This window comes from Rhodopseudomonas palustris, assembly GCF_003226555.1.
In the GTDB taxonomy this organism is placed as follows: domain Bacteria; phylum Pseudomonadota; class Alphaproteobacteria; order Rhizobiales; family Xanthobacteraceae; genus Rhodopseudomonas; species Rhodopseudomonas palustris_I.
In genome coordinates this window covers 99,377-210,811 of the sequence record NZ_QKQS01000026.1, presented here as the reverse complement: position 1 = coordinate 210,811, position 111,435 = coordinate 99,377, and the positions used below count along the sequence as shown (strand labels likewise).

At 65.6% G+C, this 111,435-nt stretch carries 110 protein-coding genes, 1 tRNA gene and 1 riboswitch (1 of these 112 running past the window's edge); of the genes, 38 read left to right on the top strand and 73 right to left on the bottom strand.

Translation table 11 applies throughout. The features are described from left to right. Both DNX69_RS21370 and DNX69_RS21365 read right to left on the bottom strand, forming a co-directional pair. Nucleotides 1–424, bottom strand: partial view of a Crp/Fnr family transcriptional regulator gene (locus DNX69_RS21370; RefSeq protein ID WP_110788004.1) — the 5' portion only. The gene continues 251 nt to the left of window position 1, outside the view; 424 of the gene's 675 nt are visible here — the first part of the coding sequence; its start codon is at nt 422–424; its stop codon lies beyond the left edge, outside the window. A gap of 170 nt (nt 425–594) precedes the next feature. After that, nucleotides 595–855, bottom strand: coding sequence for a hypothetical protein (locus DNX69_RS21365; protein ID WP_110788003.1), 261 nt, complete (start codon nt 853–855; stop codon nt 595–597). A 245-nt stretch (nt 856–1,100) separates the two neighbouring features. On the opposite strand from DNX69_RS21365, the gene DNX69_RS21360 reads away from it, so the two are divergent. Beyond that, a complete protein-coding gene (locus DNX69_RS21360; RefSeq protein ID WP_234827043.1) occupies nt 1,101–1,412 on the top strand; it encodes a hypothetical protein in 312 nt (103 codons plus the stop codon). 49 nt (nt 1,413–1,461) lie between these two features. Here the strand turns inward: DNX69_RS21360 and DNX69_RS21355 are convergent, their stop codons facing one another. From DNX69_RS21355 to DNX69_RS21330, 6 genes are all read right to left on the bottom strand, one after another. Continuing rightward, nucleotides 1,462–2,259, bottom strand: a complete 798-nt coding sequence (locus DNX69_RS21355; RefSeq protein WP_110788210.1) for a lytic transglycosylase domain-containing protein — start codon at nt 2,257–2,259, stop codon at nt 1,462–1,464. A gap of 2 nt (nt 2,260–2,261) precedes the next feature. Then, on the bottom strand, nt 2,262–3,203 hold the full coding sequence (locus tag DNX69_RS21350; protein WP_110788002.1) for a CsgG/HfaB family protein: 942 nt from the start codon (nt 3,201–3,203) through the stop codon (nt 2,262–2,264). 53 nt (nt 3,204–3,256) lie between these two features. After that, nucleotides 3,257–3,673, bottom strand: coding sequence for a curli production assembly/transport component CsgF (locus DNX69_RS21345; RefSeq protein WP_110788001.1), 417 nt, complete (start codon nt 3,671–3,673; stop codon nt 3,257–3,259). Beyond that, entirely contained in the window at nt 3,670–4,161 is a 492-nt protein-coding gene (locus DNX69_RS21340) for a curlin subunit CsgB (protein WP_110788000.1), read from the bottom strand. Before DNX69_RS21340 ends, DNX69_RS21345 begins: the two co-directional genes overlap by 4 nt. Further along, nucleotides 4,158–4,478 carry a curli-like amyloid fiber formation chaperone CsgH gene (csgH, locus tag DNX69_RS21335; RefSeq protein WP_110787999.1) on the bottom strand — a complete coding sequence of 107 codons (321 nt, stop codon included), beginning with the start codon at nt 4,476–4,478 and terminating at the stop codon, nt 4,158–4,160. The genes DNX69_RS21340 and csgH overlap by 4 nt, the downstream gene beginning before the upstream one ends. Before the next feature lie 114 nt (nt 4,479–4,592). Beyond that, complete coding sequence (locus tag DNX69_RS21330; RefSeq protein ID WP_110787998.1) at nt 4,593–5,927, bottom strand: curlin; 1,335 nt, start codon at nt 5,925–5,927, stop codon at nt 4,593–4,595. A 529-nt stretch (nt 5,928–6,456) separates the two neighbouring features. Here DNX69_RS21330 and DNX69_RS21325 point away from each other — a divergent pair. Further along, complete coding sequence (locus tag DNX69_RS21325; RefSeq protein ID WP_234827042.1) at nt 6,457–6,936, top strand: hypothetical protein; 480 nt, start codon at nt 6,457–6,459, stop codon at nt 6,934–6,936. 110 nt (nt 6,937–7,046) lie between these two features. On the opposite strand, the gene DNX69_RS21320 is transcribed toward DNX69_RS21325, so the two are convergent. From DNX69_RS21320 to DNX69_RS21305, 4 genes are all read right to left on the bottom strand, one after another. Next, nucleotides 7,047–7,123 (bottom strand) — tRNA-Pro (locus DNX69_RS21320). A gap of 122 nt (nt 7,124–7,245) precedes the next feature. Then, nucleotides 7,246–8,148, bottom strand: coding sequence for an amidohydrolase family protein (locus DNX69_RS21315; protein ID WP_110787996.1), 903 nt, complete (start codon nt 8,146–8,148; stop codon nt 7,246–7,248). Further along, nucleotides 8,141–9,427: an MFS transporter gene (locus DNX69_RS21310; RefSeq protein ID WP_110787995.1), complete on the bottom strand. Its 1,287-nt coding sequence runs from the start codon at nt 9,425–9,427 to the stop codon at nt 8,141–8,143. The genes DNX69_RS21315 and DNX69_RS21310 overlap by 8 nt, the downstream gene beginning before the upstream one ends. Before the next feature lie 125 nt (nt 9,428–9,552). Next, a complete protein-coding gene (locus DNX69_RS21305) occupies nt 9,553–10,455 on the bottom strand; it encodes a helix-turn-helix domain-containing protein (RefSeq protein ID WP_110787994.1) in 903 nt (300 codons plus the stop codon). A 230-nt stretch (nt 10,456–10,685) separates the two neighbouring features. Here DNX69_RS21305 and DNX69_RS21300 point away from each other — a divergent pair, with 230 nt between their 5' ends. Continuing rightward, nucleotides 10,686–11,684 carry an L-threonylcarbamoyladenylate synthase gene (locus tag DNX69_RS21300; protein ID WP_110788209.1) on the top strand — a complete coding sequence of 333 codons (999 nt, stop codon included), beginning with the start codon at nt 10,686–10,688 and terminating at the stop codon, nt 11,682–11,684. Nucleotides 11,685–11,803: 119 nt separating this feature from the next. Continuing rightward, nucleotides 11,804–13,231 carry an FAD-binding oxidoreductase gene (locus DNX69_RS21295; RefSeq protein ID WP_110787993.1) on the top strand — a complete coding sequence of 476 codons (1,428 nt, stop codon included), beginning with the start codon at nt 11,804–11,806 and terminating at the stop codon, nt 13,229–13,231. Between the two features lie 122 nt (nt 13,232–13,353). On the opposite strand, the gene DNX69_RS26920 is transcribed toward DNX69_RS21295, so the two are convergent. From DNX69_RS26920 to DNX69_RS21285, 3 genes are read right to left on the bottom strand one after another with little or no spacing between them, the layout of a single operon-like run. Continuing rightward, on the bottom strand, nt 13,354–13,530 hold the full coding sequence (locus DNX69_RS26920) for a type II toxin-antitoxin system RelE/ParE family toxin (protein ID WP_165825306.1): 177 nt from the start codon (nt 13,528–13,530) through the stop codon (nt 13,354–13,356). Next, nucleotides 13,527–13,757 carry a hypothetical protein gene (locus DNX69_RS26140; protein ID WP_133256034.1) on the bottom strand — a complete coding sequence of 77 codons (231 nt, stop codon included), beginning with the start codon at nt 13,755–13,757 and terminating at the stop codon, nt 13,527–13,529. The genes DNX69_RS26920 and DNX69_RS26140 overlap by 4 nt, the downstream gene beginning before the upstream one ends. A gap of 25 nt (nt 13,758–13,782) precedes the next feature. Further along, complete coding sequence (locus tag DNX69_RS21285; RefSeq protein ID WP_110787991.1) at nt 13,783–14,556, bottom strand: SOS response-associated peptidase; 774 nt, start codon at nt 14,554–14,556, stop codon at nt 13,783–13,785. Nucleotides 14,557–14,608: 52 nt separating this feature from the next. On the opposite strand from DNX69_RS21285, the gene DNX69_RS21280 reads away from it, so the two are divergent. From DNX69_RS21280 to DNX69_RS21265, 4 genes are all read left to right on the top strand, one after another. Continuing rightward, the gene (locus DNX69_RS21280) at nt 14,609–15,115 is read left to right on the top strand and encodes a hypothetical protein (protein WP_165825305.1); all 507 of its coding nucleotides are present in this window, start codon (nt 14,609–14,611) and stop codon (nt 15,113–15,115) included. Further along, nucleotides 15,112–15,555 (top strand): NUDIX hydrolase, encoded by a 444-nt coding sequence (locus tag DNX69_RS21275; RefSeq protein WP_110787990.1) that lies wholly within the window; start codon nt 15,112–15,114, stop codon nt 15,553–15,555. The genes DNX69_RS21280 and DNX69_RS21275 overlap by 4 nt, the downstream gene beginning before the upstream one ends. Nucleotides 15,556–15,617: 62 nt before the next feature. Continuing rightward, the gene (locus tag DNX69_RS21270) at nt 15,618–15,995 is read left to right on the top strand and encodes a TIGR02301 family protein (RefSeq protein WP_110788207.1); all 378 of its coding nucleotides are present in this window, start codon (nt 15,618–15,620) and stop codon (nt 15,993–15,995) included. A gap of 130 nt (nt 15,996–16,125) precedes the next feature. After that, nucleotides 16,126–16,389, top strand: coding sequence for a hypothetical protein (locus tag DNX69_RS21265; RefSeq protein ID WP_110788206.1), 264 nt, complete (start codon nt 16,126–16,128; stop codon nt 16,387–16,389). A 23-nt stretch (nt 16,390–16,412) separates the two neighbouring features. Here DNX69_RS21265 and DNX69_RS26380 read toward each other — a convergent pair whose 3' ends face one another. From DNX69_RS26380 to DNX69_RS21240, 6 genes are all read right to left on the bottom strand, one after another. Further along, nucleotides 16,413–16,568 (bottom strand): hypothetical protein, encoded by a 156-nt coding sequence (locus tag DNX69_RS26380; RefSeq protein WP_165825304.1) that lies wholly within the window; start codon nt 16,566–16,568, stop codon nt 16,413–16,415. Nucleotides 16,569–16,812: 244 nt separating this feature from the next. Then, entirely contained in the window at nt 16,813–18,048 is a 1,236-nt protein-coding gene (locus tag DNX69_RS21260; protein ID WP_110788205.1) for a D-amino acid dehydrogenase, read from the bottom strand. A gap of 149 nt (nt 18,049–18,197) precedes the next feature. Continuing rightward, a riboswitch (glycine riboswitch) is annotated at nt 18,198–18,286 on the bottom strand. Between the two features lie 25 nt (nt 18,287–18,311). Then, nucleotides 18,312–20,612: a DUF3604 domain-containing protein gene (locus DNX69_RS21255; protein WP_165825303.1), complete on the bottom strand. Its 2,301-nt coding sequence runs from the start codon at nt 20,610–20,612 to the stop codon at nt 18,312–18,314. 50 nt (nt 20,613–20,662) lie between these two features. After that, nucleotides 20,663–21,547: an ABC transporter permease gene (locus tag DNX69_RS21250; RefSeq protein WP_110787988.1), complete on the bottom strand. Its 885-nt coding sequence runs from the start codon at nt 21,545–21,547 to the stop codon at nt 20,663–20,665. Continuing rightward, nucleotides 21,540–22,355 (bottom strand): ABC transporter ATP-binding protein, encoded by an 816-nt coding sequence (locus DNX69_RS21245; RefSeq protein WP_110788204.1) that lies wholly within the window; start codon nt 22,353–22,355, stop codon nt 21,540–21,542. The genes DNX69_RS21250 and DNX69_RS21245 overlap by 8 nt, the downstream gene beginning before the upstream one ends. 50 nt (nt 22,356–22,405) lie before the next feature. Further along, a complete protein-coding gene (locus DNX69_RS21240; RefSeq protein WP_110787987.1) occupies nt 22,406–23,413 on the bottom strand; it encodes an ABC transporter substrate-binding protein in 1,008 nt (335 codons plus the stop codon). A 150-nt stretch (nt 23,414–23,563) separates the two neighbouring features. Here DNX69_RS21240 and DNX69_RS21235 point away from each other — a divergent pair, with 150 nt between their 5' ends. After that, entirely contained in the window at nt 23,564–24,325 is a 762-nt protein-coding gene (locus DNX69_RS21235) for a GntR family transcriptional regulator (RefSeq protein WP_165825302.1), read from the top strand. 186 nt (nt 24,326–24,511) lie between these two features. On the opposite strand, the gene DNX69_RS21230 is transcribed toward DNX69_RS21235, so the two are convergent. Further along, a complete protein-coding gene (locus DNX69_RS21230; protein ID WP_110787985.1) occupies nt 24,512–25,846 on the bottom strand; it encodes a dihydroorotase in 1,335 nt (444 codons plus the stop codon). A gap of 147 nt (nt 25,847–25,993) precedes the next feature. On the opposite strand from DNX69_RS21230, the gene DNX69_RS21225 reads away from it, so the two are divergent. Together DNX69_RS21225 and DNX69_RS21220 are read left to right on the top strand one after the other, a co-directional pair. Further along, the gene (locus DNX69_RS21225) at nt 25,994–26,875 is read left to right on the top strand and encodes a YgfZ/GcvT domain-containing protein (RefSeq protein ID WP_110787984.1); all 882 of its coding nucleotides are present in this window, start codon (nt 25,994–25,996) and stop codon (nt 26,873–26,875) included. After that, nucleotides 26,872–27,510, top strand: a complete 639-nt coding sequence (locus tag DNX69_RS21220; protein WP_110787983.1) for a DNA-3-methyladenine glycosylase I — start codon at nt 26,872–26,874, stop codon at nt 27,508–27,510. The genes DNX69_RS21225 and DNX69_RS21220 overlap by 4 nt, the downstream gene beginning before the upstream one ends. Nucleotides 27,511–27,539: 29 nt before the next feature. Here the strand turns inward: DNX69_RS21220 and DNX69_RS21215 are convergent, their stop codons facing one another. Next, nucleotides 27,540–27,851, bottom strand: a complete 312-nt coding sequence (locus tag DNX69_RS21215) for a P-II family nitrogen regulator (protein WP_133256033.1) — start codon at nt 27,849–27,851, stop codon at nt 27,540–27,542. A gap of 11 nt (nt 27,852–27,862) precedes the next feature. Next, complete coding sequence (locus DNX69_RS21210; protein ID WP_110787981.1) at nt 27,863–28,837, bottom strand: sodium-dependent bicarbonate transport family permease; 975 nt, start codon at nt 28,835–28,837, stop codon at nt 27,863–27,865. A 130-nt stretch (nt 28,838–28,967) separates the two neighbouring features. On the opposite strand from DNX69_RS21210, the gene DNX69_RS21205 reads away from it, so the two are divergent. The 5 genes from DNX69_RS21205 to DNX69_RS21185 all read left to right on the top strand — a co-directional run bounded on the left by DNX69_RS21205 (nt 28,968) and on the right by DNX69_RS21185 (nt 34,775). After that, nucleotides 28,968–29,825: a LysR substrate-binding domain-containing protein gene (locus DNX69_RS21205; RefSeq protein ID WP_110787980.1), complete on the top strand. Its 858-nt coding sequence runs from the start codon at nt 28,968–28,970 to the stop codon at nt 29,823–29,825. A 46-nt stretch (nt 29,826–29,871) separates the two neighbouring features. Further along, complete coding sequence (locus DNX69_RS21200) at nt 29,872–30,489, top strand: YfbR-like 5'-deoxynucleotidase (protein WP_110787979.1); 618 nt, start codon at nt 29,872–29,874, stop codon at nt 30,487–30,489. A gap of 66 nt (nt 30,490–30,555) precedes the next feature. Continuing rightward, nucleotides 30,556–31,062: a tyrosine phosphatase family protein gene (locus DNX69_RS21195; protein ID WP_110787978.1), complete on the top strand. Its 507-nt coding sequence runs from the start codon at nt 30,556–30,558 to the stop codon at nt 31,060–31,062. After that, nucleotides 31,059–32,048: an NUDIX hydrolase gene (locus tag DNX69_RS21190; protein WP_110787977.1), complete on the top strand. Its 990-nt coding sequence runs from the start codon at nt 31,059–31,061 to the stop codon at nt 32,046–32,048. Before DNX69_RS21195 ends, DNX69_RS21190 begins: the two co-directional genes overlap by 4 nt. A 51-nt stretch (nt 32,049–32,099) precedes the next feature. Continuing rightward, nucleotides 32,100–34,775 carry a DUF2339 domain-containing protein gene (locus DNX69_RS21185; RefSeq protein WP_110787976.1) on the top strand — a complete coding sequence of 892 codons (2,676 nt, stop codon included), beginning with the start codon at nt 32,100–32,102 and terminating at the stop codon, nt 34,773–34,775. A 21-nt stretch (nt 34,776–34,796) separates the two neighbouring features. Here the strand turns inward: DNX69_RS21185 and DNX69_RS21180 are convergent, their stop codons facing one another. Further along, nucleotides 34,797–35,546 carry an alanyl-tRNA editing protein gene (locus DNX69_RS21180; protein ID WP_110787975.1) on the bottom strand — a complete coding sequence of 250 codons (750 nt, stop codon included), beginning with the start codon at nt 35,544–35,546 and terminating at the stop codon, nt 34,797–34,799. 295 nt (nt 35,547–35,841) lie between these two features. Here DNX69_RS21180 and DNX69_RS21175 point away from each other — a divergent pair, with 295 nt between their 5' ends. After that, nucleotides 35,842–37,272: a PLP-dependent aminotransferase family protein gene (locus tag DNX69_RS21175; protein WP_234827041.1), complete on the top strand. Its 1,431-nt coding sequence runs from the start codon at nt 35,842–35,844 to the stop codon at nt 37,270–37,272. A gap of 25 nt (nt 37,273–37,297) precedes the next feature. On the opposite strand, the gene DNX69_RS21170 is transcribed toward DNX69_RS21175, so the two are convergent. After that, nucleotides 37,298–37,912 (bottom strand): hypothetical protein, encoded by a 615-nt coding sequence (locus tag DNX69_RS21170; RefSeq protein ID WP_110787973.1) that lies wholly within the window; start codon nt 37,910–37,912, stop codon nt 37,298–37,300. A 114-nt stretch (nt 37,913–38,026) separates the two neighbouring features. Continuing rightward, complete coding sequence (locus tag DNX69_RS21165) at nt 38,027–39,013, bottom strand: MDR family oxidoreductase (protein WP_110787972.1); 987 nt, start codon at nt 39,011–39,013, stop codon at nt 38,027–38,029. A gap of 354 nt (nt 39,014–39,367) precedes the next feature. On the opposite strand from DNX69_RS21165, the gene nadA reads away from it, so the two are divergent. From nadA to nadC, 3 genes are all read left to right on the top strand, one after another. Next, nucleotides 39,368–40,480, top strand: a complete 1,113-nt coding sequence (gene nadA / locus DNX69_RS21160) for a quinolinate synthase NadA (protein WP_110787971.1) — start codon at nt 39,368–39,370, stop codon at nt 40,478–40,480. Between the two features lie 94 nt (nt 40,481–40,574). Continuing rightward, a complete protein-coding gene (locus DNX69_RS21155) occupies nt 40,575–42,185 on the top strand; it encodes an L-aspartate oxidase (protein ID WP_110788203.1) in 1,611 nt (536 codons plus the stop codon). Nucleotides 42,186–42,201: 16 nt separating this feature from the next. Further along, nucleotides 42,202–43,077, top strand: a complete 876-nt coding sequence (nadC, locus tag DNX69_RS21150) for a carboxylating nicotinate-nucleotide diphosphorylase (RefSeq protein ID WP_110787970.1) — start codon at nt 42,202–42,204, stop codon at nt 43,075–43,077. Nucleotides 43,078–43,296: 219 nt separating this feature from the next. On the opposite strand, the gene DNX69_RS21145 is transcribed toward nadC, so the two are convergent. The 3 genes from DNX69_RS21145 to DNX69_RS21135 all read right to left on the bottom strand — a co-directional run bounded on the left by DNX69_RS21145 (nt 43,297) and on the right by DNX69_RS21135 (nt 48,335). Then, complete coding sequence (locus DNX69_RS21145) at nt 43,297–44,727, bottom strand: cell wall hydrolase (RefSeq protein WP_110787969.1); 1,431 nt, start codon at nt 44,725–44,727, stop codon at nt 43,297–43,299. 346 nt (nt 44,728–45,073) lie between these two features. After that, nucleotides 45,074–48,088 carry a pyruvate, phosphate dikinase gene (gene ppdK / locus DNX69_RS21140; RefSeq protein WP_165825301.1) on the bottom strand — a complete coding sequence of 1,005 codons (3,015 nt, stop codon included), beginning with the start codon at nt 48,086–48,088 and terminating at the stop codon, nt 45,074–45,076. 91 nt (nt 48,089–48,179) lie between these two features. Then, a complete protein-coding gene (locus DNX69_RS21135) occupies nt 48,180–48,335 on the bottom strand; it encodes a DUF3096 domain-containing protein (RefSeq protein WP_110787967.1) in 156 nt (51 codons plus the stop codon). Nucleotides 48,336–48,840: 505 nt separating this feature from the next. On the opposite strand from DNX69_RS21135, the gene DNX69_RS21130 reads away from it, so the two are divergent. Continuing rightward, a complete protein-coding gene (locus tag DNX69_RS21130) occupies nt 48,841–50,094 on the top strand; it encodes an MgtC/SapB family protein (protein ID WP_234827040.1) in 1,254 nt (417 codons plus the stop codon). A 12-nt stretch (nt 50,095–50,106) separates the two neighbouring features. Here the strand turns inward: DNX69_RS21130 and DNX69_RS21125 are convergent, their stop codons facing one another. The 8 genes from DNX69_RS21125 to DNX69_RS21090 form a co-directional block, all read right to left on the bottom strand. Then, nucleotides 50,107–51,210 (bottom strand): hypothetical protein, encoded by a 1,104-nt coding sequence (locus tag DNX69_RS21125; protein WP_110787966.1) that lies wholly within the window; start codon nt 51,208–51,210, stop codon nt 50,107–50,109. A gap of 300 nt (nt 51,211–51,510) precedes the next feature. Continuing rightward, nucleotides 51,511–53,625, bottom strand: coding sequence for a glycine--tRNA ligase subunit beta (glyS, locus tag DNX69_RS21120; protein ID WP_110787965.1), 2,115 nt, complete (start codon nt 53,623–53,625; stop codon nt 51,511–51,513). Further along, complete coding sequence (locus DNX69_RS21115) at nt 53,625–54,059, bottom strand: endonuclease domain-containing protein (protein WP_110787964.1); 435 nt, start codon at nt 54,057–54,059, stop codon at nt 53,625–53,627. Before DNX69_RS21115 ends, glyS begins: the two co-directional genes overlap by 1 nt. 74 nt (nt 54,060–54,133) lie before the next feature. Beyond that, complete coding sequence (locus tag DNX69_RS21110) at nt 54,134–55,078, bottom strand: glycine--tRNA ligase subunit alpha (RefSeq protein ID WP_110787963.1); 945 nt, start codon at nt 55,076–55,078, stop codon at nt 54,134–54,136. Nucleotides 55,079–55,243: 165 nt separating this feature from the next. Continuing rightward, a complete protein-coding gene (locus tag DNX69_RS21105) occupies nt 55,244–55,432 on the bottom strand; it encodes a DUF4234 domain-containing protein (RefSeq protein WP_110787962.1) in 189 nt (62 codons plus the stop codon). 119 nt (nt 55,433–55,551) lie between these two features. Then, a complete protein-coding gene (locus DNX69_RS21100; protein WP_110787961.1) occupies nt 55,552–56,454 on the bottom strand; it encodes a S49 family peptidase in 903 nt (300 codons plus the stop codon). A 245-nt stretch (nt 56,455–56,699) separates the two neighbouring features. Next, nucleotides 56,700–57,479, bottom strand: coding sequence for a tRNA1(Val) (adenine(37)-N6)-methyltransferase (locus DNX69_RS21095; protein WP_110787960.1), 780 nt, complete (start codon nt 57,477–57,479; stop codon nt 56,700–56,702). Continuing rightward, the gene (locus DNX69_RS21090; protein ID WP_110787959.1) at nt 57,472–57,699 is read right to left on the bottom strand and encodes a DUF2007 domain-containing protein; all 228 of its coding nucleotides are present in this window, start codon (nt 57,697–57,699) and stop codon (nt 57,472–57,474) included. Before DNX69_RS21090 ends, DNX69_RS21095 begins: the two co-directional genes overlap by 8 nt. Before the next feature lie 206 nt (nt 57,700–57,905). Here DNX69_RS21090 and DNX69_RS21085 point away from each other — a divergent pair, with 206 nt between their 5' ends. Beyond that, nucleotides 57,906–58,916, top strand: a complete 1,011-nt coding sequence (locus tag DNX69_RS21085; RefSeq protein WP_110787958.1) for a polyprenyl synthetase family protein — start codon at nt 57,906–57,908, stop codon at nt 58,914–58,916. A gap of 127 nt (nt 58,917–59,043) precedes the next feature. On the opposite strand, the gene DNX69_RS21080 is transcribed toward DNX69_RS21085, so the two are convergent. The 3 genes from DNX69_RS21080 to DNX69_RS21070 form a co-directional block, all read right to left on the bottom strand. Beyond that, complete coding sequence (locus tag DNX69_RS21080) at nt 59,044–59,943, bottom strand: 4-(cytidine 5'-diphospho)-2-C-methyl-D-erythritol kinase (protein WP_110787957.1); 900 nt, start codon at nt 59,941–59,943, stop codon at nt 59,044–59,046. Between the two features lie 104 nt (nt 59,944–60,047). Continuing rightward, a complete protein-coding gene (locus DNX69_RS21075; protein ID WP_110787956.1) occupies nt 60,048–61,832 on the bottom strand; it encodes a tetratricopeptide repeat protein in 1,785 nt (594 codons plus the stop codon). Nucleotides 61,833–62,149: 317 nt separating this feature from the next. After that, nucleotides 62,150–63,808 carry an electron transfer flavoprotein-ubiquinone oxidoreductase gene (locus tag DNX69_RS21070; protein ID WP_110787955.1) on the bottom strand — a complete coding sequence of 553 codons (1,659 nt, stop codon included), beginning with the start codon at nt 63,806–63,808 and terminating at the stop codon, nt 62,150–62,152. 202 nt (nt 63,809–64,010) lie between these two features. Between DNX69_RS21070 and DNX69_RS21065 the strand changes: the two genes are divergently transcribed. Next, nucleotides 64,011–64,835 (top strand): uracil-DNA glycosylase, encoded by an 825-nt coding sequence (locus tag DNX69_RS21065; protein ID WP_110787954.1) that lies wholly within the window; start codon nt 64,011–64,013, stop codon nt 64,833–64,835. Between the two features lie 243 nt (nt 64,836–65,078). Here DNX69_RS21065 and DNX69_RS26715 read toward each other — a convergent pair whose 3' ends face one another. Next, nucleotides 65,079–65,384, bottom strand: a complete 306-nt coding sequence (locus DNX69_RS26715; protein ID WP_234827039.1) for a hypothetical protein — start codon at nt 65,382–65,384, stop codon at nt 65,079–65,081. 166 nt (nt 65,385–65,550) lie between these two features. On the opposite strand from DNX69_RS26715, the gene DNX69_RS21060 reads away from it, so the two are divergent. Continuing rightward, nucleotides 65,551–67,497 carry a TonB-dependent receptor gene (locus DNX69_RS21060; RefSeq protein ID WP_234827038.1) on the top strand — a complete coding sequence of 649 codons (1,947 nt, stop codon included), beginning with the start codon at nt 65,551–65,553 and terminating at the stop codon, nt 67,495–67,497. A 36-nt stretch (nt 67,498–67,533) separates the two neighbouring features. On the opposite strand, the gene DNX69_RS21055 is transcribed toward DNX69_RS21060, so the two are convergent. From DNX69_RS21055 to DNX69_RS21045, 3 genes are all read right to left on the bottom strand, one after another. Further along, on the bottom strand, nt 67,534–69,042 hold the full coding sequence (locus DNX69_RS21055) for a glycosyltransferase family 39 protein (protein ID WP_110788201.1): 1,509 nt from the start codon (nt 69,040–69,042) through the stop codon (nt 67,534–67,536). Between the two features lie 71 nt (nt 69,043–69,113). Next, a complete protein-coding gene (locus tag DNX69_RS21050) occupies nt 69,114–69,974 on the bottom strand; it encodes a ribonuclease HII (protein WP_110787952.1) in 861 nt (286 codons plus the stop codon). An 89-nt stretch (nt 69,975–70,063) separates the two neighbouring features. Then, nucleotides 70,064–71,224: a PA0069 family radical SAM protein gene (locus DNX69_RS21045; protein ID WP_110787951.1), complete on the bottom strand. Its 1,161-nt coding sequence runs from the start codon at nt 71,222–71,224 to the stop codon at nt 70,064–70,066. A gap of 182 nt (nt 71,225–71,406) precedes the next feature. Between DNX69_RS21045 and DNX69_RS21040 the strand changes: the two genes are divergently transcribed. Then, nucleotides 71,407–71,973: a glycosyltransferase gene (locus DNX69_RS21040; RefSeq protein WP_110787950.1), complete on the top strand. Its 567-nt coding sequence runs from the start codon at nt 71,407–71,409 to the stop codon at nt 71,971–71,973. A 132-nt stretch (nt 71,974–72,105) separates the two neighbouring features. Further along, a complete protein-coding gene (locus tag DNX69_RS21035) occupies nt 72,106–73,032 on the top strand; it encodes a bifunctional helix-turn-helix transcriptional regulator/GNAT family N-acetyltransferase (protein ID WP_110787949.1) in 927 nt (308 codons plus the stop codon). 156 nt (nt 73,033–73,188) lie between these two features. On the opposite strand, the gene DNX69_RS21030 is transcribed toward DNX69_RS21035, so the two are convergent. The 4 genes from DNX69_RS21030 to ypfJ form a co-directional block, all read right to left on the bottom strand. Next, nucleotides 73,189–73,941, bottom strand: a complete 753-nt coding sequence (locus DNX69_RS21030; protein ID WP_110787948.1) for a CoA transferase — start codon at nt 73,939–73,941, stop codon at nt 73,189–73,191. Continuing rightward, nucleotides 73,938–74,756, bottom strand: a complete 819-nt coding sequence (locus DNX69_RS21025; protein WP_110787947.1) for a CoA transferase subunit A — start codon at nt 74,754–74,756, stop codon at nt 73,938–73,940. Before DNX69_RS21025 ends, DNX69_RS21030 begins: the two co-directional genes overlap by 4 nt. Before the next feature lie 110 nt (nt 74,757–74,866). Then, complete coding sequence (gene moaB, locus DNX69_RS21020; protein WP_110787946.1) at nt 74,867–75,415, bottom strand: molybdenum cofactor biosynthesis protein B; 549 nt, start codon at nt 75,413–75,415, stop codon at nt 74,867–74,869. 138 nt (nt 75,416–75,553) lie between these two features. Then, nucleotides 75,554–76,471 carry a KPN_02809 family neutral zinc metallopeptidase gene (gene ypfJ / locus DNX69_RS21015; protein ID WP_110787945.1) on the bottom strand — a complete coding sequence of 306 codons (918 nt, stop codon included), beginning with the start codon at nt 76,469–76,471 and terminating at the stop codon, nt 75,554–75,556. A gap of 370 nt (nt 76,472–76,841) precedes the next feature. Here ypfJ and DNX69_RS21010 point away from each other — a divergent pair, with 370 nt between their 5' ends. Further along, entirely contained in the window at nt 76,842–77,972 is a 1,131-nt protein-coding gene (locus DNX69_RS21010; protein WP_110787944.1) for a site-specific DNA-methyltransferase, read from the top strand. Between the two features lie 101 nt (nt 77,973–78,073). Here DNX69_RS21010 and DNX69_RS21005 read toward each other — a convergent pair whose 3' ends face one another. The 7 genes from DNX69_RS21005 to DNX69_RS20975 form a co-directional block, all read right to left on the bottom strand. After that, a complete protein-coding gene (locus DNX69_RS21005; RefSeq protein WP_110787943.1) occupies nt 78,074–78,439 on the bottom strand; it encodes a cytochrome b5 domain-containing protein in 366 nt (121 codons plus the stop codon). After that, a complete protein-coding gene (locus DNX69_RS21000; RefSeq protein ID WP_110787942.1) occupies nt 78,436–79,698 on the bottom strand; it encodes a ferric reductase-like transmembrane domain-containing protein in 1,263 nt (420 codons plus the stop codon). The genes DNX69_RS21005 and DNX69_RS21000 overlap by 4 nt, the downstream gene beginning before the upstream one ends. A gap of 4 nt (nt 79,699–79,702) precedes the next feature. Further along, nucleotides 79,703–79,885, bottom strand: coding sequence for a hypothetical protein (locus DNX69_RS26710; RefSeq protein WP_234827037.1), 183 nt, complete (start codon nt 79,883–79,885; stop codon nt 79,703–79,705). 284 nt (nt 79,886–80,169) lie between these two features. Continuing rightward, a complete protein-coding gene (locus DNX69_RS20990; protein WP_110787940.1) occupies nt 80,170–80,823 on the bottom strand; it encodes a DsbA family protein in 654 nt (217 codons plus the stop codon). Between the two features lie 73 nt (nt 80,824–80,896). Beyond that, on the bottom strand, nt 80,897–84,121 hold the full coding sequence (locus DNX69_RS20985) for an efflux RND transporter permease subunit (RefSeq protein ID WP_110787939.1): 3,225 nt from the start codon (nt 84,119–84,121) through the stop codon (nt 80,897–80,899). After that, entirely contained in the window at nt 84,118–85,116 is a 999-nt protein-coding gene (locus DNX69_RS20980) for an efflux RND transporter periplasmic adaptor subunit (protein WP_110787938.1), read from the bottom strand. Before DNX69_RS20980 ends, DNX69_RS20985 begins: the two co-directional genes overlap by 4 nt. A 16-nt stretch (nt 85,117–85,132) precedes the next feature. Continuing rightward, nucleotides 85,133–85,438, bottom strand: a complete 306-nt coding sequence (locus DNX69_RS20975; RefSeq protein ID WP_234827036.1) for an ArsR/SmtB family transcription factor — start codon at nt 85,436–85,438, stop codon at nt 85,133–85,135. 114 nt (nt 85,439–85,552) lie between these two features. Between DNX69_RS20975 and DNX69_RS20970 the strand changes: the two genes are divergently transcribed. Then, nucleotides 85,553–85,756, top strand: coding sequence for a YgaP family membrane protein (locus DNX69_RS20970; protein ID WP_013500959.1), 204 nt, complete (start codon nt 85,553–85,555; stop codon nt 85,754–85,756). Nucleotides 85,757–85,882: 126 nt separating this feature from the next. Here the strand turns inward: DNX69_RS20970 and DNX69_RS20965 are convergent, their stop codons facing one another. The 3 genes from DNX69_RS20965 to DNX69_RS20955 all read right to left on the bottom strand — a co-directional run bounded on the left by DNX69_RS20965 (nt 85,883) and on the right by DNX69_RS20955 (nt 87,698). After that, nucleotides 85,883–86,275, bottom strand: a complete 393-nt coding sequence (locus DNX69_RS20965; protein ID WP_110787936.1) for a NifB/NifX family molybdenum-iron cluster-binding protein — start codon at nt 86,273–86,275, stop codon at nt 85,883–85,885. Nucleotides 86,276–86,485: 210 nt separating this feature from the next. Next, nucleotides 86,486–87,019 carry a ubiquinol-cytochrome c reductase iron-sulfur subunit gene (petA, locus tag DNX69_RS20960; RefSeq protein WP_110787935.1) on the bottom strand — a complete coding sequence of 178 codons (534 nt, stop codon included), beginning with the start codon at nt 87,017–87,019 and terminating at the stop codon, nt 86,486–86,488. An 88-nt stretch (nt 87,020–87,107) separates the two neighbouring features. Further along, nucleotides 87,108–87,698 (bottom strand): PadR family transcriptional regulator, encoded by a 591-nt coding sequence (locus tag DNX69_RS20955; protein ID WP_110787934.1) that lies wholly within the window; start codon nt 87,696–87,698, stop codon nt 87,108–87,110. Nucleotides 87,699–88,003: 305 nt separating this feature from the next. Between DNX69_RS20955 and DNX69_RS20950 the strand changes: the two genes are divergently transcribed. Continuing rightward, on the top strand, nt 88,004–88,204 hold the full coding sequence (locus tag DNX69_RS20950) for a hypothetical protein (protein WP_110788200.1): 201 nt from the start codon (nt 88,004–88,006) through the stop codon (nt 88,202–88,204). A 118-nt stretch (nt 88,205–88,322) separates the two neighbouring features. Continuing rightward, on the top strand, nt 88,323–89,765 hold the full coding sequence (gene ccoG / locus DNX69_RS20945) for a cytochrome c oxidase accessory protein CcoG (protein ID WP_110787933.1): 1,443 nt from the start codon (nt 88,323–88,325) through the stop codon (nt 89,763–89,765). A 60-nt stretch (nt 89,766–89,825) separates the two neighbouring features. On the opposite strand, the gene DNX69_RS20940 is transcribed toward ccoG, so the two are convergent. Both DNX69_RS20940 and DNX69_RS20935 read right to left on the bottom strand, forming a co-directional pair. Then, nucleotides 89,826–90,350 carry a carboxymuconolactone decarboxylase family protein gene (locus tag DNX69_RS20940; protein ID WP_110787932.1) on the bottom strand — a complete coding sequence of 175 codons (525 nt, stop codon included), beginning with the start codon at nt 90,348–90,350 and terminating at the stop codon, nt 89,826–89,828. Nucleotides 90,351–90,390: 40 nt separating this feature from the next. Beyond that, nucleotides 90,391–91,149, bottom strand: a complete 759-nt coding sequence (locus DNX69_RS20935) for a sulfite exporter TauE/SafE family protein (protein WP_110787931.1) — start codon at nt 91,147–91,149, stop codon at nt 90,391–90,393. A gap of 402 nt (nt 91,150–91,551) precedes the next feature. Between DNX69_RS20935 and DNX69_RS20930 the strand changes: the two genes are divergently transcribed. Further along, complete coding sequence (locus tag DNX69_RS20930; protein ID WP_165825300.1) at nt 91,552–93,882, top strand: arylsulfatase; 2,331 nt, start codon at nt 91,552–91,554, stop codon at nt 93,880–93,882. Nucleotides 93,883–93,997: 115 nt separating this feature from the next. On the opposite strand, the gene DNX69_RS20925 is transcribed toward DNX69_RS20930, so the two are convergent. Continuing rightward, nucleotides 93,998–94,651 carry a 2-hydroxychromene-2-carboxylate isomerase gene (locus tag DNX69_RS20925; RefSeq protein WP_110787929.1) on the bottom strand — a complete coding sequence of 218 codons (654 nt, stop codon included), beginning with the start codon at nt 94,649–94,651 and terminating at the stop codon, nt 93,998–94,000. Nucleotides 94,652–94,913: 262 nt separating this feature from the next. On the opposite strand from DNX69_RS20925, the gene DNX69_RS20920 reads away from it, so the two are divergent. Further along, the gene (locus DNX69_RS20920; RefSeq protein ID WP_110787928.1) at nt 94,914–96,860 is read left to right on the top strand and encodes an alkyl/aryl-sulfatase; all 1,947 of its coding nucleotides are present in this window, start codon (nt 94,914–94,916) and stop codon (nt 96,858–96,860) included. A gap of 134 nt (nt 96,861–96,994) precedes the next feature. Here DNX69_RS20920 and DNX69_RS20910 read toward each other — a convergent pair whose 3' ends face one another. From DNX69_RS20910 to DNX69_RS20890, 5 genes are all read right to left on the bottom strand, one after another. Further along, nucleotides 96,995–98,182 carry a cytochrome P450 gene (locus DNX69_RS20910; RefSeq protein ID WP_110787926.1) on the bottom strand — a complete coding sequence of 396 codons (1,188 nt, stop codon included), beginning with the start codon at nt 98,180–98,182 and terminating at the stop codon, nt 96,995–96,997. Between the two features lie 161 nt (nt 98,183–98,343). Continuing rightward, nucleotides 98,344–99,201 (bottom strand): class III extradiol dioxygenase family protein, encoded by an 858-nt coding sequence (locus DNX69_RS20905; RefSeq protein WP_110787925.1) that lies wholly within the window; start codon nt 99,199–99,201, stop codon nt 98,344–98,346. A 15-nt stretch (nt 99,202–99,216) separates the two neighbouring features. Continuing rightward, nucleotides 99,217–99,591, bottom strand: coding sequence for a protocatechuate 4,5-dioxygenase subunit alpha (locus DNX69_RS20900; RefSeq protein WP_110787924.1), 375 nt, complete (start codon nt 99,589–99,591; stop codon nt 99,217–99,219). A 141-nt stretch (nt 99,592–99,732) separates the two neighbouring features. Beyond that, complete coding sequence (locus DNX69_RS20895; protein WP_110787923.1) at nt 99,733–100,383, bottom strand: NUDIX hydrolase; 651 nt, start codon at nt 100,381–100,383, stop codon at nt 99,733–99,735. An 88-nt stretch (nt 100,384–100,471) separates the two neighbouring features. Next, the gene (locus tag DNX69_RS20890) at nt 100,472–100,678 is read right to left on the bottom strand and encodes a hypothetical protein (protein ID WP_110787922.1); all 207 of its coding nucleotides are present in this window, start codon (nt 100,676–100,678) and stop codon (nt 100,472–100,474) included. 244 nt (nt 100,679–100,922) lie between these two features. On the opposite strand from DNX69_RS20890, the gene DNX69_RS20885 reads away from it, so the two are divergent. Then, entirely contained in the window at nt 100,923–102,557 is a 1,635-nt protein-coding gene (locus DNX69_RS20885; RefSeq protein ID WP_110787921.1) for a class I adenylate-forming enzyme family protein, read from the top strand. A 250-nt stretch (nt 102,558–102,807) separates the two neighbouring features. Here the strand turns inward: DNX69_RS20885 and modD are convergent, their stop codons facing one another. Next, the gene (gene modD, locus DNX69_RS20880; RefSeq protein WP_110787920.1) at nt 102,808–103,650 is read right to left on the bottom strand and encodes a ModD protein; all 843 of its coding nucleotides are present in this window, start codon (nt 103,648–103,650) and stop codon (nt 102,808–102,810) included. 246 nt (nt 103,651–103,896) lie between these two features. Between modD and DNX69_RS20875 the strand changes: the two genes are divergently transcribed. Together DNX69_RS20875 and DNX69_RS20870 are read left to right on the top strand one after the other, a co-directional pair. After that, on the top strand, nt 103,897–104,487 hold the full coding sequence (locus tag DNX69_RS20875; RefSeq protein ID WP_110787919.1) for a DUF2478 domain-containing protein: 591 nt from the start codon (nt 103,897–103,899) through the stop codon (nt 104,485–104,487). A gap of 13 nt (nt 104,488–104,500) precedes the next feature. Beyond that, a complete protein-coding gene (locus DNX69_RS20870) occupies nt 104,501–104,896 on the top strand; it encodes an ArsC/Spx/MgsR family protein (protein WP_110787918.1) in 396 nt (131 codons plus the stop codon). A gap of 9 nt (nt 104,897–104,905) precedes the next feature. On the opposite strand, the gene DNX69_RS20865 is transcribed toward DNX69_RS20870, so the two are convergent. Continuing rightward, nucleotides 104,906–105,520 carry an SAM-dependent methyltransferase gene (locus DNX69_RS20865; RefSeq protein ID WP_110787917.1) on the bottom strand — a complete coding sequence of 205 codons (615 nt, stop codon included), beginning with the start codon at nt 105,518–105,520 and terminating at the stop codon, nt 104,906–104,908. Between the two features lie 195 nt (nt 105,521–105,715). Between DNX69_RS20865 and DNX69_RS20860 the strand changes: the two genes are divergently transcribed. Both DNX69_RS20860 and DNX69_RS20855 read left to right on the top strand, forming a co-directional pair. Further along, complete coding sequence (locus DNX69_RS20860; protein ID WP_110787916.1) at nt 105,716–106,843, top strand: NAD(P)/FAD-dependent oxidoreductase; 1,128 nt, start codon at nt 105,716–105,718, stop codon at nt 106,841–106,843. A gap of 44 nt (nt 106,844–106,887) precedes the next feature. Then, on the top strand, nt 106,888–107,262 hold the full coding sequence (locus tag DNX69_RS20855) for a rhodanese-like domain-containing protein (protein WP_110787915.1): 375 nt from the start codon (nt 106,888–106,890) through the stop codon (nt 107,260–107,262). Nucleotides 107,263–107,275: 13 nt separating this feature from the next. Here the strand turns inward: DNX69_RS20855 and DNX69_RS20850 are convergent, their stop codons facing one another. After that, nucleotides 107,276–107,701, bottom strand: a complete 426-nt coding sequence (locus DNX69_RS20850; RefSeq protein ID WP_110787914.1) for an ArsR/SmtB family transcription factor — start codon at nt 107,699–107,701, stop codon at nt 107,276–107,278. A 245-nt stretch (nt 107,702–107,946) separates the two neighbouring features. On the opposite strand from DNX69_RS20850, the gene DNX69_RS20845 reads away from it, so the two are divergent. Continuing rightward, complete coding sequence (locus tag DNX69_RS20845) at nt 107,947–108,822, top strand: alpha/beta fold hydrolase (protein WP_110788199.1); 876 nt, start codon at nt 107,947–107,949, stop codon at nt 108,820–108,822. A gap of 121 nt (nt 108,823–108,943) precedes the next feature. Here the strand turns inward: DNX69_RS20845 and DNX69_RS20840 are convergent, their stop codons facing one another. The 3 genes from DNX69_RS20840 to DNX69_RS20830 are packed head-to-tail and all read right to left on the bottom strand — an operon-like array spanning nt 108,944 to nt 111,414. Continuing rightward, on the bottom strand, nt 108,944–109,645 hold the full coding sequence (locus DNX69_RS20840) for an ABC transporter ATP-binding protein (RefSeq protein ID WP_110787913.1): 702 nt from the start codon (nt 109,643–109,645) through the stop codon (nt 108,944–108,946). Next, nucleotides 109,638–110,372 (bottom strand): ABC transporter ATP-binding protein, encoded by a 735-nt coding sequence (locus DNX69_RS20835; RefSeq protein WP_110787912.1) that lies wholly within the window; start codon nt 110,370–110,372, stop codon nt 109,638–109,640. Before DNX69_RS20835 ends, DNX69_RS20840 begins: the two co-directional genes overlap by 8 nt. Next, entirely contained in the window at nt 110,359–111,414 is a 1,056-nt protein-coding gene (locus DNX69_RS20830; RefSeq protein WP_110787911.1) for a branched-chain amino acid ABC transporter permease, read from the bottom strand. The genes DNX69_RS20835 and DNX69_RS20830 overlap by 14 nt, the downstream gene beginning before the upstream one ends. Nucleotides 111,415–111,435 lie beyond the last annotated feature (21 nt).

The following is a 111,435-nucleotide window of genomic DNA, read 5'->3' as shown; positions in this document are numbered from 1 at the left end:
CCATCAGATCTGCCATGCGGGCGGCCTGGGCATTGAACACGAAGCTGCGGAACTGGGCCGAGCGGCCCATCAGATCGTGAAAAGTCGTGGCCGGCAGGCCGATTGCGTCGACCGCACTCTCGGTCACCGCGAACGCGCTGTAGCTGTCGGAGGCGAGCAGCGCCAGAGTGGTGAGGATGCAGATGCTGCCCGGCCCGAGCCGATACAGCACGATCTCGTTGCCGGCCGGATCGAGCTGGAAAACGCGCACCGTACCGCGGCAGACCAGAATGAACATGCCGCATGGCTGATCGGGGGCGAACACCGAGGCCCCGGCGGGCAGGCTCATGGCCATCGCCGCGCCGGCAAGCGAGGTTCGTTCCGAATCCGGCAGTTCCCCAAGCGCTGGGAAACCGCGCAACCAGTCTACCGCAGGCAAGTTCATTGCAACCAACCAAGGCTCACGCTCGACCCGCCGAGGATATGGGCGAGAGCCGAGGCAACCCGTTGATCTTTATCAACCCGCCGCTGTGACGACCAGCCGCGCCTTGACGCCCCTGCTCTGCCAAGGCCCCTTCTCTGCCGAGAGAGCCTTCAGCCGCCGGGACGGAGGCCTTACGGATTGTCGGTTGCAGTCGACGGACCTGAGATCACGTCGCCGTCGCGGTGGCGCCAGTAGCGGGCACGCAGCCGGGGCGCGATCACCCAAGCGATCGGCGCGGCCAAAATGAAACTTGCTGCAACCGTGAGCGGCACCCAATCCATGGCATTCCGTGCCAGCGCCGGAATTGTCAGCACGGCCACAATTCCGATGCCGAACAGCACAGCATTGGTCATCATGTAAACGAGCGAAGCGATGCGAAACCGATTGGACATTTGAACCTCCTGTTGAGAGGTCAATGTCTGCGAGGTGAATGTTGTTCCGAGAGGAACAAGACGTCCGTCTCCCGGGGCCGCCACGGACAAGACAAGCTGACACGCCCTGCGTCGATGCCGGCCGCCAAGATCGCACCCGTCCGGTTCTCGTGGGTCAGTTTCTGACGGGCCTCCGGACGTGCAGTGGTGCCACGCTACTTGCGCGTTGTTCAATTTGCGAAGTGCCAGCGCGGCGATCTTCAGCTATGCTTGTTGAAGTCGCCAGGGACTTCAACGCGATGACTTGCTTATGGAAATCGCTGCTGATCGGTGCCGCTGCTGTGCTCGTCGCCCCGGCGCAGGCGCAGCTATCGCCCAATCCCGGCGCGGTCAATGATTGCACAATGCTGACCGACCCAACGGCGATGCGCCGCTGCATCGAGAATCAACAGGGCGTCACGACTTATTCCGAGACGCCGCCGCGGAGCGACGTCTCGCCGCTGCTCAAGCGCGAACGCGACTATTATCGTCGCTCAAAGGTCAAAAAGCCGAAGCGTAAGCACCGCTCCAGACGATGACCGGCAGGAGCGGCTGACGATTCGCCTCGCTGCTCACTGAGTCGGAAAATCAGTAAGCTGTCTGCAAAATGCACCCCCGGCCGCTCGCAGATAGCGACGCGCACAATTCGGCTTCGACGGTGGTCTTCTTCGCGCCCTTGCGAACAACCTCGGCTCCGCGCGCCGCGCGCGGCACCGCTGGACGCGACGCGGGAGAGGCTGCAGGTGGCGCCGTGGCCGCCATTGCCGGCGACGAGATGGCCGGCACGGCTGGAGCCGCGGGCGCGATCGCGGAAGCGTCGACACGGTTGGCGGCCCAGTCTTCGGCGCTGAAGCCGGTGATGCGGAGCACATAGTCACGCGTCTCAGCCGGCAGGTCCGACGTCCCGCGCAGCCATGCCGTCACCCGGCCAGCACCGGCGTTGTAGGCGGCGGCGGCGAGGCCAATATTGCCGAGCTGCCGGCGCAGGTCGGCGAGGTAGCGTGCCGCTGCCGGGATCGCCTTGAGTGGGTCGAACGGATCGTCGAGCCCCCGCGCCGCGGCGGTCCCGGGCATGAATTGGGCGATGCCCATGGCACCGGCGCGACTCACCGCGAGCGTGAACATGGTGCTTTCTTGGTTGAGCAGCCGGATCAGGAACGCCGGCGGCAAGCCGTTGTCCCTCGCGGCCTGCACGATCACTTGCGCCCATGGCGCTGTCGCGGTGGCGGGCGCATCGAACGACGATTCGGCGGCGCGCGCGCTCACCACCAAGCCACCAACATCGGCAACGCGTTGCTGCGCCATCGCACCCCCGCAACTCGCACCAGCCGCGACCGCGGCAAGTGGCGCAGTTCTCAGCCAGATGAGAATCGCGCGCGCGGCCATGGTCAGCTCCGCGGCGCCCATTCCGGCGAATGGTCGACGCGCTCGGCCTCGATCCGCTCCTCCCTGGTGAGATACGGCTTCATGAACGCCGGCTGCGGCTTGTCGCGATCGAGATAGTCGCGGATCAGCTTCGCCTCCATCACCGGGTCGGCGAAACGCCACAGCTTCTGCCGCGCACCCTCCATGATGGTGGAATACACTGCAAGATCGATCGCCTGCCGCACGGCCAGCTGCGTCGGTTCGCTGCGGGTGATGCCGGCCTCGATCTGCAGCAGTTTATCGAGCGCGACGTATTTGTAGGTGTTGCCCTGCAGCGACACCGAGTAAACTGTCTTGGTGGTGGTGACGCTCGTCAGCACCTCGCCGCTCTGCACCGAGGCGACACGCAGACCGACCGTCACCATATCGCGGCGAAATTTGGTGTCGGCACCGATGCCGAGATAGTTGGCGCCGATTCCGCCGGTCATATAATTGGCGTCGAACGCGACGATACCGCCCTCGATCAACAGACCGGCGAAGCGCATCGGCGGCAGCGGTTTGGCACGTTCTCGGTCGAACTCCTGGCGCGTGGCGCGGACCAGCTGACGCTCCTGCAGCAGATCGTTGAGGCCGTTGCGCTCGACGACACGGAACCAAGCCCCGCCGCCGGCGCGCTTCAGCGCATCGATCGCCAAACCGGCTCCGCCCTGGGTCACCGCGCGGGAGAACACTGCAACGTTGTCGTTGGGCTCATTCTTGCCGGTGAGATCGGGGAATTGATAGATCGCCACATCGATCTTCTGCTGGGGCGGCGGCAACGTCTCGAGATTGACGGCGGTCGGCGACGGCGGCGTCACCACCGGCGGCTCCTCGAAGAAAGCATCGCGATGGCCAGGCCGCGTGCAGCCGGCAAGCAGAGCGGCCACTGCGGCGAGGCCAATAATCGATCTGAAATAATGGGCCACGCGAAATATCCTCGAACAAATCCGGCAAAACGCCGGAACACGTCCAAATCAGGTCAATGCGTCACGGTCGGCAGACTGATCTGCGTGATGGTCGAACCGTCGTTGATGGTGATGTTGGTCTGACCGTCGACCTTGGCGAAGCTGATGGTCGTGCCCTGGAAGCTGAATGTACCGCTCTGTTGGGCGTTGGTGCCGAAGATCGCCTGCGTGACCTGATTGGCGAGCGAGGCGTAGAGCTGGCTTTGCAATTGCTGTGCGAAGATCTGCGACTGCGTCATCTGCTGCGGTCCACTGGTCGGAGCGGCCCGGTTGAAGTGATTGCCGGCAGTCGCCTGCTGCATCTGCCAAGAGCCGTTCAACGGGCTGCCGCCGAATGCTGGATTAGTCGGAGTGTAGACCAGGCTACCCGCATCAGCTCCGGCGGCACTGGCACTCAAGGCGAAGGCGGCGAGGATACCGGCATATTTCATCGATGACCTCCCATTTGTACGATGACGGCCCCGCCATTGTTGCCGACCTGGCTGAGGCCGTAGCTGAGATTGCTGCCGATCTGCGTGCTGCTGTAGGCGTTGCGGCTACCGGTGACGTCGATCCTGGCGCTATTGCTGTCGCCGATCTGACTGTTGTGCAGCACGTTCTGATTGCCGTTGACGATGAAGCTGGAGTCATTGCCGGAGCCGAGCTGCGACTGCAGCGTCGCGTTCAGCGAACCGTGCACGTCGGACGTCACAGAGTTCGCGTTGCCAGTCTGGCTGGCGATCGCCGTATTGTGGTTGCCGCTCGGCAGCGCGCCGTCGGCGAACATCCCCTGCTGCGCACGGCTCACCAGATAGCCCGAAAGATCGGTATAGAGATCGGCCGATTGCGCCGACGCCATACCGATAAATGCTCCGAGACCGAGCATTGCCACGGCCACCCGCCGCGCGGCCGGTCGCATTTGTTGCATCGACGCGGTCATTTGACTGTCTCCGGATCGAGATCGCATTGGATGGTGATATTGCCGAACGACACGTCCAGTCTGGCTGCGTATCGGTTGGCGGTGCTGTAATCGAGTACGACATTCCCGACAGTCACGCGTTGCTCGGCAACGGCACTGAAAGCACCTGCCTGCTTAATCCGCGAGGTCCCGGCTGCGCCGGTCTTGTCGACGGCCAGCGTGTAGCTGCCGCCACCGTCGCGCACCGCAGTGATTACGCCGCGCAACGTGACGTGACCGGCACTGACTGCAGCCTCGACCTCACACTGGACAGCCGGCGGGACTTGATCCACAGCCATAAGAACTCTCCGCGACACCGACACAAGGAGATCGGCGACCGGACTTGTCCGGTCGCTCCAGTTCCCGGAGGAGAGCGAGACACGCATGCCTCGCCTCACGGCTTCAGCCCGCCATCACGGCTTCTGCTGAATGTTGGCGTGATTGCCAGTGCCGGCCTGATTCACGTTGGAGAGATTGTAATTGCCAACCTGAGCAACCACGATCGAATTGCTCGTGCCGTCCTGCGTGTAGTAACTCGCGCTGAACTGCCCGGTTTGCGACACATTGGCCGAATTGAAGCTCCCACCAGTCTGCAAACCCTTGCTGTACAGACCGTCGCCATTCTGCACGACATAGGCAGTGCTCGACACCGACGCGATCGACTGCTCGTTAATGATCTGGTTGAAGGCGGCACCTCCGGTGTTGACCTGTGTATAGGTCAGACTGTTGCCGGTGCCGGCCTGAGAATTGCTAACATAGTTGTATGTGCCAGCTTGCGTACCGAGGAGTGTTTCGCCGGTACCGGTCTGCGTGTTGTACACTTGGTTGACGTTACCGGCCTGAGAGCCGTTGGCGCTATTGTTGGATCCGGTCTGGGTGTTGATGTAAGCGTTGCTGTCGCCGGTCTGCGTGATCGGGCTATCGGTCCCGTAAATGCTCCCCGTCACACCGACAACGTTTCCGACGTTCGTCTGGATCGACGTGAACAAGTTTCCGTTGCCGTTCTGCCAAGCGTTGGCGCCCTGCAGATTGCCCGACTGGCTGATCGACAGGGAATTCGAGTTGCCCCCGCCCTGCACGGCGACGGCGTAGTTCAGGCCGGCGTTATTCTGCGTGATCGAGGCACTGTTGTAATTGCCGCCGGTCGGCAGCGAATTGCCCGTGGAGGCGTCGGTCTCCGCGGCGCCGATACCCTGGCGAACATAGGCCATACCCCACTCACCGGTCTGATTGACCGAGGTCGAGTTGCCGGTGTTGCCCTGCTTGATGCTGAAGACGTTGTTCTTGCCATCCTGGATGACGGACACCTTGCTTCCGTTCGACGACGAATCCTGGGTAATCTTGTTGAAGACTCCCGGATCATTGCTCCAGTTCCAGCCGGCCGGAACGGCGCCATTGCTGGTGCCGGTCTGCTGCAGTTCGACATCGCTGCTGGTACCTGCCTGAAGGATCTCGGCAGAGTTGCCCGCGCCGGATTGCTTGCCCTGGATGTCGCGACCGACGCTGTTGGAGTTGCCGGTCTGCGTCACGGTAAGGAGATTCGCTCCCGATAGCGAACCGTCTTCCTGAGTGAATCCCGAATTGCCATTGAAGACACCGACACTATTGCCGTTGCCCGATTGCGTGATGTTGGCCTGCTGACCGTTGCCGGTCTGATTCAAATACACCGTATTGGAATCCGCAGCGAACGCGGCTGTTGCGGACAGCGCCAGCACACTGGCGGTGACAAAAAATAGATTACGCTTCATCGACAAATACTCCCCTGTTGAAAGATCAATGCCGTCCTTCCATCGCGTCTGCTGCCGCGCGGAATGTTGCGTTATTAGGAGGACTCCAAAGATCAGACAATGATTAAATTGTGTCATTATAGGGCAATTGCGTATTTGATCATGTACACTTCGTGAGTGAACTATACACACATAAGTAATCGCTTCGGTTTCTTAAAATGGAACAGTTTTGACGCCACACCAAACCAGGATAAACTTTCACTTTTGTAAGTAATAGCTACTGATAGCTCGGTGAGACAGCAAGATTGGACTCGCTTCTTTCAAAGTTCCGGACTAGAAGATAACTACACGCCCAACCATGGGTGGTATTACGATGCTTCGTTTGATCTATGCAGCAGTCCTGGCATCGAGCGTCGTCAGCGCGGCTCATGCACAGCCTTCACAGCCGACTTCCGCCCCCAAACCAGCTCCCTCGAACGCAGCCGGTATTCAGCCACCCGCAAGGAGCGCGCCGGTACCAACCGATTCGCCGAAATGTCCCGAGGCGTGCGTGCGCGCCAACAACGAGAAGGCCTCGGCGATCTGTGCGCGCAGGATCGAAGCGCAGGCTCCAGGAGACTTCGAATGGATCAGCCGGCCGTTTGCCGGCATCTTTCAGCAGGCCGACCCGTCCAAGCCGGACAACGCAATCGTCAACTATCGCGGCGACTCGATCCGCTTCCTGTCGCCGCAGAAGGAGTGGGTGCGGGTGTCGTATGAATGCGCCTTCGACGCCGAGCGGGGCACAGTGGTCGGCGTCCGCGTCCGGCCCGGGCGACTCGATCAGCCGCTCGCGCTGCAGGCCCCTTCGGGCCCCAACGGTGAGCCGCCGCAGGCTGGCCCGGTGAAGCCAGGACCTCTAGCCGAGGCTATTCTGAAAGCCGCCAAGCAGCGCAGCGCCAAGCCGCAAAAACCGCCGCCCCCGCCCAAGGTCGGCGAACCGAGCCCGATCGACTTCACCCAGATCGATTCCCGCCGCGGCAGCTGGTGAATGCCGCATCGACCAAGCGATACGCTCGGCTTCGCCGCTGCGGCGGCACGTCGTGATGCTGTGAAACGAAAAATGGATCGGGAAAGGACGGGGGTAATCCCGTGAAATCTTGGTCGGAGTGGCAGGATTCGAACCTGCGACCCCTGCGTCCCGAACGCAGTGCTCTACCGGGCTGAGCCACACTCCGACAAGAGGACCGGCTTATAGCGTCCGCCTTCCGGCTTCGCAAGCGTTCCAATGGGGATAACGAGAGGATTTTTATCCAACCGCCGCCCTCCGGTCAGGGGCGGCGGTTGCGCGCTCAAAAGCTCAGCCCTGAACGGGCGTGAAGCCGTAAAGACGATAGGCGTTGTCGGTGAAGACGCGGTCGCGCGCGGCCGCATCGGGCACCCAGTCGGCGAGCAGATCGAGCAGCTCGCCGACATTCATCATGTGCTGCCAAGTCGCGACATGCGGCCAGTCGCTGCCCCAGACGCAGCGATCGGGCGCCGTTTCGTGCAGCAGGCGGGCGAACGGAATGGTGTCGAGGTAGGGATATCCCGCGACCGTATTCCGATAGGCGCCCGACAGCTTCACCCAGGCCCCGTCGCGCACCAGCGACACCAGCGTCTGGAAGCCGGGGTCATCGATCCCGCGCGACACCGGGAAGTGCCCCCAGTGATCGACGATGAACGGCACCGGCAGATCCCCGAGCTGCGGCGCCAGCGGCACCAGATCCTTGGCGTCGATCAGGAACTGCAGATGCCAGCCGAGCTCCTTGGCCATCGCCGCGTATTCGCCGACGCGCTCGAAGCCGATGCCGCCGCCATACAGGATGTTCAGGCGAAGGCCGACGACGCCGGCCTCCTTCAGCGCCGCCAGCTCCTTGTCCGGCAGGCCGAGCGGAATCACCGCGATGCCCTTCAGCCGATCGCGGTGGGCCTGCAACGTGTCCAGCATCAGGCGATTGTCGGTGCCGTGCACGCTGACCTGCACCAGCACGCCGTAGGTCATGCCGGTGGCATCGAGCATCGCCAGATACGATTCCGGCGTCGCGGCGGGCGGCGTGTAGCTGCGAGCGGCGACGAACGGATAGTCCGGCGGCAGCCCGATGACGTGAGCGTGGGTATCGACCGCGCCGGGCGGGACGACGTAGCGCGTCGGCCGCCGCGGGGCTGGATCCGGCCCCGGACACGCCGGAGCCAGATCTTTTGGATGATCAGCGTTACTCATCGGCGCTCAACACCCTGCCGCGGGTCTCCGGCAGCGCATAGGCGGCGGCGAAGAACAACACGTAGGCGAACACCGCGAACAGGCAGATCGCGTTGGCGAGCGTGGTGACCTGCGACAGGTAGCCGACCAGGAACGGGAACAGCGCGCCGACGCCGCGGCCGAAATTGTAGCAGAAGCCCTGCCCCGAGCCGCGCAGGCTGGTCGGAAACAGCTCGGTCAGGAACGCCCCCATGCCCGAGAAATAGCCCGAGGCGAAGAAGCCGAGCGGGAAGCCGAGCACCCACAGCATCTCGTTGGACAGCGGAAGCTGCGTATAGGCCAGCACCACCACCATCGCGCCCAGCGAGAACGTCAGGAACAAGCTGCGGCGGCCGAACCGATCGGCGAACCACGCCCCGACCAGATAGCCGACGAACGAACCGATAATCAGCGTCGCCAGATAGCCGGTCGAGCCGACGATCGACAGCTTGCGCTCGGTGGTCAGGAAGCGCGGCACCCAGAAGGTAATCGCGTAGTAACCGCCCTGACAGCCGGTCGCGACCAGCGAGGCCAGGATGGTGGTCTTCAGGATGCGGCCCTGGAAGATCGCCAGGATCGAGCGGCTGCCGCCCGCCGCGGTGACCTTGGCGCGGGCTTCGACCGCAACCTCGGGCTCTTTCACATAGGCGCGCAGATACAGCACCAGCAGCGCCGGCAGCGCGCCGATCGCGAACATCCAGCGCCACGCCTGGTCGGGCGGCAGCAGCGAAAACAGCGCAGCCTGCGCCAGCACCGCCAGCCCCCAGCCCACCGCCCAGCCCGACTGCACCGAGCCCACCGCCCGCCCGCGATACTGCGGACGAATCGTCTCCCCGATCAGCACCGCGCCGGCCGCCCATTCCCCGCCAAAGCCGAAGCCGAGCAGCGCGCGCAGGATCAGCAGCTGTTCGAAATTCTGCGCGAACGCGCACAGCAGCGAGAACAGCGAGAACCAAATGATGGTGAACTGCAGCGTGCGGACGCGACCGATCCGGTCGGCGAGATAACCGGCGGCCCAGCCGCCGATCGCCGAGGCCAGCAGCGTCACGGTGCCGGCAAGACCGGCCGAGCCGGCATCGACCTTCCACAGCGCGATGATCGTGCCGATCACCAGCGGGTAGATCATGAAGTCCATGCCGTCGAGCGCCCAGCCCGTGGCACAGGCCCAGAACGTGCGCTTCTCGGTGACGGTCATGTCTTTGTAGAAGCCGGTCAGGCTGGTGTCCGTGATCGGCGCGACCGTGCTCGAAGATGTCGTCATACGTATCCTCCCTCGCTCGCCTTCACCGGGCGATCGCTCACGGGCGACAAATTTCGCAATCGTGAGAACACGTCTGCCGAAAAATTATCAGTTCCCTATGGAGCTGACAGCTTTCTGTCGGAAAATTACTCGCGGCCGCGCTGAGACCGGCGATACCGGGCCGGGCTTTCGCCGGTCACCTGACGAAACGCGACGCCGAAATGCGATTGCGACGAGAAGCCGACCCCGAGCGCGATCTCGACGATCGGCAGGTCGGACGTCTCCAGCAACCGGCGGGCGGCGGCGACGCGCTGCTCCACCACGAATCGATGCGGCGTCATTCCGGTGGAGCGCTTGAAACTGCGAATGAAAGTGGACGGGCTCATGCCCGCGACTTCGGCCATTGCGGCCAAGGTGATCGGGGCGCCGAGATCAGCCCGCACGAATTCGGCGATGCGGTCACGCACCGGCGCTTCGAGCGGCGCAGATTGGTCCGCCGTCGCGCCGCGCGGCGCCGAATAGCGATCGGTCAGATGCAGCGCCAGCGTATAGGCCAATTGCTCGGCGAGGAGCGCATTCGGCCGGTCGCCGCTATCGCTCGCCTCGACCAAGCGTTTGGCGGAGACCTCCAGCAGCGGATCGTCGATGTCCCAGGCGGTGTCGCGCAAGCTGATCGGACCCGCGGACCCGAGCGAAGCCCCGACTTCCCTAAGCAACGGCTCACCGAGATACAGCAGCAGCAGCTTGCCCCACTGGGTATCCGGAATCGCGTCCACCACCACGCGGCGGCCCGGCTGGCCGATGCGGAACCGCCCCGACCGCACCGGTGCGTCGCGGCGCACCTTGCCGTTCTCCATCAGCACGTGGCGGCGGACGTCGTACAGCGTAATTGCGACGGTCGGCACCGGCAGCTCGCCGAACTCGTAGATATGCGGCCCCGTCACCTCGCTCACCGCGGCGGCAAAGCCCGTGGTCGACCACAGGTCGATCAGGGCGGATTGCCTTCGGCCGGTGACGCGTTCGGCGTGACGGAGGGGATTGAGATGCATCGGATGGGTCGCCTGTTTGAACGGGCCACCTCACTCCATATCAGAGTGGCTTGCAAGTCGCGGCGCCGCGGAGCAGTTCCAACCCACGATTTTCCTTGGGTTTTCGCGCGCGGAGCGGCCGGATTCGCGGTCTCCGCGAAGGCACGGGCAACAAGATCGTGCCACGTAGCTGCACCGCGATGCAATACAGCGCGTCGACTTTGCTGCTTCGCATCCGCGCGAATTGCGATATGAAACCCGAAATGATGCTCGACCTGATCACCAAAAGGCTCGCCGCGACCGATGCGGACGAAGCCGCGCGCGCTCTGCGCGGCGGCGGGCTGGTCGCGTTCCCGACCGAGACCGTGTATGGGCTGGGCGCCGATGCGGCCAACGCCGAAGCCGTGGCGCAGCTCTACGCAGCTAAAGGCCGGCCGTCGTTTAATCCGCTGATCGCGCACGTGGCTGATCTAGAAGCTGCGCGCGCCATCGCGCGGTTCGATGCCGCGGCTTCGCGCCTTGCAGAAGCGTTCTGGCCGGGCCCGCTGACGCTCGTGCTGCCGAAGGCGAAGCATTGTTCGGTATGCGATCTCGCCACCGCCGGCCTGGACAGCGTCGCGGTCCGCGTCCCGTCACATCCGGTGGCCCAGGCGCTGCTGCGCGCCTTCGGCGGTCCCGTGGTGGCGCCCTCCGCCAACCGGTCCGGTCACGTCTCGCCGACGACGGCCGCGCATGTCGCCGAAGATCTCGACGGCCGCATTGATGTTATCGTCGATGGCGGACCGGTGATGGTCGGTGTCGAATCGACGATCGTCAGTTGCCTTGGTACACCAGTGTTGCTGCGCCCCGGCGGCGTGCCGCGCGAGGCGATCGAGCGTGTGCTCGGTCACGAGCTAGGCGCACCAGCGGCAACGAACAACGCCGATGATCACGCGCCACTCGCTCCCGGCATGCTGGCGTCGCACTATGCGCCGCGCGCAACGGTGCGGCTGAACGCGACCGAGGTAAAGCGGGGTGAAGCGTTGCTAGCCTTCGGCCCAGATTCGCTGCCGGGTGCCGACACCGCCGTCGCGGTGCACAACCTGTCGCCGCGCGGCGACCTCACCGAAGCCGCGGCGCAGCTGTTCGGCGCACTGCGCACGCTCGACGATCGCGGCGCCCGCGGCATCGCGGTGATGCCAATCCCGGCTCACGGCCTCGGCGAAGCGATCAACGATCGCCTGCGCCGTGCAGCGGCGCCGCGCCCATGACCAACCAACAAATCCATCGCGACGTCATCGGACGCGAAACGAACCGATCCAACCGCGTCTAAGACGCGCTTCGCGTCGGTTCGCTTCGTTCCTCGCAACGACAGGGAAGAGGAAACACCATGAATATCGTCAGCCCGCTCTCGCCCGCTTCTCTCTCACCCGAACTGATCGCACGCTTCACCGCGATCGTCGGCGACAAGCATGCGCTGACCGATCCTCTCGAGCTCGAAGCCTACATCACCGAGGAGCGCAATCTGTATCGCGGCCACTCGCCGCTGGTGCTGCGCCCGGGCTCGACCGAGGAGGTGGTGGCGATCTGCAAGCTGGCGAACGAAGCGCGCGTTGCACTGGTACCGCAAGGCGGCAACACCGGCCTCGTCGGCGGCCAGACCCCGCACAATGGCGAGGTGGTGATTTCGCTGAAGCGGATGGACAAGATCCGCGAGATCGACACCTCGTCCAACACCATGACGGTCGAAGCCGGCGTCATCCTGCAGCGCGCGCAGGAGAAGGCCGCGGAGGTCGATCGGCTGTTCCCTCTGTCGCTCGGCGCCCAGGGCAGCTGCACGATCGGCGGCAACCTCTCGACGAATGCCGGCGGCACCGCAGCACTCGCATATGGCCTGGCACGCGACATGGCGCTCGGCGTCGAGGTCGTGCTCGCTGATGGACGGGTGCTGAACCTGCTGTCCAAGCTGAAGAAGGACAACACCGGCTACGATCTGCGCGATCTGTTCATCGGTGCCGAAGGCACGCTCGGTATCATCACTGCGGCAACCCTGAAACTGTTCCCGAAGCCGCGCGCCGTCGAGACCGCGTTCGTTGGGCTGCAATCGCCGGACGACGCGCTGAAGCTGCTCGGCATCGCGCAAGGAGAAGCCGCCGGCAATCTGACCAGCTTCGAACTGATCGCCGAGACCCCGCTCGACTTCTCGGTGCGCCACGCCAACAACCGCGACCCGCTCGAAGCGCGCTATCCGTGGTACGTGCTGATCGAATTGTCCTTGCCGCGCGACGATGCCCGCACCGCGCTGGAATCGATCCTCGAGCGCGGCTTCGAAGACGGCATCGTGGTAGATGCTGCGATCGCAAGTTCGGTGCAGCAGCAGCAGGCGTTCTGGAAGCTGCGCGAGGAGATCTCGCCGGCGCAGAAGCCGGAAGGCGGCTCGATCAAGCACGATATCTCAGTGCCGGTCGCGGCCGTGCCGCAGTTCATCGAACAAGCCAACGCCGCGGTTGTGAAGCTGATTCCTGGCGCCCGCCCGGTGCCGTTCGGCCATCTCGGCGACGGTAACATCCACTACAATGTCAGCCAACCGGTCGGCGCCGACAAGGCCGAGTTCCTGGCGCGCTGGCACGACGTCAGCCAAGTGGTGTTCGAGGTGGTGCTCGGACTCGGCGGCTCGATCTCGGCCGAGCACGGCATCGGCGTGATGAAGCGCGACGAACTTGCCGAAGTGAAAGACAAGACCGCGATCGAGCTGATGCGGTCGATCAAGGCCTTGCTCGACCCGCACGGCATCATGAATCCCGGCAAGGTGGTATAGCTTCAGTCGGAATGGTCCGGGTCAAACGGACGGCGCACCGAATGCCGGATGTGAATGATCCAAACCTCCGCGTTCTCGACGGAATAGTGAACGCGGTAGGGATAACGACCGACGAGGCAGCTTCACAGCGCCGGCGCTCTGGAGTTGCGCAGTCCAATATGAGGACGGTCCGCAATCAATCGGACCGTCGCCGCAACGGACTGTCGAACTCGATCGGCCGCAGCAGGATTACGCGCGCTCAAATAGTCGAGGATTTCACGAAGATCTTCGGTTGCTCGCCGGGTGAACCGGACGGTCACGCGCGGGGCGGCGACAGCAGCGCCGCAATTTCGTCGGCAGAAGCGAATTCGCCGCGACGGGCTTGAGCCAATCCTTCTTGAATCGCGGCCCACTCGTCGTCGTCAGGCTGATAGAATTCGCCCTCGCGCGCTTCCAACGCGAGCAGCAGCTGCGCCGCGTCCTCGCGGCGTGCGCGCGGCCAACTGAGTACGCGTTCCAAAATCTCTTTGACCTGCTCGTCCGTCATGGGTCGATCCTACCATGTTGGCCGCTCAGAACAACGATCCCTGCCCGCCGTCGTCGCCGGCGACCTTGACCCGCGCGGCGCGCTTCGGCGGCGCCGGCTTTGCAACGGCCGGCCGCGGAGCCTCGACCTCTTCTGCGGCGATCGGCAGGATCAGCTGCGGGTTATCGTTGGTGGTGCGGTTGACCGCGGTCGAGACCGGGTGCCAGACGAACTCGCTGTCTGCCGGGGCGCGCAGCAGCGCCATCACCGCCCCGGAGTCGGTTTCGTCGGTCTCCAGCCAGCGCGCGAAATGATCCGGCGCGATCGTCACCGGAACGCGGTCGTGCAGCTCGGCGAGGCGGCCGCGCGCCGCAGTGGTGACGATCGCTACGGTGTCGAGTTCCTCGCCGTTCGGCCCGATCCAGGTCTCCCACAGCCCCGCAAATCCGATCGGCCCGCCGCCGGCCGGGTGGATGAAATACGGCTGCTTGCGCGAACCGCCGGGTTTCCACTCGTAGTAGCCATCGGCCGGAACCAGACAGCGCCGGCGCCTGAACGCATTGCGGAATGCCGGCTTGTCCTGCACCGTCTCGGCGCGGGCATTGATCAGCAGCGAAAACGTCCGCGGGTCCTTCACCCAGGACGGGATCAGCCCCCAGCGCATCAGCCGGAACCGGCGCGCCCCCTGATCGACGATCACCACGGGAATCGGCTGGGTCGGCGCAACGTTGTAGCGTGACGGAAAATTAGGCTGGTCGGCGTAGCCAAAGAGCTGTCGGATAGCGGCGGGGGCCGAAGTGATCACGAAGCGTCCACACATGCTGTCAGGATCCGGTGGCGTGTTCAGTTCTTGTTAATTTCGGTAAACAAAAATGCCGCCGATGGCGTCGAGTGAATCCACAGCTGCACACAGTGCGCCCGCCCGATACGACGAGGCGCGCGCAGCTCAGTTTGCTGCGGCCAATATCAACCCGAAGACCGGCCTCGCGACCGACTACCTGAATCATTTCAACGAAGCCGTGATGCTGCTCGAAATGATTCCGGACATGCCGGAGTGCTCCGAAGACTTCCTGTCGTGGCATCCTCTCTCCTACGCGGAACACTTCAAGGCGTCGAATTTCAAGGCTCGTGATCTCGCGATCGAAGCCTATGACACGGCCGATCCCGGAATAAGATCGGATTTCGACGACATCACCAACAACATGACGACGATCCTCACCGCGGTCGGCGAGGCGATGCGCCAAGCCTCGCAGAATGACACCCGGGCGAAGCTGGCCGAGAGTGCGGTCGGCTGGATCAAGCCGCTGATCGGCCGCGCCGGCGGCATCATCAACGGCCAGGGCAGCGAAGCCGACGTCGACTACATCATGGCGCATTGACAGCCGTGACCGAAGCAGCCCCGGCGCAGCCGCGTCATCCGCAACTCGCCGTCAGCGCCGCGATCTTCCGCGACGGCCGACTGTTGCTGGCTCGCCGCGCGCGAGCGCCCGCCAAAGGGCTGTATTCGCTGCCGGGCGGCCGGGTCGAATTTGGTGAAACGCTGGAACAGGCGGTGGCTCGGGAAGTCGCCGAAGAAACCGCGCTCTCGATCGAGATCGTCGGGCTTGCAGGTCGCCGCGAGGTGGTGCCCTCCCCCGCCAGTGCGGCCGGGCATTACGTCATCATGGTGTTCGCCGCGCGCTGGGCGGGCGGGGAGCCGCAGCTCAACGAGGAACTGGAGGACGCGCGCTGGATCGACCCCGCCGACCTAGCCACTTTCTCGACCACCGAGGGGCTAGCCGAGCTGGTTGCGGACGCCCGCGCTCTGATTGGAACCTGATGGCGCCGCCAGGGCCCGCCGATGCCTTGCTGCGGCCGATGAAACGGCCTATCAGGCCGGCCATGCTGAAGCGTTCGCTTGCCGTGCTGATGATCCTGGCCTGCTGCGGGCTCGCGCCCGCGCGCGCCCAGGACGGCGCGGCGCCGTTCGACGCCGAATTGCAGCGGCTCGCGGAAATTCTGGGGACCTTGCATTATTTGCGCGGGATCTGCGGCGGCAACGATGGGCCGAAATGGCGCAACGAGATGCAGGCGCTGATCGATGCCGAGACCCCGTCCGGGGAGCGCCGGACCCGGCTGATCGCGGCCTTCAACCGAGGCTATAACGGATTCCAGCAGACCTACCGGACCTGCACGCCGGCCGCGACCGTGGCCGTCCGGCGGTATCTGGAGGAGGGCTCGAAGCTGTCGCGCGACCTCACCGCGCGGTACGCGAACTGACGGCTCCTGCGACCGGATTTCAACAGGGCCGTTAACCTTTCCTAAAGAACTGCCTAGGCGTTCAGCACCCGCGTGCTAACACTATCCCACCGCGCTTCGCTGGGGGAGCGCGCCGAGCATGCTGAAGTTCATGAGCCTCACGACTTACCCGACCGATCACGACGTCCAATCCGACCGAGAGCAGAAGCAAACCGCCCTCAACTATCTCAGCGAGGCATGGGCCGAAGCCCTGCACGAAGGGGTTGACGGCGATTGTCTGGCGCAAGCCAGCCTGTTCACGGCCTTCGCCGAGCTGGTCGCGACCTATGGCGAAGACGCGGTCGCAAAATTCGTCGAAGGCCTTCCCGGCCGCGTGCTCAACGGCGAGTTCTCGATCGGTCTGGCCAAGCAGTAACGCGAATCACTTCGCGAGACGGCTCAGGTCCGGGCAAATGCCTGCAGACCTTTGAACGTCAGCCGCTTCGGATCGCGGACGCCGGCGAGATAGAACCGGCGAATGAATTCGGCCACCACGGAACGGTCGTATCCGGTCAATGCGACGATCGCTTCGACCGCGGTCTTCTGAGCTTCCATCTGGAATCCCCCTTCGGCGTATCGGTCAATCGACGATCCCGGCGATCGTGCGACGCGAAATGCTGCGCCCGTTAAGTTGCTTTCCTGTTAACCAACCGTCCTGCCGCGCTCCCCGCGCGACCGAATCGTTCTGGCTCCGATCATCGCTGAAGATGATCGCGCGAGGGATACGCAAAATACCCCACCGGAGTTCCCCGGAGCCGAGGGCAAAACGACACGGCGCACAGGCTGCGGCGGACCAGCCTCAGTGGGCCGGACCGACCTGCATCGCGATCAGCTCGGCGGTCGCGGCCGACAGCGTCCAGCCGAGGTGACCGTGGCCGGTGTTGTAGAACACGCCCTTGCGGCGACCGCGGCCGACATGCGGCATCATATCCGGCATCATCGGCCGGAGCCCGGCCCATGGTACGACACGGCGCGTACTGATCCCGGGGAAGTTCCGCTCGACCCAATCGACCAACGGCCTGATTCGGTCCGATCGGATGTCGCGGTTGAAGCCGTTGATTTCGGCAGTTCCTGCGACACGAAAACGATCCGAACCGAGCCGACTGGTGACGATCTTGGCGCGCTCGTCGAGCAGGCTGACGCGCGGCGCTGCGGTCTGGTCGGACAGACTGTCGAGCTGCACGGTGATCGAATAGCCCTTCACCGGATAGATGTTCACCCGATCTCCCAGCGTCATCGCCAGATGCCGGCTCTCCACGCCGGCGCAGATCACCACCGCGTCGAAGCTCTCCTGCAGCGCGAAGCGGTCGGCAGAACCGACCGGCTCCGGTGACCACTCGACGCGGACGCCGCCGTGCCGCTCGGCCATGACTTCGGCGTTGGTGCCGAGCCGAAACTCGACGCCGGTGCGCGCGCAATGGGCGGTCAGTCCAGTCACGAACTTATGGATGTCGCCGCTGAAATCCGACGGCGTGTAGAATCCGCCATGGTACTTCCCGCTCAGCGCCGGTTCGATCGTCCGGATCTCCTCGGCGCCCACCGGCCTGCGATCGAGCCCGCCCGCCTGCAGCATTTTGTTGGACTTCGCCGCCTGCTCGAAATCATGCGCATCGTGATAGACGTGCAGGATGCCGCGGGTCTCTATGTCGAAGTCGATCGCCGCTGTCTCGGCCATGCGGAGGAGGTGCTGCCGCGCTTCGATCGCCAGCCGTGTGGTCTCGATCGAGTTCTTCTCGTAATTCCGGATGCCGACCAGAAACTCGGTCAGCCAGGAGTATTTGTGCCAGCTCGGCCTGAGGTCGAGCGACAGCGGCGCATCCTTGCGGAGCAGCCAACCGATTCCCTTCCGCACCGTCGCCCAGTTATTCCAGACTTCTGCGTTGCTCGCCGACAACTGACCGCCATTCGCGTAGGAGGTCTCCATCGCGGCGTAGCGATGGCGGTCGAACACAGTGACCTTGTGGCCGCGTTCGCGCAGGGCGAACGCCGTTGTCACGCCGGTGATGCCGGCGCCGATAATGGCGATCTTGGACATGATGGGACTCGCATCGAAGTTGATCTGGGAGTTGGTGTCGCCGAGCGAGCTCGGCAGCGGCCCCATCTGTTCGCTTTACCTGAGAGCTTAGCCGGCGATGGCCGACCTTCCCCTTCGGTGGACGCAGCTAAGCGTCTCTCTCCAGATCATTGCGCGATACAGTCCTTGTGCCTGAGAGTTTCCGGGGTGTTGCTCCTTCGGCGCCGGCCGTTCGGCCGGACTCTCCCGCATCGCGTAGCTTGTAAACTGGTAGCGTCCTCCTTTCAGTCGCGCACAATATAGATAGGACTAGACCACGCCTGGTGCCCGTCTGCAAACGTCGCACGCAGCCAGATCGGGTTGTCGCCGACGCACATTGCAATCGAACGGCGTAGTTTCAAGGCGTGTTGATCGTAACGATCAGGCTCCCGAGACAGCCGCAGCTCGCGGCCGAGCTTGCCGAGCCGATGCACGACCGGCTCATGGGTCAACTCGGCCAGCGTATGTTTGAACGTTCCGAGCGGCGTGGTGATCTCGATCACCGCATCCGTCGACGACAGCGACAGGTCGACGCCGGCGAAGTTGCCGGTGGTGATCGACTGCCACGCCAGTTCGTGCGGCGACACCTGCCGCAGCGGCCGGTCCGGATTGAAGAAGTTGATCGGCTCGAACGCCGTGATCTCGGCGCCCGCGACCTTCAACGCTCCGTCCCAGATCGTTTGCCGGGCGCGGCCACGATATTCGGCGCCGCTCCATTCGATCCGGCACCGCGTGCCGAGCGGCGACGCGGTGTGCGGACGGATGACCTCGAGCACTTCGGTGCCGCGGCGGATCTCGACGTCGAGGATCGGAGATGCCGCCTCGATGCAGAAATCGAACTCGACCGTGTCAGGGGCGCCGGTGACGATGTCGCCCATCATCACCGACGTTGCAGCAGCCTGCCGCGCGCCGGCGATGCGTAGATCGTCGGTCCACACCGTGACCGGCTGATCGAAGCAGCTCTGCACCGTCATGTGCATGCGGGAGCCCGTGGTGGCGTAGTGATGCCGCGCCTGCAGCGCGTCGAACATCGCATCGCGCGTCAGTTCCGGCAGCCAGTAACAGGTGAGGCCGCCGAGCGCGCCGAACATCGACGCGCCGGGCGGTTCGTAGCCGGGGCGGCCTTTGTGACCGTCGCTGTTAGCGACGATGCCGACACGGTAGCCGTTCTCGAACGCGTCCGCCGCCAGCCATTCGAATGTACCCCAGCTCGAATGCACCTCGACGGATCGCTCCAGCGCGTGGTGATGCGCATATTTGATATCCGCGTAGCGCCCGCCGCAATGCGCCCATACCACGGTGTCGGCAGCCTTTGGCTCCAGCGCTTCGAACAGCGCCCGCGCATCCCAGCAATCGGTGTCGGCATCACTCCGCTCCGGCACCAGCGCGTGGGAGGAGCGATGGATGACGCGATCCTCGGTGCGATAAAACACGTTGCGGTCGCCGCCGAGCGAGGTGTTGCCCGACCATTCATAGCCTGGAATGGTGACGAAGCGCCCAGGCTCGTTCCAGTCGCGCATCAGACCGTTGAGGATTTCCCAGAACTGGCCGGTGATCTGGAAATCGTTGCCCTGGTGCCCGATCGCATCAAGGAAGGCGCAGTCCCGCGCATAGGTCATGTAGTCGTGCGCCGAGCCCGAACCGATGGTTTCGCCGGACTGCGCATGCAGGTCGCCCCAATAGGGACGCAGCTTCAGCTCCGGCTCGACGACGAGCAAATTGGAGCTGGTCAGCGTGCGGCCGTCAGCGACAAGATCGACCGACATGCGGCCAGCTTGGTTCGCGCGCAGGCCCGTGATCTCCGTCGCCGGCGCAGCCGGATTGAACGGCACAGTCTGCGGCAGACCGTCGATGGCACCGCGACATAAGAGCTGAACTTGCTCGACGCCGCGCGTAGTGGTCGGGTTGCCCCACATGTCGTCGGCACGGATGCCGAGGCTGAATTCATCGCCGATCGCCCGGCAGGTGGGCAGCACCGCATGCCAGCGCGCCGCCGGTCCGGCGACGATCGGCATCACCGGCACGCTCGGCACGTCCACGAAAGTGTAGGTCGCGATCGGATCGACCAGCACGCGGAAGCCGAATTCCGGATCGACGAAGGTCTGCATCCGGATGCCCGGCCCGCGCGGGTCAGAGCCGAACTCGATACGGATGGTGTCGCCTTCTTTCATGAAGCCGGCGACGATCTTGATGTAGATAGTGCGGTCCCACGGCCGCGTGTTCTGCTTATAGTCGAACCGCACATCGAGCGTCGCGCCGTTCGAGGCCGTGACCTTGACGTAGTTCGGCGCCGCCGGATCGGTGAACTGCGGACGGCCCATGTCGGACGCGAAGCGATAGCAGATTTTCAGGCAACCTGAGTCGTCGATGCCGTAACGACCTGCCGTGTAGGTCATGGTGAAGCGCTGATAGCTGCCAGCGACGAACGGACCGGTGTTGTCGATCGTTACCGAGCCGGCATCCGCAGCCGCCACCGGCGTCACTTCCGGCATCCAGTTGGCCAGCACGGAATGGCAGGTGCGGGCGGGTGCAAGTTTTGTCGTCATGTCTGAGCCTGAAGTCTGCGAAGCGTCGAAATGAGCGGGGCGGTGCAGGTTCATCGCTGCATGCCCCAGCGGCGCACGGTGCGGCGTTCGATGGCGCGGAAGATCAGGCCGTCGACCAGAAGGCCGATGACGATCACCGTCAGCAGGCCGGCGAACACGTTGGCGGTTTCCAGCGAGTTGCGGTTTTCGAAAATGAACCAGCCGATGCCGCCGGAGCGCGAGGTCGCACCGAACACCAGCTCGGCGGCGATCAGCGTGCGCCAGGCGAAGGCCCAACCGATCTTGAGGCCGTTGAGGATCGACGGAAACGCCGCGGGGACCAGGATGCCCAAGATGTAGCGCAGGTTTCGCAGGCCGAAATTCTGCCCGGCCATCCGCAGCGTCTCGCTGACCGACTGAAACCCGGTCTGCGCATTCAGCGCCACCGCCCACAGCACCGAATGCACGATGACGAACACCATGCTGGACATGCCGAGGCCGAACCACAGCAGCGCCAGCGGCAGCAGCGCGATCGCCGGCAGCGGATTGAGCATCGCGGTCAGCGTCGCGAGCAGATCGCTGCCCCATTTGGTCGAGACCGCGAGCGACACCAGCACGCCAGCCAGCACTGCGCCGATGATGTAGCCGGTGAGCAGCACCTGGATCGAATACAGCATCCGCCAAAACAGCGGACCGTGCACGAAGGCGTCGTACAACGCCGTCAGAGACGCCCAGAAGCTCGGCAACAGCAGGTCGTTCTGCAGATACGTGGCGTAGCCCTGCCAGGCGGCGGCGAGCAGGACCAGGATCGCGCCGCGGCGGAACATCGTGTTGCTGCGCAGCCGCTCCCACAGCGGCAGCACTTTGCTGATGTCGCCGGTCTTGGCGTCGTTGGCGTCGGGTTGGCGATAGACATTGGGGCGCGGCAGCAGCGCCGATTGAGCGATGTCAGTCATGGGCGGGCTCCCCACTGTTGAACAGCATGTCTTCTATCTCGCGCTGCAGATCCTGGAATTTGCGGGTGGAGACCGCATCCGGTCCGAGCCCGGTGGCGTCGAGCTCGGCGCGGACCTGGCCGGGATGCGGCGACAGCACCAGGATGCGCGTGCCGATGATCAGTGCTTCTTCGATCGAGTGGGTGACGAACAGCATCGTGAACGCCGTCTCGTCCCACAGCCGCAGCACTTCGAGCTGCATCGCGCGGCGCGTCAGCGCATCCAGCGAGGCGAACGGCTCGTCCATCAGCAGCATCGCCGGCTCCATCGCCAGCGCCCGTGCAATGGCGACGCGTTGCTTCATGCCGCCGGACAGCATGTGCGGATAGGCGTCGGTGAATTTCGCCAGGTTGATCTTCTCGATGCACTGAAGTGCACGGCTACGGATTTCCGACTTGGGAAAGCGGCGGCTGACCTGCATCGGATACATCACGTTCTCGAGCACGGTCTTCCACGGCAGCAGCTGGTCGAACTCCTGGAACACCATCATCCGGTCCGGACCGGGCTCGGTAATTTCCTTGTTGGCCAGCCAGACGCGCCCCTCGGCCGGCGGCAGGAAGCCACCGACGCATTTCAGCAAGGTGGATTTACCGCAGCCCGACGGCCCGAGCAGCACGAACCGGTCGCCGACATGGACATCAAACGACACCCGCCAGGTCGCCGTCACCAGATGGTCCGGCGTTTTGTATTGCAGCGTGACGTCGCGCGCCGACAGCAGAACCTCGGATGCGGCAGTCGTTGGATCGGCCGGGCGGGCTGGCGTAGTCATCAGCATGTCCGTGGGGTCATTGAGCTCGGAACGAAGGGCGGCGGCGGGCATCAGCTGCCCTTCTCGTTCTTCATGGTGTCGAAGAAGTAATCCTTCCACGACGCCGGCGCCGACTTCAGGATGCCGGTGCGCTGCATGAAGCCCGCCATCGGCATCGTCGCCTTGGGCACGACATCGAAATCGTATTCGGGGGATGCCAGGATGGTCTCGATCAGCTTGCGGTCGGTCTTGTCGTTGGTGACCGCGAGATACTCGTCGATCGCCTTGGCGCGATCCGTTGCGATCAGCTTGACCGCCTCGCGTTGGGCTTCGATGAAGGCTTCCACCAGCTTCGGATTGCCGTTCACGAAATCAGACTTCGCGTAGGCCACGCTGAAGGTCGACGGACCGCCGAGGATGCTGAACGAATCCGCTACCTTGTGAATGCCGGGCTGCATCAGCGCCCGCTCCTGGAACGGCGAGGTCGCCATGTAGCCGGTGATGCCGCCGGCCTTGGTGGTCAGCGCCGCGTAGGCTTCCGGATGCGCCATCGCCACCTGGATGTCGTCGAGCGCGTTGGCCTTGCCGGCGCCGAACGCCTCTTCGACGCCCATGTTGAGGACGATGGCGTTGATCGAGATCTTCACGCTCGCCACCGCGATGCGGTCCGCCGGGGTGAAATCCTTGATGGTCTTGACGTTGGGATTGTTGGTCAGCAGATACATCGGCGCGGATGCGACCGCCGACAGGCCCTTGACCTTGTAGTTGGTCTTGGTGCGATCCCACAGCGTCAGCAGCGGCGCTAGGCCGGCGGAGGCGACCTGCACCGAGTCCGACAAGAGCGCATCGTTGAGCGGCGATCCGCCGCCAAGCCGCAGATACTCGACCTTCAACGGCACGCCCTTTTCGGCGGCCTTCTTTTCCCAGAGCTTGTCGTGCTCCATCACAATCAGCGGCAGATAGGCGAGACCGATCTGGGTCGCGACGCGCACCTGGCCGAGTTCCGCACGCGCTGCCGTGCTGGCGAACAGCCCGGCGAGCAGCTTCAGCCCCAATCTGCCGACCGATCTGGTTTTCATGTCCGCACTCCCGTGATAAGCGTTGCCGATGAGCAAAGACTAGTGTGCTGGTTGACCAGCACACAAGATCATTTTTCAGGCGGATGAGTTCCGCAAATTGGGCGGTTTCCCGCAGGATCAGCGGGGGTGTGCAAGGAAATGAGGCGGTCGATGACTGGCATGGCAGCAGAAGTCGGGGACATCCGGCAGCGCCTGAACGAGACGCAGCAGCCGCTCTACGTGTCGCTGTCCAACCTGCTGGAGACCGAAATCTACGAAGGCCGCTGGCCGACCGGCGGGCAATTGCCGACCATTGCCGAACTGTCGGAGCGTTACGACGTGGCGCGGGTCACCATCCGTCAGGCGCTCGGCGTGCTGTCGGCCAAGGGGCTGATCGTCGCGATCCAGGGCAAGGGCACTTTCGTGGCCGACCAGGTCAAGCCGCGGAAGACGATCGCTCTGGATTCGGATTGGAACTATCTCTTGTCGACGCTGGACGGCAACAGTGCCGAGTCGATCGAGGTGGTGAAGAGCTGCGCGCTGCCGCCCGCCGTCGACGAGCCGGAGAAGCATTTCAAGGACTACCGCTACATGAAGCGGATCCATCGCGCCTATGACGAGCCGTATTGCGTCAACGACGTGTATCTGGCCAACGATTACTACAACCGCGATCCGGACACCTTCGATCGCCAGATGATCATCCCGCACTTGACGAAAGTGTCACGCGCCAAGCTGAAGCGAATGAAGCAATCGGTCCGCATCACCTCGGCCGACCTCGCGGTCGCCCGACACTTGGGGATTCCGGTGAACGCGCCGGTCGCGGAGGTGCGGCGGTTGATCACCAACCGCAAGGACGAGATCGTGTTCTACTCGACCGGTCTCTACCGCGGCGATCTCGTGGTGTTCAACACCACGATCGACGTGCCGGGGTAGGCTTTCGGCGGTTTTCACACGCGAAGTCCTCATCCTGAAGAGCCGCGGCATTGCCCGCAGGGCGAAGCCGAGGCGTCTCGAAGGATGAAGCCACAGGGTGCATGCGGCGCATGGTTCGAGACGCCCGGGCTACTCTCTTCGAGCTCCGCAGGCTCCTCACCATGAGGCTGTACTTATTATGCGCGCCTACGGCTTCAGCGTCTCCAGAAACCGCACCGGCTCGCCGCGCGACGGGGTGGTCAGTTCGCCCTGCCACATCACCTTGGCGCCTCGCACGAAGGTGCCGACCGGCCAGCCAGTGACGCGCACCCCGTCATACGGCGTCCAGCCGGCGCGCGAGGCGACCCAGTCGTTGGTGATGGTCTCGCTGCGCTTGAGATCCACCACCGTGAAGTCGGCATCGAAGCCCGCGGCGATGCGGCCCTTGCAGGCGATGTTGAACAAGCGCGCCGGGCCGGCGCTGGTGAGATCGACGAAGCGCGCCAGCGACAGCCGGCCGGCATTGACGTGGTCCAGCATGGTCGGCACCAAGGTCTGCACGCCGGTCATGCCCGAGGGTGAGGCCGGATAGGTCTTGGCCTTTTCTTCCAGCGTATGCGGCGCGTGATCGGAACCGAGCACGTCGACCACGCCCTGCGCCAGCCCGTGCCAGATGCCGTCGCGGTGCCAGGCATCGCGCACCGGCGGATTCATCTGCGCTTTGGTGCCGAGCCGCTCGTAGCACTCCGGCGCCACCAGCGTCAGATGATGCGGCGTCACTTCGACCGACGCGACATCCTTGTGCTCACGCAGAAACTCCATCTCCTGCCGGGTCGAGACGTGCAGCACATGGATACGCTTGCCGGTCTCGCGCGCGATCGCGACCAGCCGCTGCGTCGCCTGCAAGGCTGCAACGTCGTCGCGCCACACCGGATGCGACCGCGGATCGCCCTCGATCCGTTCGCCCTTGCGATCGTTGAGGCGATACTCGTCCTCGGCGTGAAACGCGGCGCGGCGCTGAATCACCGACAGGATGCGCTTCAGGCTCGGGTCGTCCTCGACCAAGAGGCTGCCGGTCGACGAGCCGATGAACACCTTGACGCCGCAGCAGCCGCGGGCGCGCTCGAGCTTTGGCAGGTCTTCGACATTGTCGCGGGTGCCGCCGATGAAGAACGCGAAGTCGCAGTGCATGCGATGCTCGGCGCGCTTCACCTTGTCGGTGAAGGTCTCCTCGGTGATGGTCAGCGGATTGGTGTTCGGCATCTCGAACACCGCGGTCACGCCGCCCATCACGGCGCTGCGCGAGCCGGTTTCGAGATCTTCCTTGTGGGTGAGGCCGGGCTCGCGGAAATGCACCTGGGTGTCGATCACGCCCGGCAGGACGTGCAGGCCGCGGCAATCGATCGTTTCGCCGGCTTTTTCGGCGCCGAGCGAGCCCAGCGCAGCGATGCGGCCGTCCTTGATGCCGATGTCACCGACGCCTTCGCCGTCCTGGTTGACGATGGTGCCGCCCTTCAGAATGGTGTCGAATGTGCCAGTCATGACGTCCTCGGGTGCCCGTTTTGGAGCGAAACGGCGCGAGTCTTGCTAAGCCTTGTTGACCAGCGCCCGGCCGCCTACTTTGAGATGTCTTAGTCGGCCGGACCGTTAACGCAAGGATGTTTCCGGCCGGCGTCACGAGAGAAATCAATGCAGGCAGCCTTCCTCGCCGACCGTGGCGTTCTCAAGATCAGCGGGCCCGACGCGCGGCATCTGCTGAACGGACTGGTCACCACCGATCTCACCAAGCTCGCACCCGGCGCCGGCCGGTTCGGCGCGCTGCTGACGCCGCAGGGCAAGATCGTCACCGATTTCCTGATCACCGAGCTGCCGGCTGAAGACGACGGCGGCTTCCTGCTGGATTGTCCGAAACCGCTCACAGACGCGCTGGCCACCAAGCTGAAATTCTACAAGCTGCGCGCCAAGGTGCTGATCGAGAACCTGTCGGACCGGCTCGGCGTGCTGGCGCTGTGGGGCGGCGAACCATCGCAGCCGCCGGAGATGGGCTTCCGCGATCCGCGCGGCGAGCAGCTCGGCTGGCGCATCCTGGTGCCGGAGATCCTGGCCAAGGCCACTACCGAAGCGCTCGGCGCGATGCTGGCGACGGCGGACGACTACGACTCGCACCGGATTGCCTGCGGCGTCCCGGCCGGCGGCGTCGATTTCGGCTATGCGGACGCGTTTCCGCACGAGGCCAATATGGATCGGCTGTCCGGCGTCGATTTCAACAAGGGCTGCTACATCGGCCAGGAAGTGGTGTCGCGGATGCACCATCGCGGCACCGCGCGCACCCGAATCGTGCGCGTCACCTTCGACGGCGCCGCGCCGCAGCCCGGCAGCGACATCACCGCCGGCGACAAGAGCGTCGGCACCATGGGATCGTCGGCAACCGGCCGCGGGCTGGCGCTGCTGCGGATCGACCGCGTCGCCGAGGCACGCGAAGCGTCGCTGCCGCTCCACGCAGGCGTCGTGAGCTTGCAGATCGCCGATCCCGATGAGCTGACGCAGGCACAGCGGAAGACCGCACCATGACCCGCGCCGCACGCATCGGTGCCGACGGCCTCGTGCGCTGTCCGTGGCCGGGCGACGATCCGCTTTACGTCGCCTATCACGACACCGAATGGGGCGTGCCGGAATACGACGACCGCGCACTGTACGAGAAGCTGATCCTCGACGGTTTCCAGGCCGGGCTGTCGTGGATCACCATCCTTCGCAAGCGCGACAATTTCCGCCGCGCCTTCGACGATTTCGATCCCGAGAAGATCGCCCGCTACGACGCCGACAAGATCGCGGCGCTAATGAACGACGTCGGCATCGTCCGCAACCGCGCCAAGATCGAAGGCACGATCGGCAGCGCCAAGGCATGGCTCAAGATCCAGGAAGAAGGCCCGGGCTTCTCGAAACTGCTGTGGGACTTCGTCGGCGGCGAGCCGAAGGTCAACAGCTTCAAGACCACCGCGGGCGTGCCGGCCTCGACGCCGCTGTCGGTGAAAATCTCCAAAGAGCTGGCGGGACGCGGCTTCAAATTCGTCGGCCCGACGATCGTGTACGCCTTCATGCAGGCGGTCGGAATGGTCAACGACCATCTGGTCGATTGCCACTGTCACGCCACCTGCGGGCAGATCAAGAAACCGGCGCGGCGAAAAACGTCGCCGCCACGCCGGTAGCCCTCGCGCGGCTCGTCCGCAGGACGAGCTCAGAAATGCGCGTTGCGCACGACTTCGACGTCGCTGATCGCCAGAATGCCGATCTGGCGCTGGACGATCGGGTAGATGCCGTCGAGCAGCAGCGGCAGGTCGGCGGGATCGAGGATACAAATCACCGCCATCATCTTGCCGGCGTCGCCCACGAGGCCGCTCGCCTCCCAGCGGCCTTCGTGACCGTTACCTGCCAGCACCGGCAGCACGCTGTAGCCGGAGACGCGTAGCGAGTCGAAGCGCGCCACCACCCGCCGCAGCAGCGGCGCCTCGATGAAGATTTCGACTCGTTTCTTCAGGTGGGTTTCCATCGCAGCCTCCTTCACTTCGTCAGATGAGTCGCCAGCGCGATGTAGAGCGGGATGCCGACGATGAGGTTGAACGGGAAGGTAATGCCGAGCGACAGCGTCAGCGCGATCGCCGGATTGGCGCGCGGCAGCGCCAGCCGCATCGCCGCCGGCGCCGCGATGTAGGACGCCGACGCCGTCAGCGTGATCAGCACCGCGGCGCTGCCGCTGGACAGGCCGAGCGCCATGGCCACCACGCTGGCCAGGGCCGCACCGATCAGCGGCATCACCAAACCGAACGCCGTGGTGGCCGGGGACAGCTCACTCCAGCCCCGCGTCAGCCAGCGGCCGGCGACCAGGCCGAGATCGAGTAGGAACAGGCAGAGCAGCCCGGGAAAGAGGTCGCTGACGAAGGGCTTCAGCATCGTCATGCCGGAGTTGCCGCTGATGGCGCCGATCACGAAGGCACCGACCAGCATCACGATCGAGCCGTGCAGCGCGATCTCCCGAAACACGCTGCGTTCGGAGGACGCATGGTCGCCGCTGCGGCCGTGCGCGATCATCAGCGCAGTGAAGATCGCCGGCGTTTCCATCGCCGCCGCGACTGCTACCAGCCAGCCGTCGAACGGGATCGACAGTTGGGTGAGCGCACCGGTGACGGCGAGAAACGTCACCGCCGAAATCGACCCGTAATGGCCGGCTACCGCGGCGGCGTCGACTGAGTCGAGGCCGCAGATCCGGCGCAGGATGATATAGGCGATGATCGGCACGGTGGCGGACAGCAGCACGCCGGCCATCATCGTCAGCACCAGGAGCGAGCTGAAGCCGTGGTGCGCGACCTCGGCGCCGCCGCGGAAGCCGATCGACATCAACAGATACAATGCCAGAAACTTGCTGATCTGCTCGGGCAGGCCGAGATCGGAGCGTAGCAACGCCGCGATCAGGCCGAGGCCGAAGAACAGCACCATCGGCGACAGCAGGTTTGCAGAAGCGAGGTCGAAGATTTGCACGCGTTGGTCCCTTTCAACTTCGCCCGGCTCGCGGCCGGAGCGATGACGTCGGGGTTCCGTAAGGCGGCGGCTATGATTTTTGAAATTGATAATATAAAATCGTTACATTGCATAAATTGATGATGCTCGGATGCCCCGCCGCCTGACCAATCTTGATCTCGACCTCGTCCGCACCTTCGTCGCCATCGCGGCGATGGGCAATTTCACGCGCGCCGCGCAATCGCTGCGGCTGCAGCAGTCGACTGTGTCGCTGCAAATGCAGCGCCTCGAAGACGCGCTCGGCCACAGTCTGATGCAGCGCAGTCCGCAGGGCGTGCGGCTGACCGCCGAAGGCGAGATCTTCCTCGGCTATGCGCGGCGCATGCTCGAGCTCAACGACGAGGTGGTGGCACGCGTGGTCGAGCCGCAAATGCGCGGCGTTGTCCGGCTCGGCACACCCGAGGATTTCGCCACCCGCCATCTCCCGGACGTGTTGGCGCAGTTCGCCCATGCCTATCCGGCGGTGGCGCTGGAGGTGACCTGCGACCTCACGCTCCATCTCATCGATAAATTCGGCAAAGGCGCATTCGACCTCGCGCTGGTCAAGCGCGAGCGCACGAACAATGGCGGCGGCATCCGCGTCTGGCGGGAACCGCTGGTCTGGGTCACCGTCGATCGCCGGGCGATCGATACCGGTCGGCCGCTGCCGCTCGTGGTGTCGCCGACGCCGTGTGTCTATCGCAAGCGCGCCGTCGACGCGCTCGACCGCGCCCGGAGACCGTGGCGGGTGGCCTATACCTGCGGTTCGCTCGCCGGTTCGCTCGCCGCCGTCAAGGCCGGCCTCGGCGTCACCGTGTTGCCCAAGGACATGGTGCCGGCCGACCTCGATACGATCGACGGCGCGCCGCTCCCGGATCTCAAAGATACCGAGATCGCGCTGCTTCACGCGTCCGATCTGTCGCCGCCGGCGCAGCGGCTGAGCGAACACATCGTGCGCTGTCTCGGCTGACAGCGTAAGAAGCGGCGACCGACACGCCCCCTGCAACAAGGAAACCATGACGAATTCGCCAACCGCAATGCGCGCAGCCTCGCCCCGCGTCTGGCAGCGGATGCTGTCCGGCCGCAGGCTCGATCTGCTGGACCCCTCGCCGCTCGACGTGGAGTTCGCCGACATCGCCCACGGCCTCGCCCGGGTGGCGCGGTGGAACGGCCAGACCAGCGGCGCGCACATCTTTTCGGTGGCTCAGCACACCCTGCTGGTGGAGGCGGTGATGCGCGAGAAGAACCCGCGGATCGACGCCAGGCTGCGGCTCGCCGCGCTGTTGCACGACGCCCCGGAATACGTGATCGGCGACATGATCTCGCCGTTCAAGGCGGTGATCGGCGAATCCTACAAGCGGGTCGAAAGGCGGCTGCTCGGCGCGATCCACATCCGCTTCGGCCTGCCAGCGGTGCTGGACGAAGCGATCGAACGCCAGATCAAGGCCGCCGATCGCGGCTCCGCCTACCTCGAAGCCATTCATCTCGCCGGTTTCACCAAGACCGAGGCCAAGCGGCTGTTCGGTAACGATCCGGGGCTGCCGGAGGCGATGGTCGAGGACTATCTGACGCCGTGGCCGGCCGGAAAGGCCGAAAAGCGGCTGCTAGCCCGGTTCCAGAGCCTGCAGGATTGAGTCCCGTCATCGCGCTTTCACCGCTCGCGGCGCAGGATTAGGATTGCGCCAATCTCGGAAAGGCCCATGATTCACGTCTGCTCGCTCGCAGCCCTGCATCCGACCGTTGCGACCACCGAGGCCAGCCATGTGCTCTCGGTGATGGCCAATGTCGGCCAGGTGCAGCGCCCGGCCACGGTGCTGGAGGCCAACCATCTGCGCATCGAGATGGACGACATCACCGAGGTGATGGACGGCTTCAACGCGCCGAAGCTCGATCACATCACGCAGCTACTGGATTTCGTCCGGGGCTGGGACCGCGCGGCGCCGCTGGTGGTGCATTGCTACGCCGGCATCAGCCGCTCCACCGCAAGCGCGTTCGCAGCCGCCTGCGCGCTCAATCCACACCGCGACGAGGTGACGATCGCCCGCCAGATCCGCCGGGCCTCGCCCTGCGCCTCGCCGAACAGGTTGATCGTGGCGCTGGCCGATCGGGCGCTGGGGCGGGAGGGGCGGATGCTGCGCGCGCTGGAGGCGATCGGGCCCGGCGATCTCAGCATCGAGGGCGTGCCGTTCCGCGTCGACCTCGAATGAGCCTGCCCTCCGAGACGAGCGACAAGGCCAAGGTGCCGATCGAGATCGGGCTGACCGCGGCGATCGTCGCGATCGAGGCCAACGAGCCGATGATCCTGACCGCCTCGGGCGGCAACGGCGGTGCCGGCCTGCCGTATGGACCGTTCGACGCCATCACCCACCGCACCCTGGAAATCGGCTTGCGGGCCTGGGTGGAAGAACAGACCGGGCTGCGGCTCGGCTATGTCGAGCAGCTCTACACCTTCGGCGACCGCGGCCGTCATGCCCGGCCCAGCGACACCGAGGTCCACGTCGCTTCGATCGGCTATCTGGCGCTGACGCGCGCGGCCGACAACGCCGCCCGCGCCGCCGGTGCCACCTTCGAGCCGTGGTACCGCTTCTTCCCCTGGGAAGACTGGCGCGAGCAGCAGCCCGCGATCATCGCGCGCGACATCATTCCCGAACTCACCGCCTGGGCGGCGCAGGCCGAGGAGCCGGATACGGCGCGGGCGCTGGCGCGCAAGGACCGCGTGCGGCTGTTCTTCGGGATCGACGGCGCGCCGTGGGACGAGGAGCGCGTGCTCGACCGCTACGAGCTCTTGTACGAGGCCGGGCTGATCGAGGAGGCGCGCCGCGACGGCCGCCCCGCGGCGCTGTCGCGGAGCAAAATGCCGATGCTCGGCGTGGCAATGCGGTTCGATCACCGCCGAATCCTCGCCACCGCGATCGCGCGGCTGCGCGCCAAACTGAAATACCGCCCGGTGGTGTTCGAACTTCTCCCGCCCGAGTTCACACTCACCGAATTGCAGCATACCGTCGAGGCGATCTCCGGCCGGCATTTGCACAAGCAGAACTTCCGCCGCCTAGTGGAAGCCGGCGCGCTGGTCGAACCGACCGGCGAGATGTCGACACGAACCGGCGGGCGCCCCGCCGCGCTGTTCCGCTTCCGCCGCGAGGTGCTGCAGGAACGCCCCGCCCCCGGCCTGCGCGTGCGCGGCCGGCGGTAATTCAGTCAATGCGAAACGCCCCGCCGTCCGGGCCGCTCGCCTGGAGGTTGGATGTTCGAGCTACTGGCTTTTGCGATCGCCATCGTCGCCTTGGTGACCGCCCGCAAGGCGCAGACCCAGATTCGCGACCTGCGCGCCCGGCTCGACGCCCTCGCCGCCGGACAGCCGCTGCCGATAGCCCCCCAGGCCGCCACCGCGCCGCCCGCCGCGACCAACGAAGCGCCGCTGGCTCCCGACGTCGAGCCGGCGCCGGAGCTTGCCGCGACGATCGCCGCTGAACCACCGACGACCGCGACCACGACCGCGGAGACCACGTCTGACCCGGCAAAACCCGGCTTCGAGGAGCGGATCGGCACCCGCTGGGTGGTGTGGGTCGGCGGCCTGACGCTGGCGCTCGGCGGCTTCTTCATGGTGCGCTACTCGATCGAGCAGGGCTTGCTCGGCCCCGGCGTGCGTGTGCTGCTCGGCGGACTGTTCGCGCTGGCGCTGCTGATCGCCGGCGAATGGACCCGCCGCAAGGAAGCCGTGACGCAGCTCGCCGCGCTGCCGATCGCCAACATTCCGGCGATCCTCACCGCAGCCGGCACCGCGGTGGCCTTCGCAACCGTCTATGCGGCCTACGCGCTGTACGATTTTCTGGTGCCCGCGACCGCCTTCATCCTGCTCGGCCTCGTCGCGCTCGGCACGCTCGCCGCAGCGCTGCTGCACGGCCCGGCGCTCGCCGGCCTCGGCGTCGTCGCCGGCTTTGCAACGCCGGTGCTGGTGTCGTCCGGCGAGCCCGACTACTGGGCGCTGTATATCTATCTCGCGGTCATCACCGCCGCCTCGTTCGCGCTCGCCCGCATCCGGCTGTGGCGCTGGCTGGCGGTGACGACGGTCGCGCTCGCTCTGCCGTGGACGCTGCCCGGCCTCGACGGCGCCGCGACGCTCGTCGCACCGCACGCGTTCCACGTCATCGCCGGCTTCGTGCTCGCCGCACTCTTGGTGGTGTGCGGCCTGCTGTTCGGCCCCTCGATCGAGCCGGGCCGGATCGAGCCGGTGTCGTCGGCCGCGCTCGCGACCTATCTGCTCGGCGCCGCGCTGATCGTCGTCGCCAGCGCCCACAGCGACGCGGCGCTGACCGTGTTCGCGGTACTGATCGCCGCGACCCTCGCCATCGCCTGGCGCGCGGCATCCGCCACCGCCGCGGTCGGAGCCGCGGCAGTCTTGGTCGGCCTGGTGTTCCTGTCCTGGGTGGTGCACGACAACCCCGACCTGCTGGTGCTGCCGGGCGGCGCGTTGCCGGGCATCGGCGCCGATCCGCTGGCCGGCGCGGTAACCACGCATCTGATCGCCGCCACCGTGTTCGGGATCGGCTTCGCCGGCTTCGGCATCCTAGCGCAAGGCCGTTCGCCGAACGCCAGCGTGCCGGTCATCTGGGCAGCCTCGGGGGTATTCGCGCCGCTGGCGCTGGTGATCGCGCTGTACGCACGGATCGCCCATCTCGACCGCTCGATTCCGTTCGCGATCGTCGCTCTTGTGCTCGCCGCTGTGTTCGGTCTGGCGACCGAGCGGCTGAGCAAACGAGACAACCGGCCCGGACTGCCGATTTCGATCGCGCTGTTCGCCACCGGGACGCTCGGCGCGCTGGCGCTGGCGCTGACCTTCGCGCTGGAGAAGGGCTGGCTCACCATCGCGCTGGCGCTGATGGCGGCGGGGACCGCGTGGATCTCGCTGCAGCGTCCGATCCCATTCCTGCGCTGGCTCACCGCGATCCTCGCCGGCATCGTGGTGGCAAGTATCGGCTGGGAGCCGCGGATCGTCGGCGACGCGGTTGGTACCACGCCGGTGTTCAACTGGCTGCTGTGGGGCTACGGCGTGCCGGCGGCCTCGTTCTGGCTCGCCAGCATTTGGATGCGCCGGCGCGGCGACGACAAGCCGCTCCGCATGGTGGAATCCGCCGCGATCCTGTTCACCGTGCTGCTCGCCTTCATGGAGATCCGCCACGCCGTGAACGGCGGAGACGTCTATCGCGACAGCGCCGGGCTCACCGAAGTCGCCCTGCAAGTCTGCGTCACGCTGGCGATGGCGATCGGCCTGGAACGGCTGCGGCTGCGTAGCCATAGTCCGGTGCACAATGTCGCCGCCATCATGCTGGCGGTATTCGCGGCGCTGGGCAGCGTGTTCGGCCTGCTGCTGCTGGAGAACCCGGCGTTGTGGCCGGCCTATGTCGGTGGGCTGGTGATCAACCACCTCCTGCTCGGCTATGCGCTGCCGGCGGTGCTGGCGCTGCTGCTGTCCTACGCGGTGGCAGGCGTGCGGCGCCCGGCCTACGCCAACGGCTTTGCCGCATTGGCGCTGATCATGGCGCTCGCTTACGTGACGTTGCAGGTGCAGCGCGTGTATCACGGCCCGATCCTGTCGGATGGTCCGATCACCGATGCCGAACAATACACCTACTCGGTGGCGTGGCTGGTCTGCGGCGTGATGCTGCTCGGTGCCGGCCTGCTGTTCAACTCGCAGCGCGCCCGGCTGGCCTCGGCGGTCGTGATCGGGCTCACCGTGCTGAAGGTGTTCGTGATCGACATGTCGACGCTGACCGGCGTGTACCGGGCGCTGTCGTTCATGGGGCTCGGCGTGGTGCTCGTGGCGATCGGTTGGCTGTATCAGCGCATCCTGTTCCGTCCGCGCGGCACAGCGGCGGCAACTGCGCCATTGCAGCCTCCGCCGCCGTCGGACTCGTCTTAAATGTGATCGGTCGGCGCCGCCTCAGCCGGCGGTCTCCGTCGATCGCCCGGTCAACGCCGTGAGGGCGATCTTGACCCGCCTGTTGTGTCTGCCCTTCTTCTCGACGCTGGTCACAGCGAGGCTTACGATCTCGCCGGTGGAGCGCACATGGGTGCCGCCGCACGGCTGCCGGTCGATGTCGCCGATGCTCACCAGTCGAAGCTGATTCCCGGTTTGCGGCGGCGCAGCTTGGACTGTTCGCACCAGCGACGGCATGGCCGACATCTCGTCAGCGCTCCGATACTGAATCTCGACCGGAAGATCCTTGCCGATGAGCGCATTGAGGCGGTCCGTTAATAGCTGACGATCGAGGGGCCCCTCGATGTCGAAATCGAGGCGAGCGTAGTCGGGATAGATCGCGCATCCCGTCACCGGCGCATCGACCAGACTGCACATCAGATGCAGGGAGGTGTGGAGACGCATCAAGCGGTATCGCCGCTCCCAATCGATCCGGGCCAGCACCTTGGCGCCGATCAGGCTCCGATCGGGCGGCGTCGCGAGGACATGAGCGATCCGGAGACGGCCGGGAATATACTGCGTATTCACGACCCGCAGCGGCACGCCGCCATCTAGGACGAGTTCGCCGACATCACCCGGCTGGCCGCCACTCTCCGCATAGAAGATCGTCTTCTCGAGACACACTCCCGCATCGGACTGGTCCACGATCGTGGTCTCCAGTTCCCGGATGTGAGCGTCGGTTTCGAAGAGTTTGATCGTGGGCACGATGGTCATGGCGCCTCGGTTGCGGACAAACAGTATGGGCGATCGGGTGAGCCCAAGCGACAGCCGTGCTCTGGCGATGCCGCGCGTAGTGCGGCCACCGCCGGAGATGCATTCGCTCCGGATATCATCGTGCTCAGATTGTTGGTGTCAAAGGCAACTCAGACGCAGGACTACCCGCGAGCACAGCTCGAACGTGATACGTCGATGTTCGTCGGAACACGACCGGGATGTTGCCATGCGACCTCCTGCTCGTCGGCCTCGCACCACGCGTCCCTCTTGGCCGAACTAACAACACGACCAGAGGTTGATTTGCATCATCTGCAGCCGCATTGTTCGGGTCAATCGAAACATTGTCTGGCAAACAATGTGGACACCCGTCCTGACCGGCAGACATCCCGTGCGCTACGTCGCGATCGTCGAGGCTCTGGCCGAGGCGATCGCGACCGGCGTGTTGCGGCCGGGAGACCGGCTGCCCACTCATCGTGAGCTCGCCTGGCGCCTCGAGGTCAATGTCAGCACGGTGTCGCGCGCTTACGCCGAGGCGAGCCGGAGACATCTGATCTCCGGCGAGGTCGGCCGCGGCACCTATGTGTTGTCCGAGAGCCGTGAAGCTGTGCTGTTCGTGCTCAAGGACCCGAACCACGACGCCCCTCTCCGAGTCACCGACCTCTCCACCAACGTTCCGGCGATCGATCCGTCGATCACAGATCTGGATCTGGCCCTGGCGGACATCGCACGCGATGGAGGATTGGCCGCCGCGCTCGATCACCCGACACCCGCGCTCATTGCCCGCACCCGCGCCACCGCAGCGCGTTGGGTCGCCGCGCGCGGCCTCGAATTGCGCCCCACCGACATCGTGCCTACGGCAGGCGCGCACCAGGCATTGCTCGCGGTGCTACTTTCCATCTGCACTGCCGGCGAACCGGTACTGGTTGAGGAACTGACCTTTCCCGGCATCAAGGCGTTGGCCCGCCAGCTCGGTCTGCCGCTGCATGGCGTCGCGATGGATGCTCAGGGCATCGTGCCGGAGGCGCTCGATCGCGCGGCGCGGGCGACCTCGGCGCGCGTCGTGGTGCTGGTCCCTGCGCTGCAGAATCCCACCGGCGCGACGATGAGCGAGGCGCGCCGCGCCGAGGTGGCCGAGATCGCCGAGCGGCGCGATCTGCAGATCATCGAAGACGATATCTACGGCACCCTGGCAGCGACGCCGCCGCTGGCGATGCTGCTGCCGGACCGTTGCACACTGGTCACGAGCTTCTCGAAGTCGGTCGCCGCCGGCCTGCGCTTCGGACTAGTTGCAGGAGCCGGTCCGGTCGTGCGCGCCGTGGCGGCCGAGCCGCAGACGACACTCTGGCCGTTAGCGCCGCTAATGGCGGAGGTCGCCTGCCGATGGATGGAAGACGGGACCGCCCTGCGCCGCGCCGAATGGCAGCGCGACGAGGTGGGTGTTCGCCACCGGCTCGCCCGCCGCATTCTACCGAATGGTCGGGTTGGCAATCCGCCGCCGTCGCCGCATGCGTGGCTCGCGGTGCCGCCGGAGATGACGGACCCGGTGTCGGCGTGCCGAGCTGTCGGTGTCGATGTCGTCTCGGCCGCGACCTTCGCAGTCACTCGCGAGGCGCCACCTCGAATCCGGATCAGCCTGACAGCAGCACAGACGCGCGCCGAGCTCGGCCGCGCGTTGGACCGGCTCGCAGCCGTCGGAATCTCATGGCCAACGAATTCTGAAACGTGACGCGGGCGACGTGCCCCGATTCAACTTAGTCCGTCGAGCGGCGCAGTTCGGACGCGGCTTCGACCTTGGCGGTTTCGGCCTTGGCGTTGTCGGCCTTGGCGTTGTCGGCCTTCGGCGGATCGAGCCTTGCCGACTCGACGCGCGGCACCGGCACGCTGGCGGTGACTTCGGCGCGCTGCTGAACGCCGGGCGCATGCAGCGACCGCGGGCGGCTCTGCGTATGCGAATGCGAAATTGCTCGGGCGAGCTGAATTCGGCCGGAATGGCGGAAGTCGCAATAGGCAAAGCCCATGCCCGACACCGAGCCGCGGAAGCTGCGTTCGCTGGTCTTGGTGAGGTTGAAGCAGGGCTCGAATGGGATGCCCTTGATCGATGCGCAGATCGACTCGCCGCGGACCTGCAGCGTATTGCCCGGCAGGCGCATGAAGCGGTTCGGGCCGGAGCCGGAGAACTGGACTTGGCCGGCGGCGCCGCCGTCGTCGAACACGCGGCCTGCGCCGCGTGTTCCATCGAAGCAGGTGAAGGCGAACACCTTGTTGGCCACAAATTTACGCGCCTCGTCCGCATTCATCGAACCGGCCATCGCCGGAAGGACGGCAGCACCTGAGATCACGGCGCCGAAGACGAAACGCGCAAACATGCCTGTACTCCTACTGGGAGCGGGTGGAACTCGTTTAACCCGATCCTTACCATACAAACTGAGGCAAGAATGGCGCAGCTTGGTTGGTAAAGTCTGAACGAAGTAACCGATCCCCTACGTAATTTTCACCACGATGCGGCCGCGAACCTGGCCGGCCAGCACCTTGGCGCCCGCGTCGATGACCTGGTCGAGGCTGATTTCTTGCGTAATTTCCGCGAGTTTCGCCGGGTCGAGATCGGTGGCGAGCCGCTCCCAGGCGCGCTTGCGCTCGGCCAGCGGGCACATCACCGAGTCGATGCCGTAAAGACACACTCCGCGCAAAATGAACGGAGCGACCGAACTCGGCAGGTCCATGCCGGCGGCAAGGCCGCAGGCCGCGATGGCGCCGCGATACTTGGTCATCGACAGCAGATTGGCCAGCGTGGTCGAGCCGACGCTGTCGATGCCGCCTGCCCAGCGCTCCTTCGCCAGCGGCTTGGCCGGACCGGACAGTTCGTTGCGGTCGATGATCTCGGCGGCGCCGAGCTGACGCAAGTAAGCCTCTTCGGACGCACGGCCGGTCGAAGCAATGACGTGATAGCCGAGCTTGGACAGCAGCGCGATCGCCACCGAACCGACGCCACCAGCCGCGCCGGTGACCACCACCGGGCCATCCTTCGGGGTCAGGCCGTGCTTCTCCAGCGCCAGCACGCTCAGCATCGCGGTGTAGCCCGCCGTGCCGATTGCCATCGCGTCACGCGCGCTCAAGGATTGCGGCAAGCGCACCAGCCAGTCGCCCTTGACGCGGGCCTTCTCCGCATAGGCGCCGAGATGGGTTTCGCCCATGCCCCAGCCGTTGCAGACCACCTTGTCGCCGGCCTTCCAGTCGGGGTGCGAGGACTCCAGCACGGTGCCGGCGAAATCGATGCCGGCGATCATCGGGAAGCGCCGCACGACGGGTGCTTTGCCGGTGACGGCGAGACCGTCCTTGTAGTTCAGGGTCGACCATTCGACCGCCACGGTGACGTCGCCATCCATCAGCTCGGCTTCATCGAACTGGGTCAGAGCTGCCGTCGTGCCTTTGTCGGCCTTGTCGATCCTGATCGCCTTGAACGTCGCCATTCCACTCCCCTTGAATTGTGGTTGTCAGTGCCGACGTGAGTTAGAGAACCAAAGGGTCGGCTGTAAAGGTCGCGGTGCAGCGCAGCGATGCAATTCCGTGACTCTGGTGTGACGATTTAGCCCTTTCGGCCTCTGGCGGAACCCGACTGCGCGTGTTATATTAGATTTGCTCTTAATGAGGATAAGTCTTGTCCTCTTGAGTTCCGAAAGCGGGCGCGCAGGCGCTGGTTGCTTGACGGAAGCGGTTCAAAGCGCAGCGGATGGAAGCTTGCCGGCCCTTTGTGGCCGGATTTCTCAAGCCCGGAATATGCTCAAAGTGAGTATATGCTGGGTCGCGTACCAGGGGAGGCGTCGATGCCGCTTGCTGAACTCTATGGCCCCGAGAATTTCGGCCTGCCGCCGCACGCGCGCCAAGGTGCGCTGTCGCGCGCCCCGCTGAGCGTTGCGGAGAAGGCGCGCGCGCTGCCGATGCCGTCGCTCGACTGGACGCCGGAGGTCGAGGCTGCGACCGCGCATCTGTATGCGAAGGTGCAGAATGTTATCCCGCCCGTCGAATGGCCGTTCATGGCGCCGTACGTCAAGGCGATCAACGAGCTGAAGCGCGAGCGCGACGCCGTGATCCTGGCGCACAACTACCAGACGCCGGAAATCTTCCATTGCGTTGCCGACATCGTCGGCGACTCGCTGCAGCTCGCGATCGAGGCCACCAAGGTGAAGGCTTCGACCATCGTGCAGTGCGGCGTGCACTTCATGGCCGAGACCTCGAAGATCCTGAATCCGGAGAAGCGCGTGTTGATCCCGGATTCACGCGCCGGCTGTTCGCTCGCCTCTTCAATCACCGGCGCGGACGTCCGGCTGCTGCGCGAGAAGTTTCCCGGCGTGCCGGTGGTGGCTTACGTCAACACATCCGCGGACGTGAAGGCCGAGGTCGACATCTGCTGCACCTCGTCCAACGCCGTGCGGGTGGTCGAAAGCCTCGGCGTCGATCGCGTCATCATGGTGCCGGATCAGTATCTGGCGAAGTACGTCGCCTCGCAGACCAAGGTGAAGATCATCGCCTGGAAGGGCGCCTGCGAAGTGCACGAGCGCTTCACCGGCGACGAGCTGCGGGTCTATCGCGAGGCCGATCCGAGCGTGAAGATCATCGCGCATCCGGAATGCCCGCCGGACGTGCTGGCCGAGGCCGACTTCACCGGCTCGACCGCGCACATGATCGACTGGGTCAAGACCAAGCACCCCAAGCGCGTGGTGATGATCACCGAGTGCTCGATGGCCGACAACGTCCAGGCCGAGCTGCGCGACGTCGAAATGGTGCGGCCGTGCAATCTGTGCCCGCACATGAAGCGGATCACGCTGGCGAAGATCCTCGACAGCCTGGTGTACCTGCGTGAGGAAGTGACGGTCGATCCCGCCATCGTCGCGCCGGCCCGGCGCTCGGTGGAGCGGATGATCAACCTGAACAACTGAGCCTCGCGGCTCGCGACGAATGGCGGCGTCCGTGCCGCCATCGCTGTGCATCGAAGGCGTTCGCGGACAGTCGCGTGAGAGTTGGATCGCCGCAATGAGCAGCACGCCCGAGTTCGCACATCTTGGCGTCCATGGTGACGTCGTCATCGTCGGCGGCGGTCTCGCCGGCCTGTTCTGCGCACTGAAGCTGGCACCGCGTCCGGTGACGGTGATCAGCGCCGCGCCGCTCGGCGAAGGCGCCTCGACCGCCTGGGCGCAAGGCGGCATCGCCGCCGCGGTCGGCGAAGGCGACAGCGCCGAATCGCATGCGGCCGACACCATTGCGGTCGGCGCCGGGCTGGTCGACGAGGCGGTGGCGCATCGCCTCGCCGGCGAAGCCGCCGCGCGCATCCACGATCTGCTCAGCTACGGCGTGCCGTTCGACCGCGATCTCGAAGGCCGGCTGGCGGTGGCGCGCGAAGCGGCGCATTCGGCGCGGCGCATCGTTCACGTTCGCGGTGACATGGCGGGTCAGGCGATCATCAGCGCGCTCACCGAGGCGGTGCGCGCCACGCCGTCGATCAAGGTGATCGAAGGCTGGTTCGCCGACGGGCTGCTGATGCACGACGACGCGGTCGCCGGACTGCGGCTGCGCAAGGTCGGCGACGCCGCCGGCACTCCGATGCACATCCCGGCGCGCGCCGTGGTGCTGGCCACCGGCGGCATCGGCCATCTCTATGCCGTCACCACCAATCCGATCGAAGCCCGCGGCGTCGGGCTTGCAATCGCGGCGCGCGCCGGCGCGCGAATTGCCGATCCGGAGTTCGTACAATTCCATCCGACCGCCATCATGGTCGGCCGCGATCCGGCGCCGCTCGCCACCGAGGCGCTGCGCGGCGAAGGCGCGATCCTGATCAACGGCCAGGGCGAACGCTTCATGCTCGCAGCGCATCCGCTCGCCGAGCTGGCGCCACGTGACATCGTCGCCCGCGGCGTGTTCGCCGAAGTCGCCTCCGGCCGCGGTGCTTATCTCGATGCCACCAAGGCGCTCGGCGCGCATTTCGCCGAACATTTCCCGACCGTGTACGAGAGCTGCATCTCGGCCGGCATCGATCCGGCCACCCAGCCGATTCCGATCGCGCCGGCAGCGCACTACCACATGGGCGGCGTCGCGGTGGACATGAACGGCCGCAGCTCGCTGCGCGGGCTCTGGGCCGCCGGCGAGGTTTCCTGCACCGGCGCACACGGCGCCAACCGGCTCGCGTCCAACTCGCTGCTGGAAGCGGTGGTGTACGCGGCGCGGATCGCCGAAGACATCGCCGGCACCGAACTCGCCGCCACCAAGTTGCGGCTCGATGTCCCCGAACCGCGCAGCACGCCGATCGATCCGGCGCAGGAGCTGCTGCTGCGGCAGACCATGGCCGGCAAGGTCGGCGTGATCCGCGACCGCGACGGGCTGACCGAGGCGGTGCGGACTTTAGCGGCGCTCGAGGCCGAAACCTCGTCGACCACGCTCGCCAACATGGCGTCGACCGCGCTGCTGGTCGCCACCGCGGCGCTGGCACGCACCGAGAGTCGCGGCGCGCACTACCGTGCCGACTATCCGGCCGAAAATCCGCAGGCCAAGCGTACCACCACGTCGCTGGCCGAGGCCCGCGAGCGCGCCGCTGCGCTCGGCGGCGCTGCTGCGCGCGCTCGCCTTTCTGCGCAAACCGCCCTCGCCTGATTCAGGACGCCCTTTCATGTTGCCGACTGCCCTGCTGCATCCCGATGCATTCCTGTCGCCTTTGGCGATCACCGACGCGGTGCGCCGCGCGCTCGACGAGGATCTCGGCCGGGCCGGCGACATCACCTCGATCGCGACGATTCCGGAAGCGACGCAGGCGCACGCTATTCTGGTCGCGCGCCAGGCTGGCGTGATCGCCGGACTGCCGCTGGCGATCGAGACCTTTCGCCAGCTCTCGCCGGACATCACCATCACCGCGCATGCGCGCGACGGCGACACGGTGGCGGCGGGCATTCAGGTGCTGACGATCTCCGGTCCCGCGCGGGCCGTGCTGACCGGCGAGCGCACCGCACTCAACTTCGTCGGCCGGCTGTCGGGCATCGCGACGCTGACCGCGGACTATGTCCGCCACACCGCGGGCAGCAAGATGCGGATCTGCTGCACCCGCAAGACCACGCCGGGCCTACGCGCGCTGGAGAAATACGCGGTGCGCTGCGGCGGCGGCTTCAATCACCGTTTCGGCCTCGACGACGCTATTCTGATCAAGGACAACCACATCGCGGTCGCCGGCGGCATCCGCCCGGTGCTGGAAGCGGCGCGCGCCAAGATCGGCCACCTCGTCAAGATCGAGATCGAGGTCGACACGCTCGATCAGCTCCGCGAGGTGCTCGACACCGGCCTCGCCGACGTCGTGCTGCTCGACAATATGGATCTCGACACCTTGAAGCAGGCGGTGGCGATGAGCGCCGCCCGCGTCGTGCTCGAAGCCTCCGGCGGCGTGACCCGCGAGTCGATCAGCCGCATCGCCGCAACCGGCGTCGACTATGCCTCCTCCGGCGCGCTGACGCATTCGGCCCCAAACTTCGACGTCGCACTCGATATCGACGCTTAGGCAGCCGGTTAGCCGAGGCGCTTTCGGCTAAAGCCAGACTCCGCCACGTCATTCCGGGGCGCTCGCGAGAGCGAGCGAACCGGGAATCTGTAGCGGGGCAAAGCGCCGCCTTCCAAACCGCGAGATTCCGGGTTCGCGCTTCGCGCGCCCTGGAATGACTTGCTTGGGGCATGTGGACGATATCACTCCGCGGGGCGATGCCCGCACACCACGACGCGCTTAGTTGCCCTTCGCCTGAATCTCGGCCGAACTCTTGGCGGCTTCGGCGAGCCGGGCGGAGATCGAGGCGGTTTCGGCGGCGCTGCCCCAGCTCGGGGCATCGCTGCCGTCGCCCCAGGCGCGCGGACGATAGAAGGTGTGGACGCCGAATCGGTACATCTTCTTCATCTCGTGGACCCACGACGGCCGCACCCAGTAGGCGTGGTAATGAGTCGACTTGCCGACCTCGGGCAGCCACAACTTGCCGTCGAGCATCGCGCGGGCGATCTTGCGGGCGCGATCCCACATCTCCGGTTCACGGACCACGTCGGCGACGTTGTCGCAGGCGAAGGTGAACTGGCAGGCGTAGCGGCGGTTCTTGTTCTGATAGACGACGCCGCAGACGTTGCTCGGGTAGAAGCCCGAGAACGCGCGGTTCAGCACCACCTGCGCCACCGCGATCTGGCCGCGCACTTTCTCGCCGCGCGATTCGAAATACACCGCCTCCGCCAGGCACTTTTCGTGCTTGGCCCACAGCTTCGAACCGGCGACGAGGCCGAGCCGTTCGGCGGGCGTTTTGACGTGATGATCGGTATTGACCTGCCCCTTGCCGGCCACGGTCTCGCCGGACGCGTTCGGATCGCCGGGCGCGGCCTGCGGCGACTTCATGTCCAGGTCGACGGCGTTCGGTGAGACGATGATCGGTTCCTGGCCGGGCTGCCACTGCTCCAGCGTCTCTTCCATGCCACCGAGTGAGCCGGTGCCGAAGAACAGGCTGACGGTCTTGAATGCGAACGGATCGCGCGGCGGCGCAGCCGCAGCAGGTGCGGCCCCTTGGTGCTGTGCGTCCGGCGGCAGCGAGCCGTCGTATTGCGGCAGCGGTTCGGACTGCAGCGCCTCGGCGAGTTCGGGATCGAGCGCCGGTGCGGCCTCGGCAGCGGCGACCGCCGCGTTCGGCGTGGAGGTCGGGAGCTGTTCGGCGGTCTTGGCGCCGGCGACGTTGGGCGCCTCTGATCCTGCGTCGTCGGACGTGGGCGCGACTTCGAGATGCGGCGTCTGATCCGGCTTGGCGAGTGCCAGGCGATCCCCTTTCAGGGTGCGGTCGACCTTCGGATAGTCGGACGCCTGATAGCGCGAGGGAGATTGCAGCAGCGGGTTGCGGGTCGTCGCCAGGCCGCCGCTGCGGCCTTCGATGCTGACGAGCCGCGACGCGCCGAACTGCGGCGCCCAGGTTCCGATCGGCCGGCCGAACGAGAACGTCGCGACCTGAACCGAGCCGAGCGCGGAGGCGAACATCCGCTTTTGCCAGCGTTCGGTGACGCCGGTCTGCCGGACCAGCAGCGACGCGATATCCTGGTGGCCGATTTCATTGGGCAGCGCCGCAAAGACACAAACCCCGAGGCCGAAGGACGCAATCCGTGCGCCCTTCGACCGGTTACGCATGACTGACATCGATACGCTCACGCAACGCTTACTCGCGATCAGTTCCGAGGGTTTCGGACAAGTTGATCGTTTGCGTTGTTATCCGATTAAAGTTGCCCGTGCGTTAATGGCCGATGCACGCGCGCAACACGCAACAGCAAGCTGTTAGTTAGCTGAGCCGATGACCGACGTGGTGAATCCTGGCTTCACGACGCTGGTTAAGATCGCGTTGCCAGACGTCGTTAACGAGACGTTGCTTTGCGGGCGGAATGCGCATGCGCCGAAAATACAAATGACCGAAATACAGATCACCTAAACACAAATGGCCGGGACGATGCCCGGCCATTCGAAATCCGCTCAATTCATCAAGCGCGGCTTACGCCTGGCTGGCGATGCCCTTGCCGAGCGCGGCCTGCGCCGCGGCGAGCCGCGCGATCGGCACGCGGTACGGCGAGCACGATACGTAGTTCAGGCCGATCTCGTGGCAGAACGCCACCGACGCCGGATCGCCGCCGTGTTCGCCGCAGATACCGACCTTGAGGCTGGAGCGCGTCTTGCGACCGCGCTCGACGCCGATTCGGACCAGTTCCCCGACGCCGTCGCGGTCCACCGACACGAACGGATCGACCGTGAAGATGCCCTTCTCGATATAGGTACCGAGGAAGCTGGCGGCGTCGTCGCGGCTGATGCCGAACGTGGTCTGGGTCAGATCGTTGGTGCCGAACGAGAAGAACTCCGCGCTCTCGGCGATGTCGCCGGCCATCAGGCAGGCGCGCGGCAGCTCGATCATGGTGCCGACCTGGTACTTCAGGTCGCTGCCGGTATCGCGGTTCACCGCATGCGCGGTGGCGTCGATCCGGGCCTTGACCAGCTCGAACTCGGCGCGGGTCGCGATCAGCGGAACCATCACTTCGAGACCGACCTGCTCGCCGGTGCGCTTCTCGGCCTCGACCGCGGCTTCGAAGATCGCACGCGCCTGCATCTCGGCGATCTCCGGATAGGCGATCGCCAGACGGCAGCCACGGAAGCCGAGCATCGGGTTGAACTCGGCGAGCTCGCGGGCCCGATCGGCGAGGCGGCGCGGATCGGCGTTCATCGCCCGCGCCACTTCCTCGATCTCCGCCTGGGTGTGCGGCAGGAACTCGTGCAGCGGCGGATCGAGCAGGCGCACCGTCACCGGCAGCCCCTTCATGATCTCGAACAGCTCGACGAAATCGGCGCGCTGCATCGGCAGCAGCTTGGCGAGCGCGGCGCGGCGCGACTGCTCGTCTTCGGCGAGGATCATCTCGCGCACGGTGCGAATGCGGGTCTCTTCGAAGAACATGTGCTCGGTGCGGCACAGGCCGATGCCCTCGGCGCCGAACTTGATCGACGTGCGGGCGTCGGCCGGGGTGTCGGCGTTGACGCGAACCCTGAGCTTGCGGACTTCGTCTGCCCAGCTCATCAGCGTGTTGAAGTCGCCCGACAGTTCCGGCTCGATCATCGGCATCTTGCCGGCCAGCACCTGGCCGTTGCCGCCGTCGATGGTGATGATGTCGCCGGCCTTGAAGGTGCGCGAGCCGATCATCATGGTGCCGCGGCCGTAATCGACACGGATCGTACCGCAGCCGGAGACGCAGGGCTTGCCCATGCCGCGCGCCACCACGGCGGCGTGCGAGGTCATGCCGCCACGGGTGGTGAGAATGCCTTCCGAAGCGTGCATGCCGTGAATGTCTTCGGGGCTGGTCTCGATCCGGACCAGGATCACCTTGCGGCCGTCGGCATGCAGCTTGGCGGCTTCATCCGACGAGAACACGATCTCGCCCGAGGCGGCGCCCGGCGAAGCCGGCAGGCCGGTGGCGATGACGTCGCGCTTGGCGTTGGGGTCGATGGTCGGGTGCAGCAGCTGATCGAGCGAGCCCGGCTCGATCCGGGTCACGGCATCCTTGCGATTGATCAGGCCTTCGTTGGCGAGCTCGACCGCGATCCGCAGCGCCGCCTTGGCGGTGCGCTTGCCGCCGCGGGTCTGCAGCATCCACAGCTTGCCCTGCTCGATCGTGAACTCCATGTCCTGCATGTCGCGGTAGTGCTTTTCCAGCAGGGTGTAGATCCGCGTCAGCTCCTTGAACGCCTCCGGCATCGCCATTTCCATCGACGGCTTGTCGGAGCCGGATTCGACGCGGGCGTACTCGGTGATGTCCTGCGGGGTCCGAATGCCGGCGACGACGTCCTCGCCTTGGGCGTTGATCAGGAACTCGCCGTACAGCCGGCTTTCGCCGGTCGAGGGGTTGCGGGTGAAGGCGACGCCGGTCGCCGAGGTCTCACCCATATTGCCGAACACCATCGCCTGAACGTTGACGGCGGTGCCCCAGGATTCCGGAATGTCGTGCAGGCGGCGGTAGGTCACCGCGCGCGCGTTCATCCACGACGAGAACACCGCGCCGATCGCGCCCCAGAGCTGGGCGTGCGGATCCTGCGGGAAGTCCTCGCCGGTCTCACGCGCCACCGCGTCCTTGTACTGGCCGACCAGATCGACCCAATCGTCGGCGTCGAGATCGGTGTCGAGCGTGTAGCCCTTGGCGTCCTTGTAGGCGTCGAGGATTTCCTCGAAGTGATGATGCTCGAAACCGAGTACGACATCCGAGTACATCGTGATGAAGCGGCGGTAGCTGTCGTAGGCGAAGCGGCGGTCGCCGGACTTCTCCGCCACCGCTTCGACGGTCTCGTCGTTGAGGCCGAGATTGAGCACGGTGTCCATCATGCCCGGCATCGAGGCGCGGGCGCCGGAGCGCACCGACACCAACAGCGGGTTCTTGGCGTCGCCGAACTTCTTGTTGGTGAGCTTGCCGACGTGCTCGAGCGCGCGCTCGACCTGCGACTGCAGCTCCTTCGGATAGGTTTTGCCGTTGGCGTAGAAATAAGTGCAGACCGAGGTCGGGATGGTGAAGCCCGGAGGCACCGGCAGGCCGAGATTGGCCATCTCGGCGAGGTTGGCGCCCTTGCCGCCGAGCAGGTCGCGCAGATTGGCGCGGCCTTCGGCCTTGCCGTCACCGAAGGTGTAGACCCATTTGCCGGCCTTCGGCGCGGCAGCGGCTTTCGCCGCGGCCTTCTTGGCGGGCTTGGCGACGGCCTTCGCGGCCGGCTTGGTCGCAGGCTTGGTTGCAGCCTTCGCTGCAGCCTTGGCGGCGGGCTTGGTCACCGTCTTGGCGGCCGGCTTGGCCACCGTTTTCGACTTCGCGGCCGCCTTCGAGACGGGCTTGGCGGCTGGCTTGCTAACAGCCTTCTTGGCCGGCTTCGGCGGGCTCTTCGCCACTGCCTTGCGTGCGCTCGACGCGGCAGCGCCCTTCCCACGCGCAGTCTTGGAAGACTTGGATTTGGGGGCGGTCTTCTTCTTCGAAGCGGCTTTGGCCATGGCTCTCAACGGTCCGCGAAAGAGGAACAGAAAACGGGCGCTTTAGACCACGTTTTGACGGTCGCAAGCAAGGCGGCGGAACCCGAGCCGACTAAAGATGCAAGAAACGCAACGCTCCGAGGCCGATCAATCCGACGCAGATCAGATACAGCGCGACGATGAAGTTCAACAGCCGCGGCATCACCAGAATCAGGATACCGGCGATCAGTGCGACGATGGCTGGAATGTGGGCAGTGGTGATTGTCATGGCAGACGGTCTCCGGCGGGGGAAGCTATCGAGATCGAATCGCAGGGCTGATTGGTAGCGGACGGCGGCGAGGAACGATACCGGCGGCTGATGACGCGGTCGCCTATCTCCAGGTTCCCCACACGGCGAAAATCACCGTCACTGCGACATTCGCGCAAGGAACATGACGCGCGGGCGGGCATTGCCTCCATACCGCTGAGCGGCGCCGCAATCCCCCAGGTGCTGTTTCGGATCGTTCAGGTGGACGCGCGAGTCGCTTGAACGTGGGTCCGGACGCAACCGATGCGGCCGGATCGGAGAGCCCCGTCCCGTTCCCCCGCCGGGCGGGGCTCTTCCACGTCTGCGGCTGCTCGTCGTCATCGCTTCTCGCGCTTCGCCCCACCTGCTAGAGTTCCGCGCCGGCCCGGTTGGCGCGCTGGCGCCGCGGCCTTTTCCGCGCCGAGTTCGTCCCGCGCTGGTTTGGCCCCTGCCGATGCCGATGATCGCCACCCCTTCCGTTCACAGCTTGGCTCTGTTGTTGCTGCTGAGTTTCTTTCTCGGCTTCGCCTTCGAGGAATTCTTCGAGCAGCGCAAATCCGCACGCCCCGGCGGCGTTCGGACCTTCCCGCTGCTGTCGCTCGGCGGCGGCGTGCTGTACTGGCTCGATCCGACCCACCTGGTCGCTTTTACCGGCGGGCTGCTGGTGCTCGGCGTTTGGCTGTCGATCTTCTACACCGTCCACCTGCGCGAGCGTGACGAGCAGGGCGAGCGCAACGCCGGGCTGGTGGTGCTGCTGCTCAATGTGCACGCTTATCTGCTCGGCGCCATCGCGCTGGCATTGCCGCATTGGGTCGCCGTAGGCGTGACGGTGACGGCGGTGATGCTGCTGACAGGGCGCGACTGGCTGCACCGGCTGGTGCACAAGGTCGACACCCGCGAGATCACCACCGCGGCGCAATTCCTGATTCTCAGCGGTGTGGTGCTGCCACTGCTGCCGGCCGAGCCGGTGACTTCGCTCACCAGCATCACGCCGCGGCAGGTGTGGCTGGCGCTGACGCTGGTGTCTGCGCTGTCCTATGCGAGCTATCTGGCGCAGCGCTATTGGCAGCGCGCCGCGCAGGGACTGTGGATGGCCGGGCTCGGCGGGCTGTACTCCTCGACCACCACGACGGTGGTGCTGGCGCGTCAGGCCGCCGTCAGCGACGCGTTCCGCCGCCAGGCGACAGCGGGCATCACGCTCGCCACCGGCATCATGTATCTGCGTATCCTGGTGGTGATCGCGGTGTTCAACATGACGCTGGCGCGCGCGCTGGCAGCGCCGATGCTGGGGCTGGCCGCGATCGCTTTGGCGGTCGCAGCGCTGCAATATCTGATCGTCAAGGCCCCCAGCGGCGAAGCACCCCAGCCGTCGGAGCGCGGCAACCCGCTCGAACTCGGCACCGCGGCGGTGTTCGCGGTGCTGTTCATGGCGATCTCGCTGGCCTCGACCTGGGTCAAGACTGAATTTGGCACGCAAGGCATCTATTGGCTGGCGGCGATCGTCGGTTTTTCCGATATCGATCCGTTCGTGCTCAACCTGGCGCAGGGTGGCACCGCCGGGATCGGCGAACACGCGGTGGCGATCGCGGTGCTGATCGCGGCCTCGTCCAACAACGTGCTGAAGGCCGCCTATGCGGTGGCGTTCGGCGGCCGGCGCACCTGGCCGAGTGCGGTGGTGCTGGTCGCCCTGGCGATCGGCGGCGTCGCGCTGGCGGCGTGGCTGGCGCAGATCGCGGCGTGAGCGGCGGCGAACCTACCCGCGCTTCAGCATCGACAGCAGCGAGTTGGTCGCCTTGTAGCTCTGCACCGCATTGTCGCGGAATGCCGGCGTCCAGTTGGTCGCGGTGCGCTCCTCGGCGCTCATCCCCGCATAGGTATTGAGCAGGCCGAGGCTGAATTCCGCCGGATTGCCGGAGGTCTGGCTCTGCTTCAGCGCCGACAGGATGCTGGCGCGGTTGCGGCTGTCGAGTTCGCGCTTGGCAGCGAACACCTCTTCCTTGGAGAACAGGTCGTCCTTGTTGAGCGAGATCGCCGACAGCGCGCGATTGTCGAGCACCGACAGATCTGCTTGCTGGCCGGTCTTGCGCGCCGGATCGTACACCAGCAGCTTGCCGGCGGCGGTCGCCTGCTTGGCCTGATCGTCGAGCGCGGCGCGCGCCTGCTTGGCGACGCTGCCGAAATCCTTGGCCGTGGTGGTGCTGCCGGACGGATAGCGCGCCAGATAGGCGGCGACCGGGTCGTTGCTGATGCCGGCCGGGATCTTGGACGGATCGCTCTGCGTCGCCGCCAGCCCCTGGGTGATCGCCGCGCGCTCGGCCTGCCAGGTGGCGGTCGCCTTCTCTTCGCTGGAGGCGCCGTCGAGATAGCTAGCAGCGGCCTTGTACACCGTGCTGAAGTCGCCGATCAGGTTGGCGGTCTGCGTCGCCGGCGACAGCGCGTCGTTGAACTGGGAGATCCGGTTGGTCGCCGCCAGCGTCTGCTCGGCGTCGGTAAACCGGCCGCCGGCATTGGAGGCGATCGCGAACAACGCCCGCCGATCCAGCCCCAACAAATCGATCGTCGGCTTGCCGCTGGCGTCGTAGGGCGCGGCGACGTTCGCCGCCTTGTACAGCTTGTCGATCGCGGCGCGGCTGTCGCTGATCACCGCGGAGAAGTCCTTGGACGAGCCGCCCGCGAGCTGCGCCCGCGCCGCGGCCGACAGCGTCAACTGCGTGGCTGCATTGGTGCTGGCGCCCGGCAGCACGTCGTCGCCGCTGCCGTTCAGGATGCTGGCCAGCGAGGTCTGCGCGCCCGCGGTCCGCGCATAGGCGGCGCCATATTGCGCGTAATTGTTCAGCCCGTTGGTGATGCTGGTCATCGCGCCCTGCGCCCCGCTGCCAAGGAGGACGGTTAAGGAACCGTTACCGGTCGCCAACCTGTCAGGACATGGTTAACGAGTGGTTAATCATTTCGCGATGTTGCCGATCGGTGCAGCTTTTGAGGGGTACGCGGTAGTGCGCTTCACCGTCATTCCGGGTTGCGTGCGACAGCACGCAGACCCGGAATCTCGCGGTTATGGCAAAGGGTGACGCAGCGACGCGCGTGGCGGATGCCGTGCACGACCACATCGGGATTCCGGGTTCGCTCGCTGACGCGAGCGCCCCGGAATGACGAGGTGTTAGTCCTGAATCTTCGAGAAGTCCGCCACCGCACGGGTCGCGGCGCGGATTTCGTTCAGCAGCTTCAGCCGGTTTTCACGGACGGCCTTGTCGTCGGCGTTGACGGTCACCTTGTCGAAGAACGCATCGACCGCCGGCCGCAAGCCGGCCATCGCGGTCATCGCCGCGGCGAAGTCCTCCTTGGCAACCGCGGCACCGGCATCGGCCTTGGCACGGTCGATCGCAGCGGCCAGCGCCTTCTCCTCGTCCTGCGCGTAGAGCGAGGCATCCGGCACGCCGTCGAACGCGCGGCCGTCCTTCTTCTCCTCGATACGCAGGATGTTGGCGGCGCGCTTGGTGCCGGCCAGCAGGTTCTTGCCGTCGTCGGTGGCGAGGAAGGCAGCGAGCGCCTCGACGCGGCGGACGATCATCAGGATGTCGTCCTGACCTTCCAGCGCGAACACCGCATCAACGAGATCGTGCCGCGCGCCTTGATCGCGGAGTTGGACTTTCAGGCGGTCGGCGAAAAACAAGAGAAGGTCGCCGATCGCCTCGTGCGACAGCGCAGTAAGACCACGACCACGTTCGGCATATGCACTCCACTCACTGCGAAGGTGTGGGGTAAGCGGCAGTCGAATATCGTTAGAAATAATTGAACGAATGACGCCGAGTGCTGCTCGGCGCAAAGCATACGGATCCTTGGACCCGGTTGGCTTCTCGTCCTCAATCCAAAAGCCCACAAGAGTGCTAATCTTGTCTGCAAGACCGACAGCGATGCTGACCGGATCGGTCGGCACGCGATCGGCCGGGCCCTGCGGCTTGTAGTGCTCCTCGCAGGCGGCGGCGACGGAGGCGTCTTCGCCTTGCGCCAGCGCGTAATACTTGCCCATCAGGCCCTGCAGCTCGGGGAATTCGCCGACCACTTCTGTGAGCAGGTCCGCCTTGCACAACCGCGCAGCGGTCTTTGCCTTTTCGACATCGGCGCCGACCAGCGGCGCGATCTCGGCGGCGAGGCGCTCGATGCGGGCGATGCGCTCGGCCTGGGTGCCGAGCTTTTCGTGGAACACGATCTGATCGAACTTCGGCAGCCGGTCTTCGAGCTTGGTCTTCAGATCGGTCTCGTAGAAGAACTTCGCGTCCGAGAGCCGCGCGCGGATGACGCGTTCGTTGCCGGCGGTGATGGCGGCGCCGCCGTCGCTGGCTTCGATGTTGGCGGTCAGGATGAACTTGTTGGCGAGTTTGCCGGTCGACGGATCAGCGACCACGAAGCACTTCTGGTTGGCGCGGATGGTGGCGCGGATCACTTCATCCGGGATGGTCAGGAAGTCTTTGTCGAACGAGCCCATCAGCGGCACCGGCCATTCGACCAGACCGGAGACTTCGTCGAGCAGGCCTTGGTCCTCGACCAGTTCGTAGTTCTGCGCCTGAGCCAGCGTCTTGGCATCGGCCAGGATGATGTCCTTGCGCCGGGCGGGATCGAGCACGACCTTGGCGGCAAACAGTTTGGCCTCGTAGTCCTCGAACCGGCGAACCTCGAATGCATCCGGCGCCATGAAGCGATGGCCGCGCGTCGTCTGCCCAGCCTCGATGCCGTCAACGTGGAAATGCACCACTTCGGGCTCTTCGGTGTCGATGCCGAAGGTGGCGACGATCGAATGCAGCGGCCGCACCCATTGCAGCGCGCCGGGTTTGCGCGAGCGCTCGCCCCAGCGCATCGACTTCGGCCACGGGAAGGTGCGGACGATGACGGGCAGGAATTCGGCGATCACCTCGATCGCCGGCTTGCCCGGCTTCTCGATCAGCGCGACGTAGAAATCGCCCTTCTTCGGGTCGCGCTGGATCTTGGCCTCGTCGAGCGAGGCGAGCCCGGTCGCCTTGAGAAAGCCCTGCACCGCCGCCTCCGGCGCGCCGACCTTCGGCCCCTTGCGCTCGTCCTTCAAATCCGGCTGCCGCGCCGGAATGCCATGCACGGTGAGCGCCAGCCGCCGCGGCGTCGCAAACGCCTTGGCGCCCTCATAGACGAGCCCTTCGGCGACGAGCTTGTCGGTGACCAGCCGCTTCAAATCATCAGCAGCCTTCCCCTGCATCCGCGCCGGGATTTCTTCGGAGAACAGTTCGAGGAGGAGATCGGGCATTACTTGTCCTCCCCACGCACGGCTTCACCCTCCCCTGGAGGGGGAGGGTCGCCTGCCGCAGGCAGGCGGGGTGGGGTGACAGCGGTGGCGTTGTAGATGGCGTCCATCACGGCGTCGGTCTTGCTCATCACATCATTGTTCCAAAATCGGATCACCCGGTAGCCTTCCGACTGCAGCCATTGCGTACGAACCTCGTCACGCTTCAGGACGTCTTCGTCGCTGTGCTGCGAGCCATCAACCTCGATGATCAGTCGCTTCGCGAGACAGGCGAAATCGGCGATGTACGGCCCGATCACCACCTGCCGCCTGAAGTGACTTCCTTCCACATTCATTCGTCGCAACCGCCGCCACAGGATGTCTTCGGCAGCGGTGGTATTCGTCCGCAGTTTGTTCGCGGTGGCGCGCTTGAAGTCGCTGATTGGGCGTTTGGCCATATCGCTGACGCTGTCACCCCACCCCGCTCGCTGCGCGAGCGACCCTCCCCCTCCAGGGGAGGGTAAACAAGAACTTAGTCCCCCCGCCCCGCTTCGGTGTGCACCCAGGCTTCGCCGCAGGCCTTCGCGAGCTCGCGCACGCGGAGGATGTAGCTTTGGCGTTCGGTCACGGAGATCACGCCTCTGGCGTCGAGCAGGTTGAAGACGTGGCTGGCCTTGATGCACTGGTCGTAGGCCGGCAGCGCCATGGCGTGGGCTTCGCGCTTGCCGCCATCGGCGGACATCACCCAGCCGGCGTCTAGATACTTTTTGCAGGCGGCCTCGGCCATTTTGAACTGCTCGAACAGCATCTCGGTGTCGGCGACCTCGAAATTGTGCTTCGAGTATTCCTTCTCGGCCTGCAGGAACACGTCACCGTAGGTGACCTTGTCGTCGCCGTCGCGGCCGTTGAAGTTGAGGTCGTAGACGCGGTCGATGCCCTGGACGTACATCGCCAGACGCTCGAGGCCGTAGGTCAGCTCACCGGCGACCGGTGCGCATTCGACGCCAGCGACCTGCTGGAAGTAGGTGAACTGGCTGACTTCCATGCCGTCGCACCAGCACTCCCAGCCGAGGCCCCAAGCGCCCAGCGTCGGGCTCTCCCAATCGTCCTCGACAAAGCGGATGTCGTGAAGCTTAGAATCGACGCCGATCGCGGCTAGCGATTGCAGGTACAAGTCCTGGATGTTCGGCGGCGACGGCTTCAGGATCACCTGGAACTGATAGTAGTGCTGCAGCCGGTTCGGGTTCTCGCCGTAGCGGCCATCCTTCGGCCGGCGCGACGGCTGCACATAGGCGGCGTTCCAGCGCTTCGGCCCGAGCGCCCGCAGCGTGGTGGCCGGATGGAAGGTGCCGGCGCCGACTTCCATGTCGTAGGGCTGCAGGATGACGCAGCCGTAATCGGCCCAGAAGCGCTGCAGCGTCAGGATCAGGCCCTGGAACGAGCGTTCCGGGCGCATGTGCGGAGGCGTCGGGTCCATGATCGGCTTTGGATTCGCAAGGGTTTTCGGAAAAGCGGCCGGACCGTATCGGCCGCGCCCCGGCAAATCAAGGCGACGGACGGGCGAAAGCGCCGGTTAACGGACGCTTAACCGCGTCGCCGCGATCGAAGTGGAGCGCATCGCGGGCCGGCGGCGGCCGAGGCTTCAGCCGGGCCGATAGGCGCCGGTCGCCGGATCGAACCGCAGCGTCGGCAGCTCGGTGCGATCGGCATCGGCGAACATCGTCGCGCGGGCGACTTCGAGTTCCTGATTCACACGCCCGGCAGTACGGAAGGCCCACCGCACCATGGCGATGCCAACCAGGCTTCCAGCCAATACGAGCAGCGGCGGCATCGTCCAACCTCTCTCCTTGAGTCGCGTCACGCCCCTGTTGCATCTTCGCTCAGTGGGTGATCACTCGCAACTCACGCTGACGGGACCAAATGGCGCGGCCGCTACGCTACCGGCATCTCTCAAAAGCCGTATTTGGCCCAGATCGCCCTGGTTTCCAGCGCCGTAATCATTGATTCGGGCAGCGCCGCAACGCCGTCGAGCGCGGCTTCGGCGCCGCCGGATTTGCGCGTCAGACTGGCGAGCAGGCCGGTCGGCGGCGAGATCAGCGGGGTGCGGACCTTGTCGCCGAATTTTTCGCGCAGCACCGCGCGGAGGTCGCCGATCGAATCGGCGAGGCCGAACGACACCGAGGTGGCGCCGGCCCAATATTCGCCGGTGAACAATTGCGACTCCTCGCCCTTCAGCCGGGCGCCGCGGCTCTCCTTCACCAGGCTGATGAACAGCGCATGGATCTCCTGCTGCAGCACCTTCAGCCGCGCGACCTCCTGCGGGTCTTCCGGCAGAAACGGATCGAGCTGCGCCTTGCGCTCGCCGGCGGTGTACAGCCGGCGCTCGACGCCGATCTTCCTGATCAGCTCCTGAAACCCGAAGCCGCCGCCGACCACGCCGATCGAGCCGAGGATCGACGACGGATCGCAATAGATCTCGTCGGCCGCGCAAGCGATCATGTAGCCGCCCGAGGCCGCGACGTCCTCGACGAACGCGTACACCGGCAACTTCTTCTCGGCGGCGAGCGCGCGAATGCGCAGATAGATCAGCCGCGACTGCACCGGCGAGCCGCCCGGCGAATTGATCGCCAGCGCCACCGCCTTGGCGTTGCGGGTGGAGAACGCGCGATCGAGCAGCTTGGCGATTCCGCCAAGCGTCAGGCCCGGGCGCAGCGGCGTCACTGCGCCGATCGTCCCCGACAGACGCACGACCGGTACCACCGGAATGTCCCGCCGAAAGCGCGCCGGAATCCAGCTGCCAAGACCGGCGAACCAGCCCTGCTCGCTGCGACCGCTGCTCGCAGCCTCGCTCATCGCTTCATCCTATTGTCGAGCATCGCGGGTATCACCATTTGGTAGGTATGGAACGTGTTTTGCAACGCAGGCTTCATATAGGGACGAGGCTGCAACGACGCAGCGGAGGGACCAATGAAAATTTACCTGCTGATGCTGTTGATCGGAGCGATTTTGACGGCCGTTCACCTCACCAGTGCGCCGGCCAAGCACAAAGAGCCGCAACCGCAGTGATCCGAGCTGCGCAGTTTTTGCCCAGCCACTGATCAGGACTGCGCCAGCGGCAGAATTTGCTCCCCTGCCAGCACCGCCCGGGCGACCGGGTCGGGCTGCTCGGATGGGCCGTTGAGCAGCAGACTTGGTAGCAGGAGCAGCGGCGCGCGTCCGCCTTTGGTCGCACGGACCAGGATCCGGATCGCCGACTTGTCGGCATTGCCGTGCACCGGCTGGACCATCACGCTGCCGAAGCCGCGCCCGAGCACACTCAGCACCTCGGCAAGCCCGTCCGCCCGCCAGATCATCGTCAGCGTTCCGCCCGATTTGAGCAGCCGCCGCGCCGCATGAACCCAGGCTTCCAGCGTCGTCGCGGTCGCCAGATGCGCCGCCTGCCGCACGGGATCGGGCGAGCCGCGATGCCGGACGGCATCATGGAACGGCGGATTCATCAGCACCGCGTCGGCGCTGTCCGGCGGCAGGCCCGCGGCGGCGAAGGCCTCGGCACTGCCTGCGACATCGAGCACCACGGTTCGCGCCGCGATCGCATTGGCGGCGGCGTTGTCGCTTGCGAGCTCGGCGAGTGACGCAGCGATCTCGACCATCACCAGATCGATGCCCGCGACACGTCGCGCGAGCGCAAGCCCCGCGGCGCCGACGCCGGCGCCGAATTCGACGACCCGGTCTCCGGCCTTCGCCCGGGTCGAGGCAGCCAGCAGGATGGCGTCATGACCGGCACGGTGGCCGGTAGCATATTGCCGCAACCGCAAGCGCCCGCCCAGGAAACCGTCTTCGGTGGTGGTGTCCGGCCCGCGCAAGCCCGTTTCAGCCATCGGGGGCGAGCTCGTGCGCCAGGCCGGCGTCGGTCAGCAGCCGGCGGGCAGCGGCCAGATCGTCATCGGGCACCAGAATCCGGCGCGGGATCACCCCGAGCGAGCCTTCGAGGATGCTCATGTTCTGGTCCAGCACCAAATGGTCGATCCCGGCGCCGTCGAGCAGCGCGCCTACCGCCGAAAGCAGTACCGCGTCGTTGGTCCGCAGCAGTTGTCGCAACCTTGCCTCTCCTGTCGTCCCTGCATTATAGCTCGCGCCGACCGTTGCGGGGGATCGATCGCCTCGTTGCAGGGTCGTTCCCATGCTATAAAGGGAACCGCAATGAGGCGCGGAATGGTCGAGCCGGCCGGCGCCTCGATAAGGACCAAGGTGCGGATGGCGCGAGCAGCTTCGCCGCATCCGTCCCCGGAATTTGGAGACCCAGCGTGGCCGTAATCGTACCCTTCGAGGGCCCCTCGACCGCCTCGATCGACCAACTGGTCGAACTCGTCGCGGCGGACATGGAGCGGGTCAACGCCACCATCCTGTCGCGGACCGGCTCCGACGTCACCATGATTCCGGAGGTCGCCAACCACCTGATCTCGTCGGGCGGCAAGCGGCTGCGCCCGATCCTGACGCTGGCGATGGCGAATCTGACCGGCTACACCGGCGACGGCCACATCAAGCTCGCCGCCGCGGTCGAATTCATGCACACCGCGACGCTGCTGCACGACGACGTGGTCGACGAGAGCGAAATGCGCCGCGGCAAGAAGTCGGCGCGGATGCTGTGGGGCAACGAGGCCAGCGTGCTGGTCGGCGACTTCCTGCTCGGCCAGGCGTTCCGGATGATGGTCGAGGTCGGCAGCTTGCGCGCGCTCGACATCCTGTCGTCGGCCTCCGCCACCATCGCCGAGGGCGAGGTGATGCAGCTCGCCGCCGCCAAGAACACCGCCACTACCGAAGACGAATATCTGGCGGTGATCCGCGGCAAGACGGCCGAATTGTTCGCCGCGGCCTGCGAAGTCGGCCCGGCGATCGCGAACCGCCCGAAGCCGGAGCAGTCGGCTTGCCGCTCGTTCGGCATGAACATCGGCATCGCCTTCCAGCTGATCGACGACGTGCTCGACTACGGCGGCAAGGCCGCCAAGCTCGGCAAGAACGTCGGCGACGATTTCCGCGAAGGCAAGATCACCCTGCCGGTGGTGCTGGCGTTCCGCCGCGGCAACGACGCCGAGCGCGAGTTCTGGATCAAGTCTCTGGAGCGCAGCGAGATCTCGGATGCCGACCTCGATCAAGCGATCAAGCTTATGACCAAGCATCGGGCGCTCGAAGACACCATCCAGCGCGCGCATCACTACGGCGCAATGGCGGTCGACGCGCTGGCGCTGTTCCCGTCCTCGCCCATGAAGACGGCGCTGGAGCAGGTGGTCGCATTCTGCCTCGCCCGCTCGCACTGAGCCTGCCCCACGCACCGTCATTCCGGACGCCGCGCCAGCGGCGATCCGGAATCCCGAGATGTTCTGAACTGCGAGATCCCGGGTTCGCGCTGCGCGCGCCCCGAGCTGACCGCCGCTGAAGCGGCCGTCAGCTCAAGCTGCCGGCGTGGACCCACCAGCCGGGGTTCGCGGCCCGGAGCGTATCGGCAGCGGCGCGGGCCGCCGCATGATCGGCATACAGCGCAAAGCAGGTCGCGCCCGAGCCGGACATCCGCGCGAGCTGAACGCCGGCGGTCGCGCGCAGCGCTTCCAGGACGGTGCCGACCACCGGCTCGACCTTCAGGGCCGGCGGCTCGAGATCGTTGGTGCCGGCGTCGAGCGCTGCGATCCAAGCGGCGAGCGGCGCGCCTGCTTTCGGCCAGGCCGGCGCAGTGAGGACGTCGGTGGCGCCGATCGTCAGCGAGCCCGGCTTCAGGCCGAGTGCGGTGAACACGTCCTTGGTGGCCACCGGCACCCGCGGATTGACCATCACGGCCGGGATCTGCGGCAGCGGCAGCGGCGACAGCTTCTCGCCGACGCCGGTCATCACGCAGGGCTTCGACGGCAGGCACACCGGCACGTCTGCGCCGGTCAGCCGGGCGGCCTCGATCAGGCGCGGATCGCCAACGGCGAGATCGTTAGCCCGGGCGAGAAGCCGCAGCGCCGCCGCGGCGTCGGCCGAACCTCCGCCGATGCCGGCCGCGACCGGCAGATGCTTGTCGAGGGTGAAAGCGCCGGTCGTCAGATTCGGCACCCGCTCGCCGAGCAGCCGCGCCGCCTTCAGCACCAGATTGTCGGCGCTGTCGCCGCAATCCTGCGCGCCGGGGCCGATCGTGGCCAGGCTCAGCGCCGCGCCGGGCTGCAGGGTGAGGTGATCGGCGCAATCGGCAAACGCCACCACGCTGTCAAGCTCGTGATAGCCGTCGGGCCGGCGGCCGACCACGCGTAGCGTCAGGTTCACCTTGGCGCGGGCTTCGTCGCGCAGTGTCGTCGCAGAGCCGTCAGTCACGGAAAAACTCTCCTGGAGCGCCGGTTCTGGTCGAATCCGGACCGGAGCTCCACCCCCCTTTTAGGCGCGTTCGCGATTCCACCGCAAAGGCCGGCTGCGCCGCCTCAGCCGCCGCCCTTGCCGTCTTCCTTCTTCTTGTCGGCGGAGGCCGCCGAAGCCTTGTCCTCTTCGGGCAGGCCGTTCGCGATCTTGGCTTCGATCTTCGGCAGCTCGTCCGGATCGGGCTTGAGATCGCGGGCGTGCGACCACTGGAATTTGGCTTCGAGCGTGCGCCCAACGCGCCAATAGGCGTCGCCGAGGTGATCGTTGATGGTCGGATCCTCCGGCTTCAGTTCGATCGCCCGCTCCAGCGTCTTCACCGCGTTCTCGTAATCGCCGATGCGATAGTACGCCCAGCCGAGGGAGTCGACGATGTAGCCGTCGTCGGGCCGCTGATCGACCGCGCGCTTGATCATGGTCATTGCCTCGTCGAGGTTGATGCCCTGATCGATCCAGGAGTAGCCGAGATAGTTCAGCACGTGCGGCTGCTCGGGCTGCATCTGCAGCGCCTTCTTCAGGTCGGCCTCGGCCTTGGGCCACTGCTTGGAGCGCTCCTCGCAGATGCCGCGGAAATAGTAGTACACCCAGGCGTTCTTCTCGGCGCCGGTAAGCGCGTCGATGCCCTTGGAATAGGTTTCGCTGCAATCGGCGAACTTCTTGCGGCCGCGCTCGATATTGCCGAGCGCCATGATGGCTTCGAGATCCTTGCCGTCCTCGACGATCACGCCCTTGAGGATCTTGATCGCTTCCTCGCTGCGGTCGGAGGCGTCGAGATCGGTCGCGAGCTGGATCTGGGCGTTGCGCTTCAGTGGCGAGGACGCCGGCACCCGCTCGTACACCTTGATCGCCATCTGCGGCTTCTTCACCGACTCGTAGAGATCGCCGAGAGCCAGCAGCGCCAACGCATGGTTCGGTTCGAGGTAGAGCGCGAGCTGCAGATAGACCAGCGCCAGATCCTCGCCGCCGCGCCGAGTCAGCGACGCGCCGATGCCGTAAAGCGCCTCCGCAGCGCCGGCCTGCGGGCTGTCGACCAGCGGCGGAAGTTTCTTTCCGGCCTTGACCTCACGGATGCCGTCCTCGATCAGCGGATGACGCGGCAGCTTCTTGTCGAACGCCTGATAGACCCCGAGCGCCTCGGCCTCGCTCTTGTTGCGCGACAGCCAGCGCGCATAGGACTCGACCACGCGCAGCGCCGAATCGTCGAGCTTGTAGGCGCGCTCCAGCCGTTCGCCGGCGTCCTTCTGGCGGTTGGCCAGTTCCAGCATCATGCCGGAATGCAGATCCTTGAAGATCGGATACCATTCCGGCCCGGCCAGCTTGTCGATGCTGCCGACCGCGCCCTTGACGTCGCCGGCGCCGTACATCGACCAGCCGGAAATCAAGGTGGCGACCAGATCGGTGATCGGGCCTCGCACCGACTGGTTCACGTTACGCACCGCGGCGGAATATTTCTTGGTCTTCAGATCGCGAATGCCGATCACCAGCCGCGCAACCCGGTTGGACTTGTCGATCTTCAGCACGCGATCAGCGAGCTTGACCGCCTCGTCGATATCACCCTCGGCGAGCGAGGAGATGAAGGCGCGGTCGAGCAATTCGTTGTTCTTCGGATCGGTGCGGAGCGCGGAGCGATAGAACGCCGCCGCTGCCGCCGCGTCGCGCTCGATGCTGGCGTGGCGCGCAGCCAGATAGCTGCCCGCGGTGGTCATCGTCCGCAAGTCCTGGCTAGTCGGAAACTGCGCCGCGTTGTCGGCGGGATGATCCGGTGTCTGTGCCAGTGCCGATCCGGCGATCGGCATCGTCACCAGCGCGAGGGCGACGATCATCGATCGACGGCTTCGAAGGGAAAGCATCAAGGTTGCCTAGCTCCAGGAAAAGGCTCGGTTGACCCGGCCGCCGAGCCGGCAGCATCGCATCCACGACAATGCCGCGTTTAGCGCTCAACCGCAAGGATAGGACCGGCGGCGCACAACGCCACAATCCCCGCACGCGGACGGCGGACGGGTCGATTGAGACGGTGGCAACATGGCAGGATCGTGGCCGGGCGGCGAGGTATCGCCACGCCGTCGCTCACGGACGCGTGGTCAAAAACTCGCGCTCAAAGACGCCTTGTTCAAAGACGCCTTGCAAAAGATGCCGGGCCAACGCCTTGGGGCCGAAAGCCGCGCGGTCACATCCCTTGGTAATTCGGGCCGCCGCCGCCCTCCGGCGGAACCCAGTTGATGTTGCCGTTCGGATCCTTGATGTCGCAGGTTTTGCAATGCACGCAGTTCTGCGCGTTGATCACGAAGCGCGGGCCGGTCGGTTCCTCGACCCATTCGTACACTGCAGCCGGGCAGTAACGGCCCGACGGGCCGGCAAAAACGTCGTGTTCCGACGTCTTCTGCAGCTGCATGTCGGCGACCTTGAGATGAACCGGCTGGTCTTCCTCGTGATTGGTGTTCGACAGGAACACCGAGGACAGCCGGTCGAAGGTCAGCTTTCCGTCCGGCTTCGGATTCTTGTGCGGCTCGTGCGACTTCGCCGGATCGAGCGTCGAGCGGTCGGGCTTGCCGTGCGACAACGTGCCGAACACCGAGAAGCCGAGGGTCGAGCACCACATCTCAAAGCCGGCCAGCACCACGCCGACCGCGGTGCCGAACTTCGACCACAGCGGCTTGACGTTGCGGATCTTGAACAGGTCGCGGCCGATCGGCGACCCGCGCCACGACTCTTCGTAGCTCTTCACCTCGTCATTGGCGCGGCCTTCGGCCAGCGCCGCAGCGACATGTTCCGCCGCCAGCATGCCGGAGCCGATCGCGTTGTGGACGCCCTTGATGCGCGGCACGTTGACGAAGCCCGCGGCACAGCCGATCAGCGCGCCGCCCGGGAAGGTTAGGCGCGGCACCGACTGATAGCCGCCTTCGGTGATGGCGCGGGCGCCATACGAGATCCGCTTGCCGCCCTCGAAGGTCGGCGCCACCGACGGATGGGTCTTGAACTTCTGGAACTGCTCGAACGGCGACAGATACGGATCGTCGTAGTTTAAATGCACCACGAAGCCGACCGCCACCAGATTGTCCCCGTAATGATACAGGAACGAGCCGCCGCCGACATTGTTGGTGAGCGGCCAGCCGAACGAATGCGCGATCCGACCCTTGCGATGCTTCGACGGCTCGACCTGCCAGACCTCCTTGAGGCCGATGCCGAATTTCGGCGGATCGGAGTCCTTGTCGAGCTTGTAGTTGGCGATCAGCTGCTTCGACAGGCTGCCGCGTGCGCCTTCGGCGAACAGCGTATACTTGCCGAGCAGCTCCATGCCGCGGGTGTAGGAGTCCTTCGGCTTGCCATCGCGGCCGATACCCATGTCGCCGGTGGCGATGCCGCGGACTTCGCCGCCTTCGCCGTATAGCACTTCGGTGGCGGCAAAGCCGGGATAGATCTCGACGCCGAGTTCCTCGGCCTTCGGCCCGAGCCAGCGGCACAGATCGCCGAGCGAGCCGATGAAATTCTTGTGGTTGTCGAGCATCGGCGGCACCATGATGTTTGGTACCTTGAGCGCTTTCGACGCCGTCATGACGTAGAAGTGGTCGTCTTCGACGTGGGTCTTCAGCGGGCAGCTCTCGTCCTCGCGCCAGCTCGGCATCAGCCGATCGAGCGCCGACACGTCGATCACCGCGCCCGACAAAATATGAGCCCCGACCTCGGAGCCCTTTTCCACGACCACCACCGACAACTCGGGGTTGATCTGCTTCAATCTGATCGCGGCGGACAGTCCCGAGGGGCCGGCACCCACGATCACGACGTCGAATTCCATCGATTCGCGGGGCGGCAGCGTTTCGTCACTCATCGTTTTTTCTCGCAGGACTCTCGGGAACGTTTCCAGGGGTGTTCTTTCGCATTTTTAGAAGAAGAACAACCACCCAAATGTACCGGCCGTCTCATCTTTCCAGCGTTGCGACAGTAGTTGCGAAAATTCGTTTCGCAGTGCGGAATGAAACAATCGGGCAGGCTGCTGTTCTGTGGCGCGCATCCGCTGTAAACCACCACGCATGACACCCGATCCCGTGCCGAGCCTGCGTCAATTGCTCGCGTTCTATCTGGACGCAGGGGTGGATTGCGCTTTGGCCGAGGATCCGGTGAACCGGATGCTGGACGATGCGCCCGAACCGATAGCGAGTGCCACCGAGTCGAGCCGGGCCGTCAAGCCTGCCTTACAGGCACAGCCAACTCCTCCCCCGCCGCGGCCTGCACAACCGGCAACGCCGGACGCCGCGATCGTCTCGGCACGCGAGTCGGCCGCCACCGCGCCGACGCTGGAAGCGCTGCGCGACTTGATGCAGCGGTTCGACGGCTGCGCGCTGCGGGGGACCGCGAAACAACTGGTGTTCGCCGACGGCAATCCGCAAGCGAAGCTGATGCTGGTCGGCGAAGCGCCCGGCCGCGACGAAGACATCGAAGGGCTGCCGTTCGTCGGCCGCTCCGGCAAGCTGCTCGACCTGATGTTGGCGGCGATCGGACTCGACCGCAACAGCGTCTACATCGCCAACGTGATTCCGTGGCGGCCGCCTGGCAATCGAACGCCGACGCCGCAGGAGACTCAGATCTGCCTGCCGTTCATCAAGCGGCAGATCGAATTGGTGAACCCCGATCTGCTGGTCACGCTCGGCAACCCGTCGACCCAGGCGCTGCTCGGCACCCGAGACGGCATCATGCGCACCCGCGGCCGGTGGTTCGACTTCGATACCGGCACGCGCACGATCCGCGCGCTGCCGACGTTGCACCCGGCCTACCTGCTGCGGCAGCCGACCTACAAACGGCTCGCCTGGCAAGATCTGCGGGCGATCGCGACCGCACTTGCCGCAATCTCGGCTTGAGATCGCGTCGCCGGGGCGACGTCGCCACACGTCAACGGCACCTGAACGTCTCGCTACACTCAGAGCGCGACTCCATAGAAGCCATCTATTCTACTCCGCGTTCGGTTGACCTTTGGTGGGTGATCCAGCACCAAAGTACCGGGGAGCAAGATATGGAAACGATCTCGCAACGATCAGTAAGCTTCTCGACTGTCCGTCGGCCGACGAGGAGATTCCACATCATCGACATCGCGTTCAATCGTTTCACAATGCGCTCACTCGGCGCTCGTCGCTGACATTCGCTTCGGCCGAGCACCTGGCAATGCCGTGATGTCGGTCGAGATGCCCGCGAAATCGTTGCGGCAACGCCGCAACTAACAGGCCCGCCTCCAACCAAAGCGGCGCACCCGCCGCGTCAGGATTCCCGATGTCCCGTTGTCGAGCTCTCGGCGGCGCGAGCCTCGTCGTGCTCAGCGCATGGCTGGCCGCCAGCCCCACGTCCAGCCACGCCCAAAGCGCGCAGCCGCTGCCGTCCGTCACGGTCGATGCGCCGCGCACAGCACGCAGCAAGCCGGCGGTCGCGCCGCGCCGAAGCGCTGCGCGGACGGCTGCACGGGCACGCGCGGCGGCCGCGAGGCCGCAGCCTGCGCCCGACCGAGCCGCGAGCCGATCATCGGCGTCGGACCGACCGGCACCGTTCGCCGGAGGCCAGGTCGCGCGGGGAGCCCTGCTCGGCATGCTCGGCAACACCGATACGTTCCGCTCGCCGTTCTCCACCGCCAGCTACACTAACGAGGCGATCCGCAATCAGCAGGCCGCCACGGTCGCTGACGCGATGCTGCTGGATCCCTCGGTTCGCGTCACCAGTCCGGTCGGCGGCTTGGTGGATTCGTTTTACATCCGCGGCTTTCCGATCGCCGAAGGCACGGCGGGCGAAGTCGCGTTCGACGGCGTCTACGGCATCGCGCCGAACTTCCGCATCTTCAACGACTATGTCGACCGGATAGAAGTGTTCAAGGGGCCTGCGGCGATGCTGTCCGGCGTCTCGCCGAACGGCGGCGTCGGCGGCGTGATCAACGTCGTGCCGAAGCGGGCGGAGACCGATCTCAGCCGGATCGGCGTCGGCTACGCGTCCAAGGGGTTCGCCTACACCAACCTCGACGTCGCGCGGCGGTTCGGCGATCAGCGCGAATTCGGCCTGCGCTTCACCGGCAAGCTCGGTGGCGGAGATACCGCGATCGATCACCAGAACGACCGGCTACAAGTCGGATCGCTCGCCTTCGACTATCAAGGCGAGCGCTATCGAACCTGGATCTACGCACTGACGCAGAACGAGCACATCACTGCGCCGGTCCGCCCCTTCTTCACGGCCAGCGGCGTCGCGGTGCCGCCGGCGCCGGTCGGCAGCAACAACCTGACTCAGACCTGGGAATGGTCGCGGACTCGCGAGTCTTCGGCACTGTGGAAGAACGAATTCGACCTGACCGATTCGGTGACGGTGTTCGGCAATGTCGGCGGCTCCAAGACCAATGTCGAACGGTTCTTCGGGCTGCCCACGATCCTCAACAGCCGCGGCGACACCTCGACGACGGCGCAGTACTACAATCTCGACGTCGACCGCTTCACCTTCGACGGCGGAGTACGGGCGAAGTTCGACACCGGATTTGTCCGCCATGCGGTCACCGTTCAGGGATCGCACTATCAAGACGAGCAATACCGCGCGTTCCCGTCGGGGCAGTCGTATCTGTCGAACCTTTATACGCCGCTGGTGCAGCCGGAACAGACCTATACGGTGCCGGCGTTCAAGCCGCGGCTGTCCGACACCCGCCTTAACGGCGCGGCGATCGCCGACACGATGTCGGTGCTCGACGAGCGCGTGATGCTGACGCTCGGCGTTCGCCGCCAGCAGGTGATCGCGCATAATTACTCGACCACGACCGGCGCGCTGACGACCTCCTACGACCAGTCCGCCACCACGCCGATGGCCGGCCTGGTGATCCGGCCAATCGAGCACCTGTCGGTCTATGCCAACTACATCGAAGGGCTCAGCCGCGGCGACGTCGCACCGATCAGTGCGTCCAACTCGGGCGAAGTTCTGGCGCCGTACCGGACCAAGCAATACGAGGCCGGCGTCAAGCTCGATCTCGGCCGCATCGGCACGACCTTCGCGCTGTTCCAGATCACCAAGCCCAATGGCGAGCTGAACGCCGGCGTGTATTCGGCCGGCGGTGAGCAGCGCGTGCGCGGCGCTGAATTCACCGTGTTCGGCGAGATCGCGCCGCACCTGCGCGCGGTCGGCGGCGTGACGCTGTTCGACGCCGAAGTGACCAGGACCGCGACCGCTGCCAATCTCGGCAAGACGCCGATCGGCGTGCCGACCACGCAGGTCAATCTCACCGGCGAGTGGGATCTGCCAGGGCTGCGGGCGATGACGTTGGTCGGGACCGTGGTTTACACCGGCCGGCAATACGTCAACAACAGCAACACGCAGGTGTTGCCGGATTGGACCCGCGTCGATCTCGGCGTGCGCTACGTCACCATGATCGAAGGCCGCAAGACGACGCTGCGCGGAACGGTGCAGAACGTCGCGGGCACCAATTACTGGGCCGGCGTGGCCTCGTTCGGCACCATGGCGCTCGGCGCGCCGCGGACCTACTTGGTGTCGCTGGACGTCGAACTGTAAGGCGGCGGAGGGCTGGAGCCGCCGGGCCGAGCCCGGCTACGGCACCTTCGGCCGCACGATCGCCCAGCCAATGCGGAGCAGCGGCTGGCGGCCGGAGATCATCCGCTCGAACGCACGCGGCAGCTCCGGCACGATCCCCGGGAAACGCCGGGCGATATCGTCCGGCGGCTTGCCCGCTGTATCGGCGGCCCGCCACACCACTACGCCGCCGTTGCGGTCGAAGTCGCCTTGCGTCACCCACGGCGTTCGCGCCGATGTCGCATCGAGGAACAGATGCGGGCGCGACGGCGCCAAGGCGATCAGCGTCGCCAGTTGCGGATCGCCGGCCACCGCCGGCAGCGGCTTGCCGGTGCGGCGTTCGAAGCTTTCGGCGAAGAACTGTGCCATCTGCCGGCCCGGCAGCGAGGTCGGCACCTCGGTTCGGCTCAGCCAGGGCTGCACCACCACGGTGAGGATGATCGCGACGGCGGGCGCGACGATCAAAGCCGCCCAGGCCGAGCGCAGCAAGCGCTGGCGATGCAGATAGAGCACGTCGCCGATCAGCATCATCACCGCGAGGCCAGCGAGCAGCAGCACGACGCCGGAGCCGCCGACGACATGGCCGAGGCCAAACACGGCCGCCGCGATGCTGGCGACGATCGGCGGCACCAATGCGAACACATAGACGAACTGCCGCGCTAGCGGATCGACCGGCGGCCGAGCGATCATCGGCGCATCGTGATGCTTGGGCGCGAACCAGCCGGTGTTGAGCACCGCGAGCAGCGCGATGCCGGCGAGCGAGACCAGGAGGCCACCGAACAGCTTGAGGCCCAGCACCGCTCGATCGGCAAGGTCCGCGGTGGACGGCAGCGCCGGCCATGCGAACTGATCGGCGCGCAGCAGCCAGACTCCGTAGGGCATCACCAACACGGCGATCACCAGCAGCGCAAACACCGTATCGAGCGACAGCAGAGCACGGCGGCAGCGCGCATTGGCGAGCGCGAAGGCGAGCGGCAGCAACAGCAGCGCCGGCGCAGCGACAGTCGTGAGGAGCAGCAGGCCGATCTCGATCGACAGCGCGAACCACGCCGCACGGCGGTGCTGGCCGACGACCTGCCAGCCGTGCCACAGCACCAGTGCCCACAGCGGCCGAGCCAAGACCAAAGGACCGAACTCGGCGCCGGAGCCCGCGAAGGCGGTGATGGTGGACGTCAGCACGACTGCGACCACGGCGTATTGCGGGCCGACGACGCTGCGGGCAAGCTGGAACAAGGCATAGAAGGTGACGATGAAGCAGAGCTGCGCCAGCACGTAGACGCCGATGACATGGCCACCGGCGGCCCGATACGCGATATCGGCGAGCCAGAACGCCAGCGGCGGGCCGAGATCGGTGCCGACCTGATACTCGCGGCCATAGGCGAGCACGAGCCCCATATCACCGGGCGGGCTGGCGTAGAACAACGCCGGGATCAGAACCCACAGCAGCGCCTGGGCGCTCACCACCAGCCAGAACACCAGCAGCGGCCGTGCGCGGATCAGTTCGACGATCAGGGAGGCGAAGCGCATGTGGGGCCAGCGAAATTCGGTTCGACCGTGATAGAGCCCGCCGACCGCACGCGCAACCGGCGCGGCCGCACTCACACGGTGACGCCGATCGTGGCGGCGGCCTCGAACAGATCGCGGCTTTGCGGCGGCGGAGCGCCTTGGATCCGCTGCCAGGCCGCGGCGACAGGCGCGAAGGAGCGGCGGTGATGCACCGTCGGGCCGAGCCGGGCCAGTGCGTCCAGATGCTCCGGCACGCCGTAGCCCTTGTGCTGCTCGAAGCCATAGCCGGGGTACTCTTCGGCGAGCCGGCACATCAACCGGTCGCGCGACACCTTGGCAATGATCGAGGCAGCGGCGATCGAAGCGATCAATCCATCACCGCCGATCACCGCCTCACAATCGCACTTGGTCGCCAGCCGATCGCGGCCATCGACGAACGCATGGCGTGGCATCTCCGGCAGCGCGTGGACCGCGCGGGTCAGCGCCCACAGCGAGGCGCGCAGAATGTTGTCGCGGTTGATTCGCTCCGGCGAGGCGTAGACCACCGAAACCTGTGCGGTGGCGCAGATCTCGTCGAACAGCGCCTCGCGCTTGTCTGCCGTCAGCCGTTTGGAATCGTCGAGTCCCTTCGGCACCCGCTTCGGATCGAGCACCACGGCGGCGGCCACCACCGGCCCGGCCAGCGGCCCGCGGCCCGCTTCGTCGCAGCCGGCAATCGGCCAGATGCCGCGCTTGATAAGCGCCCGCTCGCGCCGAAAGCTCGGCGGCGCTACGGCGATCACGCCTTTCAGGCCCTTGGCGGAGGCGGGCTTGCCAGTCCCATCCTTCGCTCCCGTCTTGGAGCCGGACTTGGCCTGGCCGTCCGGAGCTTTGCTGCCCGATGCCTTGCTGCCCGATGCCTTGCCGGCCGGCTTCGCCGGAACCTTGATCGGCTGTTTGCTGTCTCGAATCATGCCGCGATGCTGCGGGCGAGGCCCGGCAGGTGCAACCGGAAACTCCGGATCATGCCCGCAATTCAAGCGGGAACCTGCGCCGCACGGCCTCAAAACAGACTGAGCTGCTGCCCGGCCTTCTCCGGCTTCTCGAAATGATCGAGGGTAAGCTTGGAGCGCCGCTTGTTCAGCCCGAGCCGCGTGCAGGCGGTTTCGAACCTGCGGCCAATCATCCACGCGATCGGGCCGGTCCCCTTCATCCGCGTGCCCCACTGCGAATCGTAGTCGCGTCCGCCGCGCATATCGCGGATCAGGGTGAAGACGTGACGATAGCGGTCCGGATAGTTCGCCATCAGCCATTCGCGAAACAGGTCGCGCACTTCAAGCGGCAGCCGCAACAGCACGTAGCTCGCTTCCTTGACGCCGGCGTGGGCGGCGGCGTCGAGGATGCGCTCGATCTCCATGTCGTTGAGCGCCGGGATCACCGGCGCCACCATCACCGTGGTCGGGATGCCTGCGTCAGCCAGCAGCTTCAACGCTTCCAGACGCTTGGCGGGCGACGAAGCGCGCGGCTCCATGCTGCGCGACAGCTTCGGATCGAGCGAGGTGACCGACAGCGCCACCTTGGCGAGCTGGCGCTTGGCCATCCGCGACAGGATGTCGATGTCACGCACCACCAGCGCGGATTTGGTGATGATGCCGACCGGGTGCCCGGTCTTCTCCAGCACTTCGAGAATGCCGCGCATGATCTTTCGCTCGCGCTCGATCGGCTGATATGGATCGGTGTTGGTGCCGATCGCGATCATCCGCGGCTCGTACTCCGCCGCCGCCAACTCCTTTTCGAGCAGCGCGGGCGCATCCGGCTTGGCGAACAGCCGCGATTCGAAATCCAATCCCGGCGACAAGCCGAGATAGGCATGGGTCGGCCGCGCAAAGCAGTAGACGCAGCCGTGCTCGCAACCACGATACGGATTGATTGATCGGTCGAAGCCGATATCTGGCGATTCATTGCGGGTGACGACTTTGCGAGCGGTATCCAGCGCCACCGTCGTCTTGAACGGCGGCAGGTCCTCCAGGCTCTCCCAGCCGTCGTCGAAGGCAGTTCGCGCCTCCGCCTCGTAGCGGCCGCTGACGTTGGACTGCGCGCCACGACCGCGGCGCCTTTGCTCATCGACCGCCGCCTCGATGGCGGGGAAAGGGGAAGGCGCGCCCACCGGCTCGGAGGGCGCCGTGACCGGCGGGCGCTTGAGGGCATTGGATGCTCTGCTCATGCCCCCAAGATAGCGAGTCCAAAGAACAAATCAAGAACAAACGTGCAGATCGAACATTTCGACTCCCAGCTTAGTGCTCGTCCTTGCCCGGATGATGGGCATCGCGCAATTCACGGCTGATTTCGCGGCAGCGAGGTGCTAAGCGTGGCGCGCATCTGTCGTCGAAGGGTCACCCGCCGGACATGTTGAGTGTGATCGTTTCCACCGAAGGGGTCGAGCGGACCGCGGTCGCGACGCTGGCATCCCTGGTCCCCGGCGCTGCGGCCGGCGTCGTCAGCGACGTGACGCTGGTCGATCGCGGCGGCAGCGACACCATCGCGCGTGTCGCGGATGTGGCTGGCTGTAACTATCTCGCATTCGACGGCAATCGCGCCGAAGCGCTCGCCGCGGGAGCACGGAAGGCGCGCTCGCCGTGGCTGATGTTCCTCCATGCCGGCGCCGTGCTCGATCCCGGTTGGATCGAGGAGACGACGCAGTTCATCGAAGGCGTGATGGCCAGCGGCCATCCGCGCGCGGGCATCTTCCGCTACGCCCGATCGCCCTATGCGCCGACCGGTTGGCGCGAAAGCCTGACCGGGATCATCCGCAGCTTCTCGAGCTCCGCTGCGGATCAGGGCCTGGTGATCGCCCGCGATCATTACGACCGGCTCGGTGGCCACGCCGGGCGCGGCGCAGAAGCCGTTCTGCCGCGCGACCTCGGCCGGTCGTCCCGCACCCTGCTGCGCAGCCGCGTCATCCTCGCCGCCTGATCCAGCCGTCCAACATCCACCGGCCATGCCGATCCATATACTTGCTTTCGGCAACTATATAGTTGACGGAAGCAATCATATCGGTTTGGATTGTTCCGTCGCAGATGTGGCGATGGAAAGAGCAGCAGACCGGTGCAACAGGATCTGAAGCACGACGAGACGGTCGAAGCCGTCCGCGCCTTTAACCGCTTCTACACAGCCCGCTTGGGCGTGCTGGAGCAGCATCTCTATGCGAGCCCCTATTCGCTGACGGAAGCGCGCGTACTGTACGAGGTGTCGCAGCGCGAGCATGTGACGGCGACGGAGGTCGCCGCCGAAATCGGCATCGATGCCGGCTATCTTAGCCGAATCATCCAAAGCTTCGACAAGGCCGGGTTGATCAAGCGCACACCGTCCGCCGCCGATCGTCGCCAGCATCTGCTGTCGCTGACCGCCAAAGGCCGCGCCTCCTACGCCAAACTCGAGCGGAGTTCACAGCAGGACGTCAGCCGGATGCTCTCGGCGCTGTCGCCGGACGACCGCGCCGAAGTTGCAGCCGCGATGGCGACGATCCAACGTACGATGTCGTCGGCCCAACAGCCGCCACCGATTCTGCGCGAACCGCGGCCCGGCGACATCGGCTGGATCGTCCAGAGCCATGGCGCGATCTATGCGGGCGAATACGGCTTCAACGCTGCATTCGAAGCGCTGGTGGCGCAGATCTGCGGCGACTTCCTGGCGAAGAACGACCCCGCGCGCGAACGCTGCTGGATCGCCGAATACAAAGGCGTCCAGGCCGGCTCACTGTTTCTCGTCGACGCCGGCAACGGCATGGCCAAGTTTCGGTTGCTGCTGGTGACGCCGCAGGCGCGCGGTCATGGCCTCGGCAAGCGCCTAGTCGATGAAGCCATCGCGTTCGCACGTCGCTCCGGCTACCGCGGCATCACGCTGTGGACGCAAGGCGTCCTGGTCACCGCGCGCAACATCTATCAGCGGGCGGGATTCGAGCTGGTCGGGACCGAGCCGCACACGATGTTCGGCCCGGAGATGCTCGGCGAGACCTGGGAGCTGATGCTGTGAGTCCCGCGCGTCGCGAGGATACGCGGCGCGTCACTGCAGAGCAGATCGCCTTCCACGCCCAGCGTGGAAGGGCGCTGCGACGCGCCGCAATGGTTGCGATGCTATGGACCGTGTTCGACGGTCTGCGCTTAGTGCTCCATCGGCTGAAGCAAAGCCTCAGGCGGCACGATCTGCGACCATCGTCTGAGCGAACTGGGGATAGCACTCGGCGAGCTCGTCGGTGACGCGGCCGCGTAGCAGCGCCAGCGTCTCTGCATCCGGCTCCGGCGTGAACGGCACCTGTGCGGGCGCGTCGTAGTCGAATCCGGTGGCGGCGCGGACATCCTCCGCCGAGCTGCCGCGATGCACGCTGCGCAGACAGAACCGCTTGCGCTGCTGATCGAAACCAAACAGCGCCAGCCCGGTCAGCAGCACGTGCGGACCGCCACTGCGATAGATCCGCTCGCTCGCGCCGGGCGCGCTGACGAAATCGACCTTGTCGACCAGGACGCGCGGCGAATGCTCCTCGCGAAACAGGATCACCCGCGGCACCAGATAGTACATGAAGGCCGATCCGAACGAGCCCGGCCAACGCACGCTGCTCGCCGGATAGTCGCCGGTACCGACGAGGTTGATATTGGCCTGCCCGTCGATCTGGCCGCCGCCGAGGAAGAACGCATCGATCCGGCCTTGCGCGGTGGCATCGAACAGTTCGAACGCGCCGTTGGTGAAGAAGTTGTGCTGGCGCGAGCCGAGCACGATCACCCGCACCGGATCGCGGCCGCGGCTCTCGTTGCGGGCGCGCAGCAGCATCGCGCCGGCGGCCGGAATCGGCGACGAGGCGCCGACCGCGACGGTGCGGACTCCGTCGAGCAGATCGGCGATGGTGGCGATCAGGATTTCGCGCGACGTTGCAGGCGCCGTACTCATGCCACCGCCTCAAACTTCTGGGCGAAGCCCTGCATGTACGTCGCAAAACCCTCGGCCGAGCGCGCCATCTTGGCGTAGCGCCCGACCTCGGCGGTGTCAGTGTTGTATTCGCCGGCGAGGCTGAGCGGCCACGCGCCGTTCTTGGCTTCGGCGATCGCACCGACATAGAGCGCCGGCAGCACGCCGGCGGCGGCGTTCTCGTCCGCCAGCAGTGAGGTCTCGACGATACGCTCGACCGTCACCAGCGTCGTCTTGGCCGCGTAGGCCATCGCGGCGAGTTCGGTCTGCCGGCCGATCCGGACGTTGCCGAAGCGGTCGGCCTCGGGCGCATGGAACAGCGCCACGTCGGGCCGGATCGCCGGCACCACCACGATCGGATCGTCCGGCGCATACGGATTGTCGATGACCTTCCAATCGTCGCGCGTCTCCAGAATATCGCTGCCGATGATGCCGCGGATCGGCATGAACGGCACGCCCTTCTGGCCGGCGACCAGGCCGGCGAGAATCGCCGGGCAGGTCGCGTCCTTGATCGCGAATGCGCCGCTGCGGATCCCGTCGGCGAACCGCGGCGCGCCGCCGGCTTCGCCGAGCGTGATCGCGCTGGTTTCGACGGTGCCGACCAGGCCTTCGCCGATCAGCATGTCAGCCTGCAGGCCACTGATCGGGATGCAGACGAGATGCAGATTGCGCGGACGGTTGGCGATGATGGCCGCAGTCGCGGCCATGGCGACGCCGCTGGTGTCGGACGGCACCGCCACCGTCATGCCGTCGCGGATTTGTGCGGCGAGCGCCTCGATCGATACGATCTGGCCCAAAACAACCTCCCATCGTCGCGGCGCATTGTTGCGCCTTGTGCTTGGCGACGATGGTTTCGCGGTGAGCCCTGACTGTCAAGCCACGCCGGCACGAAGCCGATGTGCGACGCTCAGTTCTTACCGCGACGCAAGTGCTCGTCGAGCCGTGGCATGATTTCGACGAAGTTGCACGGCCGCGTCCGAAAATCGAGCTGCGCGGCCAAAATGCCGTCCCAACCGTCACGGCAGGCGCCGGGCGAGCCCGGCAGGCAGAAGATGTAGGTGGCGCCGGCGACACCCGCGGTGGCGCGCGACTGGATCGTCGAGGTGCCGATCTTGCCCCAGCTCATCATGTGAAACGCGATCGAAAATCCATCCATGCGCTTTTCGAACAGGGGCTCGATCGCCTCCGGCGTGACGTCGCGCCCGGTGAAACCGGTGCCGCCGGTGGTGATGATCGCATCGACACCATCATCTTCGATCCAGCGCCTGACGATGGCGCGAATCTTCTCGACATCGTCGGTGACGATCTCACGCGCCGCCAATTTGTGCCCCGCCCCGCTCAACCGCTCGACCAGCGTCGCCCCGGACTTGTCGTCGTCGAGCGACCGCGTATCGGATACCGTGAGCACGGCGATGTTGAGCGGGATGAAGGCTTTGGGTTGATCTTTGCTCGCCATGGCCGCCTCTTCGAACCTCTGCCAGCGTCATGGCCGGGCTCGTCCCGGCCATCCACGTCTTCGCCCCATCGCAAAACGTGGCTGCCCGGCACAAGGCCGGGCGTGACGAATTGATACGTACCTCTGTCGGTCGAGACTTTACAGCCGTTCCGCCGCAAACGTGTTGCAGGCCTGGATGGTGCCCTGCTGATAGCCGGTCATGAACCAGCGTTTGCGCTGCGCTGCGGAGCCGTGGGTGAAGGAGTCCGGCACCACTTCGCGGCCGGCGCGGCGCTGCAAAGTGTCGTCGCCGATCGCCGCCGCGGTGGTCAGCGCGGCATCGATGTCGCCGTCTTCGAGGAAATTCGGCCGCTTCTTCTTTTCACGGTTGACCCAGACGCCGGACAGGCAGTCGGCCTGCAGCTCGACGCGCACCTGAAGCGCATTGGCCTCGGCGCTGTCGCCGTATTGCCTTTGCTTCTGCGTCACCTTGCCGAGAATGCCGAGCTGATTCTGGACATGGTGGCCGACCTCGTGCGCGATGATGTAGGCGGCGGTGAACTGGCAGGCCGAGCCGGAGCAGCCGTGGAAGCGAGTCTCCACCTGCTTGAAGAACGAGGTGTCGATGTAGATCTGGCGGTCCGGCGGACAATAGAACGGCCCCATCGCCGCCTGCGCCATGCCGCAGCGTCCACCATTGGTACGGCCGCGGAACAGCACGATCTTCGGACCGACATACTTCTGACCGCTGTCTTTGAAGATCTCTGTCCAGCGATCGTCGATCTCGCCGAGCACGCCGGAGATCATGCTTCCCATCTCGTCGGTCGGAGCGCCCTGCTTGCCGGAGCGGCTGTCGGCCGGATGTTGCTGCGTCGAATGGGAAATCATCTCGGCGCCGCCGATCAGCAGCCGCGGATCGATGCCCAGCGCCCAGCCGACGATACCGAGCACCACGATGGTGCCGATGCCGAGGCCGCCACCGCCCATTGGAAATCCGAATCCGCCGCCACCACCACCGCCGTCCTGATCCCGGCGGTCGTCGATATTGTCGCTGCGACGGAAATCATCGAAACGCATCAGCCTGTCCTCGGTTTGGCCCGAACCGGCGATCTGTGCCGGCCGTCACGTTGCAGCCGATCTGGAAAAATCGGCGACAATTAGCATTAACCCGCCCGGCAAATATTGCCTAGTGCCGAGCGCCGCCGCCGGACCGGCGCCGAAGCGCGTCCGAGCCGGACCGTCCGTGCGAAACATCGATGATAGCCACAGCGCCAGTTCCCTCCATCGGGATGCCGGCAAAGAGAACCGCTCTGACCTGTGTTCGTTCCTTGGTCACCAAACTGCAATCCAATTAAGTCGATTTTTACTTTGCCACGGCAATGTGTCGCCAGTCGGTTGTTTTGTCCCGCGTCTCCGACGGCGTCACATGAGTCAGGTTAGTTGAGTCATGATTGTGTCGCGTAGCGGGGCGTCTGCAAAGGCGCCCCGCACTCAATTCGAATACGAGCCCGAGAGCAAAATCATCGTCGGCGATTGCATCGCCGAAATGGAAAAGCTCCCGGCGAAGTCGGTGGATCTGGTATTCGCCGATCCGCCGTACAATCTGCAGCTCAAAGGTGCGCTGAAGCGTCCCGACGAATCGGAAGTCGACGCCGTCGACGACGATTGGGACAAGTTCGCGTCCTTCGCCGCTTACGACAACTTCACCCGCGCGTGGCTGCTCGCCGCGCGGCGGATCATGAAGCCGTCGGCGACGTTGTGGGTGATCGGCTCCTATCACAACATCTTCCGCGTCGGCGCGATCATGCAGGACCTCGGGTTCTGGGTGCTCAACGACATCGTCTGGCGCAAATCCAATCCGATGCCGAATTTCCGCGGGCGTCGTTTCACCAATGCGCATGAAACGATGATCTGGGCGGCGCGCGACGAGAACGCCAAGGGCTACACCTTCAACTACGATGCGTTGAAGGCCGCCAACGAGGACGTTCAGGCGCGCTCCGACTGGCTGATTCCGCTGTGCACCGGCGACGAGCGACTGAAGGGCAAGGACGGCAAAAAGGTGCACCCGACGCAGAAGCCCGAACAGCTTCTGGCGCGTGTGCTGCTGAGCTCGTCCAAGCCCGGCGACGTCGTCGTCGATCCGTTCAACGGCACCGGCACCACAGGTGCCGTCGCCAAGCGGTTGCGTCGCAACTACATCGGCATCGAGCGCGACAAGACCTATGCCGAAGCGGCGCGCGAGCGCATCGCTGCGATCCAGCCGCTCCCGGACGATACGTTGAAGCCGTTCGTCACCGCCCGCGATGCCCCGCGGGTGGCGTTCTCCGAATTGATCGAGCGCGGCATGATTTCGCCCGGCGCCAAGCTGGTCGATTCGAAGAAGCGGCACGGCGCATTAGTGCGTGCCGACGGCGCGATCATGCTCGGCGACAAGGTCGGCTCGATTCACCGGATCGGCGCGATGGCCCAGGGCTCCGAAGCCTGCAACGGCTGGACGTTCTGGCACGTCGAGACCGCCAAGGGTCTTCGGCTGATCGACGAGCTCCGCGCCGAGATCCGCAGCATGATGATCGTCTGACGAATCAAAGATTGCCCCGGTTCTGAGCTAATCAGAACCGGGGCTACTTTTTTGCCCAGGCTGCTCAATGCGAGCCGCGCAGATTTCCCCAAGACGTCGCCCTAGCTTGCGCCGACGAACCTTCCAATCCGGTACTTCGGTAGCAGCGCGTCGGCTTCCGGCGAGTGCTTCCGGCCCTTGGTCTTGGTATCGTAAGCCTCGGTCGCTTCCTTGCCGCACCACGGCTCGATGATGCTCGGCCGCGACGGATGGTCCGGCAGATACGGTGTCAGATCGTAGACGCTGCCGTTGATCGCCATCCAGCAATCGTCCGGCTTGGCGTGCCGGGCGAGTTCGGCGGCGCCGATGGCATGCTCGGCGGCGGTCGCGGTTTGTTCGGCGCCGGGGAGAAGCAGATTGCCGGTCCAGAAGCCGGCAACGGCGACCCAGAATGCGGCGGTCGAGACGTAGAACAGCTTGCGCATCATCTGAACTCGAAGTTCTCGTAGTGAATGTGCCGCGCGGCAACGCCACGGGCGGCGAGCAGCGGTGTCAGTGCGGCGACCAGCCCCTGCGGTCCGCACAGATAGCATTCGACGCCTGACAATTCGCTGGCATCCGGCAACAGCGTGTCGAGATCGGGGAGACTGTCGCCGGTCGCGACCGCGTGCAGAGTGAAGTTCGGATCCGAATTCCCCGCCGCCCGCAGTTCCGGCAAGAACGCGGCGTCGGCCTCGGTGCGAAACAGATAGAGCAGCCGCGTCGGCTGCGGCAGCGTCCCCGCGTCGAGGAGCGCCATGAACGGGGTGACGCCGATACCGCCCGCGATCCAGAGCTGCGGCGCCGCATCGCCCTGCGCCACAAAACCGCCGAAGCCGCCGATCACCCGGGCCGCGACGCCGGCTTCGATCGCCAGCATCCTGCTGGTACAGTCGCCGAGCGCCTTGATCGCCAGATGCAATTCATTCGCGGCGCGAACGGCACTGACGGTGAACGGATGGAATTCGCCGCAGCCGCGATAATGGCCGCCGTTTCCGAACGCCACCAGCACGAACTGCCCGGGCGATACCAGCGCCGGCTCACCGAGCGGCCGAAGCACCACCTCGACCGAGCGGGCCGCGAGGGGGCGTGCCGCCGTCACGACATAGGGCCGCGCGGCGAGGCCGAGATCGCCGCGGATGAGCCGCCAGCCGAGAATCGCCGCCGCGACCGCCAGAATCGGCAGCACCGGCTCGTCGATGCCGAGCAACATCAGATGCACCAGCCCGACCAATACCCCGAGGCCGAGCAATGCATGCAGCCAGCGCCAGATGCCGTAACGGATACGGCGAATGAAAGTGGTGACGAGGCCGCCCATCAGCAGCAACAGGCCGAGCCAGCCCGACCACACCGGCCAGCTTTCGGTGAATGGTGACAGCGTCTGCCACGCGATCCGCCGCGACGGCAGATTGTTGGCGGCGAGCAGCAGCGGATGCAGCAGCAGAAACAGATAAGCGGCGACGCCGGTCGCGTGGTGCCAACGATACATCCGCTCCAGGCCGCCGAGCCAGGCGGCAAGCCGCGGCTCGCGCAGCATCAGCAGCAGACTGACCAGCAACAGACCGCAGCCGAGCCAACCGGTGACGATGCCTGCGGCACGGACCGGAGCCAGACCGTGGGGAAATGCCCAGACCGCGAACCCGACCGGCACTGCTGCGGTCAGCAGCGGTATGACCGCGGTCCGCAACGCTGGTCCGGCAAAGGCCATACGCTCAATCCGCGCCGGGCTTGAGATGATCGCAGAAGTCGCGACCGCCACCCGGAAGATCGAGACCGCGCTCGCGCGCTCGCTGCACCATCAGCGCGTGATGTTCGGCGCGATACGCCTCGCAGGCCGTGTAGTCGGTGAAGCTGCGCACCCGCGCCTGATGCTCGATCCGCTCCTGCGGCGACATCAGCATCCAGCCGCGGGTATTGGTTTCGCTGGCACGCCACGGCGCTGCTGAGGCCGAAGGTCCGCCCGCTGCTAGACTGACGACACTGAGCGTGAGGGCGGCGCCTGCCGCCAAGCGGATGCAAAACATAGCGTCACCCCGCTACATGGCGCCGCGTCAGATTAGCCTGACGCACCGGGTGCAGGGATGACTCAGATCAAGCAACGAGCGGGTTTGAAAGCGGCACCCGCCCGCTCGCCGTCATTCGCTCGCGAGGACGGAGGAAGGGGCAGAGTCCGAAGCTGTTACTTCTTCTCGTTCTTCTTCGCCGCCTCACGGGCGTCCTTGATCGCCTGCTTGAACAGCGCGACGTCGAGCACGCCGGGAACCCGGAACCGGCCGACTATGAACGACGGCGTCCCCTGGAATCCGAACGCCTTGGCCTGAGCGTCGTTGCGCTTGAGGATCGCCTCGATCGTCGCACGGTTGGCGTCGAGATCCTTGGTGGCGCGAGCCACGTCGATGCCGCCGCTTTTGAGCGTCTCGGCGAGGTTGGAGTCGGTCAGCTTGGAGGGGGCGCTGATCAACGCCTCGTGCGCCTCCAAAAACTTGCCCTGATATTTGGACGCAAGAACGAGCTTCGCCGCTTCGACCGAGACGCCCCCGAAAATCGGCCAATCCTTCAACACCAGCCGGATGTTGCCGTCCTCCTTCACGACCTGCATCAGGTCGGGAGCCACCTTCTTGCAATAGGGGCAGCGATAATCGGACCACTCGACGATGGTGATGTTGCCCTTGGGATTGCCGGCGACCGGAATCTCGGGATCATACAGCACGGCATTGGTCGACAGCACGTCCTCAGCATCAGGCGCGGTCGGCGCTGCCAGGGCTTTGGCTGCCGCGAACGCCGGAGCCAGTGCCAGCGCTGCCGTCAGCGCCGACCGTCGGGAGATCATCATTGGTTCCAATCCTCAGGACCGCCCCAGGGTCAGGGGGCGCCCCTGTTGTGCCTCGGATCGGACCGCGATGCCATCACTTTGCCGGGGCTGGCGGCGGGGTCGGCGATTTGTCGCGCAGCACGATGTAGATCGCGGGGATCACCAGCACCGTCAGCAGGGTCGACGATGCCAGGCCGAACAGCAGCGAGATCGCCAGGCCCTGGAAGATCGGGTCGAGCAGAATCGTGGCCGCGCCGATCATCGCCGCCAGCGCGGTCAGCAGGATCGGCTTGAACCGCACCGCGCCGGCTTCGAGCACGACCTCCCGCAGCGATTTGCCCTCACCTCCCGAGTGCCGGATGAAATCGACCAGGAGGATCGAATTGCGCACGATGATGCCGGCGAGCGCGATGAAGCCAATCATTGAAGTCGCGGTGAACGGCGCCCCGAGCAGCCAATGGCCGATCAGGATGCCGATCAGCGTCAGCGGGATCGGCGTCAGGATCACCAGCGGCAGCTTGAAGCTCTTGAACTGCGCCACCACCAGCACGTAGATGCCGAGGATGGCCGCGCCGAACGCCGCCCCCATGTCGCGGAACGTCACCCAGGTGATCTCCCACTCGCCGTCCCACAGCACGGTCGGCTTGGACTCGTCGGACGGCTGGCCGTGCAGGCTGATCGCCGGCTTCGGCAGTTTGCCCCAGTCGTGGGATTCGATCAGCTTGTCGACGTCGAGCATGCCGTACAACGGCGCTTCGAACTTCCCGGCGAGTTCGGCCATCACCATGTCGGCGAACCGGCCGTCGCGGCGGAAGATCATCAGCGAACCGACTTCCTTGGTGGCCTTCACCAGCTGGCCCAGTTCGACCACGGTCTTGGCACCGGGCAACGAATTGGCCGGCACCGGCGTCGAGGCCAGCGCCTCATTCCATGCGAGGTCCCGCTTCGGCAGCCCGACCGTGATGGCGATCGGATTGCGATCCTCACCGCGATGCGAGTAGCCGATCGAGGTGCCGCCAAACAACGTCGCAATCGTGTCGTAGACGTCTTTCTGCTCGACTCCGAAGAATTCCAGCCGGTCCTGATCGATCGACAGGCGCAGCCGCGGCCGCGGTTCGCCGATCGAATTATCGACGTCGACGATGAACGGCACCTGCTTGAAGATCTTCTCGACCTCGGCCGCCACAGCACGGCGCGTAGCGGCATTGGGGCCGTAGATTTCGGCGAGCAGTGTCGACAGCACCGGTGGACCGGGCGGCACCTCCACCACTTTGAGGCTCGAACCTTCGGGCAGCTTCAGTGCCTGCAGCCGCTTGCGCAGGTCGAGCGCGATGTCGTGGCTGGCGCGGCTACGGTCTCCGCGCTCCTGCAGATTGACCTGCAACTCGCCGAGTTCGGGCCGCTCGCGCAAATAATAGTGCCGAACGAGGCCGTTGAAATTGAACGGCGCAGGGGTGCCGGCGAAGGTCTGCACCGAAGTGATTTCGGGCAGGCCACGGGCGATGTCGGCAGCCGCGAACAGCGTGCGCTCGGTGTCTTCGAGCGTGGCGCCTTCCGGAAGGTCGAGCACCACGGCGATCTCGCTCTTGTTGTCGAACGGCAGCAGCTTCACCGTCACCGATTTCGTATAGAACAGCGCCATCGACAGCAGCGTGGCGATGCCGACGCCGAGCAAGAAGATCCACGACGCGCGCTTGCTGGCGACGATCGGCGTGGCGAAGCGGCGATACAACCGGCCGAGCCGGCCATCGTCATGATCGCCGTGCGCAGCGATCGCAGCGCCCTGTTTCGGCGCCAGCTTCAGCATCAGCCACGGCGCCACCATCATCGCGACGAAGAACGAGAACAGCATCGCGGCCGAGGCGTTGGCCGGGATCGGCGCCATGTAGGGCCCCATCAGCCCGGACACGAACAGCATCGGCAGCAGCGCCGCGATCACGGTCAGGGTCGCGATCACGGTCGGATTGCCGACTTCGGCCACCGCCTCGATGGTGGCCTGCAGCCGAGAGCGACCGTCCCTCATCGCCCAATGCCGGGCGATGTTCTCGACCACCACGATGGCGTCGTCGACCAGGATGCCGATCGAGAAGATCAGCGCGAACAGGCTGACGCGATTGATGGTGTAGCCCATCAGGTTGGCGGCAAACAACGTCAGCAGAATCGTGGTCGGGATCACCACCGCGGTGACGATCGCCTCGCGCCAGCCGATCGCGATCGCGATCAGCACCACGATCGAGACCGTGGCGAGACCGAGATGGAACAATAGCTCGTTGGCCTTCTCGTTGGCGGTTTCGCCGTAGTCGCGGGTCACGGTGACGGCGACGTCGTTCGGGATCAACGAACCTTCGAGCGTCGCCAGCCGCGCCTTGATGTCGTGCGACACCACGACGGCGTTGGCGCCGGCGCGCTTGGCGAGCGCGAGCGTCACGGCCGGCGTGCGGTCCCATTTGCCGCCCGAGTCGCGGGCATCGTTCCACACGCGGTGCTCGGCCATATTCGGCCCGATGATCACCGAGGCGACGTCCTTGACGTAGACTGGGCGGTTGTCGCGGGTCGCGATCAGCAAAAGGCCGATGTCGGGAATGCCCATCAGGGTCTGGCCGGCAGAGACGCTGCGCATCGTTCCGGCGTCGCGCACGTTGCCGGCGAGGAACGAGCGGTTGGCGTCCTTCACCTTGGCGACGAGCTGCTGCAGCGTGACGCCGTACAGCGACAGCTTCTCCGGATCGGGCTCGACCCGGATCTGCTGCGGATCGCCGCCGGAGATGTAGGTCAGGCCGATGCTGTCGACCTTCATCAGCTCGGAACGCAGCTTGTCGGCAAGCTCATAGAGATCCTTGTCGGTCCAGCGCGCCGCGGCGTCCGGCTTGGGCGAGAGCGTCAGCACCGTGATGGCGACGTCGTTGATGCCACGGCCGACGATCAGCGGCTCCGGAATGCCGACCGGAATGCTGGCGATATTGGCGCGGATCTTCTCATGCACCCGAAGGATCGCGTCGTCGGCGGTGGTGCCGACCAGAAACCGCGCCGTGACCATCACACGGTCGTCTTCGGTCTGGCTGTAGACGTGCTCGACGCCGTCGATGCCCTTGACGATGGCCTCCAGCGGCTTGGTCACCAGTTCGACCGCGTCCGGCGCGCGCAAGCCGTCGGCATTGATGCGGATGTCGACCATCGGCACGCTGATCTGCGGCTCTTCCTCGCGCGGAATCGCGGCGAGCGCGATCAGTCCGGCAATCAGCGACGCCAGAAGAAACAGCGGGGTCAGCGGCGATTGAATGGTCGCCTTGGTCAGGCGGCCCGAGATTCCCAGATTCACGGCTGCACCAGTCTGTCACCGTTGCGCAGACCCGAGAGGATCTCGAGCCCGTTGGGCATCATTTCGGTCGGATGTTCGCGGCCGCGCTGCACCGGCACAGCCACAGTTTTTCCGGGCTCGCCGATATGGACGTAGTCGATGCCGAATTCGGTCGAGACGAACTTCGCCGGAATCACGAAGGCGTCGCGCTCGCCGCCGGAGATCCACACCCGCAGCCGGTCGCCGACGAAATATTGCGGCAGCCCCTCGACGGTGGCGTCGGCCACCACGCGGCCGTCCTCGATCTGCGGATACACCAGATCGATGGTGCCGAACTTGGCGAGGTGATCGCCGAACTCGCTGCCGTCGACCCGGACCTTGTCACCCGCCTTGAGGAAACGGGCGTGCCGCTCGGGCACCCGCAGCCGCAGCTTGTAGTGCTGCTGGGCGATGGTGACGATCGGGTCGCCCTGCAGCACCACCGAACCGAGGGTGATCATCTTCTTCAGCACCCGGCCGTCGTCCGGCGACAGCACCCGGCCTTCCTTGAACTGCTGCTGCACCACCGACCGCTCCGCAGTCTTGGCGCGCAGATTGTTCTCGGCGACATTGAGTGCGGTACGGGCCTCGTCGAGCTTGGTACGCGGCAGCGTGCCGCGCTCGACCAGCCCGGAGGTGCGGTCGTAATCGATCTGCGCCTGACTCGCCTGCGCCTGCAGGGCCTGAATCTGGGCGTCGAGCGAATTCATCTGCAGCGTCAGCTTGTCGTCGCCGATGGTCGCGATTTCCTGGCCGCGGCTCACGCTGTCGCCCTCGCGGACCTTGAGGGCGATCACCGTGCCGCCAATCCGCGCCCGCGCCGGCACCACACTGATGCTCTCGACGGTCGCGAACACGGCCTTCTCGTCGGAGATCTTGCTCTCCGCCACCGTCAGAGTACCCGCCGGATGCGCTGCCGCAGCACCCATCAGCATCGCGGCCACAATGCCGCCCATCGTCCATCCGCCCATTCTCATGTCATGCCCTTGCAGGTTAGCGACTGGTCTTCTCGATCGGCTGACCGGGACAATAGACCCGGTACAGAGTCGTCAGTAGTTCGCGCGCCGGTTCACTGGCGATCGAATAGAAGATCGACTGCGCGTCGCGGCGCGCCGACACTAGCCCGTCCTTGCGTAGCAGCGCGAGATGCTGCGACACGGTCGAGTCGCGCAGCCCGACACTCTCGGCGAGCTCGCCGACCGAACGATCGCCGCCGATCAATTGACAGATGATCAGCAGTCGATGCCTGTTCGACAGTGCCTTGAGAAGCTCGCTCGCCGCGTCTGCGGCAGCCACCATCGGGTCGACTGTTATTTTCATACTTGCGTATATACGATTATTCGAATATATCGTCAACACGAATTCGAAAGCGGGACCGCACCGCGGCCCGGGCAGTTGAGAAAGGGACAGGGCATGAATCTCGATCAGACCGTACTCGCCTTCGCCGGCACCGTGGTGCTTGTCAGCCTCGCGCTCGGCTGGCTGGTCAGCCCGTACTGGCTGCTGCTGACGGCGTTCGCCGGCGTCAACATGATTCAGGCGTCGTTCACCGGCTTCTGTCCGGCGGCGATCGTGTTCAAGAAGCTCGGCCGTCCGGCCGGCAACGCGTTTTCGTAAGCGCGCAACGCATCAAGCGCGTCGTTGCCGGGGCTCGACCCGGCAATCCATCACGAAGAAAATCGCTCCGGCATTGCTGTGCATGTTCAGCAATGACGAAGCGATGGGCGATCGCCTGACCCTGCCTCAGGCCGCGCGGCCGCAATTGCAGTTGCAGCCGCCCTCTTCTTCCTCGTCGTCGTGATCGTGCGGCGCCGCGGGCGCCAGCTTTCCGGCGAGGTAGTTCTGAACCGCGGCGACCGGATCGGTCTCTGCGGTGGTAATGGCCACGACACCGCGCGCCGCCATTCGGCTGAGGAAGCCCGGCCCGGCGCTGCCGGCAATCACCACGCTCACTTTGTCGAGCGGGTGCGCTCCGTCTTCCTTGAATTCGTGGATCGACATCTCCTTGGGCAGGTCGAGCCGATCGACCTCCTGCGGCGGACGGCACGGAGCCGCATCGAACACCAGGAAGCGGCGGGTCTTGCCGGCATGGCCGGTCACGGTGCGGAAGTTCTGGCTGGCGACTGCGATCAGCATGATTGGAGCTTTCGGGACTGTGAGTGGAGAGAGAGGGCCGCTGCGGCGGCTTCAACAAGGACGGCGCGCATCAACTCGAATGGATCGTCATTGCCGGACTTGACCGGCGATCCATCATTTTCGCGCAACCGCTCTGGGCGCGCTGACGCGCGCGACGGATGCGCGGGCCAAGCCCGCGCATGACGAATTCGATCGTGGCTTACGCCGCGCTCAGGTCTCGCCGATGATGATCTGCGTGTCGTTGGCGAATTTGTAGGGCACCAGCGGCAGATTGCGCGGCGCCGGCCCCAGCCGGATGCGCCCCGACGAGTCGTATTGCGAACCGTGGCACTGGCAGAACCAGCCCTCGTAATTGCCCTGATGCTCGGTCGGCACGCAGCCCAGATGGGTGCAGATCGCCGACACGACCAGCCACTGTTCCTTGCCCGGCTTGACCCGCGCCGAATCCGGCTCCGGATCACGGAAGCTCTGCCAGTCGGCCGATTGCGCCGACTCGATTTCCTTCGGCGTGCGGTGGTTGATGAAGATCGGCTGGCCGCGCCAAAACACCTTCACGACCTGACCTTCCGAGATCGGCGACAAGTCGACTTCGAGCGGAAAGCCGGCCGCGATCGTGCCGGCATCCGGGTTGAGCTGAGATACGAACGGCCACACCAAAGCGGCGGTCCCGACCGCGGCCAGGGCGCCGGTTGCCAAGTACAACACGTCGCGACGGTTGGGCTGTTCAGACGTAATGGCGGTCATTGTCGTCTCCTGAGTGTTGCCACCCGGCGGGTTACCGTTCCGCCGTGCGGTCGAATGCGTCGTCCAATGATGTGGAACCAGTCCACACCTACGTCTTGCGAAGCTCGCCGGCGGCGCGGGCGAGGATCGCAACAAGCTCTGCTTCGTTGTCCGGATCTTTGACGATCTGACGGATCGCGATTTCCCGAAGGTTGTCGAGCGCCGCGCGAAGTAACGACGGCAGATCGTTGCCGTCCGCTCCGCCATCGCCGTTCTGCTGCCGCATCATGTCGCCGAAGGCGGCGAGGCGCTCGAACACGGCGTCGGCCAGCGACCGGTTGGCCGCAAGGTGATCGCGCCCCTCGTCGGTGGCCACGTACAACTTCTTGGCGCCTTCCGGCTGGGCGATGACGTGGCCGGTTTCTTCGAGGAAGGTCAGCGTCGGATACACCACGCCCGGACTCGGGGCGTAGAAGCCGGCAGTCCTCTCCTCGATCATCTTGATGATGTCGTAGCCGTGGCGCGGCTGCTCGGCGATCAGCGCCAGCGCGATCAGTTTGAGATCGCCTTGCGCCAGCATCCGACCGGCGCGCGTCATCTCGCCGCCGCCCATGCCGCGCCCGCCCATGCCGCGGCGTCCCCAGCGGCAGCCCGGCATCCCGAAACCGCAACGTCGTCCGACGTTTTCGACGCCGTCCATGACGACCTCCTGAAAGATATATCTTACGTAGGCACGCCCTGTGTCGAAGTAAAGATATATCTTTCTAACAGACAGGGCCTTTTCCGCATTCCATGAAAAAACGGTGTTCGGTTACTTATGTGCCTCTAAGCACGACGGTTTTCTGATACTGACCGCTTGATCCAGATCAAACTTAGAAGCGAACCAAAATATATCGTCCGGGCACATTCAAATGTTCCCCCAACATTTGAATGTGCCCGGATGGCCCTTTGCTCGGCCCGGGCGCCGGGGACTGGACAGCCCTGGCCAAGCAACAGGAGAGATTCATGTTCAAGGTTGCGGTTGTGGTTTGGATCATCGGCGGTGCGACGCTCGCCGGCATGTTGATGGTCGCGGTGCTCGTGGTGCCGAGCCTGTCCGCGGAAGCAATGCACTGGATTCCCATCGCGGTCGGCTGCGGCTTCGTGATCGCGATGCCGGTGTCGTTCGTGGTCGCGCGCAAGATCGCCACGCCATCCGTCCGCTGAACGATGAGATAGGGACGCCCGCACCTGGCGTCCCGCCCCAGCCTGCTTGATCCCGCGAGACTTCGCCCGGAGACGCCACTCCCCTCTCCGGGGACGAAGCTCCAGCGAAAGCCCTCCCATGACCGAAACCAATATCGAGGGTCCGCTCTACGCGGCCCGCAACAAGATCTATCCGCAGGCGGTCCATGGCCGCTTCCGCCGGATCAAATGGGCGCTGCTGGCGATCACGCTGTCGATCTACTACTTCACGCCGTTCCTGCGCTGGGATCGCGGACCAGGCCTGCCGGACCAGGCGGTTCTGATCGATCTGCCGGCTCGGCGGTTCTACTTCTTCTTCATCGAGTTGTGGCCGCAGGAAGTGTACTACTTCACCGGCCTTCTGATCATGGCGGCGCTGGTGCTATTCCTGATGAACGCGCTCGCGGGGCGGGTGTGGTGCGGCTATCTGTGTCCGCAGACGGTGTGGACCGACCTGTTCTACGCGGTCGAGCGGCTGATCGAGGGCGACCGCCGCGACCGTATCGCCAAGGACAAACACGGGTGGACGGTGCGCCGCGTCGGTGAGCTCGCGCTCAAGCACTTCATCTGGCTGATGATCGCGTGGTGGACCGGCGGCGCCTGGGTGCTGTACTTTGCCGATGCACCGACGCTGGTGAAGGAACTCGTGACCTTCCAGGCGCCGATGGTCGCCTATGTCTGGATCGGCATCCTCACCTTCACCACCTACACCCTCGCCGGCTTCATGCGCGAACAGGTGTGCATCTACATGTGCCCGTGGCCGCGTATCCAGGCGGCGCTGACCGACGAATGGGCCCTCAACGTCACCTATCGCTACGAACGCGGCGAGCCGCGGATGTCGATGAAGAAGGCCGAAGTGGTGCGCGCCCATGGCGAGGTCGCGGGCGACTGCATCGACTGCCACCAATGCGTCAACGTCTGCCCGACCGGCGTCGACATCCGCCAGGGCCTGCAGCTCGGCTGCGTGCAATGCGGCCTGTGCATCGACGCCTGCAACACGGTGATGAAGCAGGTCGGCCGGCCGCCGGACCTGATCGCCTACGACACCGACATCAACATCCAACGCCGCATCAGCGGCAAGGCCTCGGTGTATCGGCCGATCCGCGCGCGGACGCTGATGTATTCCGCCCTGATCGTGCTGGTCGGAGCCGTGATGGTGTATGCGCTGGCGACGCGCGGCTCGCTCGACATCAACGTGCTGCACGAACGCAACCCGCTGTTCGTCGCGCTCTCCAATGGCGGCGTCCGCAACGACTACACGGTGCGGCTTCTCAACAAGCGCCCGACCGCCCGCGTGATGCAGGTGTCGGTGAGCGGCGTCCCCGGTGCACGGCTGCAGGCGGTCGGCATCGATCCGGACACCAAGGACCGGCTCGACCTCGAAGTGGGCCAGGACCAGACCCGGGAACTGCGGCTGTCGGTGCTGGTGCCGAGCGGACAGGTGCCGAGCCAGTCGCTCAACATCACTTTCGAGGTGAAGGATCCGCTGACCGGCGAGAGCGCGACCACCGTCGACCACTTCGTGCCGCCGACCTCGAACTGACCGGACCGGCGCGGGGCGGCGTAGACTACGCCTCCCCGCTTCGCCTTACACCACGTCGCCTTAGACCACGTCGTCGACCGGCTGCAGATCGATCCCGAAGGTTTCGAGAAACTTCGACGTCATGATGTAGAAGCCGATCGCGAGTTGCAGCTCGACCAGCGCCGCCGGGGTCAGCCGCGCGGCGATGTCGCCGAACACCGCGTCGGTCGGCCGATCCAGCTTCACGACCTCGTCGGTAAAGGCCAGGGCGGCGCGCTGGGTGGCGTCGAAGCAATCGGCGCTGCGCCAGTCGTCGAGCGCAGCGTTCTGCGCGGCACTGACGCCGACTCCGGCGCCGATCTTCTTATGTGCGGCGACCTCGTAAGGTGCGTTGCACAAGATGCCGGTCCGGGTGATCGCCAGCTCGCGTAGCACCGGATCGAGCTCACCCTTGAACCGGATCGCACCGCCGAGCCGGCAGTATTGCTCGAAATGGCTCGGCGCATGCGCCAGCATCCGGAAGATGTTGGCATTACGGTTCTTGGCCAGCACCTCGCGGGTGCGCGGGCTCGCTGTGGCCTCGTCGCAATACTCGATCCGTGCCATCGGTCTTTCTCCCTGTGTTGTTGTTCGTGTTGTGTCGCGATCAGCCGCGGATCAGATCCGACAGCCCCTGATACACCAGCGCCACCGACACCACGAACAGCAGCACGTAGGCGATCCTGTAGAACAGCCCGGTCGGCGTCCGCCGCACCAGCCAGATCCCGGCCATGTTCGCCGCCGCGGCGAGCGGCAGCAGCGCCAGCGAGGTGCCGAGATTGGCCGGCGTGAACTGACCGAGCAGGAAGTATGGGCCGATCTTCAGCACGTTGATGATCGCGAAGAAGATCGTGGTGGTGCCGACCAGGGTCAGCTTCGGCAGCAGCTGCGGCAGCATGTAGACCTGATAGGGCGGACCGCCGCCTTGCGTCATGAACGATGTGAAGCCGGACACCGCGCCCCAGAACACACCGGCCGCGTCCGACAGCTTCACTGCCGAAGCGTGCGGCCGTAGCCAGACATTGAGTACGAACACCAACCCGACGCCGCCGACGATCAGCCGCACCGCATCATCCGACACGATCGAGGCCATCCACCACGCGAACGCCATTCCGATCAGCGCGCCGGGCAGCAACACCTTCAGGCTGCGCGCATCCCAATGATGCCGATACACGTACAGCGAGATCATATCCTGGGTGATCAGCACCGGAAGCAACAGCCCGGCGGCTTCCAGCGGCGGCAGATACAACGCGAGTAGCGGCGTCGCGGCGATGCCGACGCCTGAGAAACCGCCTTTGGCGAGCCCGAGCAGAAACACCGCAGGGATTGCGACCGCATAGAACCAGGGATCGAGAATGATCGACAACGCTGAGGGCTCGAACTGTCGGAGGAATGGCGCGCGAACGGCGACACTCCCGCTGTACAGAGGAAAGTCAGCCCCGGCAAATCCGCGCGGCGCATGCGGCATTGCGCTTGCGCCCGCCTATGAATTGGAACAATATTTTCGCTAGAACTAAGAACCAGGGAGGAAGCGGCCGGCGCGAGCATGCGCCGAGGCGTGCATTGGTTGCGCGCGATCGACATTGATGCTCTCCACCCGTCCGCGCGCCTCCTTCTCCACGAAATTCGCCGTCGCGAGATTGTCGGCTTCAGCGGCACGAAGCCATCGTCCGGTTCGCTGCACCAGCCTCCTCATCAAGCCGATCCATTGCATTCGCTAGTCCACCGCGCCGCCTTGCCGAGGCTGCGCGGCATTCGCCTATCCATCATGCACAGCCGGACCAACCGGCGCAGACATCAAGGGAGAGACCGGGTGAGCGCAACCAACCAGAAGACCTTCGGCGGGCGGATCGGCAGGACGATTGCCGATTCCAAACCATGGTGGCCAGAGCCGCCGTCAGCGCCGGCGGGTGCGCCGAACATTCTGATGGTGCTGTTCGACGATGTCGGCTTTTCGGACTTCGGCTGCTACGGATCGCCGATCGCGACGCCGACGATCGACAAGCTCGCGGCCGAGGGCCTGCGCTACACCGGCTTCCACACCACCGCGATGTGTTCGACCACCCGCGCGGCCTTGCTGACCGGCCGCAACCATCACTCGGTCGGCGTCGGATGCCTGGCAAATTTCGATTCCGGCTATCCAGGCTATCGCGGCAAGATCGCCAAGGAGGCCGGGACGCTCGCCGAGATGCTGCGCGCCCATGCCTACCGCAACTACATGGTCGGCAAATGGCACGTCACGCCGCTGACCGAAACCGGCGCGACCGGCCCGTTCGACGGCTGGCCGCTGGGGCGCGGCTTCGACCGCTTCTACGGCTTCCTCGACGCCGAGACCGATCAGTTCTCGCCCGAACTGGTGTCGGACAACACCCCGATCGACGCGCCAGGCACCTTCGAGACCGGCTATCATTTGACCGAAGACCTGATCGATCAGGCGATCCGCTTCATCGCCGATCACGCCGCCGACCGCCCCGAACTGCCGTGGCTGACCTGGGTGGCGCTCGGCGCCTGCCATGCACCGCATCAGGCGCCGATGGACATCATCAAGGGCTACGACGCCACCTTCGCGCACGGCTGGGACGTCGAGCGCGAGCAGCGGATGGCGCGGCAGAAGGCGATGGGCATCGTACCCGAGACCACCGACATGCCGCCGCGCAACGACGGCGTGAAGCCCTGGAGCGAGCACACGCCCGACGAACAACGCGTGTTCACCCGGCTGCAGGCGGCGTTCGCCGGCATGCTCGACCACGCCGACCGGCACCTGAAGCGGCTGATCGACTTCCTCGACGCCTCCGGGCAGCGCGACAACACGCTGATCCTGGTGCTGTCCGACAACGGCGCCAGCCAGGAAGGCGGTCCGCTCGGTTTCATCAACGCGATGGGCCCCTATAACTTCCGGCTCGAACCGATGCCCGACAAGGTCAAGAAGATCGACGACATCGGCGGCCCCAACTCCCATTCTAACTTCCCGCACGGCTGGGCGATGGCGTCGAACACGCCGCTGCGGCGCTACAAGCAGAACACCCACGGCGGCGGCATCCGCGATCCGTTCGTGGTGAGCTGGCCGAAGCGGCTGCCGGCGCGCGGCGAACTGCGGCATCAATTCGTCCATGCCAGCGACCTGGTGCCGACGCTGCTCGACCTGATCGGGGTCGAGGCACCGGCCGAGATCGGCGGGTTGAAGCAGATGCCGCTGGAAGGCGAAAGCTTCGCGCGGTCGCTGACCGAGCCCGGCGTGCCGTCGAAGTCCTCGCCGCAGTATTTCGAGATGTTCGGCCATCGCGGCATCTGGCATCAGGGCTGGAAGGCGGTCGCGTATCACCCGCCCGGCAAGCCGTTCGACGACGACAAATGGGAGCTGTTTCATCTCGACCGCGACTTCTCCGAAGCGCACGATCTCGCGGAGGCAGAGCCCACGCGGCTGGCCGAACTGATCGAGATGTGGTGGGCCGCGGCGGAACGACATCAGGTGTTGCCGCTCGACGACCGGTTCGGGCCACGCTTCGCCGAAAACGCCGCACGCTTTCACGGCGCCCGCAAACACTTCGTGTTTCACCGCGGCATGGGCCACGTCCCGACCGACGTCGCGCCCGACGTCCGCAGCCGCAGCTACACCATCGAGGCCCATGTCGAACTCGATGCCGGCAGCGAAGGCGTGCTGATTGCACACGGCGACATGACGTCCGGCTACAGCCTGTACATCAAGAACGGACGGCTGGTGCACGACCTCAACATCGGCGGCCATCATCACGTCGTCACATCGGAACAGACGCTGCAGCCGGGCCCGCGCCGGCTCGGCGTCAAGGTGGAACGGCTGCGCCGGACCGAGCCGCCGGCCAAGGGCTCTCGCACCGGCGTCAGCCGCTACACGCTGACGATCGACGGCGAGCCGGCGGGATCGATGGAGACCGGCCTCGCCTTCCACACGCTGATCTCATGGTCCGGCCTCGACATCGCCCGCGACGGCGGCAGTCCGGTGTCGCATTACGATGCGCCGTTCGAATTCACCGGCCGGATGCTGCGGGTCGAGGTGTCGATGTTCACCGACCAGGAGCTCGACGGCGAAGCAGTCGGCAATGTCGAGATGGCAAGGCAATAACAGCCGGTCATTCCGGGGCGCTCGCCGCAGGCGAGCGAACCCGGAATCTCGATCCACGCAGAACATTGCGGGATTCCGGGTTCGCGCCTCGCGCGCCCCGGAATGACGACTCGACTTACCCCCGCTGCTTCAGCCCGTGCTGCTGCAGGCGCCACAGCAACAGATCGAGCCGGTCCTGGCCGAAGAACGGCTCGCCGTTGAAGACGAACGTCGGCACGCCCCAGTGACCGGACGCGGCATGGTCGCGCTCGTTGCTGCGGATGGTTTCGTCGTACTTGTCAGGATCGGCGGCGATCTCCGCTTCGAGCTGCGCCAGATCGAGCCCGGCCCGCTCGGCCGCTTGGGCGAGATGATCGCCCTCGTGCCAATTGTCGACAGCGCCGCCATACAGCACCGAGCTGACCTCGCGGATGAACGACAGGCCGCGGCCGGCGAGCTGGGCGGCGGCGCCGAGCCGCGTCAGGCGCCTGATATACGGCTGCTCGGCCGAGACTTCGAGCGTCTGCATGTCCTGCACGATCGGATCGGGCCGCGGGAAGCGGAACGGGATCCCCTCCTTCTGCGCCACGCGAAAACTGTCGAGCACGACGTAGCGCGCAAACCTCGGATCGGTCCGCTTGAAGAAGGTCGGATCGCGCACCGCCAGCGGATACACCGGCCGCGCGTTGATGGCGAAGTCGTATTGCTCGACGAGCCGCACCGCCTTGGGCAGCGACAGATAGCTGTATGGGCTCCGGAACGACCAGAACAGATCGACGCTGAGACTCATCGGCCGGTCACCAACCCCAATGCGACAGCCTACCTGTCGCATTGCAAACTCAACTGCGCCAATTTCCGCCCGGCGGGCTTCGGGAGCTTTTCAACAGCCGTGATTAGTTTCATGAATGTCTCCCTCGCCTGCCGCGGCGCTTCGGGCATCATGTCGTTACATGAACTAATCGTAAGGTGCGGACCTGCGATTGCAATCCGTTTCTGCATCGGTTGAGATGCCGCCGTCGCGGACAGACGACGAAGACCGGAGGAGACCGAGGATGAGCGAGACCGCCAAAATCGCAGACGATGCGCTTGCGCCAAAGGATGCCTCCGCACCTGTGATCGCCCGCCACGCGGCAGTGCTGAACGAGCTGCCATTCTCCGACACCAGCGACTTCGACGACGCCGCACGCGGCTTCCTCGGCAGCATCGATCATGCCACGGTCGAATCCGCACAAGGCCGCACCGTTTGGAGTCTCGAACCGTACCGGTTTCTGCAGGACGAAACCGCGCCGCCGAGCGTCGATCCGAGCCTGTGGCGGCAGTCCCGGCTGAACATGCAGCACGGGCTTTTCGAGGTCGTACCCGGCGTGTATCAGGTCCGCGGCTTCGACATCGCCAACATGACGCTGATCGAGGGTGACAGCGGCGTGATCGTGGTCGACACCCTGACCTCGATCGAGGGCGCCCGCGCGGCGATGCAGCTCTATTGCCGCCACCGCGGCGACAGGCCGGTGGTGGCGGTGATCTTCACCCACACCCATGCGGATCATTGGGGCGGCGCCCGCGGCGTGCTCGACGACAACGCACTCGCGAGCGGACGGGTGCCGATCATCGCGCCCGATCTGTTCATGGAGCACGCCGTCTCCGAGAACATCATCGCCGGGCCGGCGATGCTGCGGCGCGCGCAGTATCAGTTCGGACCGCTGCTCGCCAAGGGGCCGCGCGGCCATGTCGATTGCGGCCTCGGCAAGACGATGGCCGCCGGCAGCACGGCGCTGTTGCGGCCGACCGACCTGATCAAAGCGACCGGCGATACCCGCTGCATCGACGGCGTCGAGTTTGAATTCCAGATGGCGCCGAACTCCGAAGCGCCCGCGGAGATGCACTTCTACATTCCGCGCTACAGACTGCTGAACCTCGCCGAAAACTGCACCCACAACTTCCACAATCTGCTGCCGTTCCGCGGCGCCGACGTGCGCGATGCGCTGGCGTGGTCGGGCTATCTCGGGGAAGCCCTGCAGCTCTGGGGTGGCAGGGCCGAGGTGATGTGCGGCCAGCACCATTGGCCGGTGTGGGGCACCGAGCGCATCGACCTGATGATCCGCCAGCAGCGCGACATCTACAAGTTCGCCCACGACCAGACGCTGCGGCTGATGAACCACGGCCTCAACGCCGCCGAGATCGCCGAGACCATCCGCCTGCCGAAGAGCCTCGACGCGGCCTGGCATGCCCGCGGCTATTACGGCCACATCCGCCACAACGTGAAGGCGATCTACCAGAAGTATCTCGGCTGGTACGACGCCAACCCGGCCAATCTCGATCCGCTGCCGCCGGTCGACGCCGGAAAGAAGTACGTCGATTACATGGGCGGGGCGGACGCGCTGTTGGCGAAGGCGCGCGCCGATTTCGACCGCGGCGAATTCCGCTTCATCGCGCAGGCGCTCAGCCATCTGGTGTTCGCCGATCCGGACAATCAGGAAGGCCGGCATCTGCTGGCCGACACGTTCGAGCAGCTCGGCTACCAATCCGAGAGCGCCACCTGGCGGAACGCCTATCTGTTCGGCGCCCAGGAGCTGCGCCACGGTATGCCGAACATGCCGGCCCGGCCGGGGATGCCGCGCGAGACGCTGGCGGCGCTCAAGACTTCTCAGATCTGGGATGTGCTCGGCGTCCGGCTCAACGGGCCGAAGGCGGAAGGCAAGACCATCGTGCTGAACTGGCAGTTCACCGACACCGGCGAAGACTGGGTGCTGACGCTGGAGAACTGCGCGTTGACCTATGTGGCGGGCGTCCAATCGGCCACGGCCGACGCCGGCTTCGCGTTACCGCGCAGCCTGCTCGACGAGGTGATCGCCAAGCAGACCTCGTTTCCGGAGGCGGTGATGGCCGGCAAGATCAAGGTCAGCGGCAATCCGATGAAGCTCGCCGAACTGATGGGGCTGATGGACGAATTCCCGCGGATGTTCGAGATCGTCGAACCGAAGCGGAATGCAGTGAGCTGAGCGGCGGGGCTGCGAACTTCGTTTGGAGGTCATTGCGAGCGCAGCGAAGCAATCTAGACGCATCCCGCATGGCGCGCTGGATTGCTTCGTCGCTTCGCTCCTCGCAATGACGGCATCGCAAGGTGATAATGCGCTTACGCCGCGGACCGCGCCGACGCTTGCTCGACCGCGAACTGCAACCGCAACGGGCTGCGGAAGGTCGACGACGGCATCCAGTTCAGCTGCTGCTCGGTGCGCGTGTAGTCCGGCACGACCTTGTGGAATTCGTCGAACGCGATTTTGATCGCCATCCGGGCGATCGCCGATCCGAGACAGCCGTGCACGCCGCCGCCGAAGCCGAGATGGCCCTTGGGCTTGCGCTTCAGGTCGTACACGTCCGGATTCGGAAACTGCCGCTCGTCGCGATTGGCCGAGCCGTAGGCCAGGCAGACGAAGTCGCCCGCCTTCATGGGCACGCCGTGCAGGGTCAGGTCGCTCTGCAGGCAGCGCCTGAATCGCTGCGCCGAGGTGTTGTAGCGCAGCGACTCCTCCACCGCGTCCGGCAGCAGCGCCGGATCGGCCACCACGGTGCGGCGAGCGTCGGCGAAATCGGCCAGATTCAGCGCCAGCATACTCATGAAGCCGCCGAGCGACTCGATGCCGGCCATGATCAGCGTCGTGGTGGTCAGCAGCACCTCGCGCTCGTCGAGCCTGTCGCCGTCGATCTCGGCCATGCTGAAATGCGAGATCAGGTCGTTCTTCGGCTCGGCGCGGCGCTGTGCGATCACGCTCGACGCGTAGTCCTGCATCCAGGCATAGGCGGCGAGATGCTCAGGGCCCTTGGCGCGGGTCACCGGATCGCTCTGCACCATCAGCACAGCCTTGTCCCGCACGGTCTGCTCATCGCCCATCGGCAGGCCGAGCGCCGCAAACAGCACCCGCACGGTGAACTTGGACGAAAAGTCGCTGATGAAGTCGAACTGCTCGCGCCCGCGCAAGGCTTCGGCGGCATCGCGCGCGATCTCGCGCATCGGCTCGGCCAGCGCCTCCAGATTGCGCTTCATGAAAGCGTGCTGCACCAGGCCGCGCAGCCGGTCGTGGCGCGGCGGATCGGTGGTGCCGAGCGTGGCGCCGGCGCGGTTCGGCAGCTCGGTCATTAGGTTGCCCTTGGCCGAGGAGAACACCTGCCAGTTGCTGCCGGCGCCGGCGACATCGAGATAGCGCGACAGAATCCACATTTGCGCCGGCTCGCTCCAGTACACCGGATGTTCGTCGCGCAGCGTCTTGTAGAGCGGGAACGGGTCGGCATCGACCGCGGGGGAGTAAGGATCGAAGCTGAACATCGGGCGAATCCTCGGGAGTTGCTGCGGCTTGGTACTTCGTCATGGCCGGGCTTGACCCGGCCATCCACGGCAACGGTCACTGCGTTGCTTGGCTTCGCCGATGCCCGGGTCAAGCCCGGGCATGACGATCTTTGCGTAGGAACGCCGCGGAACCGACGAGCCTACGCCGCCCGCGCCAGCCGCGGCCGGTTCTCGATCAGCATGATGCCCGACGCGGTGTTGGAGATCGGCAGATGATAGTTGCGGTGCAGCTCGTGGAGGTCGCCGAGAAGCGCGCCGCGCATTGCCACCCAGTTCATCACCTCGACGCCCTGGCTACCGGCGAGTTCGACCAGTTGGTGCGGGTCGATGTCGAGCAGGCTCTCGATGTCGCCGGTCATCGCGTCCATGCAGCGCTTGTCGAACGCGGTGTTGATGAAGCCGGCACGCTGGCCTTCGAGCTGATGCGACAGACCGCCGGTGCCGATCACCACCACTTTCAGATCTTCCGGATAGCTCTCGATCGCGCGACCGATCGCCTGACCGAGCTTGAAGCAGCGGCGCAGCGACGGCAGCGGATGCTGCACGGTGTTGACCACCACCGGAACGGTCGGAATCTCGTGAGCGCGGCCGCGCAGGAACAGCTCCATCGGCAGGCTGTAGGCGTGATCGACCAGCATCTCCTGACAGGTGACAGGATCGAATTCGGACTCCACCAGCGTCTCGATGATGTGCCACGACAGCTTGGTGTCGCCCTTGAACGGCGCCATCACCGGGATGCCCCAGCCTTCGTCGTCGTTGCGATACTCCGGCGCGGCGCCGACCGCGAAGGTCGGCATCTTGTCGAGGAAGAAGTTGAGGCCGTGATCGTTGTAGATCACCACCGCGGCATCGGGCTTGGCCGCGTCGAGCCAGCGGCACGGTGCGTCGAAGCCATCGAAAAACGGCGCCCAGTACGGATCCTTCTGCAGGCCCTTGGCCATCGCCCCGCCGATCGCGGGGACGTGCGAAGCAGCCAGGCCGCCGATGATCGTCGCCATGTCAGGTGTCCCCTCTCAATTGTCCCGCGCCGCCAAAAGCTTCGCCTTGAACTGCTCGACCGTCATACCGGTCTGCAGCGCGCCGATGTCCTGCATGTTGAGGCCGAGGATGCCGGCGAACTTGGCGAGGTAGTAGGCGTTGCCGCCCTCGTCGAGCAGCTTGAGCAGATCGCGTCCGAGGATCGCCTCGGTCTGCGCGGCGGTGAGACCGTAGCGCGCGCAATACGCGGCCTCGTCGCGGACGAATTCTGCGCGGTTAGAAGCCTCGTTGAACGAGAAGCACATCTTGTTGAGGGCGTAGCCCTTCTGCGCGGCTTCCGGACCGAAGATCGGTGTCCCGAAGATCTCGCGCTTGGCGCGTCCGGCGCCAGCCGCCAATGCCTGACTCATGGCATCCCCTGTTGACGTTTCCTGCCTGACGGCCTTGCGGCCAAATTTCGCGAACGATAGGCGGCAGCAGAGGGCCTTGATTGACTTGGATCAAATGTCAGGAGAATTCCGACCACAGCGGCGCGCTCCGTTTTGAAACGATCACGAGCGCCGCTCACCCCGCATCCATCGGCGCAGTCGTTGCAGCAGCGACAGCGGTGGCTGAGGTTCGAGCGCGTCGGAAGGCTGCTCCAGCGCCAAAGACGGAGCTTCGGCAAGGTCGGCGACCAACTCATCGCCGGTCGGCAATGGGCTGGTCGGGCAACGCGGCGGAGGAGGCGTGGCGGACGCTTCGGACGAGACGTGGCCGGCCGCTTCCAGCACCAAGGCGCCGACCTCGCTCAGAAACGCCTGCTCGTAGCTGCGCGACAGACGCAGGATCGCTTCATCGAGCGGCAGCCAATCGACCGCACGAATGTCCTTCATCAGCGGCAGGGTCTGCTCCGGCTCGGCTTCCATCCGCCAGAAATGCACCGCCTTGAAACGGCCGCCGGAATCATAGGCGAGTGTGCCAATGAACTCGTGCACCGCGACGACATGGCCGGTTTCTTCGAGCACCTCGCGCTCGGCAGCCGCGCGCGGCGTCTCGCCGAGGTCGAGCTTGCCCTTGGGCAGCACCCAATCGTTGCGCTTACGCATCCGGACGACCGCAAACAACGGTTCGTTACCGCGCCGCAACACAATTCCGCCTGCTGCCAGCACCGGAGTTCGCAATCTACCGCCCTTCGTCGTCGGAAATTCTGCCTCCTCAATATAGGATCAAGCGGCCGTCAAGCGAGCCGCGGCGGAACATGACACCTCAACATTGTCGCGCATTCCCGCGCGGGGCGCCGAAAGCTACTCAAGGCGCCGGCGGCGGCGTCACCACCGGATAGCTGCGATCCGGCGTCAGCACGCAGCGATACACCCGCTTGCTGCGGGTCTGCCACGCCTCGACGATCCGGCCGCAATTGGCGCAGTGCAGATTGCCCGGCTCACCGTCGAGCGTTTCGGATTCAGCGCAGCGGTACATCGCACCGCATTCACATTCCACGTCTGACAATCTCATCGCTGGTTCCCTGATATCAATCGGCGGAGGCTACCGCCGCCGTAAATTGCTATCCTAGGAGGCCATGCTGACGTCGTTGTGTCAGCGCGTCGCTGACACGGGACAATTTCCGCGCGGTGGCACACCGAAGCGCCGACTGGCGGTTCACCGCCGAGCCGGGATAGAATTACCGCGGCGCTGCAAACAGCCGCCCGACGATCGCGGGAGCCACCGCGGCGTCCCAACGACCAAAGAGGAAACACTCATGACCTTCTGGCCCGAGGCCGGCATCGGTGGCGCGCTGCGCCGCGAGACTCACTACGACGGCCGGTCGATGCTGTGCTTCTCCGAGCGCCCCGCCCATCTCGCAGCCATGTTTGAGGATCTGGTCGCGCGGTTCGGCGACCGTCCGGCGATCGTCGACGACCGCGCGCTCAGCTATCGGGAGCTCGATCGCCTAGTCCGCAGCATCGCGGCCTCGCTGACCGCGCTGGGCACCCGCAAAGGCGACCGGGTCGCGCTGTTCCTCAGCAATTGCTGGGAGTTCCTGGCGGCGACGCTCGCCTGCAACCGGCTCGGCGTGCTGGTGGTGCCGATCGGCATCCGCCAGCGCCGCGCCGAACTCGAATTCCTGCTGAACAACAGCGGCGCTAAGATCGTGGTGTTCGAGGCCGAGCTGGCAGACGAAGTCCCGGCAGCCGCCGAGGTGCCGCAACTTGTGCATCGCTTCGTCGCGCACGGTGGCGCCGACGGCGCGCGGCCGTTCGAGGATCTGCTCGCCGCCGATCCGGCGAACGCGCCGCTCGCGGAGATGCACGAGGACGACACCGCGGTGATCCTCTACACCTCCGGCACCACCGGCAAACCCAAGGGCGCCGAGCTGACACATCTCAGCATCCTGCATTCGTCCTACGCGTTCGCGCGCGCGCACGAGCTGACCGAGCGCGACCGCGGTCTGGTCGCGGTGCCGCTGTCGCATGTGACCGGCCTCGTTGCCGTATCCTACGCGACGATCGCCGCCGGCGGCTGCGTCGTGCTGATGCGGCAAGCGTTCAAGACCGCCGACTTTCTGGCCCTCGCGGCCCGCGAACAGATCACTTGGTCGATCCTGGTGCCGGCGATCTACACGCTCGCCGTGATGCACCCCGACTTCGCGCAATACGATCTGTCGGCATGGCGGATCGGCTGTTTCGGCGGCGCGCCGATGCCGGTCCCGACCATCGAGATGCTGAGCAAGCGGCTGCCGAACCTGCAGCTCCGCAACGCCTATGGGGCGACCGAAACCACGTCGCCGACCACGATCATGCCGCAGGCCTATTGGCGCGATCACATGGACAGCGTCGGCCAGGTGGTCCCCTATGCGCATGCCCGGGTCGTCGATGCCGACGACAAAGAGGTCGCGCCCGGCGAGCCCGGCGAACTGTTGATCTCCGGCCCGATGGTGGTGCCGCGCTATTGGCAGCGGCCCGACGCCAACGCCAAGGAGTTCGTGGACGGCTATTGGCGCAGCGGCGACATCGGCTCGATCGACAAGGACGGTTTCGTCCGCGTATTCGACCGCAAGAAGGACATGATCAACCGCGGCGGCTTCAAGATCTTCTCGGCCGAAGTCGAGAATGTGATCTGCGGCATCGACGGTGTGCTGGAAACCGCGATCATCGGCACACCCGATCCGGTGCTCGGCGAGCGCGTCAATGCCATCGTGGTGACGAACGAAGGTGCCAGCCTGAGCGAGCGCGACGTCGTCGCCTACTGCGCGGCCAGAATGTCGGACTACAAGGTGCCGGAAAGCATCATCATCCGCACCACACCCCTGCCCCGCAACGCCAACGGCAAGATCCAGAAAACGGTGCTCCGCGAGACGATCGCGGACCGGGCGGCGAGTTACGCGAGGTCGTAGTTCACGAAGCGAAAGAGCTAGGCGTCGCGTAAATAGGGACCGTCATGCGCGGAGTTAGCGCACCCTCGCCCCAACGGCAGCGCAACCTCTCCCGCTTGCGGGAGAGGTCGACGCGCGAAGCGCGGCGGGTGAGGGCACTCCTCTCCGCGAGTGGCAAACTGCCCGGGAGGCCCTCACCCCCAGCCCTCTGCCGCAAGCGGGAGAGGGAGCGCGCCTCGCTTGTGGAGGAGCGCGACCCTGCAGCTAATTATTACTTCGCCGGCGTGATCCGCACCTGCACGTCGCGCGGCTTGGCGGTGTACGGCGCCGAGGTCACCAGCACCTGCGCGCCGGCCTCCCCATAGGCCGCGGCATTGCCGGCGTTGACGCCGCCGGCGACCGCGATCACCGGGCGCGAGGGCCGCGCGGCAAGTTGCTGCGCCAGCGCCGCGACGTCGGCGGGCGCGAATTTCTCGAGCTGCAGCACGTCGAAACCGGCGTCCGCCGCGGCGAGCGCCGCCTCGATCGACGCCACTTCGGTGATCAACTTCTTCTCCGGCAACGTGGCGCGCAGCCGGGACACCGTCGCCGCCAACGGCTCGTCGAGAAAGCCGCGATGCTCGCTGAACACCAGCACGGTTTCGGACAGGCCGAGCCGGTGCATGGTGGCGCCGCCGGCCTTCACGGCGGCGACCGCGAACCGCTTGGTGCCCGGCGTATTCTTGCGGGTGCAGGCGACCGCGATGCTTGGCGACACCGCGCGCGCCGCATCGACGATGTCGCGTGCCGCGGTGGCAACGCCGGACCAGATCTCGATCAGCGTCTGCGCCACCTTCCAGCTCCGCAGCAGCGCCGACGCGCTGCCGCGGGCGGTGAGGATCGAAGCACCCGCCGCGAGCCGACTGCCGGAGGAGGCGACCAATTCGACCTCGCCGCCGCACAGCCGGATGATCGCGGCGGCATCTTCAGCGAGCGCCAGCATCATCGGATCGCGCGCCGCAAACGTCATCACGCCGGGCGCGGCGCCGATGCCCAGCGCCTCGGTGGTGAGGTCGCCGCAAGGCACATCGTCGTCGAGCAGGCACTCCAGTTCGGCAGTGGTGGCGGCAGGCATGAATAAGGTCCCCCAGTTGGTCGTTCGGCGCATTTGACGCGCAGCGGTTCCGGCGCAACATCTCCGCTTCTCACCGTTATGTCCACGACTATACAACGCTGTCGGGTTTGCGATCAAAACCTCAGAGCTGATGGGCGGCATGAAACGATCGTCGAATCAACCGCCTAGCAGGCAAAGGAAGCACTCGGACAATCGGCACGGCGCTTGCTAAACCGATGATGAGCACACCGACCGGAGGGTGCAGGGATGACGCACAGCATCGCAGAGGCTCCGCAGATCGCCGCGATCGTCTACCACGGCGAGGACGACGTCGACACGCTGCTCGCGGAGTTCGCATTCGCGCGGCTCGCGGCCGGGGACCGGCTCGGCGGCATCGTGCAGCGGAACATCAGGGACGCGACCGGCAGGAAGATCGACATGCAGCTGATCGACCTGATGACCGGCGAGGCGATCGGCATCTCGCAGACGCTCGGCAGCGGCGCGGGCTCGTGCAAGCTCGACGCCGGCGGACTGGCCGAGTCCGCGCGCGCCGTGACGCGCGCGGTCGCGAGTGGCGCCGCGCTGGTCGTGATCAACAAATTCTCGAAACAAGAAGCCACCGGCAAAGGACTCCGCAACGAATTCGCCGAGGCGATCGTGGCCGGCCGGCCGCTGCTCACTGCGGTGCCGGAGAAATGCGAAGACGCCTGGCGCGAGTTCATCGGCGACGAAGGCGCGATCCTGCCGTGCAGCCGGGAGGCGATCGAAGCCTGGTGGGCCGGCATCGTGCCGCGGCTCGCGCCCGCCGCGGCGGGCGACGCAGCCGTCGACGACTGGATCTGGAAGACGATCTGCTGAAGGACGCGCTGCGATGGCTCACGTCGTATTCTACGAAAAGCCCGGCTGCGTCGACAACGCGCGGCAAAAGGCGCTGCTCACCGCCTCGGGTCACGAGTTGGATGTCCGCAATCTGCTCGCAGAGCCTTGGGCGCGGGAGACGCTGCGACCGTTCTTCGGCGACAAGCCGCTGGCGCAGTGGTTCAATCAGTCGTCGCCGAAAGTGAAAGCCGGCGCGATCGATTTCGCCGCGCTCAGCGAGGACGCCGCACTGAAGCTGATGATCGACGATCCGCTGCTGATCCGCCGCCCGCTGATGCAATCGGGCGACCGCCGCGAGGTCGGCTTCGATCAAGCCGTCGTCGACGCCTGGCTCGGGCTGCAGACCGGAGCCCCGCGCGTGTTCGACGGCTGTGCGATGGACGACTGATACCTCCGGCTATTTCGGTTTCCAACCGATCAGATCGATCAGCGCCGATAGTCCGGCGTGGCCGGCGCCCTCGTTGATCTCGCTGTCGTGCTCGCGAATGCTGAGATTGTCGAAATCGCCGAACGCCTGCTCCAGCAATTCGCGGGTGTAGAGGTTTTCCGCACGGCTCGGACCGCCGGTCTTGTAGACCAGTTGCTTCGGCCGATAGCCCTCGATCAGCAACAGACCGCCGGGCTTCAGCGCATCGCGGATGTTCCGGAACACCGCCGGGCGTTGCTCCGGTTCGACGAACTGGAAGAAGATGCCGGCGATCACGTCGACGTCGCGCGGCCATTGCCAGCTCAACAGATCGGCGCATCGCGTGTCGATGGTCACGCCGCGCGCAGCCGCCAGTCGTTGCGCCTTGGCCTGCGCGTTCGGCGAGAAATCGACAGACAGCACCGACAGCCCGCATTCGGCGAGGAACACGCCGTTTCGGCCCTCGCCATCGGCGATCGACAGCGCCCGCCCCTGCTTCGGCAGCAGCTCACGGCACGACGCCAAGAACGCATTCGGCTCAGTACCGAACACATAGCCGTCACCGCCAAACCGGCTCTCCCACATATCGAGGTGTTCGGATGCCATGGTCACCGGTTCTCCCCTTCAAAACGCCGAGTCGCGGCGCCAGCTTGGCGGCAGCGTGGGGCCGGCGCAATTCCCGATCGCTTGATGACAGATCGGACGCGCCGCGGCGGTGACATCGTCACAGACCGGCGGCCCGCGGCCATGCGACGGATCGGGCGGAGGCGACGTGCGACGCGCCAACGAGGATTCGCCACGATGCGGAACATCACCATCATCGGTTCGGGCTTTGCCGGCCTCACCGCCGCCCGCGAGCTGCGCAAGCGCAAGGTCGACGCCACGATCACGATGATCTCGCCGCGGCGTGAATTGCACTTCCTGCCGAGCTCGATCTGGATTCCCGCCGGCATCCGCCAGGGCGAGCGGCTGAAAGTGCCGCTCGATCACTTCCTGCGCAAACACCGGATCGACTTCGTTGAAGCCTCCGCCACCGGCCTGAAAGACGCTGGCCGCACCGTCGTGACCGACCGCGGCGAACTGAGTAACGATCATCTGATCGTCGCCACCGGCGGCCGCTTCATCCGCAAGCTGCCGGGCATCGAACATGCGCTGATCCCGTGCGAAGGCATCAAGGTCGGCGAGGAGATCGGTCGGCGGCTGGATGCGCTGAAGGGCGGCACCATCGCGGTCGGCTTCGCCACCAATCCGAACGAGCCCGGCGCGATGCGCGGCGGGCCGATGTTCGAGTTTCTGTTCATCATCGATACGCTGCTGCGCCGGCAGGGAAAGCGGCCGGGCTTCGAGATCGTGTTCTTCAGCCCGGCGCCGCGTCCCGGTGCTCGGCTCGGCGAGCGCGCAGTCGACGGCCTGCTGCAGGAGATGAAAAGCCGCGGCATCGCCACTCGGCTGGGCCGCAAGATTCTCCGCTTTGAAGAACGCAAAGTCGTGCTCGAGGACGGCGAGATCGACGCCGACCTGATCCTGTTCATGCCGGGACTGACTGGACCGGCCTGGCTGGAGGCCACCGAGCTGCCACTGTCAGCCGGCGGCATGATCAAGGCGGATGAACTGTGCCGCGTCGAAAATCTCGCCAATGTCTGGGTTGCCGGTGACGCCGGTTCGTTCCCCGGCCCCGACTGGATGCCGAAGCAGGCGCATCAGGCCGATTTGCAGGCGATCGCGGTGGCGGCCAATATCGCCGCGGTCGAAGCGGGGCAGCAGCCGAGCACTCGCTTCAAGCCCGAATTGGTGTGCATCGTCGACACGCTGGATTCCGGCATGCTGGTGTTTCGCAACCAGCGCTTCAACTTCGTCGGCCCAAAGATGAAGCTGTTTCATTGGCTGAAGCGCTTGTTCGAACGTCACTACCTGACGACATTCCGCTGACGACTGCATCGGCGCATAGCCGACAAGATGGAGACGAACGGCCTATGAGCGTGAAGACGATTTCGCCGATCGAAGCCCATCGCATGATGACGCACGACGGCGCGGTGCTGGTCGATGTGCGCGAGCGTCACGAGATCGAGCGCGAACACATCGACGGCGCGATCGAACTGCCGCTGACCGGTTTCAAACACGGCGATCTCGGCGCGGCGCAGGGCCACAAGGCGATCTTCTTCTGCCATTCCGGCGGTCGCACCCGGATGTATGCGGGGCAGATCGCAGCCAAGGCCAACGGCGTGTGCGAGCCTTACGTGCTCGGCGGCGGCATTCTGGCGTGGCGCAAGGCCGGCTTTCCCACGGTGCAGGGCCCGAAGCCGCCGGGTCTGTTCCAACGTCTGTTCGGGAGCAAACAGGAAGGCTGAGTGGGAACGTCGATCAGGCTTCGACCGTTTGGCGCTGCCGCCGCGGCGCAGTCGCGGTCTTGGCGCGCGCAACTGACGTTTTGTCCTTGTCGCGATCCTTGCGACAGAATGTGGCGTGCAGCGCCAGGATCAGGCTGCGCACTTCCTCGCTGGCGAGCGAATAGAACACCTGCTGACCGTCGCGGCGCGCCCGCACCAGCTTCTCGCTGCGCAGCCGGGCGAGCTGCTGCGACACCGTCGGCTGACGCTCGTCGAGCAATTCGGTGAGCTCCGACACCGACTTCTCGCCTTCCGCGAGCTGACACAGCATGATCAGGCGCGACACGTTCGACAGCGTCTTCAAAAACTCCGCGGCCACCACCGCATTTTCGCGCAGCTCGCTTGTGTCGACACGCTTCAGAGTCGGAGAGGTTTTCCGGACTCCGCTGACCGCAGCCATCGAGGCATCTCCGTTCGGTTGAGAAACAGCGCAGGGAAGGTGCGCCGCAATTCGGCAATGTCCACGCGCGATCGACACGACGTCGTCTTCGTAACCTCCATGCATATCCGTGTTGCCAAAGATTGTCAGCCCGCTATGGGGGAACCGGGTCGGGATCGCCGGGGCGCCGTCTGTGGTCCTGCAGACCCATTGAAGCGGTGATCGGCCCAGGCTATCTGCAGCCGGGGAAACGCACGAACAACAAGATGCAACAACCACAAAGCCGCTTCTTTCAATCTCACGGCCTGCGCCTGCACTATTGGGACTGGGGCAATGCTGCCGCACCGCCGCTGCTGCTGATCCATGGCGGCAAGGATCACGGCCGAAGCTGGGATCTCCTCGCCCGCGCGCTGCAGCCGCACTTTCATGTGATCGCGCCGGACCTGCGTGGCCATGGCGATTCGGATTGGGCGCGCGGCGGCAGCTACGCGCTGCCGGAATACGTCTATGACCTGACGCGCCTGCCGCCGCTCGCCGACGCCCCGCCTGCGACCGTGATCGGTCACTCGATGGGCGGCATGATCGCGATGCTGTATGCGGGAACGTTCCCGGAGCGGGTCGAACGGCTCGTCGTGCTCGACGGCGTCACGGTCCGGCCCGACGCCCAAATGGCGCCGGCGCACGAGCGGATGACCAGATGGCTCGGGCAGCTCGACCGGCTGGAAGGACGCGAGCCGCGCCACTACCCGACGATCGACGATGCCGCGGCGCAGATGCGCGCCCATAACAAGCGCCTCGGTCACGAGCTGTCGCTGCACCTCGCCACCCATGGGGCCCGCCGCAACGACGACGGCAGCTACTCGTGGAAATTCGATCCGTATCAACGGGTGACGGCGCCACACCGGCTGGCACCGAGCGAATATGCTGACTTGTGGGCGCGGATCACCTGCCCGGCGCTGCTGCTGTTCGCCGGCGAGAGCTTCATCGACCCGGCCGAGGCCGCTGCAGCGTCGCGTTATTTCAAGAACGCTCGTTCCGAGATCGTCAGTGACGCCGGCCATTGGCTGCAGCACGACCGCCCCGACGAGGTGCTGCGGCTGATCGGAGAGTTTGTGGAGCTTCCGTTCGCCTCGTCGAACTGATGCACATGCCTTTCCGCGTCATTTGCGAGGAGCGCAGCGACGAAGCAATCCAGCTCAGTGCACGGCCCCTCTGGATTGCTTCGCTGCGCTCGCAATGACGGAGAGAGGCAGTCCGTCGCTGCTACGGCGCCAGATATTGCAGCAGCCGCGGGTCGTTGCGGACTTCGTCGGCGGTGCCGGTGAGGGCGACGCGGCCGCGGTCGAGCACGAAGGCGCGGTCGGCGACGCGCAGGGCGAGGTCGAGATGCTGCTCGACGATCACCACCGCGATCTCCTTGGCGAGCGCGATCAGCCGATCGGTAATCTCCTCGATCACGCCGATCCAGACGCCCTCGGTCGGCTCATCGAGCAGCAGCACGCTCGGCTCCGACAGCATCGCGCGGCCGATCGCCAGCATCTTGCGCTCGCCGCCCGACAACGTCCCGGCCGCCTGATCGAGCCGTTGGCCGAGCTTCGGGAACATCTCCAGCACGCGGTCGACCGCGCGACTGTCCTTGTTGGTCAGCGCCCCGACCGCGAGATTGTCGCGAATGGTCAGCCGCGCGAACACCGGATGGTCCTGCGGCACATAACCGAAGCCGGCGCGGACACGCTGCTCGGTCGGCAGCTTGGTGACGTCGCGCGAATCCAGCGACACGCTGCCGCGCTTGGCCGGCAGTTCGCCCATGATCGCCTTCATCAAGGTGGTCTTGCCGGCACCGTTGCGCCCCAGAATGGCGACACCGCCGCGCCACGGCGCCGACAGCGTCACCCCGAACAGCACCTGACTGCGGCCGTATCCGGCATCGAGATCGCGAATGTCGAGATAATGATCCTCAAGCACGGCGCAGATACACCTCCTGGACCTTCGGACTGGCTTGGATTTGCTCGACCGTTCCGGTGTCGAGCACCGCGCCCTGATCGAGCACGGTGAGGCGGTCGCAGATGTCACGGATGAAATCGAGATCGTGCTCCACGATCACCAGCGAGCAGCGCGACTTGATCGGCGCCAGCAGCTCGCCGGTGACACGGCGTTCCTCCAGACTCATGCCGCCGGTCGGCTCGTCGAGCAGCAGCAGTTTCGGCTCCGGTGCCAGCGCCATCGCGATCTCCAGCCATTGCTGCTGACCATGCGACAGCGCGGAGGCGTGCTCGCCGGCGCGATCGACCAGCCGAAACTGCTCCAGCATCGCCATCACCTTGTCGTGCAACAGTCCGCGGGTGCGCGAGAACATCAGTTTTGTCAGCGCGGTTTGCCCCTGCAGCGCCAGCAACACGTTGTCGTACAGCGTCAGCGCCGGCAGCACCGAGGTGATCTGAAACTTCAGGCTCATGCCGGCGCGGGCACGCTCGGCCGGCGACGCCGCGGTGATATCGGCACCGTCGAAGCCGACGCGGCCCTCCGTCGGCACTTCGGCGCCGGCGATGCACTTCATCATCGTGCTCTTGCCGGAGCCGTTCGGCCCGATCAGGCCGTGAAACTCGTTGGGCTGCACCGTCAGCTCGGCGCCGTTCAGCGCGGTGAGCTTGCCGAACACCTTCTTCATGCCGCGCGCTTCAAGCAGAGCCATGGCCGCCCTCCTTGTGGCGCGGCTTCGGCGGCCGGCCGAAGCTGCCGATCCGTTCGCTGTGGCTGACGATCAGGCTGATCAGCCCGGCGGGGCGGAACAGGATCACCAGCAGCATCAGCGCGCCGAGAATGATCGGCCAGATGTCCTGGTAGGAATTCGACAGCCAGAACGACACGATCTCGATCACCACCGTGCCGATCACCGCGCCGATCAGCGTGCCCGAGCCGCCGAACAAGACATAGAGCACCACCTGGGTCGACATCACCACGCCGAGCATGTTCGGCCAGACGAAGCCCTCGTGGAAGGCGTAGAGGCTGCCGGCGAGCCCGGCGATCGCGCCGCCGAGCGAGAAGATGATCGCCTTCAGATGCTGCACCTTGTAGCCGAAGAAGGCGATGCGCTGTTCGTTCTCGCGCAGGCCTGCGAGCGCGAGGCCAAACTGCGAGCGCACCAGATAACGGCACACGGCGTAGACCAAGACCAGGATCACCAGTGCCAGATAATAGAACACCGGCCCCTCGCCGAGCTCGTAGCTGCCGACCGTCATCTGCGGGATCGACGGAATGCCGTTCTGGCCGCCGAGATAGTACCAGCCCCGCGCCAGCCGATCGAACGCGTAGGACGCCGTGAGCGTGCCGAGCGAGACGAAGATCACGCTGGACGGATTGCGGCCGAGCAGCAGGAAGCCGCCGATCAAGAGCGCCAGCGCAAACCCGATCAATACGCCGGCCGGCACCACCAGCAGCATCGAGGAGATGCCGAGGTCACGCCCGAGCAGCGCCACCCCGTAGCCGGCGCCGCCGAAGAACACGGCCTGGCCGAAGCTCATGATCCCGGCATAGCCCCACACCAGATCGAACGACAGCGCGAACAGGCACAGGATCAGCACGCGAGTCATGAACACTGTGAGATAGTCCTGCAACACCAGCGGCAGCAGCAGGAAGATCGCCAGCATCGCGATCTCGATGATCGGCAGCACCGCGCGGCGACGCCTGGTGCGAGACGGCGAGACCTCCGAAAGTGTCGACGAGACGTCTGTCATCGAGGCGCCCGACTGACAGCA

Bases quoted from the DNA above. Each gene is read 5' to 3' on its own strand.
- DNX69_RS21365 (WP_110788003.1), bottom strand. From the start codon at position 855: ATGTCCAATCGGTTTCGCATCGCTTCGCTCGTTTACATGATGACCAAT.
- DNX69_RS21360 (WP_234827043.1), top strand. From the start codon at position 1,101: ATGCTTGTTGAAGTCGCCAGGGACTTCAACGCGATGACTTGCTTATGG.
- DNX69_RS21355 (WP_110788210.1), bottom strand. From the start codon at position 2,259: ATGGCCGCGCGCGCGATTCTCATCTGGCTGAGAACTGCGCCACTTGCC.
- DNX69_RS21345 (WP_110788001.1), bottom strand. From the start codon at position 3,673: ATGAAATATGCCGGTATCCTCGCCGCCTTCGCCTTGAGTGCCAGTGCC.
- DNX69_RS21340 (WP_110788000.1), bottom strand. From the start codon at position 4,161: ATGACCGCGTCGATGCAACAAATGCGACCGGCCGCGCGGCGGGTGGCC.
- csgH (WP_110787999.1), bottom strand. From the start codon at position 4,478: ATGGCTGTGGATCAAGTCCCGCCGGCTGTCCAGTGTGAGGTCGAGGCT.
- DNX69_RS21330 (WP_110787998.1), bottom strand. From the start codon at position 5,927: ATGAAGCGTAATCTATTTTTTGTCACCGCCAGTGTGCTGGCGCTGTCC.
- DNX69_RS21315 (WP_110787996.1), bottom strand. From the start codon at position 8,148: ATGAGTAACGCTGATCATCCAAAAGATCTGGCTCCGGCGTGTCCGGGG.
- DNX69_RS21310 (WP_110787995.1), bottom strand. From the start codon at position 9,427: ATGACGACATCTTCGAGCACGGTCGCGCCGATCACGGACACCAGCCTG.
- DNX69_RS21305 (WP_110787994.1), bottom strand. From the start codon at position 10,455: ATGCATCTCAATCCCCTCCGTCACGCCGAACGCGTCACCGGCCGAAGG.
- DNX69_RS21300 (WP_110788209.1), top strand. From the start codon at position 10,686: ATGAAACCCGAAATGATGCTCGACCTGATCACCAAAAGGCTCGCCGCG.
- DNX69_RS21295 (WP_110787993.1), top strand. From the start codon at position 11,804: ATGAATATCGTCAGCCCGCTCTCGCCCGCTTCTCTCTCACCCGAACTG.
- DNX69_RS26140 (WP_133256034.1), bottom strand. From the start codon at position 13,757: ATGACGGACGAGCAGGTCAAAGAGATTTTGGAACGCGTACTCAGTTGG.
- DNX69_RS21285 (WP_110787991.1), bottom strand. From the start codon at position 14,556: ATGTGTGGACGCTTCGTGATCACTTCGGCCCCCGCCGCTATCCGACAG.
- DNX69_RS21280 (WP_165825305.1), top strand. From the start codon at position 14,609: ATGCCGCCGATGGCGTCGAGTGAATCCACAGCTGCACACAGTGCGCCC.
- DNX69_RS21270 (WP_110788207.1), top strand. From the start codon at position 15,618: ATGCTGAAGCGTTCGCTTGCCGTGCTGATGATCCTGGCCTGCTGCGGG.
- DNX69_RS21265 (WP_110788206.1), top strand. From the start codon at position 16,126: ATGAGCCTCACGACTTACCCGACCGATCACGACGTCCAATCCGACCGA.
- DNX69_RS26380 (WP_165825304.1), bottom strand. From the start codon at position 16,568: ATGGAAGCTCAGAAGACCGCGGTCGAAGCGATCGTCGCATTGACCGGA.
- DNX69_RS21260 (WP_110788205.1), bottom strand. From the start codon at position 18,048: ATGTCCAAGATCGCCATTATCGGCGCCGGCATCACCGGCGTGACAACG.
- DNX69_RS21255 (WP_165825303.1), bottom strand. From the start codon at position 20,612: ATGACGACAAAACTTGCACCCGCCCGCACCTGCCATTCCGTGCTGGCC.
- DNX69_RS21250 (WP_110787988.1), bottom strand. From the start codon at position 21,547: ATGACTGACATCGCTCAATCGGCGCTGCTGCCGCGCCCCAATGTCTAT.
- DNX69_RS21245 (WP_110788204.1), bottom strand. From the start codon at position 22,355: ATGACTACGCCAGCCCGCCCGGCCGATCCAACGACTGCCGCATCCGAG.
- DNX69_RS21240 (WP_110787987.1), bottom strand. From the start codon at position 23,413: ATGAAAACCAGATCGGTCGGCAGATTGGGGCTGAAGCTGCTCGCCGGG.
- DNX69_RS21235 (WP_165825302.1), top strand. From the start codon at position 23,564: ATGACTGGCATGGCAGCAGAAGTCGGGGACATCCGGCAGCGCCTGAAC.
- DNX69_RS21230 (WP_110787985.1), bottom strand. From the start codon at position 25,846: ATGACTGGCACATTCGACACCATTCTGAAGGGCGGCACCATCGTCAAC.
- DNX69_RS21225 (WP_110787984.1), top strand. From the start codon at position 25,994: ATGCAGGCAGCCTTCCTCGCCGACCGTGGCGTTCTCAAGATCAGCGGG.
- DNX69_RS21220 (WP_110787983.1), top strand. From the start codon at position 26,872: ATGACCCGCGCCGCACGCATCGGTGCCGACGGCCTCGTGCGCTGTCCG.
- DNX69_RS21215 (WP_133256033.1), bottom strand. From the start codon at position 27,851: ATGGAAACCCACCTGAAGAAACGAGTCGAAATCTTCATCGAGGCGCCG.
- DNX69_RS21205 (WP_110787980.1), top strand. From the start codon at position 28,968: ATGCCCCGCCGCCTGACCAATCTTGATCTCGACCTCGTCCGCACCTTC.
- DNX69_RS21200 (WP_110787979.1), top strand. From the start codon at position 29,872: ATGACGAATTCGCCAACCGCAATGCGCGCAGCCTCGCCCCGCGTCTGG.
- DNX69_RS21195 (WP_110787978.1), top strand. From the start codon at position 30,556: ATGATTCACGTCTGCTCGCTCGCAGCCCTGCATCCGACCGTTGCGACC.
- DNX69_RS21190 (WP_110787977.1), top strand. From the start codon at position 31,059: ATGAGCCTGCCCTCCGAGACGAGCGACAAGGCCAAGGTGCCGATCGAG.
- DNX69_RS21185 (WP_110787976.1), top strand. From the start codon at position 32,100: ATGTTCGAGCTACTGGCTTTTGCGATCGCCATCGTCGCCTTGGTGACC.
- DNX69_RS21180 (WP_110787975.1), bottom strand. From the start codon at position 35,546: ATGACCATCGTGCCCACGATCAAACTCTTCGAAACCGACGCTCACATC.
- DNX69_RS21170 (WP_110787973.1), bottom strand. From the start codon at position 37,912: ATGTTTGCGCGTTTCGTCTTCGGCGCCGTGATCTCAGGTGCTGCCGTC.
- DNX69_RS21165 (WP_110787972.1), bottom strand. From the start codon at position 39,013: ATGGCGACGTTCAAGGCGATCAGGATCGACAAGGCCGACAAAGGCACG.
- nadA (WP_110787971.1), top strand. From the start codon at position 39,368: ATGCCGCTTGCTGAACTCTATGGCCCCGAGAATTTCGGCCTGCCGCCG.
- DNX69_RS21155 (WP_110788203.1), top strand. From the start codon at position 40,575: ATGAGCAGCACGCCCGAGTTCGCACATCTTGGCGTCCATGGTGACGTC.
- nadC (WP_110787970.1), top strand. From the start codon at position 42,202: ATGTTGCCGACTGCCCTGCTGCATCCCGATGCATTCCTGTCGCCTTTG.
- DNX69_RS21145 (WP_110787969.1), bottom strand. From the start codon at position 44,727: ATGTCAGTCATGCGTAACCGGTCGAAGGGCGCACGGATTGCGTCCTTC.
- ppdK (WP_165825301.1), bottom strand. From the start codon at position 48,088: ATGGCCAAAGCCGCTTCGAAGAAGAAGACCGCCCCCAAATCCAAGTCT.
- DNX69_RS21135 (WP_110787967.1), bottom strand. From the start codon at position 48,335: ATGACAATCACCACTGCCCACATTCCAGCCATCGTCGCACTGATCGCC.
- DNX69_RS21125 (WP_110787966.1), bottom strand. From the start codon at position 51,210: ATGACCAGCATCACCAACGGGCTGAACAATTACGCGCAATATGGCGCC.
- glyS (WP_110787965.1), bottom strand. From the start codon at position 53,625: ATGCCCGATCTCCTCCTCGAACTGTTCTCCGAAGAAATCCCGGCGCGG.
- DNX69_RS21115 (WP_110787964.1), bottom strand. From the start codon at position 54,059: ATGGCCAAACGCCCAATCAGCGACTTCAAGCGCGCCACCGCGAACAAA.
- DNX69_RS21110 (WP_110787963.1), bottom strand. From the start codon at position 55,078: ATGGACCCGACGCCTCCGCACATGCGCCCGGAACGCTCGTTCCAGGGC.
- DNX69_RS21105 (WP_110787962.1), bottom strand. From the start codon at position 55,432: ATGCCGCCGCTGCTCGTATTGGCTGGAAGCCTGGTTGGCATCGCCATG.
- DNX69_RS21100 (WP_110787961.1), bottom strand. From the start codon at position 56,454: ATGAGCGAGGCTGCGAGCAGCGGTCGCAGCGAGCAGGGCTGGTTCGCC.
- DNX69_RS21095 (WP_110787960.1), bottom strand. From the start codon at position 57,479: ATGGCTGAAACGGGCTTGCGCGGGCCGGACACCACCACCGAAGACGGT.
- DNX69_RS21075 (WP_110787956.1), bottom strand. From the start codon at position 61,832: ATGCTTTCCCTTCGAAGCCGTCGATCGATGATCGTCGCCCTCGCGCTG.
- DNX69_RS21070 (WP_110787955.1), bottom strand. From the start codon at position 63,808: ATGAGTGACGAAACGCTGCCGCCCCGCGAATCGATGGAATTCGACGTC.
- DNX69_RS21065 (WP_110787954.1), top strand. From the start codon at position 64,011: ATGACACCCGATCCCGTGCCGAGCCTGCGTCAATTGCTCGCGTTCTAT.
- DNX69_RS21060 (WP_234827038.1), top strand. From the start codon at position 65,551: ATGCTCGGCAACACCGATACGTTCCGCTCGCCGTTCTCCACCGCCAGC.
- DNX69_RS21055 (WP_110788201.1), bottom strand. From the start codon at position 69,042: ATGCGCTTCGCCTCCCTGATCGTCGAACTGATCCGCGCACGGCCGCTG.
- DNX69_RS21050 (WP_110787952.1), bottom strand. From the start codon at position 69,974: ATGATTCGAGACAGCAAACAGCCGATCAAGGTTCCGGCGAAGCCGGCC.
- DNX69_RS21045 (WP_110787951.1), bottom strand. From the start codon at position 71,224: ATGAGCAGAGCATCCAATGCCCTCAAGCGCCCGCCGGTCACGGCGCCC.
- DNX69_RS21040 (WP_110787950.1), top strand. From the start codon at position 71,407: ATGTTGAGTGTGATCGTTTCCACCGAAGGGGTCGAGCGGACCGCGGTC.
- DNX69_RS21030 (WP_110787948.1), bottom strand. From the start codon at position 73,941: ATGAGTACGGCGCCTGCAACGTCGCGCGAAATCCTGATCGCCACCATC.
- moaB (WP_110787946.1), bottom strand. From the start codon at position 75,415: ATGGCGAGCAAAGATCAACCCAAAGCCTTCATCCCGCTCAACATCGCC.
- ypfJ (WP_110787945.1), bottom strand. From the start codon at position 76,471: ATGCGTTTCGATGATTTCCGTCGCAGCGACAATATCGACGACCGCCGG.
- DNX69_RS21010 (WP_110787944.1), top strand. From the start codon at position 76,842: ATGATTGTGTCGCGTAGCGGGGCGTCTGCAAAGGCGCCCCGCACTCAA.
- DNX69_RS21005 (WP_110787943.1), bottom strand. From the start codon at position 78,439: ATGATGCGCAAGCTGTTCTACGTCTCGACCGCCGCATTCTGGGTCGCC.
- DNX69_RS21000 (WP_110787942.1), bottom strand. From the start codon at position 79,698: ATGGCCTTTGCCGGACCAGCGTTGCGGACCGCGGTCATACCGCTGCTG.
- DNX69_RS26710 (WP_234827037.1), bottom strand. From the start codon at position 79,885: ATGTCGCCGCAGGAGCGGATCGAGCATCAGGCGCGGGTGCGCAGCTTC.
- DNX69_RS20990 (WP_110787940.1), bottom strand. From the start codon at position 80,823: ATGATGATCTCCCGACGGTCGGCGCTGACGGCAGCGCTGGCACTGGCT.
- DNX69_RS20980 (WP_110787938.1), bottom strand. From the start codon at position 85,116: ATGAGAATGGGCGGATGGACGATGGGCGGCATTGTGGCCGCGATGCTG.
- DNX69_RS20975 (WP_234827036.1), bottom strand. From the start codon at position 85,438: ATGGTGGCTGCCGCAGACGCGGCGAGCGAGCTTCTCAAGGCACTGTCG.
- DNX69_RS20970 (WP_013500959.1), top strand. From the start codon at position 85,553: ATGAATCTCGATCAGACCGTACTCGCCTTCGCCGGCACCGTGGTGCTT.
- DNX69_RS20965 (WP_110787936.1), bottom strand. From the start codon at position 86,275: ATGCTGATCGCAGTCGCCAGCCAGAACTTCCGCACCGTGACCGGCCAT.
- petA (WP_110787935.1), bottom strand. From the start codon at position 87,019: ATGACCGCCATTACGTCTGAACAGCCCAACCGTCGCGACGTGTTGTAC.
- DNX69_RS20955 (WP_110787934.1), bottom strand. From the start codon at position 87,698: ATGGACGGCGTCGAAAACGTCGGACGACGTTGCGGTTTCGGGATGCCG.
- DNX69_RS20950 (WP_110788200.1), top strand. From the start codon at position 88,004: ATGTTCAAGGTTGCGGTTGTGGTTTGGATCATCGGCGGTGCGACGCTC.
- ccoG (WP_110787933.1), top strand. From the start codon at position 88,323: ATGACCGAAACCAATATCGAGGGTCCGCTCTACGCGGCCCGCAACAAG.
- DNX69_RS20940 (WP_110787932.1), bottom strand. From the start codon at position 90,350: ATGGCACGGATCGAGTATTGCGACGAGGCCACAGCGAGCCCGCGCACC.
- DNX69_RS20930 (WP_165825300.1), top strand. From the start codon at position 91,552: ATGCACAGCCGGACCAACCGGCGCAGACATCAAGGGAGAGACCGGGTG.
- DNX69_RS20925 (WP_110787929.1), bottom strand. From the start codon at position 94,651: ATGAGTCTCAGCGTCGATCTGTTCTGGTCGTTCCGGAGCCCATACAGC.
- DNX69_RS20920 (WP_110787928.1), top strand. From the start codon at position 94,914: ATGAGCGAGACCGCCAAAATCGCAGACGATGCGCTTGCGCCAAAGGAT.
- DNX69_RS20910 (WP_110787926.1), bottom strand. From the start codon at position 98,182: ATGTTCAGCTTCGATCCTTACTCCCCCGCGGTCGATGCCGACCCGTTC.
- DNX69_RS20905 (WP_110787925.1), bottom strand. From the start codon at position 99,201: ATGGCGACGATCATCGGCGGCCTGGCTGCTTCGCACGTCCCCGCGATC.
- DNX69_RS20900 (WP_110787924.1), bottom strand. From the start codon at position 99,591: ATGAGTCAGGCATTGGCGGCTGGCGCCGGACGCGCCAAGCGCGAGATC.
- DNX69_RS20890 (WP_110787922.1), bottom strand. From the start codon at position 100,678: ATGAGATTGTCAGACGTGGAATGTGAATGCGGTGCGATGTACCGCTGC.
- DNX69_RS20885 (WP_110787921.1), top strand. From the start codon at position 100,923: ATGACCTTCTGGCCCGAGGCCGGCATCGGTGGCGCGCTGCGCCGCGAG.
- modD (WP_110787920.1), bottom strand. From the start codon at position 103,650: ATGCCTGCCGCCACCACTGCCGAACTGGAGTGCCTGCTCGACGACGAT.
- DNX69_RS20875 (WP_110787919.1), top strand. From the start codon at position 103,897: ATGACGCACAGCATCGCAGAGGCTCCGCAGATCGCCGCGATCGTCTAC.
- DNX69_RS20870 (WP_110787918.1), top strand. From the start codon at position 104,501: ATGGCTCACGTCGTATTCTACGAAAAGCCCGGCTGCGTCGACAACGCG.
- DNX69_RS20865 (WP_110787917.1), bottom strand. From the start codon at position 105,520: ATGGCATCCGAACACCTCGATATGTGGGAGAGCCGGTTTGGCGGTGAC.
- DNX69_RS20860 (WP_110787916.1), top strand. From the start codon at position 105,716: ATGCGGAACATCACCATCATCGGTTCGGGCTTTGCCGGCCTCACCGCC.
- DNX69_RS20855 (WP_110787915.1), top strand. From the start codon at position 106,888: ATGAGCGTGAAGACGATTTCGCCGATCGAAGCCCATCGCATGATGACG.
- DNX69_RS20850 (WP_110787914.1), bottom strand. From the start codon at position 107,701: ATGGCTGCGGTCAGCGGAGTCCGGAAAACCTCTCCGACTCTGAAGCGT.
- DNX69_RS20845 (WP_110788199.1), top strand. From the start codon at position 107,947: ATGCAACAACCACAAAGCCGCTTCTTTCAATCTCACGGCCTGCGCCTG.
- DNX69_RS20835 (WP_110787912.1), bottom strand. From the start codon at position 110,372: ATGGCTCTGCTTGAAGCGCGCGGCATGAAGAAGGTGTTCGGCAAGCTC.
- DNX69_RS20830 (WP_110787911.1), bottom strand. From the start codon at position 111,414: ATGACAGACGTCTCGTCGACACTTTCGGAGGTCTCGCCGTCTCGCACC.